This window comes from Bradyrhizobium sp. LTSPM299 (assembly GCF_000938235.1).
GTDB lineage: Bacteria > Pseudomonadota > Alphaproteobacteria > Rhizobiales > Xanthobacteraceae > Bradyrhizobium.
In genome coordinates this window covers 56,357-169,119 of record NZ_JYMU01000049.1, presented here as the reverse complement: position 1 = coordinate 169,119, position 112,763 = coordinate 56,357, and the positions used below count along the sequence as shown (strand labels likewise).

The following is a 112,763-nucleotide window of genomic DNA, read 5'->3' as shown; positions in this document are numbered from 1 at the left end:
TCATGACGACGGCTGCGATACGCAGCACGGACTGATTGATCCTCATTGTCACCCCCGCTTCAACGCTGATCCATCACGACGTCGAGCAGTGCCGGCTGGCCGCTCTTGACCATGGCGACCGCGCGCTTTAGCGCCGGCGCGAGCGCGTTCGGATCGCTGATCGGGCCTTCGCCGTAGACGCCAAAGCCCTTGGCGAGGGTCGCATAGTCGACAAAGGGATCCTTGAGCGTGGTGCCGATATCGGCCTTCGTGATGCCGCGGCCACGGCGCGCGGCCATCGCCTGCAGGTACATGTATTCCTGATGATAGGCGCGGTTGTTGTGCACGATATAGAGCATCGGAATCTGGTGATGCGCGGCGGTCCATAGCGTCGACGGCACGAACATGAAGTCGCCGTCGCCGCCGATCGCGACCGTCAGCCGGCCCTGCCCCTTGTTGGCGAGCGCGGCCCCGAGCGACGCCGGCAGGGTGTAGCCGACACCGCCGCCGCCAGCGACGCCGTTCCAGCGATGCGGTTTGTCGAAATTCCACAGACGATGCGGCCATGACAGCCCGATCGAGGTGCCGACCAGCGACCAGTCCTCGTCCTTGATCTGGTTGTAGAGCTCGGCGCACAGCCGCGCGGTGGTGATCGGGCTTGCGTCCCAGCCGATGGTCGCATCCGACTTCGCCTGCGCAATGGTGGCGAGCTTCGCTGCCGCGAGCTTCTTGCCGCGCGCATCGAAGGCGGCCTTGCGGCCCTCGTCGACCTGGCGCTTGACCTGCTCGATCAGCGTCGGCAGGCTCGCCTCGGCATCGCCCGTGATGTCGAGATCAACTTCCTGGTAGCGGCCGATATCCTGGTAGTTGGCCTTCATGTAGAGGCCGCGGGTGCCGAGCGTGACGATTTTGGCGGTCTTCTTGGTGCGCGGCTCCGAGCTGCGCACGATGCGATCGTGGAAATCAGAGAGCGTGCCCCAGATATCGTTGAGCTCCATCGCCACGATCAGGTCGGCCTGCGACAGGATGGAGCGACGGAATGACTGGTTGAGCGGATGGCGCGATGGGAAGTTCATGCGCCCGTAATTGTCGATCACGGCGCATTGCAGCGTTTCCGCCAGCTCCACCAGGCGCGGCATGCCGGCCTGTGTGCGCGCCACCCGGTCGCAGATGATCACGGGATTCTCCGCCGCGACCAGCATCTTGGCGAGTTCGGCCAGCGCCGAATCGTCGCCTTGCGGCGGCAGTGCCGGGGTGAATCTCGGGATCCGCAGGCGATCGCGGTTCGGAATCGGGTTTTCCTGCAGCTCCTGGTCGAGCGACAGCATCACCGGCGCCATCGGCGGCGTGGTTGATATCTTGTAGGCGCGCACCGCCGATTCCGCGAAATGCTGCAACGAGGCCGGCTGGTCGTCCCATTTGACGAAGTCGCGGGTCAATGCTCCCGGGTCGATCGCCGAATGCGGCCATTCGACACCCGGCCCGCGCTTGTCGGCCTCCATGATGTTGCCGCCCATCACGATGACGGGGACGCGGTCGCACCAGGCGTTGTACATCGCCATCGAGGCATGCTGCAGCCCGACCACGCCGTGGCAGATCATGGCCATCGGCTTGCCTGCCATCTTGGCGTAGCCCTGCCCCATATGCACCGCGATCTCCTCGTGCGGACAGGTGATGATCTCGGGCCTGGTGTTGCCGCCATAATTGATCACAGCCTCATGCAGGCCGCGGAAGCTCGACGCGCAATTCATCGCGAGGTAATCGATGTCGAGCGTCTTGAGCACATCGACCATGAAGTCGCCGCCGCTCGAGCTCTGATTGACCGGGTCGGCAGGCGGCGGCATCGAATCGGCCGCCGCGAGCTTCGGGCCGGGAACCGTGGCCTTGGGACGCGCCTGCGGAAATGCCTGCATCGCGGTGTTGGCCGCGGCCGGCGTGCCGAGCGCCGCGGCGCCGGCGATGGTCGCGCCCTTCAGGAAGTTCCGGCGGCTGCTGTCTTGGAGGCTGGTGTCTTTTAGGCTCGCGTCTTGCGCGCCATCGCGGCGCGAGCTGCTGCGTTTAGACATGGATTCCTCTCCGGGAACTCAACCAGATGCCTACGAGCTCGTTGCTTGTTGACGGAAGTGTCGTACCGAACCTCGGAAGCGGTCAACACACAGAAGTGTCAGCATGCAGCTTTGGCTGAGGTGCTCCGCGAAATCGGCGGGGGAATGAAATGAAAGCGGTCGTGATCACAACGACGCCGCGCTTGCACGAATTCAGTGAGGAGCGCAGCCCGGGAAAACCCGCCGAGCCGACCGCCGCGAGTCACGCGCCTCAGATCATCGCGGCGACTCTTTCAAGTCCGATCAGGCGTGCGAGCGAGCGCACTTCGCTCTTCTGATCTTCGCGGAGCTGGAACAGCAGCGGCATCGCCGCCGATTTCAGCTGCTGGACTTCGTCGGAATCGGGGTCGATCGGCATGCTGCCGGCGGCGGGATCGCCCTGCCGCTTCGCGTGGATCTTGCGCGCAACGGCACGCAGCGCGCTCTCGACCGGCGGCCAGTAGGATTCCTGATCCGACGACAGTTTGAGCCGCTCCTTGATGCCGGCGATCTGGGCGTCACTCAGCAGAGCGTAGCTCTTCTGTGGCGCCGGCTTGGCGGCAGCCTTCGGTTTGGGCAATGCCGCGAGGACCGGCGCTGTTTCGGTGATCTTCGGCAGGCCGACATCGGAGGGTTCGGCGGAGGCATAGGCCTGCCGCAGGGTGTCGGATACTCCCGGAATGTTGGCTGCAGGGATATTGGCTCCAGGAATATTCGCTTGGGCGCGCTGTTGCAGCGGCGACGGTGCAGCCGAGGGTTCGGCCGCCTGGGGCGGCTCATAGGCAGCGACCGCGAACGTGGCGACCGCGAGCCTGTCCTGCTTGCCGGCCTTGTTGGAGACCGGAGCCGCCTCGGCGGTCGCAGCGGCAAGCCGGGACGGCGCCGTCGGAACGCTGTCGCGGCCAAGGATGGCGGTCACCGCGACGCCGGCAAGGAGGAAGCAGGTCAGCGCGACGAGGGTGATGGCTCTGGTCAAAAACGTCTCCATTCCCGGCCGGTGTCATCGCAAGCTGAAGGCCAAATGAGGCTTTAGCGTGCCACCAAGGCGGCGGGAGGTCGCCAAACTGGGTGAAAATCCTGCTGAAACGGCCGAAAATCAGGCCGCGGCAGCAAGCTCATAGGCTTCCTGGATATCGGCGACGATCTCATGGGCCGGCCACAGGGCGCCGGGCTGGACCGCGCGCAGGCTGACAGTCCAGTTGGTCCGGCGGGTGCGCGGCGTGCTGACGATATCGAATTCGACCTGGCGGCACAGCGGATGACGCTGCAGGGCGTAGAAGACCCGGGTCCTGAGTTCGTCGAGCGTTGCGGGGCTCTTGGCAAACAGCGCCTCAAAATCCATGTCGCATCCCCATCATTGCCGGCCGTGGCGGCAGGCCATCCTGTGGCGCTATTGTTGGGGCGATCGTGGTTAATGCCGCGTTAAGGCCGGCAGGCAGGGCAATTGTGGACTCGCAAGCTCAGACGACGACCCCTGCGGCAAGGCCATCGGTTCGCGGCGGCCTCACCGTAGCGGTCACGATCTGCGCGGTGACGCTGCTGATCGCCACTTTCGAACTGTCGATGGCCGACTGGCCCTCGAGCCTCGTCGAAATGCTGCTGCTGCCGCTCGCCGCGTTGCTGTTCCTCGGCTGTGGCGCGTGGTCGCTGACGCAATTGCTGCGGATCAGGCAGGACGGCGCGACATTCGCCGGCCCCTTCCTGGTTTGCGCGGCGACGCTGGCGATCCTGACCTACGCTCCACTGCAGGACATCTATCTGCAATGCGACTTCCACTGGCGCCGCGCCGCCCGCGACGCGATCGTAGCCCGAGTCGCGCGCGGCGAACTGAAGCCCAACGTGGATGACAACGGCAATTTGATCGCGCTTGGCGACGACGGCCCTTCGGTGTCCCTCGGCAACGACATCGTGGTCGACGAGGCCGACAAAGGCACCTATGTGCTGTTCTTCGCCGTGCGCGGGCTGAAGCACAGTTTCAGCGGCTTCCTGCACGTGCCATCAGGCGGTGATCCGAGAAAGTTCTTCGAGTTCGACGACAAGCCGCCGACGCGGGTGGTGGCCTACGGCAACGATTGGTACTTCGTGGCGAACTAGACGAGTCTGATCCGCGCGCTCGCCGCCTCGTACTCCGCCACTGTCCGCGCCACGAGATCGTCAACCGAAAGCACTTCGGTCACCCCAGAGGTGGAATGGCCACCACTCCAAATGTCGCGCCAGCGCTTTGGCCGGCTTTCGCGGGCACCGATATCGATGTCCTTGCCGATGTCGATCGCGCCGCGCGACGGCAGATCGTCCGGATCGAGACCGGCTGCCTCGATCGAGGGCCGCAGCATGTTGGTCTGCAGGCCGGTGAATGCCGTCGTGAGCAGGATGTCGTCCGCGCTGCTGTCGACCAGCATCTGCTTGTAACTGATATCCGCCATGCTCTCGCGCGTGGCGATGAATTTCGTACCCATATAGGCAAGATCGCAGCCGAGCGCCTCTGCGGCGCGCAGCGCGTGGCCGTCGCTGATGCCGCCGGCGAGCACGATCGGGCCGTCGAAGAAGCCGCGCACGGCGCGGACGAACACGAACGGGTTGAGCCAGCCGGTCTGGCCGCCGGCGCCCGCGGTCAGCAGCACGAGCCCATCGGCACCGGCCGCGACCGCACGCTCGGCATGGCGGATCGAGGCCACGTCGGCGAACACCAGCGCGCCAGAATCATGCAATGGCCCGACCACTGGCGCGGGCGAGCCGACCGAGGTGATCACGATCTCCGGCCGGTGCCGCAGCAGCACCGCGAGATCCTGCGCCAGCCGCGCGTTGGAGCGGTGCACGATCAGATTCGGGCAGATCGGCGCGGCCCGTCGCCCGTTCGCATCCGCATGCGCTTGCAGGCGGCGCTCGATCTCGCCGAGCCAGCTATCAAATTGTTCCGTCTCGCGGCAATTCACCGTCGGGAACGAGCCGATCACGCCATTGCGGCAGGCGGCTACCATCAGTTCGACGCCGGAGACCAGAAACATCGGGGCTGCGATCAGCGGCAGCCGGAGGCGCTCACGAAAGCGGGCGAGAGGATCGGTGTCTGGCAAGCTGCTTCTTCCCCGTCACTTTGTGTTAGCGTTGCCCAACATTGGCACGACGAAAGCCAAAGACAAAGCAGTTGGGAGGACGAGACCGATGAGCAATCCGCTCTACGCATTTCCGGCGGTGTGCGAACAGGCGCGGCGGGCGCTGGCGCGCTATCCGTCGCGAACGGCCTTCGCCTGGCCGGGCGGATCGCTGAGCTATCAGGGCGCGACCGACCTGATCGGGCGGATGCAGAGCGTGTTCATGGCACTTGGTTTTGCCCCCGGCACCCGCGTCGCCCTCCTCACCGCCAACCGCGCCGACACCTGGTGTGCGGCGGTCGCCGCGCAATTGTCACGGCTTGCCATCACCTGGCTGCACCCGCTGGGCTCGCTCGACGACCAGCTGTTCCAGATCGAGGACTCCGATGCGCAGATCCTCGTCGTCGACGGCGTCACGTTTCACGATCGCGGCGGCGAGCTCGCAACGAAAGCGTCCGGACTGAAGACCGTGTTCACGCTCGGCCCAGCCGGCTACGGCGCCGACCTGTTGAAGGCGGTCGAGGCCGCCGGCAGCGCAAGTCCGAAAAGCTTCGCCCAGCACAACGACATTGCGATCTTGAACTACACCGGCGGCACGACAGGCAAATCCAAGGGCGCGCTGCGCCATCATCGCGAAAATAGCGGCTCCGCCAATGCGATCCTCGCCGACTTCGAAATTCCCGAGACCCCGCGCTACCTCACGGTCGCGCCGATCAGCCATGTCGCGGGGACCAAGGTGCTGCCGACGCTGATGCGCGGCGGTACCGTGCATATGCTGAAGGGGTTTGACCCCGAGGCCGTGTTCAAGACCATCGCGCGCGAGAAAATCAACTTCACACTGTTCGTGCCGACCATGATCTATGTGATGCTGGATCATCCTGCGCTCGACAAAACCGATCTCTCCTCGCTCGAACTTTTGCTCTACGGCGCATCCGCGATGTCGCCGAGCCGGCTGGTCGAAGGGATCGAGCGGATCGGGCCGGTGTTCTCCCAGCTCTACGGCCAGACCGAATGCTATCCGATCTCGGTGCTGCGCAAGGCCGATCACAATCCGAAGACACCGGAGCTGTTCCTGTCTTGCGGCTTCCCGATCGCCGCCTGCCGGGTGAAGATCCTCGACAATGACGACCAGGAAGTCGCGACCGGCGAGGCTGGCGATATCTGCGTGCGCGCCCCCCATGTGATGGCCGAATATTGGAAGCGGCCGGACGCAACGGCGGAGACGCTGAAGAACGGCTGGCTGCACACCGGCGACATCGCGCGCAAGGACGAGCGGGGCTACATGTTCATCCTCGACCGCAAGAAGGACATGATCGTCTCCGGCGGCTTCAACATCTTTCCGCGCGAGGTTGAGGATGTACTGTCGCAGCACGCCGATGTCGCGATGGTCGCGGTCGTCGGCGTGCCCGACGACAAATGGGGCGAGGCCGTCACCGCGGTCGTGGTGGCGCGCGAGGGCGCGACACCAGACGCCGACGAGCTGATCAACCTCGTGAAGACGAAGAAGGGCTCGGCGCATGCACCAAAGCAGATCCAGTTCGTCAAGGAGCTGCCGATGACCGGCGTCGGCAAGGTCGACAAGAAGGTGCTGAGGGCCGGCTTCTGGACCGGCCGCGACCGGTTAGTGGGATAAGCGCAGATGCGTAGGGTGGGCAGAAGGCGCAAAGCGCCGTGCCCACCATTCTCGGCGTGCTCGCGACGGTGGGCACGCTCTCGCTTTGCCCACGGGCTGTCCCGTCATCCTGAGAGGCTGCGGGCGCCGGCCGCGTCCGCGTTCTGTTCGGCAGCTCCGCCCAGCAACTGATCGAGTCGCTCGCGCAGCTGATCCTGGTGGTAGGGCTTTGCGAGCCGCGGCAGGTCGACCTGGCTGCCCTCGGGCAGTTCGGCGTAGCCGGTGGCGAGCAGGACCGGAAGCTGCGGCCGGACCCGGAGCGAGGCGGCGACGAGTTCGATGCCGGACATGCCGGGCATCATGTGATCGGTCATCATCAGGTCGATCGGCTGGTCGCTCCTGAGGATTTCGAGCGCACGCAGTCCGGAATTGGCACCGATCACGCGATGACCAAGGTCTTCCAGCATCTCCGTGGTCGACATCGCGATCAGCGGATCGTCGTCGACGAACAGGATCACCGCGGAGCGCTTCATCTTCTGCGGCGCCGGGGCGGAGCTTTCCAACTCCGGCGCTGAGGTCGCGACCGGAAGCACCAGCGTCGCCGTGGTACCCTTGCCGAGCGTGCTCGCAAGCTGCAGCGCGCCGCCGAGCTGCACGGCGAGGCCATGCGCCATCGACAGGCCGAGTCCGGTGCCCTTGCCCACCGGCTTCGACGAGAAGAACGGCTCGATCGCCCGCTTCAGGACATCGGGCGCCATGCCGGTGCCGCTGTCGACCACCGACAGCTTCAGGTAGTTGCCGGGCCGCACCGATGGATCGTTCCTTGCCTTCCAGAACGCGAGCTTGATCTCGATCACACCGCCGTCCGGCATCGCGTCCCGCGCATTGATCGCCAGATTAAGGATCGCGAGTTCGAGCTGGTTGGTATCGACACAGGCCGCCGGCAGTCCCTCGGGAATGTCCAGCCGCAGCGCGACGCGCGGCCCGAGCGAGCGCTCGAGCAGATCGCTCATGCCGCGCACCAGCGCACCGAGATCAACCGGCACCGCGCGCAGATCCTGCTGGCGTGCGAACGCGAGCAGCCGCTGCGTGAGCGACGCACCACGCTCGGCGCCCTGCAGCGCGCCCTCGACCAGGCGGTGCAGGCGCGGATCCTTGGGCATGCGCTTGCGCAACAGATCGAGATTGCCCATCACCGCCATCAAGAGATTGTTGAAGTCGTGCGCGACGCCGCCGGTGAGCTGGCCGATCGCTTCCATCTTCTGCGCCTGCCGCAACTGCTCCTGTGCTCTTTCACGCGCCGCGACTTCCAACATCAGGTCCGTGGTGCGCTGCTCGACGCGCTGTTCGAGCGTCGCGGTCAATTCCGCGAGAGCGGCGCGCTCGGCGGCGAGCTGCGCCAGCAGAGCCTCGCGCTCAATCTCCGCGGTCTTGCGCGCGGTGATGTCCGAGCAGACACCGACCAGCGACTTGGTGCCGCCATCCGGCTGGCGTACCGCGCGGGCCCGAACGTCGACCCAATGTTGCGAACCATCCGGCCAGATCACGCGGTACTCGATGCGGTAATCCCGGCCGGTTTCGATGGTATCCTGCACAATGGCCAGTCGTCGCGCCCGGTCGTTAGGGTGCACGGCCTCCAGCAGGTCCTGATAGGTGAAAGGATCGCTGCCGCGCCGCCCGAAATAGGATTTGCAGGTGTCGGAGGCCTCAAGCTCGAAATCGGGAAGATGCAATTCCAGCGCGCCGAGATGACCCGCATTCATCGCGGTCTGCAGCAGGCCCTCGCTTTCGGTGAGGTCATCCAGAATGGCGCGGGCCTGATACTGACGGCGCCGGGCCCTCACCGCGGAGCCGACGATGCTCGCAAGCGTGGTCGGATGGAACGGGCGTTCGATGAAGGTGACGTTACCGAGAATTTGCCCGAGCCGCACCGCGTCCGGGTTGCGCTCGGGGCCGCCGCCCTGGCGCGTCAACAGCACGATCGGAAAATCCGACCATGAGGGCTGATCGTTGAGCCAATTCACCAGCCTTCGCAGGTCCGCGGTCTTGATCGCCTCTTCAGCGATCACGGCAAGCCCGGCGCCGCTCTCGATCTCGTGCATCAGCCCCGCAAGATCGGCGCACGGATTGGCGTAATAGCCGGCTTCCCGGATCAGGGCGGCCGCAACGGAGGCGTCGCGTCCAGTTGGCGCGAGGACGATGGCGCGCTCCGACGAAACGCCCGGTTTCACGCACTGTCCTCCTGCAACAGGGGCTGGCCCTCTCCGACATAGACCGGAATGCCGGTCAGCACACCCTGGAAGCCCTCCAGCGGCGCGCCGATCGTCAAGCCGCGGTGATCGATGCGATATTCGCGGATCGTGGTCTCATGCGCGCCGGTGCGCTTCTTGATGACCGACATTGCCCGCCGCACTTTGCCCATTGCCTCGAAGTAGCGCAGCAGGATCACCGTATCGGCGAGGTAGGTGACATCGACCGGCGCCTTCATGTCGCCGACCAGCCCATGCTGCGCCACGGTCATGAAGGTCGCAGCACCCTGCCGGTTGAGGTATTGCAGCAGTTCGTGCACGTGAAGGATCAGCGAATTCTCCTCGGGCATCGCCGCCTGATAGCCATTGAGGCTGTCGATCACCACGGTCTTGATCGCGTCCTCGTTGACCCGCTTACGCACCCGGTGCGCAAATTCGCCGGGCGACAGTTCGGCAGCGTCGACTTGGTCGACGAAGAGATTTCCCGCCCGCTGCATCGCTTCGAGGTCGATGCCCATCTTCTTCAAGCGCGTGTAGAGCAGGCCGAGTTCTTCGTCGAACACGAACATGGCGGCCTTCTCGCCGCGCGCGACCGCGGCCACCACAAAGACGATCGCGGAAAGCGATTTGCCGGTACCGGCCGGCCCCAGCACCAGCGTGCTGGACCCCTTGTCGATGCCGCCGCCCAGAAGCTGGTCGAATTCACCGATCCCGCTCGACAATTGGCCGGGTTCAAATCCCTTGCGGTGCTCGGAGGCCACGAGCCGTGGAAACACGTTGACCCCGCCAGTCGTGAGGGTCGAGTCGTGATAGCCGCCGCGAAATTTGGTGCCGCGATATTTCGTGACGCGCACCCTTCGCCGCTCCGCGCCATAGGCCGGGGCCAATTCCTCGAGCCTGATAACGCCGTGCGCAATACTGTGCACCGTCTTGTCGGAAGCTTCGGCAGTCAGATCGTCAAGCAGTATCACCGTGGCATCGAACTTCGCGAAGTAATGCTTGACCGCGAGAATCTGCCGGCGATATCGCAGCGAGCTTTGCGCCAGCAGCCGGATCTCGGAAAGACTGTCGAGCACGACGCGGCGCGGCCGGGTACGCTCCACCACATCGAATATCTGCTTGGTCGTCTCGCCGAGTTCCAGGTCCGACGAATAAAGCAGGCTCTGCTGCTGCTCGGAATCGAGCAGGCTTTCAGGCGGCAGCAGCTCGAAAATGTCGAGGCCATCGCCGAGCGACCAGCCGTGCGAAGCGGCCCCGCCACGCAGCTCCTGCTCCGTCTCCGACAGTGTGATGTAGAGGCACTTTTCGCCAGCGCGCACGCCTTCCATCAGGAATTGCAGCGCCATCGTGGTTTTGCCGGTGCCGGGCGCGCCCTCGACCAGGAACAGGTGTCCGCGCGAAAATCCTCCCGACAGGATATCGTCCAGTCCCCCAATTCCCGTTTTTGCAATGTCGTTTGGCGCCTGAAACGAACTCATGGGACCCCCCTTACCGGTGGGTAAAGCGCCGCGGCATCAATAGGTTCCGATCAGGCCGGGGCTATTTTGAGGAACGGATTCCGACCCAGCGAACGCCGTTCGCGGCGATCGACTGCAAGGCCTAACGCTTCTCGATCACGAGACTCTGGACCGCCCGGCCGAAATAGCCGTGCTGGTCGGCAAGCCGCGACATCGCAAGCCCTGCACCGTCAGGCCCGATCCAGGACTCACCGTTGAGCAGAATCCAGTCGCCGATCGGCTGGCGTGCGAGGTTCACCGTGAGATCTGCATTGATGAAGGTCCACTTCGCGAAATCCAGCGCCGGCGAGGTACCGTTGGAGAAATCCGAGGCGACCACCGCGCGCATCGCCTGCGAGACCGCTGAGCCTGCGATCAACGGATGGTCGACGCGAAACCAGATCGCGCCGGGACCTGTCTGGCCGAAGCGGCCGCGCGCGGCACGCATCGAGATGGATCGCACGAACGGACTGTTGGCGAGATCGCCAGGCTCGACCAAGCATTGGTCGGGCCCGGGCAGCTCGACCGGCAGACCGCCGATCCCGGGCGGCAGCTCCGCCGTCTGCGCCTTGATCTTCAGCACGCTGGCGGAGACCACGACGACGCCGTCGGCCTTGAGCCTGATGCCGCAGAGCTGGATCTTGCGGCCCTCGCGCAGCACCTCGCTTTCGATCGTGAGCGGCGCGACCGGCACCGGACGCATCAGATCGATCGTCACGCGCGCGACATGCATCGGCACGGCGATCGGAATGGCTTCAGCGGCCCAAACCACGAGGGCCGCCGGCGCGGAGCCGTGCTGCATCCGCGGATCCCACGGACCCGCAGCATCGGGGCTGGTGACGACGCGGTTGCCGTCAACGCTGAAGATCGGATGCATCAGGCCAGCGGCGGGTCGATCGCCTCGTCATATTCTTTTTTGAACCGCGCGATCAGCTCGGCCGCGGGCAGCACCTTGGCGATGCTGCCGACGCCCTGACCCGAGCCCCAGATTTCCTTCCAGGCCTTCGGCTTGGCGCGCTCGCCGGAGGAATCGGTGCCGAAGCTCATCTTCGAGGGATCGGAGGTCGGCAGATTCTCCGGATCCATGCCGGCCGCGACGATCGAGGGCTTCAGGTAGTTGCCGTGCACGCCGGTGAACAGGTTGGAATAGACGATGTCCTCGGCGGACGAATTGGTGATCATGCTCTTGTAGCCTTCGACCGCGTTCGCCTCCTGCGTCGCGATGAAGGCCGAGCCGATATAGGCGAAGTCGGCACCGATGACACGTGCGGCGCGGATCGCGCGGCCGTTGGCGATGGTGCCCGACAGCGCGATCGGCCCGTCGAACCACGCCCGCGTCTCCGCCACGAACGGGAACGGCGAGATCGTGCCGGCATGACCGCCGGCGCCGGCCGCGACCAGGATCAGGCCGTCGGCACCCTTCTCGATCGCCTTGTGCGCGAACTTCTGGTTGATGACGTCGTGGAAGACGATGCCGCCCCAGCCATGGACGGCCTGGTTGAGCTCCTCGCGTGCGCCGAGCGAGGAGATGATCATCGGCACCTTGTGCTTCTCGCAAAGCGCCATGTCGTGATCGAGCCGGTTGTTGGACTTGTGCACGATCTGGTTCACCGCGAACGGCGCCGACGGCCGCTCCGGATGGGCCTTGTCGTAAGCGGCGAGCTCTTCCTTGACCCGGTGCAGCCATTCGTCGAGCAGCTCCGGCGGCCGCGCGTTCAGTGACGGAAACGAGCCGACCACGCCGGCCTTGCACTGCGCGATGACGAGGTCGGGCACGGAGATAATGAACAGCGGTGCCCCGATCACGGGAAGAGACAGACGGCCCTTGAACAGAGCAGGCATGGACATTGGCGGCGGATCCTTGCGTTGGTCAGGCGGAACGGAGTCCCCGCCCGGAGATGGCTGGCATCATACCAACAAGGCAATCTTTCCACTGTCAAGTATTGCGTTTGGGCGCTGCGGGATGAATGACAAAAGCTCACCCGGATGCTGCATTTTTCTCAGGCATTCTGGCATCCCAGAGCCGGTTCAGCCAAGCCGATGCGAAGCTTGGTGCAAGGCCTATTGGCAGATCGCGCGTGTCACGAAATTTTCGGTCTTGCAGTCGTTCGGTCCGCGCTTGTGGCCCGGCAGGTAGACCAGCGGCGAGCATTTCTCGGAGGCATCGGTATCGAGGCTCTTGCCCTCCTTGAAACCCTTGCTCTGGCAGAGCCGGTCGGCGCCGATCTTGCAGTCGGGCGCGCCGTTCGAGGCAACCACGCAGGCCGCGCGTCCCGAGACCATCGAGGAGGGCCGCGCGATGTTCGACAGGTCGTTCATGGTCTCGCTCGGGCTCTTCAGCGCAGGCAGCACCGACTTCGATTTCTCGAACAGCTTTCCGATTTCGTTGATCAGCCCGGGATTCTCGCGCTCGGCCGATGCGGGCGGCAACTCGATCTGCTGCGGCTCCGGTGGAGATGGTTGCTGCGCCGGCGACTGCACGCCGAGCACAGGCGGCTCGGCCTGGGCCCAACCGAAATCGGTCGCTGCGAGGATCATCGACAGGGCGAGGCCTGCGATCACAGCACGTGCACCATCAAGACTTCGCAGGTCATCGATTCCATCAGCCATCGTGGCCAGCGTACAGGAAGCTCGAAAGCCGGCAAAGCCGACAACCGCTAGATCAGCTTCACTGCGACAACAAAGCCCAGCACCAGCACGATCGCGAAGATCGCGACCCACAGCCCGAGCCGCTTCTCCAGCTCCTTGCGGATGAAATCGCCATAGCGGTTCAACACGACCGCGACGATGAAGAAGCGGCCGCCGCGTGCGACGATCGAGCACAGGATGAACAGCCAGATGTTGTAGCCGGCAAAGCCCGAGGTGATGGTCACGAGCTTGTAGGGGATCGGCGTCAGCCCCTTCACCAGGATGATCACCGCGCCCCACTGCGCATAGGAGGCGCGGAATGCGTCCATCTTGTCGGAGAGACCGTAGAGATGGATCAGCCACTGCCCGAGCGAGTCGTAGAGCAGCGCGCCGATTGCGTAACCGAGCACGCCGCCGGCAACGGAGGCGACGGTGCAGATCGCCGCGAACCACCACGCCCGCTTCGGCCGCGCGAGCGACATCGGCAGCAGCATGATATCGGGAGGCACCGGGAAGAAGGAGCTCTCAGCGAAGGCGACGCCCGCGAGAATCCAGAGCGCGTAGGGCTTGTCGGCGGCGCCGATGCACCAATCGTAAATCCGTTTCAGCATGGCCGCGATGAACCATCATGGAGTGGATTTGTCCATGCCGGGAATCGGCTGATTTTCGGGCGATTTACGACCGCCCTTTGCGCAGGCGGTTTTCCAGCGCGTCGATTCGACGCCGAACCACGGGAACGGGCGCGGATTTGGGCAATTTGACCGGTGATTTCGGCAGCTTCTCGGCGATTCCGAGCAGACGCTCGCGGCGCTCCATCTCGTGCCAGACATCCTCCGGCTTGATGCCGGTTGAAGCCCACAGGACGGTCAGATTGTAGAGCAGGTCGGCGCTTTCACGGACCACGGCATCGGACTTGCCGCTGACGGCGTCGATCGCGACCTCGATCGCTTCCTCGGCGAGCTTCTTGGCCATCTTGGCCGGACCGCGCTGAAACAGCCGTGCCGTGCGCGAAATTGCCGGATCAAGATCCCTGGCCGCGATCACCGCCTGATAAAGCCGCTCGATCGAATCATTCATGCGTCCAGCCTAATCGAAACTCGTCGCCAGCGTGTTAACGGCTTGCTTGACAACTAAAAAATCCACCGGCCGGGCGGCCGGTGGATTCGATCTTTGTGACAGTTGTGCGAACCGTTACGGGTCGCGTCAGTACGGCTGGTAGGACAGCCCCGACCGGTTGCCGTAATAGCCGCCGCCATAATAGGCCGGACCACCACCGTAGTAGACGGGACCACCACCGTAATAGCCCGGGCCACCGCCATAGTAGCCGTAGGCATCATAGTCAGCGCGACGGTTCTGCGACGCGATAATCGCGATGCCCGTGCCGACGATGCCGGCGAACGCGGCGGCCGCCACGGCACCACCGCCGCCGCCACGATAGTAACGGCGCCGTGCGCTGATATCGGTCGCGCCGCTCGTGCCGTTTGACATGGTTACAGTCGCGGGCTTGCCCGCTGCAGCAGAGCCGGCAGACGCCATCGTCGGCTCAACGGCCGTCAGCGCCACCGCAGCAATTGTCGCCAGCGTGGCTGCGCGGCCAATGGACGAAAAAACACCCTTTCGCGCAAACATTGCAATCATCCTTTGTGGGAGCCGGCCCCGATGGGCCTTCGACAGCTAACCACCGGCTTTAGATTAGGTTCCGCAAACCAAATGCAAGCTGAACAGACCGCGGCAACATCGTGGCAGTCATCGGTCATTCACCTTCCCTGAGGCAGAATGTCGTTAAATTGACGCTTGCCATTACGCATTCGATGTCATGAAACAGGCGCCGGCGCGGCACTTTGTCTCGCCCCCGGATGTCATGATGCAGGTAAGTCGGACCACTGCTCTCCGCTTGATGATGGCTCTCGTGATCGGGCTCGCGGGCGGCGTGTGGCCCGCAGCAGCGCCGTTGCGCGCCGCGGGCGATCCGCTACCGCCGCTCGCCATCCAGTTCACGCTCGACCGGCCGCTCGATGCCGCCGCAGCACCGTTCGTGATGGCGGCGGTGGGCGGCCTGTTCAGCGCCGAAGGCCTTTCCGTCGGCACCAACATCGCCACCGGTTCGGCTGATGCGATCGCACGCGTCACCGGCGGCGCGAGCGACTTCGCCCTCGTCGACATCAACGCGCTGATCCGATTTCGCGACACGCCGGGCGCCGCGCCCGTGAAGGCGGTGTTCGTGCTGTTCAACCAGGCGCCCTACGCGATCATCGCCCGCAAGAGCCGCGGCATCAGGGCGCTGTCGGACATCCAGGGCAAAACCCTCGGCGTCGCCGAGGGCGATTTGTCGATCCGCCTGTGGCCCGCCGTCGCCAGGCAGAACGGCATCCAGTTGGGAAGCGTCAAGCAGAACAGCATCAGCGCCGCGGTGCGTGAGCCGATGCTGTCGGCCGGCCAGGTCGAAGCCGTGACCGGCTTCTCCTATTTGTCGGCGATCAACCTGCGGGATCGCGGCGTGCCGGCCGACGATCTGGCCGTACTGCGCTTCGCCGACTATGGCTGCGAGGCCTATGGCTTTGCCGTGATCGTCAGCCCGCGGTTAGCCGCGGCGAAGCCCGACGCGGTGAGGGGTTTTGTGCGGGCGGTGATCGGCGGCACCAACCTCACGCTCAAGGACCCCGCGCGCGCGACGACCGAGGTGGTCAGCCGGATGGATGGCGGTTCGGCCGAACTGGAGCAGGAGCGGCTGCGCGCGATCATCCGCGACAACATCCTGACCGGCGAGGTCAGGCACAACGGCATCGGCGGCGTCGATCCGGCGCGCTTCGAGCGATCGGTCGACCAGCTCGCGGAGGATTTCAAATTCCAGAAGCGGCCGCACGTCACAGACATCTTCGACGAGTCATTCCTGCCGCCGCGGGATGACCGGCTGATCAACTGAGCAAAACGCGCGCTCGCCGCTGGCCCTCGGTGGCGAACCCTGATTAAATTGCATCCCGCCTGATCGGGCGGTGATCGCCTTTGAGAGTCCCGCCGGCATGTCCATGCTCCGCCTCTATACCCGCGTCCTGGAATTGCTTGGCAAGGAAGCGCGGCTCGGCTGGATCCTCGCTGCCGCCAATCTGCTGCTCGCCGGCGCGCAATTCGCCGAGCCGGTGTTGTTCGGCAAGATCGTCGACGTGCTGTCGGGCAGGCCCGCCACCGGCCTGTTCGCGACCTCCTCACCATGGCCGCTGCTGGTGGCCTGGGCAGCGTTCGGCCTGTTCACGATCGGTTGCAGCGCAGCCGTGGCGCTGCAGGCCGACCGGCTGGCGCACCGCCAGCGCCAGGCCGTGCTGACCGGCTATTTCGAGCACATCATGCAGCTGCCGCTGACCTTCCATTCCGGCACCCATTCGGGCCGGCTGATGAAGGTGATGCTGAACGGCACCGACGCGCTGTGGCGGCTGTGGCTCGGCTTCTTTCGCGAACATTTCGCCGCGATCATGTCGCTGATCGTGCTGCTGCCGCTCGCGCTCTACATCAACTGGCGGCTGGCGATCCTGTTGTTCGCGCTCTGCGTCGTCTTCACCGTGCTGACCACGCTCGTGGTGCGCAAGACCTACGGCATGCAGAGCGAGGTCGAGGCCTACTACAGCGACCTGTCGGCGCGCGCCTCCGACGCACTCGGCAATGTCGCGCTGGTGCAGAGCTTCGTGCGGATCGATTCCGAGGTACAGGGCCTGCGCTTCGTTGCCGAGAAGCTGCTCGCGGTGCAGATGCCGGTGCTGTCGTGGTGGGCATTGGTCACCGTCATCACCCGCGCCTCCACCACGATCACGGTGCTCGCGATCTTCACCGTCGGCATCGCGCTGCACGAGCAGGGCCTGACTACGGTCGGCGAGATCGTGATGTTCGTGTCGTTTGCCACCATGCTGATCCAGAAGCTCGAGCAGGTGGTGGGCTTCATCAACAGCGTGTTCATGGAGGCGCCGCGCCTGCAGGAATTCTTCGACGTGCTCGATGCGGTGCCGACAGTGCGCGACCGGCCGGGCGCGATCGACCCCGGAAGGCTCTCCGGCCTGATCGAGTTCAACGATGTCTCGTTCTCCTATGACGGCAAGCGGCCGGCGATCGAGGATCTCTCTTTCACCGCGCTGCCAGGCCAGACCATCGCGCTGGTCGGCCCGACCGGCGCCGGCAAATCCACCGCGATCGCGCTCCTGCATCGCGCCTTCGATCCGCAATCCGGCATCATCGAGATCGACGGTATGGACATACGTGCGCTGAAGCTGACGGCGCTGCGGCGGAACATTGGCGTCGTGTTCCAGGAAGCGCTGCTGTTCAACCGCTCGATCGCCGAGAATTTGCGCGTCGGCAAGCCCGATGCGACCGACGAGGAACTGCGTACCGCTGCGGCGCGTGCGCAGGCGCTGGATTTCATCGAGCGCAGCGAAAAGAAATTCGACACCCATGCGGGCGAACGCGGCCGCATGTTGTCCGGCGGCGAGCGGCAGCGACTGTCGATCGCACGCGCACTGTTGAAGGATCCGCCGATCCTGATCCTGGACGAGGCGACCAGCGCGCTCGACGCGGTCACCGAGGCCAAGGTCAACGCGGCTCTCGATGAAGTGATGAAGGGGCGCACCACATTTGTGATCGCGCACCGCCTCTCCACGATCCGCTACGCGACGCGCATCCTGATGTTCGATCAGGGACGGGTGATCGAAAGCGGAACTTTCGATGAACTGGTCGCAAAAGGTGGCCGGTTTGCCGATCTCGCACGCGCCCAGTTCATGGTACAGGAGGAGCAACGGGCCGGCATCGAAGCTCCATAATTCCGGCTTTCCAATTGAGGCGGCTGCCGAAATTCAGCCTATTTCGTCCACGATTTAATTATCCGGCCCCTGTTCTCCGCTGCCGCTCCGGTATAGGTTTGCACCGCCGCGAAGCGGCTCCCGGACAGGCTTGAAACCCGAACGTCATATCGCAAAGACCTCCTTGTTGAAGGCGGGTCTCAAAGGACCGGAACCGGACTCGTGCAATTTCTTCGCCCGCTGCGGCACAACCCGTCATTGAAATGGATTCTAGCCGCGGCGATGCTCGTCATCGCAACGCCGCGCATGGCCCAGGCCGAGGCGCTGCTGGTGGTCGAAGCCGACACCGGAAAGGTGCTGCAGGCCGACAATGCGACGATGCCGTGGTATCCGGCCTCGCTCAGCAAGATGATGACGGCCTATGTGACGCTGAAGGCAGTCAAGGACGGCCGCGTCTCGCTCGACACGCTGGTCACGGTGTCGCCGATCGCGGCCTCGCAATCGCCCTCGAAGATGGGCCTGCGGCCCGGCACCCAGGTCACCATCGACAACGCGCTGAAGATGATGCTGGTGAAGTCGGCCAACGACATGGCCGTGGTGCTGGCTGAAGGCGTCGGCGGCTCGATCGACGGCTTCGCGGCGATGATGAACGACAGCGCCCAGAAGCTCGGCATGACGCAAACGAGCTACGTCAACCCGAACGGCCTGCCCGCCGACGGCCAGATCACCTCGGCGCGCGATCTTGCGATCCTCGCCCGCGGCATCATCCGCGACCTGCCTGAATACGAGTATTTCGTCCACATCCCGTCGATCCGGTTCGGCCGCCGGATCACGCAGAACTTCAATCGCCTGATCGGGCGTTATCCGGGCGCCGATGGCTTCAAGACCGGCTTCATCTGCGCGTCCGGCTACAATCTCGTCGCGTCGGCGACGCATGACGGCAAGCGATTGATCGCCGTCGTGCTCGGCGCGTCCTCGGGAAAAATGCGTGCGGTTCGCGCCGCTCAACTACTGGATCGCGGCTTTGCCAATAACGGGCTGGCCTGGCTGCGTCCCTCGCTCGGCACCGTCGACAATCTGGTGCCGATCGATGCCTCGCCGCCGAACCTGCGCGACGAGATGTGCGGCAGCAAGCACAAGCGGCCGGCCAGCGACGAGGACGAGGACACTGTGGCCAGTAGCGCCGGCAGTTCAGCCACCAATGGCGAGGGTAGCGCCGCGACCTTCTTCGCCGCAGGCCTGCAAGCCGCGATGCCGAAGCCGTCCGAACTGCTGGCCTTGCCGCCCGCGCCGTCGGAGCCGATCGTGGTTTATACCGGTCCGACCAGGACCGGCGCCGCACTGATCGCGGCGGTCGCGGCCGACAGCGAGAAGGAACAGCCGGTCAGGCGCGGCAAGCGCGTCCGTGTCGTCGCCAGGGCCAGCAAGCCAGACGCGGCGGCCGATGCCAAGGGCGACGCAAAGCCGGTGGCAGCAAAGCCCGTGCGCCATGCCAACGCGAAGCCCGATACCGCAGCTGCGAAGCAGGCCGCGGACAAGCCTGCTGCCGCCGCGGCGGCAAAGCCCGCTGCTTCAAAGCCGAAAGCCGCGGCAAAACCGAAGACCGAGGCCAAGCCGGCAAGCTAGCGGGGCTCTGGCTCTTCACCATTCAATGCGTCGATAGCGCGCAGCGGCTTGCCATCGGCCGCGGCATCGCTTCATACTGCCGAAAACAACGCGGCCAAGTCCGAAAACCCGGAAGCAATCCGGGACATCAGGCAATATCACGAGAGGGGAATGACCATCATGGAGCGCATCTGGCTCAAGCATTATCCGGCCGGCGTGCCCGCCGATATCGACATGACGCAATATTCGTCGCTGGTCGAGTTGCTGGAAGAGAGCTTCAAGAAGTACGCCGACCGCAAGGCGTTCATCTGCATGGACAAGTCGATCACCTATCGCGAGCTCGACCAGATGTCGACGGCGCTCGGCGCCTATCTGCAGAGCAAGGGCCTGAAGAAGGGCGCGCGCGTCGCGCTGATGATGCCGAACGTGCTGCAATATCCGGTCGCGACCGCCGCCGTGCTGCGCGCCGGCTATGCCGTAGTCAACGTCAATCCGCTCTACACCCCGCGCGAGCTCGAGCATCAACTCAAGGATTCCGGTGCGGAAGCGATCGTCGTGCTGGAGAATTTCGCCACCACCGTGCAGAAGGTGCTGCCTAACACCGCCGTCAAGCACGTCATCGTCGGCAGCATGGGCGACCTGCTCGGCATCAAGGGCGTGATCGTCAACCTTGTGGTGCGTAAGGTGAAGAAGATGGTGCCGGCCTATTCGATCCCGGGCGCCGTCGGCTTCAACGAGGCACTGTCGGCCGGCCGCGGCCTGAAGTTCAACAAGCCGCAGATCGGGGCTGATGACGTCGCCTTCCTGCAATATACCGGCGGCACCACCGGCGTCTCCAAGGGCGCCACCCTGCTCCACCGCAACATCCTAGCCAACGTGCTGCAGAACGATGCCTGGCTTCAGCCGGCGTTGAAGAAGCCGCCGATCGTCGACAACATGATCATCGTTTGTGCGCTGCCGCTCTATCACGTGTTTGCACTGACCGCCTGCTACCTCTTGGGATTGCGGACCGGCAGCACAAATCTTCTGATCCCCAACCCACGTGACATGGCCGGCTTCATCAAGGAACTGCAGAAATACCAGGTCAGCTTCTTCCCGGCGGTCAACACGCTCTACAATGGCCTGTTGAACACGCCCGGATTCGACAAGCTCGACTTCTCCAAGCTGAAGATCGCCAATGGCGGCGGCATGGCAACGCAAAAGCCGGTTGCCGAGAAGTGGCTGAAAGTCACAGGCACTTCGTTGTCGGAGGGATATGGCCTGTCGGAGACCTCGCCGACGCTGACGTGCAATCCCGCCACAATCGACAAATTTTCTGGAACGATCGGTCTGCCCGTTCCTTCGACTTGGCTTTCGATCCGCGACGACGACGGCAACGAATTGCCGATCGGCGAAGCCGGCGAGATCTGCGCCAAGGGACCGCAGGTGATGGTGGGTTACTGGAACAGGCCTGAAGAGACCGCAAAGGTGATGACCGCGGACGGCTACTTCCGCACCGGTGACATCGGCATCATGGACGAGCAGGGCCAGACCAGGATCGTCGACCGCAAGAAGGACATGATCCTGGTCTCCGGCTTCAACGTCTATCCGAACGAGATCGAGGAAGTGCTCGCGAGCCATCCAGGCATCCTCGAATGCGCCGTGATCGGTGTGCCGGACGCAAGGTCCGGCGAGGCGGTCAAAGCCTTCGTGGTCAAGAAGGACCCGAACCTCACTGCCGATGATATCATCAAGTTCAGCGCCACCCAGCTCACCGGCTACAAAGTGCCGAAGCAGATCGAGTTCAGGACCGACCTGCCGAAGACCAATGTCGGCAAGATCCTGCGCCGCGAGCTGCGCGACGAGAAGAAGGCCGCGGCCTGAAACAAGCGGCGCGGGTGTCGCACTATGACCGACGCGCCCGTCGCTACGCCGGCCGAGGTCCTCGCGTTCTGGCGCGAGGCCGGCCGCGACCGCTGGTACAGGCGCGACGACGCGTTCGATGTGACGGTCCGGGACCGCTTCCTCGCCACATGGCAGAAGGCCGCTGCCGGCGAGCTGTCGTCATGGGAAGCCAGCGATGACGGCGCCGTCGCACTGACCCTCGTGCTGGACCAGTTTCCCCGCAACATGTTTCGCGACAACGCGCTGACCTTTTCCAGCGATCCACAGGCGCGCGAGGTCGCCGGTCGCGCGATCGACCGCGGCGTCGATGCACGGGTCGATCCGTTGTTGCGCGAATTCCTCTATCTGCCTTTCATGCATTCGGAGTACCTCGCCGACCAGCAGCGCTGCGTCGCGCTGTTTCGGGCATGCGGCGGTCATTCCGATAATCTCGGATTTGCCGAGGACCACGCCGATATCATCCGCCGGTTCGGCCGCTTCCCGCACCGTAACCGCGTCCTGGGCCGGGCGACGACGCCCGAAGAACAGGCATTCCTGGACAATGGCGGGTTTTCCGGCTGATGACGGAACAGTGACCATTCTCCGCCATTGCCGTTTCCGTCCCAGCCAATATTGTGCCGTCCGACCGCCGGGTTTAAGACAATTCCGCACACCGAGGGAGAATGACGATGACGATCAATGTTGGCGACAAGCTGCCGGAAGCCAAATTTCGCGTGATGACTGCCGAAGGGCCGCAGGTCAAAACCACCGACGACATTTTCAAGGGCAAGAAGGTCGCCCTGTTCGCGGTGCCCGGCGCCTACACCGGCACCTGCCACAAGATGCATCTGCCGAGCATCTTCCTCAACGCCTATGCCATCAAGAACAAGGGCGTCGACAGCATCGCGATCGTCTCGGTCAACGATGCCTTCGTGATGAACGCCTGGAAGCGCGACACCGACCAGCGCGACGAAGCCACCTTCCTCGCCGACGGCAATGCCGACTTCACCAAGGCAATCGGCATGGAGCTCGACGCCTCCGGCAACGGCCTCGGCATCCGCTCCCACCGCTACTCGATGCTGGTCGAGGACGGCGTGGTGAAGAAGCTCAATAAGGAGCCGGCTCCGGGCAAGGTCGAAGTCTCCGGCGGCGATACGCTGCTCGGGCAGCTCTGAGGCTGAGCGACGAATTCTTCCCTTCTCCCCTTGTGGGAGAAGGTGGCGCGGACGCAGTCCGCGACGGATGAGGGGTCTCTATCCGCGGAGACAAACCCCTCACCCGGCTTCGCTTCGCGAAACTACCCTCTCCCACAAGGGGAGAGGGTACGATCGCTACCCCTTCAGCTTCGCCATCGCGACGCCATCGCGGGCGAGCTGATCGGCGCGTTCGTTCTCGGCGTGGCCGGCGTGGCCCTTGATCCAGTGCCAGCGCACCTCGTGCGGCTTCAGCGCGGCGTCGAGGCGCTGCCATAGCTCGACATTCTTGACCGGCTTCTTGTCCGATGTGCGCCAGCCATTGTGCTTCCAGCCGTGGATCCATCCGGTGATGCCCTGGCGGACATACTGGCTGTCGGTGGTGAGGTCGACGCTGCAGGGCTTCTTCAATGCTTCCAGCGCCGAGATCGCCGCCATCAGCTCCATACGGTTGTTGGTGGTATGGGCCTCGCCGCCCTTCAATTCCTTTTCGGTGTCGCCGAATTTCAGGATCGCGCCCCAGCCGCCCGGCCCCGGATTTCCGGAGCAGGCACCATCGGTGAAAACGATCACATGCGGCTTGTCGCTCACGCCGCGCATCCTGCCGGCGTGATGCCGTAGTCGCGCAGGTTTGCGACATTCTGCTGGAAGCGAAGCTTGCGGACATATTCCAGCGGGTCCTTCGGCTGCACCAGCGCGCCCTCGGGCACGTTGAGGAAATCAACCAGACGCGTGAGCAGGAAACGCATCGCAGCGCCCCGCGCCAGCAGCGGCAGCGCAGCCTCTTCAGTCGCCGACAACGGCCGTTCGCGGCCGTAAGCATTGAGCAGCGCGCGCGCCTTGGTGACGTTGAAGGAATGATCCGGCTCAAAACACCAGGCATTCAGGCAGATCGCGACGTCGTAGGCCAGGATGTCATTGCAGGCGAACGGGAAGTCGATCAGCCCCGAGAGCTTGTCGCCGAGGAAGAACACGTTGTCGGGAAACAGATCGGCATGGATGACGCCGACCGGCAAATCGCTCGGCCAGCACGCTTCGAGATGATCGAGCTCGCGCGCGATGAAATCGTGCAAGCCCGCCTGCACGCCGTCGGCGCGCGCGGCGGCGAGATCGAACAGCGGCCGCCAGCCACCGACCGACAGCGGATTCTCGCGGACCATCGGGAAGTCGCGCCCGGCAAGGTGCATTTTGGCAAGCGCCTCGCCGACGCCGGCGCAATGCGCCACGTTGGGCCGCCGCGGCCAGACGCCTTCGAGGAAGTTGATGATCGCCGCCGGCCGATTGGCCAGCCGGCTCGTGACCTCGCCGCTGCGATTCCTGGCCGGCTGCGGGCAGGAGACGCCGCGCTCGGCGAGATGCGCCATCAGCGACAGGAAATACGGCAGGTCGTCCTCCGCCACGCGCTTCTCATAGAGCGTGAGGATGTAGGCGCCCTGGCTGGTGTGCAGCAGGAAGTTCGAATTCTCGACGCCTTCGGCGATGCCCTTGTAGGACAGCAGTTCGCCGATGTCGTAACGCTTGAGGAATTCCGCGAGATCTTCGGCGGCAACGTCAGTGTAGACCGCCATATGGCTTATTCCGCAGCGGCAGCGTCGGGCCGCAGCGAACGCGGCAGCGGGAAGAATTCGTTCTCCTCCGCGGCCGAGACCGTCTCCACGTGAAGCTCGTAGCGCTCGGCGAAGGCGCCCATGATCTCCTCGACGATCACCTCCGGCGCCGATGCGCCCGCGGTGATGCCGAGGCTCCTTATGCCCTCAAACCGGCTCCAGTCGATGTCGCTGGCCCGCTGGGCCAGCACTGAAACCGGACAGCCCTCGCGCTCGGCGACTTCGCGCAGACGCTGCGAGTTCGACGAGTTCGGCGCACCGACCACGATCAGGGCATCGACCACCGGAGCCACCTTCTTGACCGCGAGCTGGCGGTTGGTGGTGGCGTAGCAGATGTCTTCCTTGTGCGGCCCGTTGACGTTCGGGAAGCGCTGCTTCAGGAGCGCCACGATCTCCGCGGTGTCGTCGATCGACAGCGTGGTCTGGGTCACAAAGGCGAGGTTGTTCGGATCCTTCGGGGTGAAGGTTTTGGCATCCTCGGCGGTCTCGATCAGGGTCACGGCGCCGACCGGCAGCTGGCCCAGGGTACCGACCACCTCCGGGTGGTGCGAATGCCCGATCAGCAGGATTTCGCGGCCGCGCTTGAAGTGGATCGCCGCCTCGCGGTGGACCTTGGTCACCAGCGGGCAGGTCGCGTCCAGCGAGAAGAAATTGCGCGATTTGGCCTCGGCCGGGACCGATTTGGGAACCCCGTGGGCGGAAAACACCACCGGCGCATTGGTATCATCGGGGATTTCGGCCAGTTCCTCGACGAAAATGGCCCCCTTGGTCTTCAGGCTGTCCACCACATACTTGTTATGGACGATCTCGTGCCGGACATAGACCGGGGCGCCATAGATGGTGAGCGCCCGTTCCACCGTGTCGATGGCGCGAACCACCCCGGCGCAGAAGCCACGCGGGGAACAAAGCACGATTCTGAGGTCGGGTTTTTTCGCTGACATGGGGCTGTCTCGGGGCAATCTCTGGACCGAATCACCCCTCGCCGGCGGGCGGGGAACGGCCAATTCGCATAAGGACTTGGGACTGCTTTCGGGCGCTGTCAAGGCGATTTTACTGGCCCATTGCGCCATTCCCCCCTCAGGGCTTATATAGACGCCATAATTCCCGTCATCACCGATGACTACCAGCTTCGCCTCGCAGAGGTGGGCGAAGCGCAAAGGAGATTTGCCATGAGCAACGCACCGCTGATGCCAAAGGCAACTGCCGTGTGGCTGGTTGATAATACCGCTCTGACCTTCGATCAGGTGGCCGATTTCACCAAGATGCACCCCCTGGAAGTGCGCGCCATCGCCGACGGCGACGCCGCCCAGGGTATCAAGGGCATGGACCCGATTTCGAACGGCCAGCTGACCCGCGAGGAGATCGAAAGGGGCGAGCGCGACCCGAACTACCGCCTCAAGCTCGAGGAGAGCAAGGTGGTGCTGCCGACCGCCGCCAAGAAGAAGGGCCCGCGCTACACCCCGGTGTCGCGCCGCCATGAGCGGCCGAGCGCGATCCTCTGGCTGGTGCGCAACCATGCCGAGCTGAAGGACGCCCAGATCATGCGCCTGGTCGGCACCACCAAGACCACGATCGCCAGCGTGCGCGACCGCACCCACTGGAACGCCTCGACGCTGACGCCGATGGACCCGGTGACGCTCGGCCTGTGCTCGCAGATCGAACTCGATTTCGAGGTGCAGCGCGCCGCCAAGGAAAAGCCGACCGCCGCGGTCTATGGTGGCGCGACGCTGCTGCCGGCCTCCGAGACCACGCGCAAGGAGCCGGAATACGAGCCGACCGAGCGGCAGCAAGAGGATCTCAACGTCGACGCCGTGTTCGCCAAGCTGAAGACGATCGGCGGCAAGAAGACCGACGATGACGAGGAGTAAACGCGGTCCACGCGTTTCGCGTCACTGGATCATCAAACGCGGCGGGACAACCCGTCGCGTTTTTTCTATTGCGAGTGAAGAGGCGGCGTCTCTTTCATCACCATCCTAGTGCACGTCCGGATGGTTCATCATGTATTCGCCGAGGTCGCGCTGCTTGCGATCGGTGCGCGCTTCGGCGTTTTGCCGCTGGACGTCACGGTCCTTGCGGCAGGCGACGTATTCGGGCGTGCCGATTTTGACCGTGCCATTGGCCTGGCAGTACTGGTCGTCGTCGCCCATGCTTTCCGCGACCGGCGACCGCCCGCGCTCGAGGCAGCCGGCGAGCAGCGGCAGCGCCAGCAGCAGTGCGAGGGGCGCGCGTGCGGCAATCGATCGCATCCGGGGGTCCGTTCGTCGTGGCGACATGGTGCGGGAATGACCCGGTAATCCATCAAAATCAAGGCCGTTTTGCTTCCAAATACATCCTGCCTGCGGCCCTGCCCCTCCGAGGCGCGCGGCGCGAGTGTGATGCCTGCGCCCTGCGCGTCACGCCGCAACACATTTTCGGCAACCCGCGCATGTGTGAACCACTTCTCAATCAAGACTAATGATTCCATATATATTGCATTCCTAAGTTGTAGTCGGCGGCGCAACGAATTCCACGTTTCCGTCTCACCGTTTCAACGATGGAGTTTTCACTATGGACGTCCTTGCAGATTTCCAACTCACTTCCGTATCCGGGCGCATTCCGTCGATCGCGCCGGTCACACAGGCCGGCTTGCCCGTGAGCCCGTTTGGGTCGCTGGTCCATCTTCCCGGCATCTGGAAGGGCCGCGGCTTCAACCAGATCTGGCGGCCGTTTCACGGCTCGCAGGACCGCTTCCTTGAATTGAACGAAACCATCGAGACGCTGGAGTTCGAAGCGATCCCCGGAGACATCCCCAACCGCGGCCTGCTGCAGGCCGATATCAACCTGCACGGCGTACGTTATCTGCAGCAGATCCAGGACGCCCATGTGCTCGGGCCGAACGGCAAGCTCGCCGGCCTCCATATCGAACCGGGCATCTGGCTCTCCACGCCGCCGACCAGCAATCCGCTCGATCCGGCCACCGTCGCGCGGATGGCCAGCATCCCGCACGGCACGACGCTGGTCGCGCAAGGCGGCACGCTGCCGGTGATCAATCACGCGCCGCCGATCGCACCGGTCAGCATCACGCCTTTCACCATCGCGCCGCCGCACTCGCCGATCCAGTTTCCCGAGACCAATCTCGGCGTGCCCAGTCAATTCCGCACCCCGCACGCCGATATCCCCAATGTGACGCAGGCGATGGTGAACAATCCGAACATCGTGCTGAGCCACGCGATCGCCGGACAGAACATCACCTCGACCACGACGCTGAGGGTCTCGACGACGCCGCTCAATCCGCCCGCGACCGGCGGCGGCACCTCCAACATCGCGTTCCTGCAGGGCGCGGCCGGCGGCCCGAACGCGCAATCGGTCACCGTCGAGGCCACCTTCTGGATCGAGACCGTCAAGGAGCCGAACGGCACGACCAAGCTGCAGCTGCAATACACCCAGACGGTGCTGCTGAATTTCAACGGGCTGAGCTGGCCGCACGTCACGGTGGCGACGCTGGTGAAGGTGTAGGCTCTCTCCTCCCGTGCGAGCGAAAGCGAAGCAATCCATTGTCACCGTGCTCGCGGATGCATGGATTGCTTCGCTTCTCTCGCAATATCTGCTCTGACCTACACCCTGCCCTTCAGCGCATCGCCGATTTCGTCGAGCACCTTGGGATCCTCGATCGTCGCCGGCATGGTCCAGGACTCGCCATCGGCAATCTTCTTGATGGTGCCGCGCAGGATCTTGCCGGAGCGGGTCTTTGGCAGCCGCGCCACGGTGATCGCGAGCTTGAATGCCGCCACCGGCCCGAGCTTGTCGCGCACCAGCGCCACCACCTCCTTCTCGACCTCGGCAGGCGTCGTCGTCACGCCGGCCTTCAGCACCAGGAAGCCGCAGGGCACCTCGCCCTTGATCGCATCCTTGATGCCAAGCACGGCGCATTCGGCGACATCGGAATGCGAGGCAAGGATCTCCTCCATGCCGCCGGTGGAGAGGCGGTGACCGGCGACATTGATGATGTCGTCGGTGCGGCCCATCACCCAGACATAACCGTCCTCGTCCTTGTAGCCGGCGTCGGACGTCTTGTAGTAGCCGGGGAATTCAGAGAGGTAGGCTTCCTTGAAGCGATCGTCCTGCTGCCACAACGTCGGCAGGCAGGCCGGCGGCATCGGCAGCTTGATCACGATCGAACCCATGGTGCCCGCGGGCAACGGCCTTGCCGCTTCATCCACCACGTCGACCTGATAGCCCGGCATCGGCACTGTCGGCGAACCGTGCTTGACCGGCAGCATGCCCAAGCCCACCGGATTGCCGGCGATACACCAGCCGGTCTCGGTCTGCCACCAGTGATCGATCACGGGCACCTTCAGCTGCGATTCCGCCCACGCCACCGTCGGCGGATCGGCGCGTTCGCCGGCAAGGAAGAGGGTGCGGAAGCTCGAGAGATCGTACTGCCGGATGAACTTGCCTTCCGGGTCCTCCTTGCGGATGGCGCGGAACGCGGTCGGCGCGGTGAAGAAGGCGACCGCCTTGTGCGCGCTGATGACGCGCCAGAACGCGCCCGCGTCGGGCGTCCCGACCGGCTTGCCCTCATACATGATCGAGGTCGCGCCATGGAGCAGCGGGCCATAGACGATGTAGCTATGGCCGACCACCCAGCCGATATCGGAGCCGCACCACCAGACCTCGCCGGGCTTGACGCCGTAGAGATTGTACATCGACCATTTCAGCGCGACGAGATGTCCGCCATTGTCGCGCACCACGCCCTTCGGGATTCCTGTCGTGCCCGAGGTGTAGAGGATGTAGAGCGGATCGGTCGCGAGCACCGGAACGCATGGCGCCGACTTGCCGGCCTCGAGCGCAGCGCGGCACAAGGTTGCCCAATCGTGATCGCGGCCCGCGGTCAGCTCGCAACCGTGCTGCGGCCGCTGCAGGATGATGCAGGCATCGGGCTTGACGCTGGCGAGCCGGATCGCCTCGTCGAGCAGCGGCTTGTATTGCACGATGCGCCCAGGCTCGAGCCCGCAGCTCGCAGAGAAGATCAGCTTCGGCTTGGCGTCATCGATGCGGCTCGCCAGCTCCTTTGCCGCGAAGCCGCCGAACACCACGCTGTGCACGGCGCCGATCCGCGTGCAGGCGAGCATTGCAACCACCGCCTCCGACACCATCGGCATATAGAGGATGACGCGATCGCCCTTGGCCACGCCAAAATCCTGCATGACCGCGGCAAGCGTTTGCACCTCCTTCAACAACTCGGCATAGGTGAATGTCGTGATCGCGCCGGTGAACGCGGAATCGTGGATCAGCGCGACCTGGTCGCTACGGCCGCCCGCGACGTGGCGATCCAGCGCGTTGTAGCAGGTGTTGACGACCGCACCAGTGAACCAGCGTCCATAAGGACCCATGGCGGGATCGAAGACCTTCTTCGCCGGCTCGATCCAGTCGATCTCGCGCGCCGCTTCCGCCCAAAACCCTTCCGGGTCTCGAAGCGAGCGGGCATGCACCTCATGATACCGGCTGTTTTGCTGGGCGATCATGGCATTTCTCCCTGCGCGAACGCGCGTCTTTTGCCGACCATTGTCACGGGAAGCGCTGGCGTTTCAAGCCGAAATCCTTCCGACTAATATCCGTCGGCTCCATTGATCTGCCGCAACCGCTCCCGCATCGCCTTTTGCAGGTCATAGCCGGGCTTGCCGAATTCGACATTGCGGCGGGCGATGAACTGGTCCTGATCGCGCTGCAGCTCGCGCGCCTGATGCGGGCTTGGCGCTTCGCGGATCGCCCGAACGATCGATGCGTTGACCTCGCGGTCGAGGTCGGCGAGCTCAGGACTGGCGCAGATCGCCTTCTCCACCGCGCGGCGCGCCTTGCGGCAATCAAAGCTCGGCTTGCCGGCGACCGCCATCATGGCGCCCATCCGCTCCAGCTCCAGCGACAGCGATTTGTAGTTGACCTTGGCAGCCGCATGATCGGGATTGAGCTTGAGCGCGGCGCCGAAATCCACGATCGCCTTGGGCCGGTCGCCCTTCCGGCGCCAGAGCTCGCCGCGTGCATTGTGCGCGTCGGCGAGCGACGGATCGAGCCGCAGCACGGTGTCGTAATCCGTAATCGCGCGATCGATCATCTGCTTGCGGTCATAGGCGGCGGCGCGCGCCATCAGCGCCTTGACGCGATCCGGCTTCGCCGCCTTCTCGTTGTCGATCAACGCACCGCAAACGTCGATGGTCTTGTCGCCGTCCGCGGCACCAGCCGCGGCAACGCAAGGCCCTGGATCAGCCTGGACATCCTTGCCCGGCTCGCTGCTCGTCGCGCGCGCGCCGCCAGCCAGCAGCACCCATGACAGGCAAATGCCGATCAGCACCAGAGCCAGACTTGCCAGAGCCGGACTTGCCGAGTCTCGTCGTATCAAAATCGCCGCCAATACGTCCGTCTCCTGCGCCTGAACCAACACACGCAATTGCCGCAAAACCACATGCTGGATTATACGTCAATTGCGACGATCGGTTGCATAGGGGTTTGCCTTGCTCACATTCGAATGGATCATCGGCCTGTTGCTCGCGTCAGTTGCGCTGTCCGCGCTAGCACGGCGGGTCAAGGTGCCCTACCCGGCATTCCTTGCGATCGGCGGCATGCTGCTGGCCTTCCTGCCGTCAGGCCCATCCTGGGCGCTGGAGCCGAAACTGGCACTGGCGCTGTTCGTCGCACCGGTCCTGCTCGACGCCGCCTTCGACACCTCGCTGCGCGATCTACGCAACAACTGGCTGCCGGTTTCGACGCTTGTGCTCGTTGCGGTGGGCGTAACGACGGTGGCCGTCGCGGTGGTCGCGCGCTGGCTTCGCCCGGACATGCCCTGGGCGGTTGCGATCGCGCTCGGCGCCATCGTGGCGCCGCCCGACGCAGCCGCGGCCACCGCGATCCTGCGCCAGGTCAAACTGCCCTATCAAATCCAGAAGATCCTCGAGGGCGAAAGCCTGCTCAACGATGCCAGCTCGCTGCTGATCTATCGCGTCGCCGTTGGTCTGGTTGCCGCCGAGCACATGAAGGTGCGCGAATTCGTGCCTTCGCTTGCGGTGGCGCTTATGGGAAGCCTCGTCGCCGGCTTTCTGTTCGCAAGGGTCTGGATGATGATCACGCGCCGTATCACGGAGGCGCCGAGCGCGATCATCACGCAGTTTGGCGGCACCTTCATGGTGTGGATCGTCGCCGAACATATCGGCCTGTCCGGCATCCTCACCATCGTCGCCTATGCGATCACCCTTGCCCGCACCGCGCCGGCCCGTACCTCGGCACGGCTGCGCGTGTCGTCCTATACGGTGTGGGAAACCGTCATCTTCGTGCTCAACGTGCTCGCCTTCATGCTGATCGGCATGCAGTTGCGTCCGATCTGGTCCGGGCTCGACGACGATGTGCGGTTCAAATATTGCACTTTTGCCGCCGCAGTCCTTGCCGTCGTGATCCTCGCCCGCATCCTCTGGGTGATCCCATATGGCGCCTTCCTGCGTGCTTTGAAGGCGCAAGGCCTGCTTCCCGCACATGTGATCCCGGCTGTGCCGTCGTTGCGACGCGGCATCGTCGTGTCCTGGTGCGGGATGCGCGGAATTGTTACGCTGGCAGCCGCTTTCGCACTGCCGGAGGCCTTTCCCTATCGCGATCTGATCCTGCTGACGGCCTTTGCCGTGGTGTTCGGCACGCTTGTGATCCAGGGACTGACGCTGCGGCCGTTGATCCTTGCGCTGAACTTCGACGACGACAACCCGATCGCGCGCGAAGCCGCCCACGCCCGCACGTCGGCCTTTCGCGCCGCGCTCGATGAAATCGACGGCGATCCATCCGAGGAAGCCGAGATCCTCCGGCTCGAATACCGCGCCGTGCTGCTGCGCGCCGAGACCGAGCCCGACGGCGGCGTGGCGACGAGCGAATTGCCGGCCGATCCGATTCGCCGCCGCGCCATCGCCGCGGCCCGCCAGGCCCTGCTTAGTCTGCGCCGCACCGAGGCGATCGGCGACGATGCGTTCCATCAGGTCGAGGAAGAGCTCGATCGCGCCGAGCTCAGCGCCGAGGCTTGATCGGCGCGGCTTTTGTTTGACGCGTTTTCCCAGCGCGAACCGGCATCCACTTCGCTCGAAAACGCGATGTGCGCCTCAAGCACCGGACTTGCAGGTGATCCCGCCGTCGACGACGAGCTCGATACCCGTGACATATTTCGATTCATCGGAGGCGAGAAACAGCGCCGCATTGGCGACGTCCCAGCCATCGCCCATGTGCCCCATCGGCACCTGCGCGTCGCGGGCGCGCCACATCGCCTCGACGTCGCCCTTGGCGTAGCTCTGTGCCAGGCCGGCCGAATGCTCGACCATCGGCGTCTTCATCAGCCCGGGCAGGATCGCGTTGACCCGCACATGGTTCGCGGCGAATTCGACCGCGGAGGTGCGCGTCATCTGGTTCATCGCGGCCTTGCTCGCATTATAGCTGACATAGGAAATGCCGACATGGCGGATCGAGGCGATCGAGGAGATGTTGATGATCGAGCCGCCGCCCTGCTTGATCATCACGGGAATGACGTGTTTCATCGACAGGAACGCGCTCTTGAGGTTGACCGCGAAGACGCGGTCCCATTCAGCTTCCGTCACCTCGACCACGCTGCCGACCTCAGCGATACCGACATTGTTGTCGAGCACGTCGATGCGGCCGTAGGATTTCAAGCAGGCCGCGACCATCGCCTCGACTTCGGCGGCGCGCGACACGTCGGCGGTGAATGCGGTCGCCTTGCCACCCTCGCCCGTGATGATCTTCACGGTCTCTTCCGCCGCAGCGCCGTTGCGATCGACGCAAAACACGCTGGCGCCCTCACGCGCAAAGGTGACGGCGGTCGCCTTGCCGTTGCCCCAGCCGGGCCCGATCGAGCCCGCGCCGACCACCATCGCAACCTTGCCCTTGAGCCGATCCATCGGTTGTTCTCCCTTTTTTGTTGTCATTGTAGCCCGGATGAGCGCAGCGATATCCGGGTCGGTGTTCCCGGCTGTCGCTCCGCTCATCCGGGCTACGGATTTTTACATACGCTCATGATGGTGACATTAGCACCGATCGGATGCCCGAAAATCTCCGATAGCGTCTGGCAGTGCCCCCCGTGGCACAGCTGCCATTCGCCGGCGGCGCCGGAATTGCCGAGCACCACCTCCGGCCGTGGCGCTGATGGCGGTGACCAATGAAACCAGCCTCCGACAAGACGCGCCTCCGGCGGCGGCTCCATGCCGGCGCCAAAGCCCATGATGCGGGCCTGCGTCAATTCGAGCCCGGCCAGCGTGACCAGCCAGTCTTCCTGCCAGGCGGTCTTCTCGATCGAATGCGTCCAAGCGAGCGTAAAGGCCGCGATCGACAGCGTCTTCACGGCACCCGCCGAGGCGAGACACAGGCTCACGCCGCCGCAACCGCGTCGCGCGACCGCTGCCGCCACTGCCAGAGCACGAGCAGCGCGGCGAGCATGAAGCCGGCGGTGTCGGAGAACTGGAAATCACCGAGCAGGCAGAGCGCGCCGGCAAAGGCGACGATGATCTCGACCAAGCTCAGCCGCGTGAACAGGAAGCCGATCGCGACGACGCCGAATAGCCCGATCGCGACCAGCGCCTTGAAGGTCGCGAGCGCCACCGCACCGTAGAAGCCGAGCTGGACAGCCATCGGATCGTTGGCCTGCAGCATCAGCGCAGGCGAATAGACGAAGATGAAGGGAATGACGTAGCCCGCGAGCGCGATCCGCATCGCCTCCCAGCCGATCTTGTCCGGGTTTTCCCTGGCGATTGGCGCCGCCGCAAGGGCCGCGAGCGCCACCGGCGGCGAGAGGTCGGCCATGATGCCGTAGTAGAACGCGAACATGTGGCTCGCGATCAAGGGCACGCCGAGCTTGGCCAGCGCGGGCGCGGCGAGCGCCGCCGTGATGATGTAGGTCGGAATCGTCGGGATGCCGGTGCCGAGCAGGATCGACAGCAGCATGGTCATGATCAGCGCCAGGAACAGGCTCTTGGCGCCGAGCCCGATGATCCAGCTGCCGAAGATGGTGCCGACGCCGGTCTGCGTCATCATGCCGATGATGGTTCCGACGATCGCGCAGGCCATGCCGACGGTCAGTGCCGACTTGGCGCTGTCGGCGAGCGAGTCCCGGCAGGCGGCGAGCGTGGCACGGCCGCCGCTTGTGATCGCGGCGATCACGATCAGGCCGCCGACGATGCTGGCGATCGGGATGATCTCAAGCCCGTGGCGCGAGACTGCGGCCACGACCAGCGCCAGCCCGATCCAGAAAATGTACCGGATGATTGTGTTGGAGAAGCCGAGCGTGATGCTGGCGCCGAGGATCAGCGCCACCGTCAGCGCGAGACCCATGCTGCCGGCGTAGAGCGGCGTAAAACCCTCGAACAGCATATCGACCAGCGCCGCGAGCGGCAGCACGAGGTACCAGCGCACCACGAGCGCCTTCCAGGCGCTCGGGATTTCCGATCGCTTCATGCCGACCAGGCCATGCTTGCCGGCCTCCAGATGCACCATCCAGAACGCCGAGGCGAAATACAGGATCGCCGGGATTACCGCAGCCTTGACGATCTCCGAATAGGGAACGCCGAGCGTCTCCGCCATGATGAAGGCGACTGCGCCCATCACCGGCGGCATGATCTGTCCGCCCATCGATGCCGTCGCCTCGACGCCTGCTGCAAAGGCGCGGCGATAGCCGAACCTGATCATCAGGGGAATCGTGAACTGGCCGACGGTGACGACGTTGGCGACGCCCGAGCCCGAGATCGTGCCCATCATGCCCGAGGCGAACACCGCGACCTTGGCAGGGCCACCGCGGGAGCGGCCGAACAGGCCGAGCGAGACGTCGGTGAAGAGTTGGATCATGCCGGCGCGTTCGAGGAACGAGCCGAACAGGATGAACAGGAAGATGTAGGTTGCCGACACATAGATCGGCACGCCGTAGAAACCTTCGGTGCCGAACGAGAGATGCGTGACGATCTGGTCGAAATCATAGCCGCGATGGTTGAACGGCGACGGCAGATACTGCCCGAAAAACCAATACAGCAGACACGCACCGCCCATCAGCGGCAGCGCCGCGCCCATCAGCCGCCGCGTGCCCTCGAAGATCAGCACCGCAAGCAGCGTGCCGACTGCGAGGTCCGTGGTGGTCGGATCGCCGTCGCGGGCGATCAGGTCGGCGTAGAAGATCCACTGGTAGAGCCCGCAGAGGAAGCCGGCGCCGCCGACCATCCAGCTCAACGCCCGGCCGAAATCGGTCTTGGCGGTGAAGTTGCCGATCAGGCCGAAGGTCAGCAGGATCAGGAAGCCGACATGGACGCCGCGCACCACCTGGCTCGGCAAATAGCTGGAGGCCGCGACATAGAGCTGGAACGCCGCGAAGGCGAGGCCGATGGCGTATGCCAGATGCCCCCAGCCGCCCGGCCCGAACCCTTCCGGAAAGCCGTGCTCGAAATTGTCGAACTCGACCTTGACGGGCCCCTCGATGCCCTCGGCCTTCTGCTGCATGCAATGAGTCCCCCGCCGTATCAGCGACGCTTATAGCAATTGGATGGTGCCTGGGCCGCGCCCGCCGCACGTCAAACGCGGGCGCCTGTCCGCGACGTGATCGGGGATGACCCGCGCATCCACCTTAAAAATCAAAGTCTCTAGAAAGATCGATGGCCGGGTCAAGCCCGGCCACGACACCTAACCGGGGTTGCCCCTACTTAATCAGGCCCTTTTCCTTGTAATAGCGGATCGCACCCGGATGCAGCGGCACCGGGCTGCCGTTCGCAGCGGCCCCAAGCTTGATCTCCTTGCCGGCCGCATGGGAGTTGGCGAGTTCCGGCAGCGATTCGTAGACCAGCATGGTCATCTGGTAGGCGAGATCGTCTGATACGGCGCTAGAGGTGACGAGATAGTTCACGACCGCCGCGGTCGGCACGTCCTTGTCCTGGCCGGCATAGGTGTTGGCGGGAATGATCACCGAGACGAAGGGCGGGCCGATCTTGTCGACGATCTCCTTCGGCACCGCAACCACGTTGATGTCGGACGAGGTCGAGAGGTCCTTCAGCGAGGCGACACCGAGGCCGGCGGACTGCAGCGTGGCGTTGAGCTGGCGGTTCTTCATCAGGTCGACGGATTCGGCGAACGGCAGATACTCGACCTTGCCCAAATCCTTGTAGCTTATGCCGGCGGCCGCGAGGATCGCGCGGGAATTGAGCTCGGTTCCGGACTTCGGCGCGCCCACCGACAGGCTCTTGCCCTTGAGGTCGGCGAGCGTCTTGATCCCGCTCTCGGCGGTGGCGACGATCTGGATGTAGTTCGGATAGATCGCGCCGATGGTGCGCAGTCTGTCGAGCTTGGTCTTGAAACCGGCTTCCGCATCGCCTTCCCAGGCGGCCTTCAGCGAATCGCCGAGCGCGAATGCGATCTCGCCGCGGCCCTGTTGCAGCAGCACCAGGTTCTCGACCGAGGCCTTGGTGGCCTGCACCTGGGTCTTCACACCGGGAATCTTGTCGCCGTAGATCTTTCCGATCGCGACGCCGAGCGGATAATAGACGCCGGAAGTCCCGCCAGTGAGCACGTTAATGAATTGCTCGGCCTGCGCAGCAGGCGCCGAAAAAATGCTGGCTACCACGATCGCGGCCGCCATCAACTTCGAACTCATAAGTATTATTCTCCCCAACAGCCGGGCGCAAAATTGCGCTGGACGCCTCCGCCGGGTCAAGCCATCCAAACGACGAAGGCGCCGGGAAATCCAGTATGCCAGCACCGTAGCACGACGGATGCGGGACCTATCCACTGTCCGACAATCCATCCTCGCTGGTCTCAATGCAATTGCTCGACGGTATCGGTGCCGGGATTTTTGGCACGCTGTTTCGCTTGTGGTCGCGGACCTCACGCACGGTGCCGTCGCGCGTCACGCGCAACCGCATGGGTCACGCGACGCGATTCGATGTCCGACAATGGTGCAGAACGACGCCGGCATCGACGCATCAACACAGATATTAACGCCGTCTCTCGATGAAACACGATGCGAGCAATGCAGCGACAACCGCAAATCGGCCAATCGCGCTCGTGAACGCCGGATGACGCATTTGTTGCAGCCGCCACGGGCACGGTCGCGCGCCATTTCCGTCGCAATTTGATTCGAATTGGCTGCCTTAAGGTTAGCGACGCAACGCGTGTATGATCCCGAAATTTCCATGATTGCCGCCGCCGCTCCGATGTACGAATTCGTCGGGGCTATTCCGAATAGGGCGGGCATGAATCACATCAGTCACATCGAACAAGCACGAGCCGGCTGGTTCGGGCAGCGCAAGCTGACGCCGCGGGCCTGCATCGCTGACAGCAAGAAGCACCTTCGCACCTTCCTTGCCGACGCGCTCGACGAACTCGGTTTCATCACCAGTGAATGCGGTCAAGCCGACGGCCTGGACGCCGTATTGGACGCGGAGCGGCCCGATCTTTTGGTGCTCGGCGTGTCCGTCGACGGCATCGAAATCAGTAAAATTCTCGAGACTTTGGTGAGAAAGGACTATGGCGGCAAGGTACTCGTCATCGGCCTGCCGGACTCGATCATCGTAAAGGCGGTCAGGCAGATTGGCGACGAATACGGAATTGCGATGCTGCCAGCATTGCCGACGCCGTTCAGCACCGGGACCCTTCGTGACAGTCTTGCCTCACTGCTGCCGGTCGAACCTGCGCCGAGCCCTGCAGTGGATGTCCCTGAAGCCTTGAAGGCCGGCTGGCTCGAACTCTGGTATCAGCAGAAGATCCATCTCCGAACGCTGGCCCCACACGGTGCAGAGGCGCTGATCCGGATGCGTCATCCCGCATGGGGCGTGGTTCCGCCGGCCTACTTCATTCCCGGTGACGACGACCCGCATTTTCAGGCCCTGTCCGCGTTCGTCATCGAGCGGGCGATCGAGGACTGGCGGTATCTCGTCGAGCAGAAAGGGCCGGTTGATCTCTCGATCAACCTGCCGATCTCCTTTCTCGCCGACGCCGATGCCGTACGCGATCTCTGTCGGCGGATACCGGACCATCCCGCCTTCGCCGGCCTGCTGATCGAGATCGACAGCGGCGAAGTCGTCGACAATCTGGACCTCGCGATCGACGTCGCCAGACGGGTGCGCCTCTACAACATCGCCGTCTCGATCGACAATGTCGGCGCGAACTGGCCATCCTTGATGGGACTGCAGAACTTTCCCTTTGTCGAGCTGAAGGTCGACCATCAATACGTCACCGGCTCCGCGGATCATCGCCTGAAGCAGACGGTGTGCCGCCGGATCGTCGAACTGGCTCACGACAACGGCGCGCGCGTGGTGGCGCAGGGAGTCGAGACGCGCGCGGATTTTCTCGCCGCGTACGAGATGGATTTCGATCTGGTGCAGGGTTACCTGTTCGGCAAGCCGATGGGCGTCAAGAAGTTTGCGAGATCGCGGGTGTCGTTGCCACCCGACACCCAGCCGGACCCGTGAAGACCGCCGAGCTCAAGACTCACTGAAACGTCATGTCGAGGCATTTGGAAATGTCGGAGCCGAGCCCGGACGAGATGGTGAGGCAGCCGCGGATCTTCTGGCTGTTGTTGTCGCTCGCCCAGATCGCGTAGCCGCCGGGGCCGAAGAACGAATTGGTATTGGGCGGCTCGGTCTCGGTGGCGTCGAACGAATAGTTGCCGTCGGTGTCGAAAATGCGCGGCTTCTTGGTGCAGCCGCCGTCGGCCTGCACGTTGATGACCTCCTTATTGTCCCGCGTCAGCGCCAGCGAAACCTGGCAGCGGAAGTATTCCGAGGTCTTGGCGTTGAACAGATAGGCGTACGACTTGCAGGTCGCGGTGTTGAGCTTGCCGGCCGACAGGCCGCGGCTGCAGGAGATGCGCTGGTTTTGCGACAGCTTGAACTCATCCGCCTGCGCGACCGAAGCCAGCGTCATGAACGACAGCGCGGCACCCAAACCGATTTTCATGACGTGGTACATCCGAATCGTCCCCAGGAGTTTCTTGGCAATGAGTTGTTGTAGACGGAAACACGAGGATAGTCGCGAAGTGTCGTCCGGAAAATCACAAAGTCGCGGAAAAGCTTGAGCGATGGCATCCGTTGTCGTATTGACGGCGCGGCTGCGTTCGTGATTTGTTCAAGTCGCATGGGACGATGCTAATTTTTTCGGCCGGGAGGATGAATCATGACGAATTTATTGACCAGGACGTTATTGGCGGCGGCCTTTGCCGCACTGACCACATCTGCATTCGCGCAGGAAGCCACCCCATGGGAACTGAAGACCGACATGGGCTACGCCTATGACAAGGACGGCAAGACTTCGTCCTACAAGATGGGCACCAACAATGCCGGCAAGCTGCTGAAGGGCGCCAAGAAGGTGCCGCCGGGCACGCTGTTCTTCATCGGCCATAACGGCCAGCTCTACATGCGCTCCGGCCCCTATCTCGAAGGCGACAAGTTCATGTTCGGATCGAATTGATCAGAACGCCGCCGCGAGCTCCTTCGCACCGGGCTTGTTGCCGTTGGTGTCCATCCGCTCGTTGGTGACCGCGAGCAGCTTCGCCACGGTGTGGTGGCGGATCGCCACCGGGTTGCGCTCGTAGCCGGAGCGCTGGAAGAAATTCGAGGTCGGCACCTGCTCGCGCATCGCCTGCGGCATGGTCACCATGTCGAGCCCGGTGCCGTCGCCGGTCAGGTTCATCATCTCGAGTTCGGCGGCGGTGAGCGGCCGATTGTAGCCCTTGGCGCGGGCGAAGATCACCGACGTCAACAGCTTGTGGGTCTGCAGCATCGGGCCAATGTCGATGTCGAGCACCATGGCATGCACCGCCCAGCCCTGCGGCGTGTCGGCGAGCCGCTCATGCGCCGACCAGTCGTCCGGCACGGTACGCGTGAACGCGACCATCCTCTTCAGCACCGCGAGCTTGTGCTCCATCACCCTGCGCGCCGGCCCGGTCGTGGCCGCGACCCGCTCCGCCAGATCGCGCACGAATTCGTGGCCCTGCTCGGCCATCAGCTCGACGCTATTGGTGGTGAGCAACTGGTTGTAGCCGATCGCGGTGGAAATGGCGCGCTTGCCACCATGCTCGATGCCCGACTGCACGTCGTAATTGCCGGTGCCGCCGGTCTCGAACGAATAGACCCGTACGGCCTGCTCCGGCGTCAGGCCCGCCGCGCGCGCATATCGGGCATAAGCGCGCTTGAACTCGATCTCGGTGGTGGGACGCTGCGGCGAGAACTGGAACTGGTCGGTCGCGGCCTGGACGAGATCCGCGACCACCGGAATCGACTTGCGCGGACGTGGCGTGCCGCCCTCCTCCTCGTCCGGTGCAGGATTCACCGGCCGCTTCGGGCCTTGATAGAGCGGCGGCTGCTCCAGCACGTAATCGTCCAGCGTGATCTGCACACGATCGCGCCGCTTGGCGTTGCGGCCGCGTCGCTTCTCGGAGATCCCGCTCCAATAGGCGCTGGCATCCTGGTCGTAGGCGGCACGCGCGTCCTGATATTCCTGCAGCTTGCGGCGATAGTCCGCGATCGCCTGGGGCGATGCCGCCTGCGCCATCGCGTTCGCGGTGCCCGGTGGCAGACTGACGGCCTCATTGGCCAAGACTGACGGCGTCCCCGCGATCAGCGCGAGCGCGACTATTCCAGAACACAGGCGAATCAATTGCGGGCGCATGTTTCCGTTGTAGCAAGCGCGGGCGCGAAGTCAGCCCGGAATCGAATCGCCCGAGGGCAACGGGATGCCGCGACACGGCCGAGAATATCACTCCTCCCTACTTCCAGGCGAACACCGGCTGTTCCAGATCGGCGACGCGGGTGGTGCGCCCGGCCAGCAATTCGCGGAATTGATAGATCAGCGCCGCCGTCGGTGCATGGATCTGCTGGCCGCCGAGACGGAAGCGGATCACCCGCCGCGTGCTCTCGGGGATCGAGACGAAGCTGAACGCGCCCTCGGCCTCGATCGCATCGAGCCCGATGCGGTGGACGGAAGCGACTTCGTCCGGGTTCGGCGTGATCGCGGCCCGCTTGCCCGCCCAGACCACGACCGGCGTGATCAGATAGCCGGAGCGCGTCGGATAGTCGTCGAGCATGGCGAGCACGTCGGTTTCATCCAGCGCGAGCCCAAGCTCCTCGTGCAATTCGCGCAGCGCCGCTTCGACCTGCGTCTCGCCGGCATCGCAGCGCCCGCCCGGCAACGCCCATTGCGCGCTGTGAGACCGCAGGCTGGCGCTGCGGCGGGTCAAGAGAAACGCGGTGCCGTTGCCGTCATCGGCTTCGGTCAGCGCAATCGCGACCGCTGCGTGCTTCAGTGGCGTGGCCGGCGCCGGCGGCGCCAGGCGCGTGAATGCGGCGCAGAGCTCTGCGATATTCCGCCGGGTGGCATCGTCAAATGTGCGGGCCATTGAGCTTGACTACAACACTCCTGCGATTGATGAAATGACCGGAACGACATGCCTCCTGCGATCAATCATCGGCAACCAACGGACCCCACGACATGACGGTCAAGGCCGCGGACAAACTCAAATCCGACGGCTGGAAGGTCGCGGAGACCACCGGCTTCCTGACACTGATCGGCCCGTTGTGGGAGCGGTTGAACGACGGCTCCCTTGAGCTCGCGCTGATCACCGAGGACAAGCACCACAACCGCCGCGGTCTCGTGCAGGGTGGCGTGATCATGACCTTTGCCGACCGCGCCTGCGGCATGGCCGCGCGTTTCGTCTCGGGCAAGCCGACGCTCGCGACCGTGCAGCTCGACACCCATTTCGTCGACGCCGGCAAGATCGGCGATATCCTGACGACCCGCCCGCGTGTGGTGCGTTCGACCCGCAGCCTGATCTTCATCACGGCCGAAGTAACGGTCGACAAGCGCTGCATCGCGATGGCCAATGGCGTGTTCAAGATTCTGAAGAACGAGAGCTGACCAACGTCGTTCCGGAGCGATGCGCAGCATCGAATCCGGAACCTCGAGATTCCGGGTCTGGTCCTTCGGACCATCCCGGAATGACCCCGGGAGGAGTGCACGATGCAATACCGTCAACTCGGCAGCAGCGGCCTGAAGATTTCGCCGATCTGCCTCGGCACCATGATGTTCGGTGGGCCGACCGATGAAGCGACCTCGTCGCGGATCGTCGCGAGGGCGCGCGAGGCCGGGATCAACTTCATCGACAGCGCCGACGCCTATAATGGCGGCAGGTCCGAGGAGGTCGTGGGCCGCGCGATCTCGAGCCAGCGGTCGAACTGGATCCTCGCCACCAAACTCGCCAACCCGATCGGCGACGATCCCAATCATGGCGGATTGTCGCGGCGCTGGGTGCTGCAGGCCGCCGACGAGAGCCTGAAGCGGCTGGCGACCGACTACATCGACATCTACTACCTGCACAAGGAGGACCATGCGACGCCGCTCGATGAGACCGTGCGCGCGATCGGCGACCTGATCCGCGCCGGCAAGGTGCGCTATTTCGGTGTCTCGAATTACCGCGCCTGGCGCGTCGCCGAGATCTGCAACATCTGCGACCGGCTCGGCATCGACCGCCCGATCGCAAGCCAACCCTATTACAATGCGATGAACCGGATGCCCGAGGTCGAGCACTTTCCGGCCTGCGGCTTCTACGGCCTCGGCATCGTGCCCTACAGCCCGTTGGCGCGCGGCGTGCTGACCGGCAAATATGCTCCCGATGCCGCGCCAGCGGCGGACAGCCGTGCCGGCCGCAACGACAAGCGCATGATGCAGACCGAGTGGCGGCCGGAATCGCTCAAGCTCGCGCAGGAGATCAAGCATCACGCTGAAGCGCGCGGCATCACCGCCGGGCAATTCGCGGTGTCCTGGGTGCTAAACTCGTCGTTCGTGAGCGCGGTCATCGCCGGCCCGCGCACCGAGGCGCAGTGGGACGATTACATCCGCGCGCTCGACTACACATTCACCGCAGAGGACGAAGCCCTGATCGACCGCCTCGTTGTCAGCGGCCATCCGTCGACGCCGGGGTTCAACGATCCCGCCTATCCGATCGAAGGGCGACGGGCGCGAACCGAATAGCCCTGACGGTATTGCAACGCGACCGTTCGCCTCGGCAGCGCCGAAGCTACGTTTCGTAGCTTCCGAATTGCGCAAGCCCTGAGCAGGCTGCAACATCAGCACATGACTATGCTGGTGCTGCAATGGCCGTACCCAATATGCTCGACTGGATCGTGGCGCTCCTGGTTTGCTGGGCGAGCCTGACCGCGATCGTCCAAACTCCGCACGAGGCCGCACAGTGCGATGTTCCATACGTAACCAACAGTGCGCCGCCAATCCCGACTCCAACTCAGGCGGAGATCGAAGAGATGATCCGGGACATGAAGCTTCACGATTGAGCGGAACGGACAAAACTCGGGGAGCCTTCGCGATACCCCTGAAATGAAACAGGGCGGCGCCGAAGCGCCGCCCTGGTCTGGTGACCGTTGACGGCCGGTTACTTGACCAGCTCGAAGCGGTCGAGGTTCGCCACCTTGGTCCACGCGGCGACGAAGTCCTTGACGAACTTCTCCTTGGCATCGGCGGAGGCATAGACCTCGGCGAACGCGCGCAGCTGCGAGTGCGAGCCGAAGATCAGGTCGGCACGGGTGCCGGTCCACTTGACCTGCTTGGTCTTGCGATCGCGCGCCTCGTACACCTCATGGGAGTCAGGATGGGAGCCGGCGACCGGATCCCACACGGTGTTCATGTTGAGCAGGTTGACGAAGAAATCGTTGGTCAACGTGCCCGGCTTGTCGGTGAGGACGCCGTGCTTGGACTTGCCCGTGTTGGCGCCGAGCACCCGCAGGCCGCCAACCAGCACCGTCATCTCAGGCGCGGTCAGCGTCAGCAGTTGCGCCCGGTCGACCAGCAGCGCCTCGACCGACACCGGATGCTTGCCGCGGATATAGTTGCGGAAGCCGTCGGCGGTCGGTTCCAGCGCGGCAAAGGAGTGAGCGTCCGTCTGCTCCTGCGAGGCGTCGGTGCGGCCCGGCGTGAAGGGCACTTTCACGTCATGGCCACCGTCCTTGGCGGCCTTCTCGACCGCGGCGGCGCCGCCAAGCACGACCAGGTCGGCGAGCGAGACTTTCTTGTCGCCGGTCTGCGCTGCGTTGAACTCCTTCTGAATGCCTTCGAGCTTGGACAGCACCTTGGCGAGTTCGGCCGGCTGGTTGACGTCCCAGTCCTTCTGCGGCGCGAGACGGATGCGGCCGCCATTGGCGCCACCGCGCTTGTCCGAGCCGCGGAACGTCGAGGCCGACGCCCAGGCGGTCGAGACCAGCTCGGAGACGGAGATGCCTGCACTGAGGATCTTCGCCTTCAGGCTGGCGATGTCCTGCTCGCTGACCAGCTCATGATTGATCGCCGGGATCGGATCCTGCCATAGCAGTTCCTCCTTCGGCACCAGCGGGCCGAGATAGCGCACGATCGGCCCCATGTCGCGGTGGGTCAGCTTGAACCAGGCGCGGGCGAACGCGTCGGCGAACTGATCCGGGTTCTCGTAGAAACGACGCGAGATCTTTTCGTAGGCCGGGTCGGCCTTTAGCGCGAGGTCGGTTGTCAGCATCGCCGGCGCGTGACGCTTCGCGGAGTCGTGCGCGTCAGGCACCGAATTGGCGCCCGCGTCGTGCTTCGGTTTCCATTGATGGGCACCCGCCGGGCTCTTGGTCAGCTCCCACTCGTAACCGAACAGGTTCCAGAAGAAGTTGTTGCTCCACTTGGTCGGCGTCGAGGTCCAGGTGACTTCGAGGCCCGAGGTGATCGCGTCACCCGCGATACCCGTAGCGTGGCTGCTCGACCAGCCGAGACCCTGCTGCTCGATCTGGCCGCCTTCCGGCTCCGGACCGACCAGCGAGGCATCACCGGCGCCGTGGGTCTTGCCGAAAGTGTGACCGCCGGCGATCAGCGCGACCGTCTCTTCGTCGTTCATCGCCATGCGCGCGAACGTCTCGCGGATATCGCGCGCCGAGGCGAGCGGATCCGGCTTGCCGTTCGGGCCTTCCGGGTTGACGTAGATCAGGCCCATCTGCACGGCGCCGAGGTGACCGTGAAGCTCGCGGTCACCGGTGTAGCGCTTGTCGTCGAGCCACTTGGCTTCCGGACCCCAATTGACGTCCTGCTCGGGCTCCCAGACGTCGGCGCGGCCACCCGCAAAGCCAAACGTCTTGAAGCCCATCGATTCCAGCGCAACGTTGCCGGCGAGGATCATCAGGTCGGCCCAGGACAGCTTCTTGCCGTACTTCTGCTTGACCGGCCACAACAGCCGGCGCGCCTTGTCGAGGTTGGCGTTGTCAGGCCAGCTGTTGAGCGGCGCAAAGCGCTGCTGACCGGCCCCGGCGCCGCCGCGGCCATCGCCGATGCGATAGGTGCCGGCGCTGTGCCAGGCCATGCGGATGAACAGCGGCCCGTAATGGCCGAAATCGGCCGGCCACCAGTCCTGCGAATCCGTCATCACATGGTGCAGGTCCTTGATCACGGCATTGAGATCGAGGCTCTTGAATTCCTTGGTGTAGTCGAAGCTCTCGCCCATCGGGTCCGAGAGGTTCGACTGCTGATGGAGAATGCCGAGGTCGAGCTGGTTCGGCCACCAATCACGGTTCGATGGTGCGGATTTCCCGCCTGAAAACGGGCATTTTGCTTCTTCTGACATTACCGGCTCCTTTGGTGGTTGGGGGTTCCAACCGTTCCGCGTGGAATCATTCTACGAAACCCATCCCATCAGGGGAAATTGACTTTAATGATCGCATCGATAAGATAATCTGATGATAAACGTCACACTGCGGCAACTTCGCTACTTCGATGCGCTGGCCCGCCACAGCCATTTCGGACGCGCGGCGGATGCCTGCGCGATCTCGCAGCCTGCGCTGTCGATGCAGATCCGTGAAATGGAGCAGGCGGTCGGCGGCGTGCTGATCGAGCGCGGCGCGCGTCAGGTCAGCCTGACGAAATTCGGCGAGGAGCTGCTGCATCGGGTCCGCGACATCCTGCGCTCGGTCGATGAGCTCGGCGACTTCGCGCGCGCCTCGCGCGACCGGCTCGCGGGGCGCTTGCGCGTCGGCATGATCCCGACGATCGCGCCCTATCTGTTGCCGAGAGTGATCGAGAATCTGGCCCGCGCGCATCCGGAGCTCGACATTCATGTCCGCGAGACGCTGACGCCGAAACTGATCAAGGAGGTCGCGGAGGGCCGGCTCGATACCGCGATCGTGGCGCTGCCGGTGTCGGAACCGTCGCTGACCGAGGTCGCGCTGTTCACGGAAAACTTTCTCCTGGTGCGGCCGGCCGAAGCCGCGGGAACGCCGGTGCCGTCGAGCGAGATGCTGCGCGAGATGCGGCTGTTGCTGCTCGAGGAGGGTCATTGCTTCCGCGACCAGGCGCTGTCGTTCTGCAATATGCAGTCCTCGCCGCCGCGCGAGGTGCTGGACGCGAGCTCGCTGTCGACGCTGGTCCAGATGGTCGGCGCCGGCATCGGCGTCACCTTGATTCCGGAAATGGCGGTCGCGGTGGAAACCCGCTCGGCGCCGGTTTCGGTCTCGCGCTTCAAGAACCCGCAGCCCTCGCGCACCATCGGCATGGTCTGGCGCAAATCCAGCCCGCTCGCCGGACAGCTCCAGCAGATCTCCGAAGTCGTCCGCCTCGCCGCCGCCGCACTGCGCGCGCCGAAGGGGGATGGTGGGGCAAAGGAGGCGCCGAAGCGCGTGGCGGGATCCAGTCGGAGGTAAGGGTGCGCTGGCGGCCCTCCATCCCAACCCTCGGTGTCGTCGCCCGGCTTGTCCGGGCGATCCAGTATTCCAGAGACAGTTGTGCTTGAGCCGATGGGCCGCGGCGTACTGGGTCGCCCGGTCCCTGTGCGGAATTGCGCACAGGCCGGGCGATGACAATTGTGGATGGGGACGCAGCTTCGCATTCTCGCGACATGCCCTCATCAATCAGTTCGCCCGGGCCCCCCTCTCCCCAAGCCTCTCTCGCAAGGGGAGAGGGAGCCTGATGAGCGTGCTCACCTCACTTGGATGCGAGCGACAGATCAGCCGCGATGCTTCTTCTTCGGCTTCTTTCCGAATGCGCCCTTCGCGGGGGGCGTGCCGGCCGAGTGTCGGCGTCCGGTGTGGCCGGACTCGTCCTGATGTTTCTTTTTCTTGTCGAAACCAGGCTTCTTCGTGAAGCCCGGCTCTCCACCGAATTTCGCGCCCTTCTTACCGTGCGGCTTGCCGCGGTGTTCGGTTGGCGCTTCGTCGCGTCGAGGCGCGCGGTGACCGGCGTCGCCGGCATCGCGCCAAGGTGCGTGCGACGGCTTTTCCGAAGACGCCTGACCTGCGGATGCCTCACTTGGGGACCCGTCTGCCAGCGGCTCAATGCGGATGGTGTCTTCCTTGTCCGGACGCCGGATCTTGACCGCGAAGGAGTCTGCGACCCGCGCCGCAATTTCGAACTCGGTGGTGGTGTCCATCACCTTGATGGAGCCGATGTCATTCTTGTCGATGCCGCCGCGACGGCAGATCATCGGCAGCAGCCAGCGGGCTTCGGCATTCTTTTTTCGTCCGATGGACGCGCGGAACCAGACGGTGGCCTCGCCCATGCCGTGACGCGCAGATGATTTTCCGCCCTTCGCGCGGGGCGCGGCGGGACGATCGTCGCCGCGCGACGGTCGGATGTTGTCCCGGCCGCGATCGTCACGATCCTTGTCACGATCTCTGCCTCTGTTTTGGCCCGGATCGAGAATGTCTTCGGGTGAAGGAAGCCGCGCGCGATAGAGGCGCGCGAGCGCCGCAGCGATGGTCTCGGGCGACCGCTCGGCCAGCAATGCCTGCGCCAGCATCAGATCGTCTGATGTCGACTCTTCGGTGAGCACCGGATCATGCAACATGCGCTCGTGATCGAGCTTGCGGATTTCGTCCGGCTGAGGCGCGGTGCCCCAGACCGCGTCGATGCCGGCCGTCCTCAGCAGCAGTTCCGCACGCCTCAATCTTGCCGGCGGTACCAGGAGAATACTGACACCCTTTCGGCCGGCGCGGCCGGTGCGGCCGGAGCGATGCTGCATGACCTCGGCGTCATTGGGCAGATCGGCATGGATGACGAGATCGAGATTCGACAGGTCGATGCCGCGCGCCGCCACGTCGGTCGCCACGCAGACACGGGACCGTCCATCGCGCAACGACTGCAGCGCCTGGGTTCGCTCGTTCTGGGTCAATTCGCCTGACAGAGCGACCACGGAAAAGCCGCGCTCCAGCAGCGCCGCCTGCAAATGCCTGACGGCATCCCGCGTATTGCAGAACACCAGCGCGCTCGGCGATTCGAAAAAGCGCAGCACGTTGACGACCGCGTGCTCGACATCGCTCGGGGCGACCCGGATGGCGCGGTACTCGATATCGGCATGACCGCCTTCGTCGCCGGCGACCTCGATCCGAAAGGCGTGCTTCTGATACTGCTTTGCCAGCGCGACGATGCCGCGCGGAAACGTCGCCGAGAACAGCAACGTGCGGCGCGTGTCCGGCGTGGTCTTGAGGATGAATTCCATATCCTCGCGAAAGCCGAGATTGAGCATTTCATCGGCCTCGTCGAGAACGACGACCTTCAGGCCGGAGATGTCGAGATGGCCGCGCCGCAGATGATCGCACAACCGGCCGGGCGTCCCGACGACGATGTGAGCGCCGGCGGCCAACTCGCGTTGTTCGCGACGCGGGTCCATACCGCCGACGCAGGCGATGACGCGCCCATCCGCATATTGATAAAGCCATGCGAGCTCGCGCTGGACTTGCAGCGCAAGTTCGCGCGTCGGGGCGACGATCAAGGCCAGTGGCGCGGCGGCCCGTTCGAACCGCTCGGCGCTATCAAGCAGATCGGTAGCAATCGCCAGCCCGTAGGCGACGGTCTTGCCGGAGCCGGTCTGGGCCGAAACCAGCAGGTCGCGGCTGGCGGCTTCGGTCGCGAGCACGGCGAGCTGAACGGGGGTCGGCTGGTCATAGTTGCGCTCGGCCAAAGCTCGGGCGAGCGGCGCAGTTGTCGTCGGAAAGGACACGAGATGGAACCTTGGTTGGGTCAGGCGCAGACCATCGGGCCTGATGACTCGATGCTGCGAGCCCGGCAGGCGGCACGGCCGCGCGCGTGGCGATCTGATTTGAGGGTGCTTTACGCCAAACGAGGCCAAATCACCATGCCCGACGCATGATTGCGTCGCGTCTCTTTGAATCTTGGCTTCCAGCAGGGGTTGGTGAACGGTTGATGCGCGAACAGCCCGCCCCGGCTAACTTTATTTCGCCTTGAGCGCCTTTTCGTGGGCTTCCAGCGCTGAGGTCGTCAGCTTCGGCAGGTTCCTGGCGTAGGTCTCGATGAAGGTCGCGTCGCCGCAGGCCTTGGGATCGTGCGTCGCCTGCTCGGCGAGACGCGCGGCCTTGGCCTCGCACTTCGCGAACATGTGCCAGAACCAGTCCGCGTTCTGGTCGAGCGCAGCCTTGTTCTGCTTGATCACGGCGGCCCCGACCGCGCTCATGGCGCTCACGGCGCCTGCGCTCAGCGTGCTGATGGCGTGCGGGTTCAGGATATCCTCGCGCTTATGCGCGTCGGCATTGGTCGCGGTCGCTCGTCCCTTGGTCGGCATGTTCGGCTCCTGACATGTCCAGCTCGGTGCGAGCATCCGCCTCGGCGGTTGACGAACACTCAAGGGAGATGGGGTGAAAAGCGTATTGGATTTCGCTCCGGTTTTATGCGTTTCAGAGGCATCGGGGCCGATGGCTCCCCTTGTTCATCCTCGCCGACATCACACGCGCTTTTGTTGCGCCACGCACGTCACCGCCATCATTCCGGGGCGTGCGGAACACGAGCTGTGATGCGCAATTGCGCATCTGAGAATCCATCGAGCCGCAAACTTCGTGGATAAATCGATTCCGGGCTCTCGCGAAGCCTTGTCATCGGGCCGCGCTTTGCGCGGACCCGTTGGCGTGCCCCGAAACAGCGGAGAGCTAATTCGCCTTCTGCATCGCGGCGGTCTGCTTGGCGAGCTGCTTGTCGAAATCCTGCTCGAGCCCGGCCACGTAGGTCGCATTCTCGCCGGACTTGACGAACGGGTTCTGCGTGCCGTCCTTCATCAGCGCGCGCTTGGCCTGCATGTCGTAGACCTCCGGATGCGGCCCGAGCAGCACGTCGACCTTCATGCCCTTCACCTTGGCGAAGGTCGCGCGATAGTCATCGACGATGCCGGCATGCGTGGGGGTTCCGACCAGCCGGTTCAGGGCGACGGTTCCGCTGCAGAAGAACAGCACGGTGCGGTCCTGATCGCTATCGTGGACGGTCATCTCCCAGCTGGTGCAGCCGGGCGAGTGGCCGGGCGTTTCGTGCGCGATCAGTGTGGTGTCGCCAAGCGTCACCTTGTCGCCCTCACCGACGGCGCGATCGACCTTCACCGCCGGAAAGGCCAGATCGGCATTCTTCTCGTCGCCCGGATAATAGCCGCCTTCGAGCAGGGGCACGTCGCGCTTGCCGGCGATCATTTGCGCGCCGCTCTCCTGCTTGATCTCGGCAAAGCCGCCGGTGTGATCGAAATGGGCATGGGTGTTGAGGATATATTTGATATCGCCGACCTTGAAGCCAAGCTTGGCGATGTTGTCCTTGATCATGCCGGTCGACTGCGGAAGCGCGGTGTCCATCAGGATCAGGCCCTGCGAGGTCTTGATGATGTAGACCGCAATCCCGTCGGTGCCGACATAATAGATGTTGCCGATCAGCTGGAACGGCTCGAACGGCGTGGTCCACTTCTTGGTGACGGCCGCCAGAAAATCCTTCAGCGTCTGCGCCTGCGCGCCTGATACCATCAGCGCCAGTGCGCACAGCGCGGCTGCGAGTGTTTTCATCGTTGTCTCCCCTGCATATTCTTCTTGCTTATGACGATGCGGCAGTTTGCGTGGTTTTGCCTGTCGTCGCAAGGCACCTCGGCGCGGCAGGCAACGGGGTCGCGCCGGAATTTTTTCGTCGCGCCGGCGGAATAATCGCCTGTCGGCGGGCCGTCAGCCGCCCGCTTTGTAACGGTGGATCAGCTGGTCGGCGACATCATCGAGGTTGTCGCCGACCACCTGCGGCTGCGGGCCGACGCCAAGCAGATCGTTGCCGGGACGCTTGATCAGCGCGGCCTCCCAGCCGGCCGCGACAGCGCCGAGCGTATCCCAGGTGTGGCAGGCGATCAGGCAGAACTGCGAGGCGGGGACGCCGAGCTCCTTCTCGACATAGCCGTAGGCCTGGCGCGACGGCTTGTGGTGTTTGACGCCGTCGGCGGAAAAGCGCCGCTCGAACAGGTCGACGATGCCGCCGTTCGTCAGCTGGCGGGTCTGCACCTCGAGCAGATTGTCGGTCAGCGTGAACAGCCGGAAGCCGGCCGCGCGCAGCTTGCGTAGCGCCGCCGGCACCTCCTTGTGCGGCGGCATGGTCGAGAATTTCTCGGTCAGCTCCTTCTTGTCTGACTCGTCGATCCTGATGCTGCGCGTATCGGCCAGCATCTTCATCACGGCGGCGCCGATATCGGTGAACGGCACGTAGCAGCCGGCTACCGTGAGCGAGGCGGAGTACATGATGAGGTTCGCGAACCACAGCCGCATCGCGCTGTCGTCTTTGAATATCCGTGCGAACACCGGCTCCATGGTGTCGAGATCGAGCAGGGTTTCGTTGACGTCGAATACGATCAAGGGAAGCGTCGCCATTTTGTTTTTCTCCTGTTGGTGGTCTTTGCTGGTTTCAGCCCCTGTCTTTGATCCGGTTGCGATGCGCGGCCTGCTTGGCGCGATTGCCGCAAATCGCCATGCTGCACCATCGCCGCGCGCGCGCTCGCGTGTGATCGGCGAACATCAGCGTGCAGGCCGGTCCCTCGCACGCCTTGATGTCGGTAAAACTCTCCTCGCAGACGACCTTGGCCATCGCCTCGCCGACCGGCAGCAGCAATGACTCGGCCGAACGCCAGCGCCGCGTCCGCTCCAGCGTGAAACCATCGCCACCACCGTCTCGATCCTCATGACGATGCGGCACGATCCGGCTGAAGGCCTCGTCACGCTCGAGCAGACGGTTGAGCGGCTCCAGCTCCCGCAGCGCCTTCGGCGTCAGCGGCCGGCCCATATGCTTGCGGACGAAACCGCGGAACCATTCGCGCAAATCGCGCGCCAGGTCGGCAACTTTGTCGAGCTCGCCAGCAACAGCGCCGACCTTCAGTTCGTCAATCACATCTGAGGGAACGAGGTCCGCCTGCCTGAGCCAGCGTAGCAGGCCTTCACCATCGGCGATCCAGTCGACCGGCGTATCGACGGGGGTCGCAATCGAATTGATGAAATCGAGGCCCAGCGTGTCAGCGATGAAGATGGCTGGCGGATGCGATTGCAAAATGAGGCCCTCCTGGCGGCGTCTTTCGGCGCACCGCAAATAACCGGTTTGGAGCCTGTTGACAAGTTACGCATAGCAAGCCATAAGTGACGTAACCTGTCAAATGACATTTAAACGGTTACTAACAAAACACAGGAGCGGCAGATGGCGAACAAGGATGTCAGCGTGGTGCTTGCCCATGGCGCGTGGGCTGACGGTTCGAGCTGGGCGCGGGTGATCACGGCGCTCGATGCTGATGGCATCAAGGCGGTGGCAGCGCCGCTGCCGCTGACCTCGCTGGCCGACGACGTCGCAGTGTTGACCCGCACGCTGGAGCGCGTCGAAGGCGACATCGTGCTGGCCGGGCACGCCTATGCCGGCGCCGTCATCGCCGAAACGCGATCGCCGCGCGTCAAGGCACTCGTCTACGTCGCGGCGCTGGCGCCCGATGAGGGCGAGACGGTCGCCGATGTGTTCTACCGCCTGCCGCCGCATCCGTTCGCGCCGAAGCTCGCGCCGGACGCCAATGGGCTGATCTGGCTTCCCGAGCCGGCTTTCGCATCGGCCTTCGCGCAATGCGCCAGGTCTGAAGATCTCGCCGTGCTCGCAGCGGTGCAGCGGCCGATCTCACCGGCCTGCATCACCGTGCCGGTCGGCCGTCCGCTCTGGAAGGACGTGCCGTCCTGGTTCCTGGTCGCCGAGGACGACCGGATGATCGCGCCCGAGACCCAGCGCTTCATGGCCGCGCGGATGAAGGCCGTGATCCGCGCGCATGCCGTCGATCACAGCCCGATCGTCACGGCACCAACGCAAGTCGCCGACATTATCAAGGACGCGGTCCACAGTATTTCACAGCGCTGAGAACCCCCGCTTACAGGCAAGTCATCATCACAAGGAGCGACAGATGTCCCAGATCAAATTCCGCACCGCCGATGTCGACGGTTTCAAGGTGTTCTATCGCGAGGCCGGTTTATCAGGCGCGCCAAAGCTGCTGCTGCTCCACGGCTTCCCGAGCGCCGGGCACATGTTCCGCGATCTGATCCCCCTGCTCGCTGACAAATTCCACATCGTGGCGCCGGACCTTCCCGGCTTCGGCCAATCGGACATGCCGGCGCGCGACAAGTTCAGCTACACGTTCGACAATATTGCCGGTGTGATCGACCGCTTCACCGAGGTGATCGGCTTCGATCGCTTCGCGGTCTACGTGTTCGACTATGGCGCGCCGACCGGCTTCCGCATCGCCGCCAAGCATCCGGAACGGATCACCGCCATCATCTCGCAGAACGGCAATGCCTATGAAGAAGGCCTGAGCGAGGGCGGCTGGGCCCCGATCCGCGCCTATTGGCAAGACCCGTCGCCGGCGAACCGCGACGCCTTGCGTGCCTTCCTGACGCCGGAGACGACGCGCTGGCAATACACCCATGGCGTCCCCGATCCGGAAGCCGTGTCGCCGGATGGACAAAACCTCGACAATTTCTACATGGGGCGTCCCGGCGCCCACGACGTGCAGCTCGACTTGTTCGGCGACTACAAGAGCAACGTCGCGCTCTATCCGACTTTTCAAAACTATTTCCGCACCCATCAGCCGCCGTTCCTCGCGGTGTGGGGCAAGAACGATCCGTTCTTCCTGCCGCCGGGTGCGGAAGCGTTCAAGCGCGACAACCCGAACGCGGTGGTCCGCTTCCTCGACACCGGGCACTTCGCGCTGGAGACGCACGCCGCCGAGATCGCGGACAGCATCCGCGAACTCCCGAGTCGCTGACACCACGTGCGGCGCGATCGGGCGCGGTGCTCGGGCCCGATTTGCCCGTTTCACTCACCCCGTCGCCCGCACCGTGCCATAGCCCAGTTGACGCGAGATATCGCCGGCGCAGCTGTGCAGCGCGGTCGCGATCGCACTGTCCCAACCGGCATCGAAGGTCCCCTCGGGCCCCATCGCGGTGATGACGAGCGTGACACGGCCGGTATGGTCGAACACGGGTGCGGCAAAGGCATTGACGCCCGGCAATGGATCACCAAGCGCGCGCGCCAGCCCGCGGCTACGCACCTCGGCGAGTATTTCGGCGACCTTCGGGCTCTTCGGCGCGCGCTTCGGGTTGTAGCCGACGCCGAGGCGATCGAGGCCGCTCTCGAGCGCCGCCTTCACGGTGTTTTGCGGCATGAATGCAGCGAATGCCCGGCCAGTCGCGGTTTCGAGCAGCGCTACCACCGAACCGACGCGCATCGCGATATGCACGGGATGGCTCGGCTCCTCGAGGCGCACCACGGTCGGCCCGTGGGTGCCCCACACCGACAGCGACACCGCATGGTCGATGGTGCCGGCGAGTGCCGCGATCCGCGGCGTCGCGATCCGCACCGCTGACAGGCGGCGCAGGCTGATCAGGCCGAGCTCGAGCGCCAGCGCGCCGATCTCGTAGCGTCCGGTGGCCTCGTCCTGCTCGATCAGGCCGATGCGAGAAAAGCTCACCAGATAGGGGTGCGCCTTGGCCGGCGGCATGCCGGCCTCGCGCGCGAGATCGCGCAGCATCATCGGCTCGCCACTGCGGGCGAGCGCGCGCAGTAATTCCCCGCCGACCTCGATCGATTGGATGCCGCGGCTTTCTCTGGTCATGTGCCCCCGTTTACAGCGCCGGCAAGATGACGTCCGGCGATATAGCCGAAGGTCAGCGCGGGACCGAGCGTGATGCCGGCGCCCGGATAGTTGCCGCCCATGATGCTCGCCATATCGTTGCCCGCGGCATAGAGCCCGGGAATGACCCGCCCCTCGGCGTCCAGCGCTCGCGCATGCGCGTCGGTGACGATGCCGGCATAGGTGCCGAGATCGCCGATCACCATCTTGATCGCGTAGAACGGCCCCTGCGCGATCGGCGCGACGCAGGGATTGGGCCCGTGCAGCGCGTCGCCCTGGTAGCGGTTATAGGCGCGCGAGCCCTTGCCGAACGAAGGATCGCGGCCCTCCGCGGCGGCGATGTTGAATTCGGCGACCGTGGCCTCCAGTCCTCCGGCATCGATCCCGGTCTGCGCAGCGAGTTCGGCAAGGGTGTTGCCGCGTTTCAGATAGCCGGTCTTGAGATGATGGCCTGTTGGCATCGGGCGCGGCGGCACGCAACCGAGGCCATATTTGCGCAGCGTCTGGTGATCGCAGAGCAGGAAGGCTGCGATCTCCTCGCCGGGTTTTGCCGCCTTCATCATCTCCTGCACGAAGTCGTGGTAGGAATTGCCTTCGTTGGCGAAGCGCTTGCCGTCGCGCATCACCGCGATCACGCCGGGCTTGGCGCGGTCGATGAAGTGCGGCATCACGCCCTTCGAACCGTCCTTGCGCGTGGTGACGGAGACCGGCACCCAGGCTGCCGCGTTCGGCAGCGAATCCTCGACGCGGCCACCGGCGGATTCGGCGAGCCGCAATCCGTCGCCGGTGTTGCCGACAGGGCCAGGCGAGTAGTGCTCTTTGCCGGTTGGGGCATGCGGGAACATCTTCTGCCGCCGCGCGACATCATGCGGAAAGCCACCGCAGGCGAGCACCACGCCACGCCTGGCGTTGATGCGGACCGTGCGCCCGTCGCGCATGACGATCGCGCCGCGCACCACGCCATTCTCGACGATCAGCTCGCGCACCGGCGACGACAGCCAGAGCGGGACGTTCAGGTCGAAGGCGGATTTCGCCAACCTCCCGGCAAGCGCATTGCCGTTGGTCAGCGTCATGCCGCGGCCGTGGCGGATCACGTCGCCGGCGTGCTTCGACAGGCGTTTGGCGACGTAGAACGCCGAGGTGAACGACCGCGTCGCGCGCATGAAATGGACGATCTCCTTGCCGGAGCCGAGCATCATGCCGAACACGGTGAGCTCGGGCAGCGGGCTGCCGAGATTAGCGATGGCCGGCCCAAGCTCTCGGCCGTCGAACGGGCGGGCGACCATGGAGCGGCCGCCCTGCGCGCCGCCGGGCGCCTCGGCGTGATAATCCGGGAAGGTCAGCGGCATGTCGAAGCGCACCGCCGTCTTCGTGGTGAAGAAGTCGATCGCCTTCGGCCCTTCGGTCAGGAAGGCATCGACGCGGGCGGCGTCAAAACTGTTGCCGGCCTCGTGCCGCAGATACGCCCTCGCCTGATCCGGGCTCTCCGCGATGCCCCAGGCTTTCGCCAGCGACGTGCCGGGGATCCAGAGCCAACCGCCGGAGCGCGCGGTGGTGCCGCCGAACCGCGGCTCCTTCTCGACCACGAGGACCTTGAGCCCGTGATACGCCGCGGTAACGGCGGCCGACAGGCCGCTGCAGCCGGAGCCGACCACCAGCGCGTCGCATTCATACGTCTCATGTGCGTCGTTTGCCACGCGACCGATCCTACTTCTTCAACAGCGGGCACTTGGATTCCGACACCGGACGGAACGCATCCTCGCCCTTCACCGTCTTGACGATCTCGAGATAGTCCCAGGGCTCCTTGGACTGTTCCGGCGACTTCACCTTGGCGAGATACATGTCGCGGATCACGCGACCGTCCTCGCGCAGCCGGCCGCCATGGACGAAAACATCCTCGATCGGCAATTCGCGCATCTTCGCCATGACCTTCTGCGGATCGTCGGTGCCGGCAGCCTTGATCGCCTTGAGATAATGCAACACCGAGCCGTAGACGCCGGTGTGGATCATGGTCGGCATGACGTTGGCGCGGGCGAAGAATTTCTTCGACCAGGCGCGGGTCGCTTCATCCATGTTCCAATACGACGCCGTCGTCATATAGGTGCCTTGCGCCGACTTCAGCCCGACGGCATGGACGTCGGTGTCGAACATCAGGAGGCCGACCAGCTTCTGGCCGCCTTGCACCAGGCCGAATTCGCTGGACTGCTTGATCGCATTGTCGGTGTCCTGGCCGGCATTGGCGAATGCCACCACATCGGCCTTCGAGCTCTGTGCCTGCAGGGCGAAGGAGGAGAAGTCTGCGGTGTTGGTCGGGTGGCGCACGCCGCCGAGCACCTTGCCGCCCATCTCGTTGACGAAGCGGGTGGCATCCTTCTCGAGCTGCTGGCCGAAGGCATAGTCCGCGGTGATGAAGAACCAGGATTTGCCGCCCTCCTTGATGACGGCCGAGGCCGTGACCTTCGACAGCGCGTAGGTGTCGTAGGTGAAGTGCACGGTGTTGGGGCTGCACAGCTCGTCGGTCAGCGAGCTTGCGCCCGGGCCGGAGAGCAGCGCGATCTTGTTGCGCTCGCGGACCATATTGTGAACCGCGATCGCGATGCCGGAATTCGGGATGTCGACGACGGCGTCGACCTTGCTGTTGTCGAACCAGCCGCGCACGATCTGGACACCAACATCGGTCTTCATCTGGTGGTCGGCGCTGATGATCTCGATCGGCTTGCCGAGCACGGTCGGCCCGAATTCCTCGACCGCCATTTTGGCCGCTTCGACCGAGCCTGGCCCGCTATTGTCCCGCCCCCAGCTCGATAGATCGGTGAGCACGCCGATCCGCACGAAGTCGTCGGAGACCTGCGCATGGGCAGCCGATGTCATCGCCGCAACGACGGCGAGCGCAAGAACGTGTCGCACAAGGACGTGTCTCATGGGTTCCTCTCCCTTTGTCCGCTCTGCGGCGGGTTTTTTGATCTCCTAGGAATTAGTAATTATCTAATCTATTTGTCAACAGCGAATTGATGCGCAACCGCGCCCGAAGGTTTGGCACTTCCGGGCGACCTCATCAGGCCAGCGACTGGTTCCGGCACAACGCGCCGCGACCCCACGAGATCAACCGGATCGATGCCGAGGCGGCGGACGCGCCGCGCTTCGCCGCGCCGATGGTTTTCATGGAGCTGGGGCCACGCGACTTGGTCGTAGACCCGAACCTGCTGTCGGCTCAGCTTTATGAGCTAATGTTTCAGCTGGTTGATGGGGCGTTGATCGCAAATTGCGCGGCGAAAGCCCGGATATAAGCGGGCCGAGCTTCCCCGCGAGCGACATAGGCAGCCAGGTTTTGATATTCGTCCAAAATGCCCGACATTCTTAGTCGCAGCAGCACTGATACCATCAATAAATCGCCCGCGCTGAACGCATCATCGAGCCAGTCGGCGACGCCTAAGCGAGCCGAGAGTTGATCCAGCCGGGCGCGAACACGGTCCTTTACCAACGGCAAGCGCGCCTCGCTCCAGGACTTGCCAGCTTCGAGTATCTTTGCCGTCGCTAATTCAAGGACCGGCGGCTCGACGGTGTTAAGTGCGACAAACATCCACGTGATCGCGCGCGCGCGGGCATCGCGATCCTTCGGCAGCAGGCCCGCATGCTGCTCAGCAAGATGAAGGACGATCGAGCCGGTCTCGAACAGCGAGAGAGAACCTTCCTGATAGGTGGGGATCTGGCCGAAGGGATGGATGGCCAGATGGTCAGGCGCTTTCATCGCTGCGAAGGAAACCAGACGAACCTCATAAGGCTGTCCGACTTCTTCGAGCGCCCAGCGAACGCGCGTATCGCGCGCCAGTCCCTTGCCGCCATCGGGCGATCGTTCAAATGCTGTGATCGTGATCGTCATCGCATCCGTTTCCAGGCTCGGGCGAATTTCTTCGGCTTCCCATTGTGACGACGGATGAGCCTCCCGGAAAGCGACATCGGCCTTGAACTATTTTCATTGCTGGGCGCAGATCGCGAATGCCCGCTTCTGCGCGCGCCCGCCTAACCATTCTTGACAGTGTAAAGATTTCCCTTGACAGCGTCACGGCTCGGCCTCTATGGTATCTTTACAGTGTAAAGATACCATACGCCGTCTGGGTTCGAGCCAACCAGCGCGCCTTCTGCTGCGCCCTCCGCTCCGGCAGCTCATGTTGCAAGCATTCTTTCTCAGGGGGTGGATTTGCTCCAGGTCACTGCTGCCATCGACAATTCCGCGAAGCTCAGCCGATCGACCAAAATCCTCTATGGGCTTGGCACGATCGCATTCGGCGTCAAGGATCAGGGATTCAATTTCCTGCTCCTGATCTTCTACAATCAGGTGATCGGCTTGCCGGCACAAGCCGTCGGCAGCGCGATCCTGGTCGCGTTGCTGATCGATGCGTTTCTCGACCCTGTCGTCGGCCAGATCTCGGACAACTGGCGATCACGCTGGGGACGCCGGCATCCATTCATGTATGCCGCCGCGATTCCGGCTGCACTGTCCTATGCCTTGCTGTGGACGCCTCCCAAATGGTCAACAGAGGGCGTGCTGGCCTATCTGATCGTGACGACGATCGTCATTCGCAGTTTCATCACCCTGTACGAGATACCAAGCTCCGCGCTGGGTGCGGAACTCACCCGCGACTATGATGAGCGAACCAGCCTAATGAGCATTCGATACTTCTTCGGCTGGCTTGGCGGTCTTGGCATGGCGCTGGCCGCCCTGCAGATATTTCTAAGGCCGGATGCGACCCATCCCGTCGGACAGCTCAATCCGACCGGGTATCTGCACTACGGCATGGCCGCCAGCCTGGTCATCCTGGTGGCAATCCTCGTGTCGACATCAGGCACCCACAGGTTCATCGCCAGGCTCTCCGTTCCCGCCCCGCACAACCACACCATCGGCGGACTTGCGCGGGAGATGATCAGCACCCTATCCCATCGTCCGTTCCTGGTGCTGCTGCTGACGGCGTTCTGCAACGCCGCGGGCCAGGGCCTGGTTCAGTCGTTGAGCCTGTACGTCAGCACCTACTTCTGGGGTCTTGGCGCGGCGCAGATCTCGCTGTTCGTCTTTGCCGGCTTCGTTGCAACGATCCTGGCGTCCGTACTCGCGACGCCATTGTCCAGGCGCATCGGCAAGAAGACGGCCGCGATCTGCTGCCAGCTGTTGGCGCTTACGTTTGCCGCCTCACCAATCGCGCTGCGGCTCCTGAACCTGTTCCCCGGCAATGAGGAACGGGCGCTGTTGCCCATTCTGATGGTCTTCACCGTCCTGTCGACGACGTTTTCGATCATGACGGTGATTCTCATTGCGTCCATGATGGCCGACGTCGTGGAGGACTCCGAGAAGCGAACCGGACGGCGTTCGGAAGGGTTGTTCATGGCCGCCAACGCCTTCGTCAACAAGGCGGTCTCGGGCCTTGGCATCTTCACGGCGAGCATGATGCTCGCGTTTGTGGGTTTTCCCGAAGGCGCGTCACCCGGTCAGGTGCCGGCCGACGTGATTCGAAATCTCGGTATCACCTATGTTCCGTTCCTCGCGGTCCTCTACGGCGCGGCGGCCCTCGTGATGTCGCGGTACTCCATCTCCCGCAGCAGCCATGAACAGACGCTGCGGGAGCTGGCCGCGACCAAGCCCTGAGCAGAGCCCGGCATCACCGGGACCCGCGCCGAGACGTGCGGTGGTGCGACTAGAGCTATTTCCGTTCCGATAGAATCGGAACGGAGCTCCAGACTTTTGTTTTGACGCGTTTTCTTCACACGAACCGGTATCCACTTCGCTCGAAAACGCTCTAGGCCCCCGTCACGCGCCAGATCACGTTGCCGACGTCGTCGGCCATCAGCAGCGAGCGGTCGGGGCCGAGCGCGACGCCGACCGGGCGGCCGTAGGAGACCTTCTCGTCGGGCGCGAGGAAGCCCGACAGGATGTCGCGCGCAGGACCGGAGGGACGGCCGTTCTCGAACGGCACGAACACCAGTTTGTAGCCCGACAGCGTCGAGCGATTCCACGAGCCGTGCTGGCCGATCACCATGCCGTCCGGAAAGCCCGGCAGCGTGCCTGACGGCATCCAGCACAGGCCGAGCGAGGCAGTGTGGCCGCCAAGCGCGTAGTCCGGTTGGATCGCCTTGGCGACCATCGTCGGATCCTGCGGCACGCGGTCGTCGACCGTCTGCCCCCAATAGCAATAGGGCCAGCCATAGAAACCGCCGTCGCGCACCGAGGTCAGGTAGTCCGGCGGCGTCTCGTCGCCGATCCCGTCGCGCTCGTTGACGACGGTCCAGAGCACGTTGGTCTTTGGCTCCCATGCCAGCCCCACAGCGTTGCGCAGGCCGCTGGCGAAAATGCGGCTGTTGCCGCTGGCGAGATCGAGCTCGTAGATCGCGGCGCGGCCTTCCTCGACCTCCATCCCCATCTCGGCGATGTTGCTGAGCGAGCCGACGCCGGCATAGAGCTTGGTGCCATCGGCGCTCGGCAGCAGGCTGCGGGTCCAGTGGCCGGCGGGCTTGAAGGTCACGAGCTTGCGTCCCTGCGCGGTGATGCGGTCCGCACCCGCGACATAGGGAAAGGCCACCACGCCGTCGGTGTTGCCGACATAGAAGGTGTCGCCGACCAGCGCCATGCCGAACGGCTGGCTCAGGCCCTCCATGAAGGCGCCGCGGGTCTCGGCGACGCCGTCGCCGTCGCGATCGCGCAGCAGCGTGATGCGGTTGGCGCTGACGCCGAGCGCGGCGGCGCGGCGCATCGTTGCCTGCATCGCATAATGAAACACGGTCCGCGGCGTGCCTGCGATCTGGGTCGCTTCCGCGATCAGCACGTCGCCATTCGGCAGCACGTTGATCCAGCGCGGATGGTCGAGCCCGGTCGCGAAGGCATTGACCTTGAGCCCGGGTGCGGCGGTCGGCTTTTGGCCCGGGTCCCAGCCCCTCGCCGTCGGCATCTTGAGCGTCGGAAGCGCGCCTTGCGACTTCGCCTCTGGAATCTCCGGCGTCAGGCCCCAGGCCGGCTTGGGCTCTGCGCCTTGCCGTCGCCGCCACGCCACAGCGCCGGCGCCGATTCCCGCCACGACGCGCGCAAAAATACCGGACATGCTCATGAAGTTCCCCTTTTTGATGGCGCACGATCCGGCGCGGGTTGGGTGGGTTTCGTCGGCAGCCGCCGCCCCTCCGGGGCCGGAGGGCATTCGCATTGGCGCTGACGCAGATGACAGTAGTTATACTATCTTAGCATTGGCCTCCGAATCGAGGAGATTAGGTGGGCGTTCTCTGTCAGAGCGCTTCCTCCCTTAACTTTTGCCCGCCGCAGTGGCGGGCCTTTTTTCCGGAACGCTGCCAACAAGCGGGCGGCCTCCCTCGGATATGGGCGGCAGATGGGCGCTCACCGGAAAATGATGACGCGCCGGCCGCGTGTCACGTTCAAGAGTTGATCAGGGAATCGGGAACGCTGCTCCATCAGGGTCGTTGGTCGCAACACCAGCAAGGAGCATGTGAATGCAGCACAAGATCAAAATACTGTCACTGGTTGCAGCGTCGCTGCTTGCAACGACCGCAGGCGCGTTCGCGCAAGGTTACGATCAATATGGTCGCATTGTGGGGTGGCAGCGACCCGCGCCGCGCACTGAAACAGTGCAGCCGCGGGTGAACTATAATCCAGCTCAGCCAAGCTGGTATGATTCATACGGATCGTACAATGGCACCAACCATCCGACACCGAGTTCGACGCAGGGTGACGTCGGGCCAGAGGGCAACAACAATGGCACGCTGACCGGCGTCTACCGGCAGTGGTAGCAGACGCAGAATTGAGGCCTATCGCTCGACGAGCGGTGGGCCTTTTTTTGTTGTCCCGCCGTGAAGAGGACGTCAGAGCCTGATCACACGATGCGATGACATCGCTCACTTCACCATCGCGCCGTAGACGATGTCCTGGACATTCTCACGATAATATTTGCGGAGTTCGCCGGGCGCGGCCGTTCCGACCACCACGACGAGGCGCTCCTTCGGATCGCAGAAGAACTGCGTGCCGTAGGCGCCGTTCCAGGTGAACTCGCCTGGATTGCCCGGCACCGACGACAGGCCTTCGCTGGTGCGCACCGCGACCGCAAGCCCAAAACCGAAGCCGCCGCGATGCGGCTCGACATTGGCGACGTTGTTCTTGATCTCGGGCCCGAGATGGTTCGACGTCATGAGATGCACCGTCTTCGGGCTCAGAATCCGCTTGCCGTCGAGCTCGCCACCGTTGAGCAGCATCTGCCCGAAGCGGAGATAGTCGCCGACTGACGCGAACGAGCAGGCGCCGCCGCAATCGAACTTGGTCGGCGTGTCGAGCAGCGAGATCGCCTGCGGCTTGCCGGTGAGCGGATCGTCGGCGAACGGACGGGCAAGACGCGCGCGCTGCGCATCCGAGGGATGGAACGTCGCATCCTTCATGCCGAGCGGACCCCATACATTGGCCGAGAGATAGTCGCCGAGCCGTTGGCCGGAGACTTTCTCGACGACGGCGCCGAGCACGTCGATCGAGAAGCCGTATTCGAATTCCGTCGACGGCTGATGCACCAGCGGCAGCTTTGTAATGCGGTCGATGAAGGCCTGGGTGTCGCCTTCACGCGCCGGTGCCGTACCTTCGGGGTAGAGACGCATCAGTGCGCTCGTACTGTCGGGGCGCCCGCCATACATCAGGCCGGAGGTGTGGCGATAAAGGTCGTGGATGAAGATCGGTGACGCCTGCGGGTCCATCTTCAAGGAGCCGTCCGGCTGCGGCACGCCGACTTTCATGTCGGCGAAACCAGGATAGTAGTCGGCGGCCTTGGCCTGCAGCGGCAGCCGGCCCTGCTCCATCAGCGTGAGGCCGGCGACCGCCGCCATCGGCTTGGTCATCGACGCCAGCGCGAACACCGCATCGAGCGGCATCGGCGTGCCCTTGGCCGCATCGAGCTGGCCGTAGGCCTTGTAATAGACGAGCTTGCCGTCGCGCGCGATCGCCACGACCGCACCGGGCACGCGCTTGGCCGCGATCTCGCGAGCGAAGAAGTCATCGAGCCGCGCCAGCCCCTTCTGCGAGAAGCCGGCCTGGTCGGGCTTCGTCTCGGGCAGCGGCGCGGCGTGGGCGATGTCGAAAGCGATGCCGGCGGCAAATGCCGCGGCGACGATGAGTTTTTTCATTATTTCCTCCCAAAGGGAGGAGCAATGTCGGACGATTGTCGCGCGGTTACAATGTCCGCCGCGTGCATGCGCCCATGTTGTCTGCGCCGATCCATCGCACCCTGCAGACTCGCCCCAATCAGTGGGTGACGCAAATCTAGGCCGGCTGGAGCGACAGGTTCGCGTCGCGCACCTCGCGAAGCTCGGCCGGCTGGCCGCCGAGGATCGGCTCGACCTCTTGCTCGAAGGTCTTGAGCGCGGCCCCGATCGCCTGGTGCATGTCGAGATATTTGTAGGAGCCGAGCCGGCCGCCGAAGATGACGTTCGGATGCGAGGACGTCATCGCGTGATAGGACGCCAGCATTGCCCGGTCGGCGGCAGTGTTGATCGGATAATACGGCTCGTCTTCGCGGCGGGCAAAGCGGGAATATTCGCGGTAGATCGTCGTCCTAGCTTGCGTATGCGCGCGCTCCGGATGCAAATGCCTGAATTCGTGGATGCGGGTGAAGGGCACGTCTTCATCCGCGTAGTTGATGACGGAGGCGCCCTGGAAGTCGGCGACGTCATGCACCTCGCGTTCGAAGTCGACGGTGCGCCAGCCGAGATGGCCGCAAGCGTAGCCGAAGAAACGATCGATCGGCCCCGTGTAGATGACGAGCTGCCGCGGCGTGATCTGATCGGCGACGTCGAAATAGTCGACGCCGAGCTGAACCGAGATCTTCGGATGATCGAGCATCCGGCGGAAGATCGCGGTGTAGCCATCGACCGGCATGCCTTCATGGCGATCGGCGAAATAGCGGTCGTCGAAGGAGAACCGGACCGGCAGGCGGCCGATGATGTCGGCCGACAGCTCGCGCGGATCGGTCTGCCATTGCTTCTGCGTATAGCCGCGGATCAGGAGATCGTAGAGCGTGCGGCCGACCGAGGCGATCGCCTTGTCCTCGAGGTTTTGGACGCCGGCCGCGTCATGGGCCTCCGCCTCGGCTGCGATCGCCGCGCGGGCCTGTTGCGGCGTCATGATCCGGCCGAACGCCGCGCACACCGTCGACAGGTTGATCGGCATCGAATAGACGCGGCCCTTCGCCACCGTGAAGACGCGGTGGCGATAGTCGGTGAACTCGGTGAAGCGGTGCAGATAGCGCCACACCGCCTCTGAATTGGTGTGGAAGATGTGGGTGCCGTAGCGATGCACCTCGACGCCGCTGTCGGAATCAGCTTCCGAATAGGCGTTGCCGCCGATATGGGGCCTGCGGTCGAGCACGCAGACCGAACGGCCGAGTTGGCTCGCCACCTGCTCCGCGATCACAGCGCCGAAAAAGCCCGCGCCCACCACGACGACGTCGAAGCTATCAAGCTGCATCTGGCCCCCGCCCCCCGCATGTCGGCCCCGGGCGATGACCCGCCACGAATCCCGATGGACCTTCAACGCGGCGGCACGGCAGTTCGGGCGAAATAAATGCAGGTGCGCCTGATAATTCCGAGCCCGGAACGGCCGTCTCGACCGTTCAACGGAGAGCACGCAAGACGACGTCGCGCGAGCGGCAACACGCGGGGAGACCCATCGACCATGTCCGTCATCGCGATCCTGACAACGAACAAGACGACCTATGATTCATTGCACGGCATCCTCGCGATGGTGGGCGCCGAGTTCGACCGCCTCGGGCACGAGGTGCAGATGCTCAATCTGCTGGCCCCCGAGACGCCCGCCCGGCTCACCGCTTTGTTGCCGCGGCGCGCCGAGACGATGGCGGTCGGCTTTTCCGGGATCGGGCTCGAACTCTACACCAACGACAAGAAGCTGTTCTGGGACGAGGCCCAAATCCCCTGCTTCACCTGGTTTTGCGACCACCCGTCCTATTACGCGCGGCGCCACGGGCTCGAGAGCCGCTATCTCGCGCATGGCTACGTGTTTCCGGACCACGCTGCATTCAACCGCGATCATCTGCAGGCCAATGGCGCCGTCTTCGCGACCCATATGGGCATTCCCGATCCGGGTTTCTTCGGCAGCCTGCCGCCCGAGAAACGCAACGGCCGGCTGGTCTTTGCCAAATCCGGCTGGAATCCGGCAGAGCTGGAACGCACCTACCGCACGACGATGCCACCAAAGCTGTTCGCCATCCTGTTCGATGCGATCGCCGAAGCGCGCGGCAAGTTCTGCAGCACATTTCCCGAGATCATCGTCCGGGTTGCCGCCGAGCATATGGTCTACCTGACGCCCGGCCGCGACGTGTTCAATGCGATCCTCACCCGGCTCGATAATTACACGCGGGCGGTGCGCAGCCGCGAGGTCGGCGCAGTGCTGCTCGACTATCCGGTCGATTTCATCGGCGGCGGCTGGGACGATCTCGCAGGCAAGGGACGGCACGCCCGTATCCTCGGCGCGATGCCGTTCGACGCGATGCGCGAGGGCCTCGGCAGCTATCTCGCGGCCGTCTCGCTCAATCCCAATGTCGACCTGTCGATGCATGACCGGGTGTTCTTCGCGCTCGGCGCCGGCACCGTGCCGGTGTTCGACACCAATAGCTTCTCGGCCGCCCATATGCCGCACCTCGCCCGCTACAGCTTCGGCCAGGACAGGGACGCCGCGAGCGTCGCCGCCGCCGTCGAGGCCGTGCTGGCCGATCCTGCCACAGCCCAAGCGGCGACCGCTGCAACGTTTGACGAGCTCTATCCACGCTTCTCGATGAGCCGGTCGGTGCAGGATATCCACGAGATCACGATGTCCATGACGGGCACCGCCGGCGCAAGGCTGTTGCCCGCGGAGCCGGCGCCCCCCAACGTCTGGGCGCCGACGGCGAAGGTGGCCTGACACGCGCCTCGCCGTTTCCTTGGCTGCGTCGCAGCCTTGCCATTTCCGTGGCTGCGTCGCAGCCCTGCCATTTCCATGGCTGGCTCGCGCCGGCTGAGCTAGCATGAGGCCCGTCACGTCTGATCAGGGCCGGCATGAATCGACGCGGGTTTATTTTCGGATTGGCCGTTGCCACGGCGCTTGCGGGTTTCGCCTCGGCGTCCGCCGCGGCCGATGGCCGACGCGTTGCGCTGGTGATCGGCAACGGCGCCTACCGAAGCGTGCCGGCGCTGCCCAATCCACCCAATGACGCCGGCGATGTCGCCGCAGCGCTGAGACGGCTCGGCTTCACGGTCACCCTGATCGCTAACGGCACTTTCGACGAGATGCGGCGCGGCCTGATCGTGTTCGGGCGCGATGCCACCGGCGCCGAGATGGCGGCGGTGTATTTCGCCGGCCATGGCATGGAGATCAACGGCGAGAACTGGCTGATCCCGGTCGATGCCGAGCTGAAGCGCGATACCGACGCAGCGAACGAAGCCATCAGCCTGCAGAGCGTGATGCTGCAGGTCACCAGCACCACGAGCCTCGGCCTCGTCATGCTCGATGCCTGCCGCAACAATCCGCTCGCCGCCAAGATGAACCGGGCGCTGGCGACGCGGGCGGCGGTGAGCGGCGGCCTCGGCCGCATCGAGCCGGTCGGCAACGTGCTGGTCGCCTATGCCGCCCGCGACGGCACCACCGCGCTCGACGGCGACGGACACAACAGCCCGTTCACCGCGGCCCTGCTGCGCAATATCGAGACCCCCGGCGTCGAGGTCACCTTCATGTTCCGCAACGTCCGCGACGACGTGATGGAGGCGACGCGCAACGAGCAGCAGCCCTTCGTCTACGGCTCGTTGTCGCGCAAGGGGATCTACCTGGCGGGCCTGCCCTCGCCGGGTTCGGCCGGCACTACGCAGGCGAATGCGATGCCTGCGGTTGCGGCTCCAGCGCTGCCCGCGTCGCCATCCGCAATCGATCCCGCGCTGGTCGGCACCTGGGAGATCATGGTGCCTGATGGCCGCGGCCAGTCACGCTGGATCTGGCGGATCATGGGCGACGGCAGCTACAAATTCCACGCCGAAGGCGGCCGCGCCGTGCAACCTCATGAAGGCACGGTCACCGCTGCCAACGGCCGCTGGACGCTCCACCCGCTCAAGGGACTGCCGAAGGACTACAGCGACGGCGGCTCGTACGAGATCCGCGACACCATCGCCGTGATCACGGGGAAGCTGGGGACGGGATATTGGAAGCGGAGTGTGGAGTGAGGCAGTAGTGCAGCTTGCGATGTAAGCGAGATCAAACGAGCGAATAGCATGCATACCGCATATTTTGTGATCGGCGCCTCCGGCTCCGGAAAGACGTCGGCAGTGCACGAGCTGGAAAAATCCGGCCGGCCTGGCTTGAAGACGTTTTTCTTCAATCGCATCGGCGTTCCCTCCGAGCAGGAGAGAATCGAACGGTGGGGCAGCGGCGGCGGGTGGCAGCGCGCCATGACGATCGAGTGGGCGAGACGGATGAGCGGCGAGATTGCAAGCTCCGACATTCTGCTGGACGGTCAAACCCGTCCGTCCTTCATTGCCGAGGCGTGCGAACTGAATGCGATCAAGCGTTACCGGATCATTCTGATCGACTGCTCGGAGGACGTGCGACGCGAGAGGCTGGTGCGGCGCGGTCAGCCCGAACTTGCCAACGAGCAAATGATGGAGTGGGGACGATGGCTGCTCAGGGAAACGACGAAGGTTGGCTGGGACATCATCCACAATGACGATCTGTCGATCGCGGAAACGACAGGCACCTTGGAAGCTATTGTCAAAGGATCCACGCCGAAGGATCGTTGAGGCGCCACGACCCGATACCTGCACGCTGGGCGACCGCTACCGGCAATGGCGGCGCCACCGGGTTGACCAGGCCCGGGCAATTTCGCAAAGTTTGGCAAGATACAAGAGCCAAGCTGGAGTCCGCTTCTCGTGACACGCGACGTCGACTTTTCATTCAGGCTCGCGCGTCGTGAAGATGCGGAGACGGCCTTCAGCATTACGAAGGCCTCGATCGGCGGCCTTGGCGCGGCCGGTTACTCTCGGGATCAAATCGAGAATTGGATGGGCGCGCGTACGCCGGCATTCTACGAAGAGCTCATCGCGAGAGGACGGATGACCGTGTCCGTGCGCGACGGCGCCGTCGTTGGATTTGTCGACGCCGAGCCGGGTGAAGTCACCCGGCTGTTCATATTGCCGGAAGCGGCCGGCGCCGGACTCGGTCGGCGGCTGCTCGAGATCGGAATCACCCAGGCGAGGCGGGGCCATCACGGGTCAATCAAGCTCGAGGCGACGATCAATGCCGAAGGTTTCTACCAAAAACATGGTTTTCGAAGCGTCGGCCGGGGTCATTTTTCTCACGGCCTCGGCGGCGAGCCGATCGAGATCGTGCATATGGAGTTGTAGATTATGGATTCCAACACGGCATCGCAGCCTGCATCATCGCTCAAGCCTATAGACCGAAAAGTTCACTCGTCTGCTGGCTGAGCGACAGGGCGCAAGCACCGAATCATCAAGTCCCCCACGATCGCGAAAATCGAGATATCCTGATCCACGACAGCGTCGAATGAGCCCCACCGTGCCCGTCAGCTTTAAAGAACTGCTCGATACATTTGAGCTTGTGAGTATGGCAAACCCTCTCGGGGAATATCAGGCGTTTATCTGCCGGCAAACCGGCAAGATCTATTGCCATTCCGACTCTGAAGATTTCGCTGAGATCACCGATGAACTACCTCACGACGTCGAGGACGACGAGAAATACATCGCTGTTCCCGACAAGCGGGAGCTCGATCTAGGCAAGCCGATGGTGTTGGACTTCGCGCGGGAATTCCTTCCCGGTGCCTTCGACGAGGTTCGATACATCTTCAGCAAGCGAGGCGCCTATCAGAAATTCAAAGCCCTGCTCGTTCGCAAGCATGCCCTCGAGCAATGGTACGATTTCGAGAACAAGGCGACCGAACAGGCGTTGCGCCGCTGGTGCGAATTCAATTCGATCGCGGTCACGGATTGACGGAACGCCTTGGCGGCGCGCCATTGAGGATACGCCCACTGGCCCGGCCTCGACTTGCCTTCTTGCTCTCCGACCGGGCCGGCTCTGCAAGGGGTCGGCCGTTCTTCGTTTTGGGCCCAGCCTTTGCTTTGGGCGCAGTCTTTTTCACGACTGTCGCCTTGCTTCCTCCCGGCATGCCCGAGCGCGATTGCCGTTTGGGCGCGGTGGGAACGGCGGCCTCTGGAACAACGGCCTCGGCCATGTCCAATCCGAATAGCGCCGCGACGTCGCTGTTATCGAGGATGTTCGCCGCACCTGATGGCACTTTCGTCAGCGCAAGATCCTCCCCGGCATTGGCAAGCAATTCGCTTTCATCGACGCCGCGCAGTTCGAAGAGAAGCTGCGGCCGTTCGTCGAGCCTCGCACCAACGCCATAGAGCGCCGCCGCGACGTGCTTGCACATGTCGGCTCCGTCCGGACAGCTGCAGGACAGCTTGATTTCCTTGGGCGATGGGAAAAGGCCGTCGCCCTGCCGACAGACCCGGTCCATGACGCCCTTGGCCAGACGCCCCTGAAGAAGTTCAACCACGGAGTTGATCTCGCCTGCGCAATCCCGGCAGATCGCCTTCCAGCGCGCGGCCACGACGGGCGCAACGGTGACCTTGATCTTGTAGAGCGAAGACCCGGCGACCATCGCTGTGACTTCGCCCTGGGCGATTTGCAGGTCGACAACGGAGCCGTTGCGGACGTAGGTTCGGCCGCGCGGCATCCGGCTCTCAAAGTCGCTATAGTGCTCGAGGTTGGTGCACCACGACTTGCCCCAGAAACTGTTCGCGATCGTGCGGCCCTCGATCGTCACGGGAGCGACGGATTGGCCTCGCTTCTTGAGCTTTGCCACTTCGCGTTCGGCATGCCGCCGTTTCTCGGCCACCGATACATAGGGCTGCCATTCAAAATAGCTCATCCCTCAACCTTCTTTGGTCGCGGCGCTCAAATCGAGAGCCACGAGCTTTAGCAGGTCCTCATCCTTCATCTCGGTCAACACCATTTCAGACCCGCCGCCAAGCAAATCCCCAGCAAGTTGCTGCTTCGACTCGATCAGCTGGTCGATCTTGTCCTCCACGGTGCCGCGGCAAACGAACTTGTGCACGAGTACATTCTTATTTTGCCCGATTCGGAAAGCTCTGTCGGTAGCCTGATTTTCCACTGCCGGGTTCCACCATCGATCGAAATGGACGACATGCGAGGCCGCGGTCAGATTGAGTCCCGCGCCACCTGCCTTGAGAGAGAGCACGAAGAACGGAACGCTCTCGTCCTCCTGGAACTGGCGCACCAGGTCCTTGCGCTTCTTGATCTCGGTCTCGCCGTGCAGAACAAGGCCGGCCCGCCCGAACAGAGAGCCTGCGAACGCGGCGATCGGTGCCGTCGTCTCCCTGAACTGGGTGAAGATCAAAGCCTTCTCCTGCCGGGCCGCGACCACCTCCAGGATGTCGCGCAGACGCGCGAACTTGCCGCTGTCTTCCTCCGCCCATGCGCCGTCGCCGAGCCACTGCGAGGGATGGTTGCATATCTGCTTCAGCCGCATGAGATAGGCGAGAACCAGGCCTTTTCGCTGCATTCCATCGGCGTTTTCGAGCTGGCGCGCCAGTTCCTGGACGGTTTGTTGGTAGAGCGCGGCTTGCTTGCGGCTGAGGGAACAGAAGGCCTTCATTTCCGTCTTGTCGGGCAAGTCGGCAATGATGCTTCGGTCTGTTTTCAGGCGCCGCAGGATGTAGGGGCGCACCAGGTCGCGCAACGGTTCATAGGGGCTGTGCGGTCGATCGGCGAGACCTTTGACAAAGGACGAGAACTGCTTCGGCGATCCCAGCAGCCCGGGATTGATGAAGTCGAAGATCGACCACAGATCGTTGAGCCGGTTCTCGATCGGCGTTCCGGTCAGCGCGATACGGGTATCGGCGCGAAGTCGCTTGACCGTCTTGGTCTGTTTGGCGGCCGGGTTCTTGATGGCTTGCGCTTCGTCAAGCACCACCAATCGCCACGACGCGGTGTCCAGCCAGGGCGAGCGCGCCAGAAAGCCATAGCTCGTGATGATCAAATCCAGATCGGCCGGATTGCCCTCTTCGTTGAATTTCTCCGCCGGCGCCGCCGATGGATGGGCCACGGCCGCTTTGAGGCTCGGCGCAAATCGAGCGATCTCGGACACCCAGTTGGCGAGCAGCGAGGCCGGGGCCACCAGCAGGCACGGCTTCCGCTCGCGGGCCGCCTCGTTCTTCAAAACCAACAGCAGCGACAAGACCTGGATGGTCTTGCCGAGCCCCATGTCGTCGGCAAGACAGGCGCCGAGCTTGAGCTGGGTGAGCAAGTAAAGCCATTGCACACCCGCCAACTGATAAGGCCGCAACTTGGCCTGAAGCAATCGGCCGGGATCGATCCGTGCGAGCCCATCGGGGCGACGCAGGGCAGCCAATGTTTCCGACAGCCAGGGACCGGCTACGGTCTGGCTCCAGCCGATATCCGCCTGGTCTCCAGAGCCGCCGTCGGCGATGCCTGCCCCGGCCAGCATGCGCATCGCCTCGGCGAACGACAAACCGTCGGCGGCGGCACGATGTTCGATCGCTTCAAATTTATCGAGTGTACGGCGCAGACGTTCATGATCGACCTCGACCCACTTGCCGCGGATCAGGGCCAACCCGTCCGAATGGGCCAGAAGCCGCTTGATGTCAGCTGCCGAAAGTTTCTCTCCGTCGAGCGTCACATCCATCTGGAAGTCGAGCAGCGCATCCATTCCCAACTGCGATGGTGCATTTTTCCCGATCGTCGCCTGCACCTTCGCACGCGCGGGGCGGTTCATCGGCCAGTTTGCCGGCATGCGCACGGCGATGCCGGAGCCCTCGAGCGCGGGCACGTCGTTCAGGAATTGCAGCGCTTGCTGCGGGCTCCAGCGCAGCGGATGAAAGATCTCGCCCGCGTCCACCATCGCCTTCAACCAGACGCAATGCTCGGCGGCGCGCTGGACCGGCAGCAACAGCGACAGCAGTCGCTCACGATTCTTCGCGCCGGCATATTCCTGCAAGGCTCTGCCGAGCGGCACATGCAGGGCTTTGGCCTGAGCCGAAAGCCGCGTGGTATAGGTCGCCATGAACGCGAACGGCGCAACCTCATCCTTCCTGTTCTCGGCAAGGTTGAAGTACACGCGGCCAACGAGATTCCAGGCCGGATTCCGTTCCTTGAGGAACGCCTGCGCCGAGAGCCCTGCTGCCGCCAGCTCGGCATCGAAGGCTGCGTCCATCCCCCGCCAAAGCTCGGCCAGCACAACCGCCGTCAGGTATTCCGCGCCCGTCATAGGCGGAACGGCCGCAGCTATCTTGTCCAGCTCGCCGTCTGTTGGAACCGGTACGGGCGGCTTGGTGCCGCCCTCCGCGATATCAGGAAGTGCGCACAGCGCGGTCACGTAGCGAACCGCAAACTCACGCCAGTACGACAGCACCGGAGGTAGAGCCGTCCCGACTTCATCGGCGCCCAGGTACAACAATCCATGCCCGGGCCCGCGCGCGAACGCCTGCTCCAGCCGAGCATCGGGCTGGGCCTCAAGCGCTTCCTCCGCCTGCCTCAGGATCAGCGACCCGTGTGGCGTGAGAACCGGCGCAAGCATCATGATCGACGCGCTCTTACGATCGCATTGGATGGAGATGGAGACGTTGCCAGTTGGACCGAGCCCCACAGTATGGGTTGCACCAGCAAGGATGCACTGTCCGCAACTCTATCCGAAGTGGTGGGAAATGGTGCCCAGGGGCGGGATCGAACCACCGACACTGCGATTTTCAGTCGCATGCTCTACCAACTGAGCTACCTGGGCGTGCTGGCCGAGCCTGAAAGGCCGGAGCGAGCGGGCGGTTTATAGAGAGGTCGGAGGGCGCTGTCCACCCGGCTTCGCCAAAGGCTTCGCCGGGCGCGGCCCGCCTTCCGTGGTTTCTCCAACTTGTTGGGAAATCACGCTAATCCGGGTCCTCGACGTCGTCATCGCGGCCGGGGACGACGTAGGAGCCCTTGAGCCAGCGATTCAGGTCGACGTCGCGGCAGCGCGGGGAACAGAACGGCAGAAAGGCCTGCTCGGCCGGCTTGCGGCAGATCGGGCAGGCCTTCACGGGGGCTGCGGGTTTTCGAGCTTGGTCGGTCATGTCGGAAACAGCTTACATCAACTGGACATGAAGAAAGCGATTGCCTCAAACCGCGACTGCGTTGAGCCAGCCGTAGCGGATTGGGAATCCTTCGCCGCCGAGCAAGGTCACGGTCTCATAGAGCGGCAGGCCGACCACGTTGCTGTAGGAGCCGACCATCTTGACCACGAAGGATCCGGCGATGCCCTGCACGGCATAGCCGCCGGCCTTGCCGCGCCATTCGCCGGAGCCGATATAGGCTTGGATGTCTTCCTCGCTGAGCCGCTTGAAGCGCACGCGGGTTTCGACCAGGCGCTGGCGGAATGCCTCCTTCGGCGTCACGATGCAGATCGCGGTGTAGACGCGATGGTTGCGGCCGGACAACAGCCGCAGGCACTGCGCCGCCTCGTCGACCAGATTGGCCTTGGGCAGGATGCGGCGGCCGACCGCGACCACGGTGTCGGCGGCAATGACGAACGCGCCGCGCAGGTCGTCGTCGAGCTGCACCGATTTCAGCGCCGCGTCCGCCTTGGCGCGCGCCAAACGGTTGGCGCAGGCACGCGGCAGCTCGCCCCGACGAGGGGTCTCGTCGACATCGGCCGGGCGCAGCGCATCGGGCTCGATGCCAGCCTGGTTGAGCAGCGACAGCCGCCGCGGCGAACCGGAAGCAAGAACGAATTTGGGACGACCAAGCATGCAGGTTTTTGGGCTGGGACTTAGGGGGACGGACGCGCGCGGAACCTATCGGATGCGACATGGATGCACAACCACGGAACCGGCCGCGAATCGTGCCGCCGACCGGGGCAAACCCCGATAAGCACAGCTGTTTGTCAGTCTGGCGACAAGCCGATCCGGCTATCCGCTCGCGGCGCCGACTCTCGCAAAACGGCGGCGGATGCGCAGCAGCAGGCCGTCGCAGACCTCGCGATAGGCAGCGAGCTTCTGCTCGCGGGTGCCTTCGGTGCCGGTCGGATCATGCGTCGGCCAGTATTCGACGTCGGCGGCGAGCGTGCGGGTGAGGTCGAGCGCCTTGTGATGCGCTTCCGGCGAGAGCGTGATGATGAGGTCGAAGTTCAGCCCTTCCCAGTCCTCCAGCTCCTCGAAGGTGGTCGGCTTGTGATGGGAGATGTCCTGGCCGAGTTCGGCCATCACGGCCACCGCGAACGGATCCAGTTCGCCCTTCTTCGCGCCCGCGGAACGCACATAGAGGCCCTGCGGAAACATCTGCTGCAGCAGGCTTTCGGCCATCGGCGAGCGCACGGCGTTGTAACCGCATGCGAACAGCACGGCCTGCGGAATGCGCGCGCGCGGCGCTTCCATGCGATCAGGCTTTTTTCGACCGGGGCACGCCCCCGTCAAGCTTCATACTGATCATTGTCCGCCCTCACCCTTCCAGTGGAGGACGGTGATCAGCGTGAACAGCCGCCGGGCGGTCTCGAAGTCGACGCGGACCTTGCCTTTCAGCCGCTCCTGCAGCGTGCGCGAGCCCTCGTCATGGATGCCGCGGCGGCCCATGTCGATCGCCTCGATCTTGTCAGGCGTCGCAGTCCGGATCGCCTGGTAGTAGCTGTCGCAGATCATGAAGTAGTCCTTCACGACGCGGCGGAACGGCGTCAGCGACAACAGATGCGCGACCACCGGCGAGCTATCCTCCTTGCGGATATCGAACATCAGGCGGTTACCGGTGATGGCGATATGCAGCGTATAGGGCCCGGCGTCGACGCCTTCGGGCGCAAACAGATTCTGCTCGACCAGATCGTAGATCGCGATCGCGCGCTCGTGCTCGATGTCGGGCCCGGAACGGCCGATCGATTCCTCGTCGAGCGTCACCGCGACGATGCGATTGTTGGAATCCGCGTCGGCAGGTGACTTGGTCATGAGAGGTTGAGGCGCAATCCGACGGAACGTGAATGGGCATCGAGACCCTCGGCTTGGCCGAGCGTCATCGCGGCGGGCCCGAGCGCACGAAGCTGCTCCGGCCCGCACTTCAGGATCGAGGTTCGCTTCATGAAGTCAAGCACCCCGAGGCCCGAGGAGAACCGCGCCGAGCGCGCGGTCGGCAGCACATGGTTGGAGCCGCCGACATAGTCGCCGATCGCCTCCGGCGTATGGGCCCCCAAAAAGATCGCGCCGGCATTGCGGACCTTTTTCGACAGGCCCTCGGGATCGACGGTCATGATCTCAAGATGCTCGGCGGCGATCGCATTCGCAAGCTCGACCGCGTCGTCGAGCTTTGCTACCTGGATGACGGCACCAAAATCGTTCCATGAGGTCCGCGCGATGTTTTCGCGCGGCAGGGTCGTGAGTTGTGCCTCGACCGCGCGCTCGACATCAGCGGCGAGCCGCGCAGAGTCTGTGATCAGGATCGACTGCGCGCTGACGTCATGCTCGGCCTGCGCCAGCAGATCGGCGGCGATCCAGTCGGCATTGCCGGTGTCATCGGCGATCACAAGTACCTCGGAGGGGCCGGCGATCATGTCGATGCCGACCTTGCCGAACACCTGCCGTTTCGCCGCAGCGACATAGGCATTGCCGGGGCCGACGATCTTGGCCACCGGCGCGATCGTGGCGGTGCCATAGGCCAGCGCGGCCACCGCCTGCGCGCCGCCGACGCGGTAGATCTCGGAGACGCCGCCGAGTTGGGCGGCCGCCAGCACCAACGGGTTGAGCTTGCCGTCCGGCGCCGGCACCACCATCACCACCCGCGGCACGCCGGCGACTTTCGCGGGCACGGCGTTCATCAGCACCGAGGACGGATAGGCCGCGGTGCCGCCGGGCACGTAAAGGCCAACCGCGTCGACCGCGCTCCAGCGCCAGCCGAGTTCGACGCCTTCGGCATCGGTGAAGCGCTCATCCTTCGGCAGTTGGCGGCGGTGGAAGGTCTCGATCCGGTCGCGGGCGAATTTCAGGGCGTCGATGGTTTTTCCGTCGCAGGCTTTCACGGCGGCATCGATCTCGGCCGCGGTGATGCGCAGGCCGCTCGCCTCGATCGTCAGCCGATCAAACTTTGTCGTCGCCTCGAGCAGCGCCGCATCGCCGCGGGCCGCCACATCGTCGACGATGGCGCGGGTGGCGCGCTCGACGTCGGCGGACACCTCGCGCTTGGCGGCCAGGAAATCGCGAAATCGCTGGTCGAAATCGGCGCTCTGTCGGTCCAGGCGAACGGGCATGGCGGCTTTCTTTGCGGACAGGGTCAGGTCCCTGCTCAATGGCGCGGCAGCCAATGGCCGTCAACCCTTCGCTGTCGTCCCGGCGAAGGCCGGGACCCAACCACCAAAGCTGGTTGTTTGGGCAAGATGCGGCCCCAGCGTCCCACAACAATTGGCATTTGGGGTAATGGGTCCCGGCCTCCGCCGGGACGACGGGAATTACCCGGCCGTGCCCAAATCGTCCGTCCCGAGGTCGGTCAGCTCGCATTCCAGGCACTCGACATCCAGCCGCAGCGCTCCGCCATGGCCGAACATCAGGAGCGCGCTGCCACCGGGGGGATCGGAGACGTGGAATTCGATCCCGAGCAGTTCCAGGGCGGCGTTAGGGGCTTCCAGGTCGATATTGCGCGACTTGCAGGCCAGCACCCGGTCGAAGCGCAGCGCGGCAATCAGGCGGCGCGAGCAGGTGCCGCCGGCCAGGGTCGGCTCCCAGTCCAGCCGGTTGATGCCGACCACGAGCCGCTTCTCGTTCTGGCGCCAGACGATGTCGGAGGGCTGGACGCGGGCGTCCTGGACATGGGCAGAGATGACCGCGAGGTCATCGGCATCGAGCGCAATCAGTTTCAGGGGAGCAGGCGACGACATGGCGACCTTTATAGCGCGTCGCCGCGCGGGAGATACCGCTCCGCCGAAGAAAACCTTCCGGAACAATCCCTCCCGGCCCGGAACCAGACCCGGACGTGCCGTCAGAGCCGGTTGATGTCCTCGCTCTCGAGCACCGGCTTTGGATAGCCGTCGCGCACCACCTTGAGCATGGCGCGGCCGAGCTGTTCCGAGGTCGTCATGTATTTCGGTGCGGCGCGGACCAGATAGGACAGCAGCGGCGAGGCCACGACATAGATCGCCTGCACCCAGGCCGTTTTGGAGCGCACGCCGTGCAGCGGCTGGATGCCGGCGGGACGGAACATGTAGGCAGCCTTGAACGGCAGCTTGAGCAGATCGTTCTCGGTCTTGCCCTTGACCCGCGCCCACATCAGCGAGCCGCGCTCGGTGGAATCGGTGCCGCGTCCGGTGACATAGGTGAAGTCCATGCCGGGATTGAGCCGGGCCAGCGTCGTCGCCGCCGCAAGCGTGATGTCGTAGGTGAGATGACGGTAGCGCGCCTCGTCCATGCCGATGGAGGAGACGCCGAGGCAGAAGAAACAGGCGTCGTAGCCGGTGAACTCGGACTCGATGCCGGAGAAATCCGTGAAATCGCCGTGCACCAGTTCGCGCAACTTGGCGTGCACCTGTCCGGTCGGGCTGCGCCCGACCGCGAGCACGCTGGTGACGCCGGGATCAATCAGACATTCGCGCAGCACGCCCTGCCCGACCATGCCGGTGGCGCCGAACAGGATGACTTTCATTTGATCTTCTTTCTGTCGCGCGACGTCACGGCTTCAGGCGGCGGCCGCGGCCTGATAAAATGATAGACCGGTCAGCACGGCCGAAACATCCCACAACCGCTCCGCGGCTGCAGCATCCTTCGCCCGCGGCATGATCTTGGCCGGCGACGGTGGTCCCTTCATCTCGTAGAATCCGCTCGGACCGTAATAGCCAGCCGCCTTCGCCGCCGGCGACGTCGCAGCAAACAGGGTCGGGAGCGCGCCAGCTGCAGCGGAATGACTTGCAAAAGGCTGAAGTAAAATGCCGAGGTACCCCAACAGGCCGCTCGTGCCCGGACCGTTGGCGATCAGTTCGGTTCGCGCAAAACCGGGGTGCGCGGCGTTGCTCATCAATCCCCAACCGGCAGCGTCGCTGCGCCGCTGGAGTTCGAGAGCGAACACCAGCATTGCCAGCTTCGACTGACAGTAGGCCTTGAAGGAATTATAGGATTTTGCACCTTGCAGATCTTCAAAATCGATCGTGCCTGACCGATGCGCAAGGCTGGACAGGTTGACCACGCGAGGCTGATGGCCGCGGCGAAGCAGCGGCAGCAGACGTGCGGTGAGCGCGTAATGGCCGAGGTAATTGATGCCGAACTGCATCTCGAAGCCGTCAGCGGTGGTCTGCCGCTTCGGCAGCGCCATCACGCCGGCATTGTTGATCAACAGATCGAGTGCGCCATGGCTGGCGGCGAAGCGTGTCGCGAAATCGGAGACGGAGGACAGATCAGCGAGATCGAGCGTCTCGTAGCTGACTTTGGCGTTGGTAAATTGACCGCGGATTCGCTCGATCGCGTGGCGGCCCTTGGCGTCATTGCGGCCGGTCAACACCACCGTTGCCCCGGCGCCGGCCAGCGCCAGCGCGGTCTCGAAGCCGAGGCCGCCGGTGGCGCCGGTAATGACGGCGGTCTTGCTGTCCTGGGATGGAATGTCTGCGATGGTCCAATCGGTCATGGTTATATCTCCGGGCTCGATTCGTTGCGGATACGACCGCGCCGCTCTAAATGTGCACTTAGTGCAAATTTGCAATAGGTGAAGATTGAGGATTGATCGGTGAACCCGCGTAAACCAGCTAAACCACGGCTATCAAAGGCAAAATCCAGCGCGGCCGCAGCCCCGCCTGGTCTGCGGGAACGCAAGCGGCAACAAACCCGCGAGCGGCTGACCCGGGCGGCGATGGTGCTGTTTCTGGAGCGCGGCTTCGAGGCCACCACGCTCGACGATATCGCCGCCGCCGCGGACATTTCACGCCGCAGCTTCTTCCATTACTTCGCGTCAAAGGAGGACGTGGTTTTTGCGTTGCACGAGGAGATTACGGCGGCCCTGATCGCCGCGGTCGCCGCGCGACCGCGCGATGAATCCATGCTCGCAGCCGCGGAGAACGCGATCTCCGCGATGGCTCGCCAGCTCGAACCCGGCGAAGCGATCGCGATGGCGCGTTTGAAGCGCGACAATCCGGCGCTGCAGGCCCGCGATCAGGCAAAATACGAGAGGCTTGAGCGCGCGCTGGCGGATGCGCTTGCCAAACGCGCCGGCCATAAAGCGGAAAAGCAGCAGGCCCGGCTGGTGGCGATGATCGCGACGGGTGCGATGCGCGTCGGCGCCGACCTCTGGACCGCCGACGGCGCGCGCGAAAAGCCGGAAGCTCTGGTCAAGCGAATATTCGCCGCGATACGGGCGATCTTCGATTGACCGCCGGTATCGGGAGTCTGTTGCGTTCTCACTGAAATCAGAACGGGGCCGACGCTCAACCCTTGATGAACGCCAGCAAGTCCGCGTTGACGGTCTCCGCCTCCGTGGTCGGCATGCCGTGCGGAAAACCCTTGTAGGTTTTCAACGTGCCGTTCTTCAGGAGTTTGGCCGACAGCGGACCGGAATCGGCATAGGGCACGATCTGGTCGTCGTCGCCATGCATCACCAGCACGGGGACGTTGATCTTCTTGAGGTCCTCGGTGAAGTCGGTCTGCGAGAAGGCGACGATGCCGTCGTAATGCGCTTTCGCGCCACCCATCATGCCCTGCCGCCACCAGTTCTGGATCACGGCTTCGGAAGGCTTGGCGCCCGGCCGGTTGTAGCCGTAAAACGGCCCCGTCGGCAGGTCGCGGTAGAATTGCGAGCGATTGGCCGCGAGCTGCGCCTGCAATCCGTCGAACACCTCTTTCGGCAGGCCGCCGGGATTGGCCGGCGTCTTCACCATCAAGGGCGGCACCGCGCTCAGGATCGCAGCCTTCGCCACCCGGCTTTCGCCGTGCCGCGCGAGATAGTGCACGACCTCACCGCCGCCGGTGGAATGGCCGACATGGACGGCATTCTTCAGGTCGAGATGCGCGGTCACCGCCGCGAGATCGTCGGCATAGTGATCCATGTCATGGCCGTCGCCGACCTGACTGGAGCGGCCGTGGCCGCGGCGGTCATGGGCGACGACGCGAAACCCGTGATTGAGGAAGAAAAGCATCTGGCAGTCCCAGTCATCGGACGACAGCGGCCAGCCATGGCTGAACACGATCGGCTGACCTTTTCCCCAATCCTTGTAGAAGATCTCGACGCCGTCTTTGGTGGTGATGGTGGGCATTTGATGGCTCCTCGATTAGTCGTCATTCCGGGGCACGCGAAGCGTGAACCTCAGATGCGCAATTGCGCATCGGGGAATCTGGAGATACCGAGATTCCGGGTTCGACGCTACGCGTCGCCCCGGAATGACGAGGATCAATCAGGCTGACGTCATCGGCCTGAACCGGCGCCAGGCGCCGATGATCACCAGCACGAAAAACAACAGCACGACGCCCTGCACGACGGCAAACACCGGCCCGGACGGCGGGTTCGGCGGCACGGCCGGCGCCAATGCCTGTAAGGCCGGCACCTTGAGGAAACTCTGGATGACAAGCACGAAGACATTGAAGTAGAGCGAGAGCAGCGCCGTCACCACATAGACCGGGCGCCACACGCCGGCGAGCCGCATCGCATAGAGCGCGATGCAGGCGATCGCGAGCAGCACCAGCGACAGGATCGCGATCATGTGCGACGGCAGCAGTTGCGTGAACGGAAACAGGAATCCGGTCGCGTTGGTCAGGATCGTGAACAGCAGAAAGATCGCCGTGATCCCGGGCATCGGCTTCGAACCGAGCAGGCCGAACATTGCGACCAGGCCGGTGACGATTGCAATCAGGCTGATGATCACGTGCACAAGCGTGAACGTCGCCAAGCTCATTCCCAGAACCATGTGATGCACTCCCCGTTGAGATCACCACCAGAGGTTACGATGCGATTCCGGAAATTGCCACATGGATCGGTGGCAGGACGGTCAACATTTCATGACAGCCCACAATAGCGGAGGCATTCGCGCGCGCCTCATAGACCCGCGGGCCACGTGCGCTTCGTGAGAACTTGAATCAATAATAGCGCGGGATCGGCCCGTTATGCGGCGTCTTGCGCTTCGACAGGTCGAACATCACCTCGTCAACGTAGCACCAGCCCCAGCCTTCCGGCGGATCGTAACCCTCGACGATCGGATGGCTGGTCGCGTGGAAATGCGCCGTTGCGTGCTTGTTGGGGGAGTCGTCGCAGCAACCGACATGGCCGCAGGTCCGGCAAATCCGCAAGTGCAGCCAGGGGCTGCCGCTCTTCAGGCATTCCTCGCAGCCGAGCGCGCTCGGCGTGACGTCGGCAATGCCGGCGATATGTGTGCAGCTCTTTGACATGCGAACTCCTAAAGCGAGGGACTGCCCTCGTCCGCGAGGAAGCCATGCAAGGCGGCGACCACCTGGGCGCCCTCGCCGATTGCCCCGCCGACGCGCTTGACCGATCCGGAGCGGACGTCGCCGACCGCGAACACGCCGGGCACCGTGGTCTCGAGCTGCGGCACCGCGCGCGCGTTGCCGCAGCTTTGCACGCCGGTCAGCACGAAGCCGCCGCGGTCGACCTGCACGCCGCAGCCCTCAAGCCAATTGGTCGCCGGATCGGCGCCGACGAACAAAAACAGATTGCGGATGTCGAGCGTGAACTCGTCGGGCGCGAGCCGGCTGCGCCAGCGCACCCGCTCCAGCGTCTCCGCACCCTCGAGTCCGATCACCTCGGTGTTGAACATCAGTTCGATGTTCGGCGTCGCCTCGATGCGCTCGATCAGATAGCGCGACATGCTGGCGCCCAGCCCACCACCGCGGATCATCATGTGGACCTTGCGGGCATGCGTCGAGAGAAACACCGCCGCTTGCCCTGCGGAATTGCCGCCGCCGACCAGCACGACATCCTGGTTGGCGCAGAGCCGCGCTTCGATCGGCGAGGCCCAGTACCAGACGCCACGCCCCTCATAGGCTTCGAGATTATCCATCGCAGGTCGGCGATAACGTGCGCCGCTGGCGACCACGATCGATTTGGCGCGCAGCGAGTGCCCGCATTCGGTGGCGAGCGTAAAGGCGCCTGTTGCCTTCGAGCAGTCGAGCGATTTCACCGAGACCGGGATCAGCATCTCCGCGCCGAATTTCTGCGCCTGGTTGAAGGCGCGCCCGGCAAGCGCCTGGCCGGAGATGCCGGTCGGGAATCCCAGATAGTTTTCGATGCGCGCGCTGGCGCCAGCCTGGCCGCCATAGGCGCGTGAATCGAACACCGCGACCGACAGCCCTTCGGACGCCGCATAGACCGCGGTGGCAAGCCCTGCCGGACCGCTGCCGACCACGGCAACGTCGTAGAGCTTGTCATGGGCACGGCCGCCGATCATGCCGAGCGCCATCGCAAGCGCGGTCTCGGATGGATTGCGGAGCACGGTGCCGTTGGGGCAGACCACCAGCGGCAGCTCGGCGCGCGACGCCGAGTAACGCGCGACGAGGTCGGCGGCATCCGTGTCGGTATCAGGGTCGAGGAAATGATTCGGCTGGCCGTTACGCGACAGGAAACTCTGCAGCCGCGCCATGTCGCCGAGCGACGGCGAGCCGATCAGCACCGCGCCGCCGGCCCCGCCCTGGATCAGGCTGACCCGGCGCAGGATCAGCGCGCGCATGATACGCTCGCCGAGATCGGCCTCGGCAACCAGCAGCGCACGCAATCTCTCCGGCGGGATCAACAGCGTTTCGACGTCGCCATCGGCATGGCCGTCGACCAGCGCGGGGCGGCCGGAGAGCTGGCCGCTTTCAGCGAGGAATTGGCCTGCGCCCTGGTCGATCACAGGCGTGATAATGCCGAGACCGTCGCGCAGGGTGAGCGCGACCGAGCCCGACAGCACCACGAACATGCCGGGGCCAGGCTTGCCGGTCTCGAACAGTGCGTCACCGTCCCGGAACGAGCGCGGTTCGCCGAAGCGGCGCATCCGCTCGATCTCGTGCGGGGTCAGCGTCGGGAAGGTCTGCTCGAGACGCGGGAAGGCGTAGGCGGTTGCGTTCAGTCGATTGATCTTGGTTGCGTCTGCAGCCATCTTTGGCGACCTGCTTCCCTGTACCGCAATAGGAGCCTAACGCTCCGGCCCGTTTCCGCCCGCGTCATCTAGGGCGTCATCGGCCGCTTCGGAAGACGCGGCGTCATCCCGACCGCGCGCCTGCGATTTCCGCCGCTTCAGATTTTCGCGCAGCGCAAGTTTCAACCGATCCTGTCGTGAATCCTTCACGCGGGATCCGGCCTGGCCGTCGTCCTTGCCCTGATCGCCTGTCATTTTCGAATTCTCGACCGCCGACATCTTGCGCGGGGGACAATAGACAATGGCGGACGCCCGCGCACCCTGGTCGGGCGGCTAGTTGAACACCCCACCACTCGACGATTCGGTGGCAACAAGGCGGAACAGGACCATCCCAGCGAGATCGGGAACCAAATCAGGCCGAAATCGTCTGAAATGGCCGGGATCGCGGGGGCAGAACGTGAATTTCCGCCGATTTCACCACCACACCGGGTGCCCTTGTGCTTGCGCCGGAGGGGTCCTTGTGGCAAGAACCGCCCGCTTGGACGGGCCCCTTGAGGGCCGAATCTATTTTCCCGGGCATGCTGCCGTAGCTCAGTGGTAGAGCACTCCATTGGTAATGGAGAGGTCGACAGTTCAATCCTGTCTGGCAGCACCATTTTCTTCCGAGAGTTCAGCACATTGAGCGGCCGGCCATTTGCAGCTGAAGCCTTGTATTCGACCCGTTGGTAGCCATTTCGAATAGACCCCAGCCGGAAAGGCATTTCGAATGAAGATTCGCGTCGGATTCGAGATGCTTTATGACTTTCCGCAACCGACGCCGATCATCATGGTGCTGGGCACGCACTTTTCGCGCGCATCCGACATCATCGTGCCTGATCTCCTCACCACCAGCCCGGCCGTCGAGATCTCGCCCTATCGCGACATGTTCGGCAATTGGTGCAGCCGCATGGTTGCCCCCGCCGGCCGTACGCGTCTTGCCGCCGATGGTGTCGTTCGCGATAAAGGTCTGCCCGATCCGGTGGTTGCCTCAGCGTCTCAGCATGCGGTCGAAGATTTGCCCGCGGACACTTTGGTTTACCTGCTCGGCAGCCGCTATTGCGAGACCGACCGGCTTTCGGAAGTCGCTTGGCAGTTGTTCGAGAGGACGCCTCCGGGCTGGGCGCGAGTCCAGGCGATCTGCGATTTCGTCCACCGCCACATCGCGTTCGGATATGAGCACGCGCGTGCCACCAAGACGGCATGGGAAGCCTATAACGAAGGCAAGGGCGTCTGCCGCGACTATGCCCATCTGGCCATCGCATTCTGCCGCTGCATGAACATTCCGGCGCGCTACTGCACCGGATATCTCAGCGACATCGGTACGCCGCTGCCATGGGCGGTGGGGGATTTCGCCGGCTGGTTCGAGGCTTATCTCGGCGGGCGCTGGCACATGTTCGATCCGCGCAACAACGTGCCGCGGATCGGCCGTATCCTGATCGCGCAGGGACGCGATGCGTCCGATGTCCCGATCACACAAACGTTCGGGCCGAACACGCTGGTCAGCTTCAAGGTCTGGACCGACGAGATCGCGTGACGGGGGATTATCTCACGTCACCCTGTGAAATTCCGGTGGCAACTGCTCGCGCACGAGCTCAGTGAGATTGAGCGCCTCGCCGCTCTCCGTGACGTCCGAGAACAGGATCTCGACGAAGGGATGCTGCCGGTTGAACGCGATGCCCCGCTGATATTTCGCGTCCACCATCCGCTCAAGCGCGGCAATGTTAAGTTTGCCAAGCGCATTGTACTGATCGCGGAACAGGCTCTGCCGTCCTCCGCTGTGCTCGATCGAATCGACCCAGACGTCCATCACCTTGCGGCTGATGAATGCTTCGACCGGTTCAGCTCCATCGCGGGCAGAAAACCGCAGCCCGTCCATGCTGTGCGGTCCATCATCGACGCTGAATTGTGTAAGTGACATCGGGAGTCCTCCTGTTGCCGGCTTTGTTCACGTCGACTGTCCCGTCGGGGACTGCGCCGCCCTCGTTGTCCCAGCGGGACAAGGCGGCGGCGAATCTCGCATCTTCCGTCAGAGGCCGTTTGCCGCGGCCGGCATCGTTCTTGTGCTTGTGAAGGAACCGGGCGATCTGCCCTCGGAGCGCCGCCGTGTCCAGCAACTTGCCGACCGATCCGGCGGTGTCGAAGATCTCCCGCTGCAGCAAATTCGGCAAGGTGTTCCATTGCAGGATGACCGCCGCCCCAAGACAGCGCAAAACGTGCTCTTCTTCGGCAGCAAGGGCCGCACCACGGGGCCCGTCGTGCGCGTCACCGTGCACGGCATCGCGATAGGCATCCGCGAGGCCTTGCTCGTTATCCGCCAACGAGACGAAGCGATCTTCCAAAGCTTGGAATTTGCGGCTTTCCTCAGCGCCGGCCGAACCCTTGACGAGTTCGCCGTACTCGGTGGCTTTCGCGCGATACTGCCTGGATTTGAACATGCAGAGTCCTTTCGTTTGGAAGTCTCTGCCATTCCGACCAACTTCGATGGTTGACCGGTATTACATGCAGGTGGGGATCAGCGGTTCGAATAGCGAGCCCCGGTCGCAAATAAGACGACACAACGGACCGAGCGAAGCGGCATGGTGCACGACAGGGGCGACGGAGGCATCAACGCTGCCATCGGGGACGCCGGCAGAGGAAGCCACAACGCCGGACGACGGACTTCCGGTCGCTGCGGCAGCGGCAACTCCTGCATTTTCAGTGGATCAATGGGCGATCACCACGCCCACGGCACCAATCATCAGCACGACGTAAAACACGAACACACTGCCGACCCATTTCCAGTCGATCTGTCCATTCTCGGGACTCAGGCTTTCAATGATGCCGTGCATGGTGGTCTCCTACGGAGATCGCATGCGCGCCGTAGCCTTGGCCCGGAGCCCTTGATGTGACTCACTTCACACTTCCTGTCCCGGAGCGGAACCAGAGTGACCGGCCCAGAACTGAAGAAACTGCGCGAAAATCTCGGCGAGGCGATCGGCCGGAAGCTCACGGCAGCTGATATGGCGAGGCTGTGCGGACTGCCGGCCGCCGGCGGCGCCGAGAAGATCCGGAAATGGGAGGTCACCGGCCCGAGCGCAAAGGTCGCCGAGGTGCTGCGCGTGCTGGCGATGGCAAGCGAGCGCTATCCGATCCTGGAGAAGTTCGACATCTTCGACCGCCACGACGTCCCGGTGAAGGATCGGCCCGCGCGTCGGCAGGCGTTCCGCGAGCAGATGCGCGACGATGTGCGCCGGCGGCTTGGTTAAGAGGCGGTTCTCGCGCGCGCCGCGTTAAGCCTTCCTTCACCTCTGGTTAAGCGTCCGTTAGGCACAAGAAAACGTTTCACCGCCAAACGGCAGGGTTAACCGCCGCTGTCGTCTCCGAGTGACAGCATTTTATTCAAATGCCGTCTAACTCCGCGCCATGGACGGCGCCATCGCACGGCGTCTCCACGATTTGTCCGGAGAGTGACCCCATGAAGAAGTTCCTGCTCGCAACCACAGCCGTCGCAGCCGCAGTCGCCGCCTTGAGCGTGACCGCCCAGGCCGCCGATCTCGGCGCCCGCCCCTATTACCCGAAGGCGCCAGCGTACGCCGCACCGCTCTACAACTGGACCGGCTTCTATATCGGCGGTCATCTCGGCGGCGTGTTCTCGGGCAACAACACCTTCGGCGGCCTCGCGCTCGCCGATTCCAGCGCCCGCTTCATGGGCGGCGTGCAGGCCGGCTACGACTATCAGTTGTCGCCGAACTGGGTGGTCGGCGTCGAGGGACAGTATTCCTGGGTCGGCAATCACCAGCTCAACGCGATCTTCCCCGGCGGCCTCGTCTACAACAACAACCAGCGCGGCATCGCATCGGTCACCGGCCGGCTCGGCTACACCTGGGGTCCGGGCCTGATCTATGTGAAGGGCGGTTACGCCTATTCCGACAACAACGAGAACGTGACGTTCGGCGGCCTGCCGGTCGCCTTCGCGCTCAGCGACAATCACCAGAACGGCTGGACCATCGGCGGCGGCGCCGAATACATGTTCGCGCCCAACTGGTCGGCGAAGGTAGAGTACCAGTACTACGACTTCGGCGACAGCCGCTTCGTGGGCCCAGGCGCGCTGGTCCCGTTCGGTACCTTCCACAATGACGAACACACGGTGAAGGCGGGCATCAACTACCGCTTCAACCTCGGCAATTTCGGCGGCCCGGTCGCCGCGCGCTACTGAGACCAGGCACCACAACCAAGCGTGGAAAAGGCCGGCTCACGCCGGCCTTTTTGCGTGCATCGATGGCCGCGCGCGCAAGAACGCGAATGAAAGCGTCAGCGCCCGGCGGCGCCCAAAAATCACGCAAGCCGCCGCAATTTTCCCAATTTTATTAACCCGCCGCACCGATACTGCCGCGCGGGAAACATCTAAGGGTCGTACGGGGGCACGGGGTAATGGCGTTTCGGTTCAAGCTCGGCAAACTCAGTCTGACACGTATCCGCCTGCCGCAGATGGGCATCAGGGGCAGCCTGTTCGCGGCGTTCGCGGTGATCGCAGGCATGGCGCTCGTGATCAGCGCCGGCGCCGGCATGGTGCTGCACCAGCTTGGCAGCACGATGACTGACCTCAGCGGCCGCGACATTCCGCGCCTTGGCGCGAGCCTGCAACTGTCCGCCCTGAGCGCCTCGCTGGCCTCGCAGGGACCCGGCCTGCTGGCTGTCCAGAGCGACGATGCCTTGAGCGAACGCACCAAGAGGGTGAAGGAAGTCGGGCAACTGACCGCGGCCAAGCTTGGCGAGATCATCGAGCTCGGCGCCGACAAATCCGTCGTCAGCGCGCTCCAGGAGAACGTCAAGAACACCGACGAAGCCACCAAGAGCCTGATCGCGGCGGCACACGAGCGGCTGGAGATCGCAGCAGCCCGCGACAAGCAATACAACGCGCTGCGCAAGGCGCAAGCGGCGTTCGTGTCAGCGGCAAACCCTGCGATGCGCGACGCGCAGACGCGGCTCAGCGCCATCCTGGCATCAGCCGAGGTATCTGCGGATGACGCCACCGAGGCCGCCCGCACCGTCGGCCAGATCGGCAACGTGCTCGCGGTCGGCAATCTGATGGCCGCCGACATGACCGCGGCGCTGTCGGCCAATTCCAGCGAGACGCTGGATGCGATCGAAAAGGAGGTCAAGGCCGGGCGCGAGCGCATCGAGTCCAATCTAGAAGACCTGCCCAACAATCCGGCGCTCGTCGCCTTGCGGGACAATGCGCAGAAGCTGCTGGTGCTCGGCGAAGGCAAGACCGGCGTGTTCAAGCTCCGCGAGAAGGAGCTCGATTCGATCGACTACGGCCAGACCATCCTGGACGAGACGCGCAAGCTCAATATCGGGCTCGGCATCAGCGTGCAGCAGTTGGTCGACGCCGTCCAGAAGGACACCGACTCATCGACCTTCCAGGCGCGGCAGCAGATTTCGTTCGCGACCATGGTCATGATCGCCCTCGGCGCGCTGACGCTGGTCGGCTCGTTCCTGTTCGTGTGGCTCTATGTCGGGCGCAACATCCTGCGCCGCATCCGCGGCCTGCAGCGCTCGATGCAGCTGTTGTCGGACGGCGACCTCGACACCGAGATCCCGCAGAGCCGCCAGCGCGACGAGATCGCCACGATGGCCGACTCGCTGCAGATCTTCCGCGAGAGCATGATCGAGGGCCGCGAGCTCTCGGCGAGCCAGGACAAGGACCGCGTCGCCAAGACCGAACGCGCCTCGCGCATGGAGACGCAGATCGCAGCGTTCGAATCCACCGTCCGCAACGCGCTTGGCAGCCTGCAGTCCTCGGCGAGCTCGATGCAGACCACGGCACAGAGCATGTCGGCCACCGCAGACCAGTCCAGCGCGCTGGTCAGCGCCGTCGCCTCGGCCGCCGAGGAGACCTCGGTCAACGTGCAGACGGTGTCGGCGGGCACCGAGGAACTATCGTCGTCGATCTCGGAGATCGGCCGCCAAGTCGTCACCTCGGCGGAGATCGCCCGCAAGGCGGTCGAGGAAGCCAGCGCCACCGACACCACCATGCAAGGGCTCGCCGACAACGCTGCCCGCATCTCAGTCGTGGTCGACCTGATCCAGACCATCGCCTCGCAGACCAATTTGCTCGCGCTCAACGCTACCATCGAGGCGGCGCGTGCCGGCGAAGCCGGCCGCGGCTTTGCCGTGGTCGCCTCCGAGGTGAAGAATTTGGCGAGCCAGACCGCGAAGGCGACCGAAGAGATCCGCCAGCAGATCGTCAGCATGCAGGAGGTGACGACGACTGCGGTCTCCGCCATCCGCAACATCTCGAGCACGATCGGCGAGATCAACGACGTCACCACCGCGATCGCAGCCGCGGTCGAGGAGCAGGGCGCGGCGACCCGCGAGATCGCCCGCAACATCCAGCACGCCGCCGGCGGCACCAGCGAGGTGTCGAGCAATATCGTCGGCGTCAGCAACGCCTCGTCGGAAGCCGGCGCCGCCGCAGGCGAGGTGCTGAACGCCTCCGACGCCCTGCGCCGCGAGGCCGACGTGCTGCGCGAGGAGATCGACGGCTTCCTGTCGAACATCAGGGCGGCGTAGCCAAAAGGAACTGTCATTCCGGGGCGGTCTGTAGGACCGAACCCGGAATCTCGAGATTCCGGGTTCGATGCTGGCGCATCGCCCCGGAATGACCGTGAGAGCCAACCCGATTTTTCGGCTAGCGCGTCGGCCCGTGTGCCGCTAAGTCCGTAGCATGGACACGAAGACCGACAGCGTCGCCTCCTCGGCGGAGGCACTTCGATACCCCTGGGAGAACCACCCCGGCCACGACCAAGTCGTGGAGGTCACTCCGGGCGTGCTGTGGGCGCGGCTGAAGCTGCCGTTCCGCCTCAACCATGTGAACATCTATCTGCTCGCCGACGGTGACGGCTGGGCCATGGTCGATGCCGGCTTCGGCAACGAGGAATCGATCGCGGCCTGGACCACGCTGTTCGAGGGGCCGCTGAAGCACGTCAAGGTCACCCGCCTGATCGTGACCCATTCGCACCCCGACCATGTCGGGCTCGCCGGCTGGATCACCGAGCGCTTCGACTGCCCGCTGTTGATGTCGCAGGTGGAATATCTGCAGTCGGTCTATCACCAGAACCGCGGCACCGAGGAACGCCGCAACGCGCAGCGGCTGTTCTTCCGCCGTCACGGCATGGACGAGGACCTGACCGAGAAGCTGCTCGGCCGCGGCCAGGATTATCTGAAGCGGGTCTCGGTGCTGCCGCCGTCGTATCACCGCCTCACCCATGGCGACGAGGTCGTGATCGGCACACGGCGCTTCAAGGTGATCACCGGCGGCGGACACGCGCTCGACCAGGTGATGCTGTATTGCGCGGCCGACAAGCTCTTTCTTTCGGCCGACCAGGTGCTGAGCAAGATCTCGCCGAATGTCAGCGTCTGGGCGGTCGAGCCCGAGCAGAACTCGCTCGGCGAATATCTGGCCTCGCTGGCCAGCCTCACCACCAGCCTGCCCTATGATCTGATGGTGCTGCCGGGCCATGGCGTGCCGTTCTACGGGCTCAAGACCCGGATCAAGCAGCTCGCCGATCACCATGAGGAGCGCTGCCGGCTGATCGCCGAGGCCTGCCGCGAGGTGCCGCAGACCTCCAAGGAGCTGGTGCCTGTCGTGTTCCACAAGCACGTGCTGGACGAGCACCAGATGGGTTTTGCCGCCGGCGAACTGGTCGCCCACGTCAATTACATGCTGGTCGAGGGCCGGCTGAAGGCCGAGATGGCCAACGACGGCATGCTGCGCTTCACGACGACCTGAGGCTCGGGCAGGCGACCGATGACCCACGAGGCTATTCGCAGCCTGGTCTCGCGCAATGATCCCGAAGCACTGGGCGAACTTGGCACATTGTCGGTCGCTGGTGACGAATTCGTGCGTCGGACAGCCGTCGAGGTCATTGGAAAACATCCTCGCGGTCGCGAGCTCCATAAAGCCATCCTGGCCGCGCTTGGCGACCGCTCTGCCTATGTCCGGCGCACGGCTTTAGATGTGGTCGCGCAATGGAAGTGGGTTGAAGCGCACACGTTCGTGTCGCCATTGCTGAAGGAGCCGGCGGCGTCCACCCGGGAATGCGCGCTTCGCGCTCTCGCCGCGATCTGGACGGAGGCGGACTTTGCGCCCGTCTTCGACATCTACCAGCAAGAGGAGCCACGCTCCGGGCAAAATTCCGTGAATCGACCGGGATCAAGCCCGTTTCGGCCCGCGTAGGGCAATCTGCCCACCTGAGCCACATGCCCAAATGTGAGCCAGTGCATAGACATTAGAGCTGGAAAAGCTCTAATTTGGGCTCTCTATACCGGTCAGGTTCCGTTTTCTGGGTTCGCCGATGGATTACAGCCAGTTCTTCAATTCCGCCCTTGCCCATCTTCATGACGAACGGCGCTACCGCGTGTTCGCCGATCTCGAGCGGATCGCGGGCCGCTTTCCGCACGCGACCTGGCACTCGCCGAAAGGGCAGCGGAATGTCGTGATCTGGTGTTCCAACGACTATCTCGGCATGGGCCAGCACCCGAAAGTGGTCGGCGCCATGGTCGAGACCGCGACCCGGGTCGGCACCGGCGCCGGCGGCACCCGCAATATCGCCGGCACGCATCATCCGCTGGTCCAGCTCGAGGCTGAACTGGCCGATCTGCACGGCAAGCAAGCCTCGCTGCTGTTCACCTCGGGCTATGTCTCGAACCAGACCGGCATCTCGACCATCGCCAAGCTGATCCCGAACTGCCTGATCCTGTCGGATGCGCTGAACCACAATTCGATGATCGAGGGCGTTCGCCAGGCCGGCTGCGAGCGCCAGATCTTCCGTCACAACGACGTCGCGCATCTCGAAGAGCTGCTGATTGCCGCGGGCCCCGACCGGCCCAAGCTGATCGCCTGCGAGAGCCTCTATTCGATGGACGGCGACGTCGCGCCACTGGCTGAGATCTGCGACCTCGCCGAGAAATACGGCGCCATGACCTATGTCGACGAGGTCCATGCGGTCGGCATGTACGGTCCGCGCGGCGGCGGCATTGCCGAGCGCGACGGCGTGATGCATCGCATCGACGTCCTCGAAGGCACGCTGGCCAAGGCGTTCGGCTGCCTCGGCGGCTATATCGCCGGCAATGCCGAGATCATCGATGCCGTGCGGTCATATGCGCCGGGCTTCATCTTCACGACCGCGCTGCCGCCGGCGATCTGCTCGGCCGCGACCGCTGCGATCCGCCATCTCAAGACCTCGAGCTGGGAGCGTGAGCGCCACCAGGACCGCGCCGCCCGCACCAAGGCGATCCTGACCGCCGCCGGCCTGCCTGTGATGTCGAGCGAGACCCATATCGTGCCGCTGTTCGTCGGCGACCCCGAGAGGTGCAAGCGCGCCTCCGACATGCTGCTGGAAGAGCACGGCATCTATATCCAGCCGATCAACTATCCGACCGTCGCCAAGGGCAGCGAGCGGCTGCGCATCACGCCCTCGCCCTATCACGAGGACGGCCTGATCGACGCGCTGGCGGACGCCCTGCTCCAGGTCTGGGAGCGGCTCGGCCTGCCCCTGCAGAAGAAGCAGCAGGCCGCCGAGTAACCCTACTCCTCCCTCGTCTCGAAATTGGGCCGGTCGCGCGATGCGCGGCCGGCCCAATGCGTTTATAGTCCCGCACCCGGCCCTTTCCCGGGCCGGGACCGGAGACAGGCAGCAATGCTGCACGACTGGGGCGTAATCGCCACGGCGTTCGCCTACATCGGATTGTTGTTCTACGTGGCTAGCCGTGGCGACCGGATGCCGGCGGGTGAGCGCGGCCGTGCCAGCCAGTGGATCTACCCGCTGTCGCTCGCGATCTACTGCACCTCCTGGACCTTCTTCGGCTCGGTCGGCTTTGCGACCCGCACCAACGTCGACTTCCTCGCGATCTATCTCGGCCCGATCCTGATGATCGGGCTATGCACGCCGCTGCTGCGCCGGGTGATCGTGCTGGCCAAGTCGCAGAACATCACCTCGATCGCCGATTTCATCGCCGCGCGCTATGGCAAGAGCCAGGCGGTGGCCGCGACGGTGGCAGGCATCGCGATCATCGGCTCGGTGCCCTACATCGCGCTGCAGCTCAAGGCGATGGCCTCGTCGCTGGAGACGATCCTGAGCGAGGACCAGGCCTTCTCCAAGATTCCGATCATCGGCGACATCGCGTTGATGGTGACGCTGGCGATGGCTGTTTTCGCGGTGCTGTTCGGCACCCGCCACAGTGACGCGACCGAGCACCAGCATGGCCTGATCCTCGCGATCGCGACCGAATCCATCGTCAAGCTGGTCGCCTTCATCGCCGCCGGCGCTTTCGTCACCTTCTGGATGTTCTCTCCGGAGGAGCTCTACGAGCGCGCCCTGAAGACGCCGGAGGCGGTGCGCGCGATCGAATATGTGCCGTCGATCGGCAACTTCCTGATCATGACGCTGCTGTCGTTCTGCGCGATCATGCTGCTGCCGCGCCAGTTCCACGTCAGCGTCGTCGAGAACTCGAACAGCGCAGAGGTCAGCCGGGCACGCTGGCTGTTCCCGCTCTACCTCGTCGCGATCAACCTGTTCGTGATTCCGATCGCGATCGCCGGCCTGGTCATCTTCCCGTTCGGCGCGGTCGACGCCGACATGTTCGTGCTGGCGCTGCCGATCGAAGGCGGTTCGCAGTTGCTCAGCCTCGCCGTCTTCGTCGGCGGCCTGTCGGCGGGAACCGCGATGGTGATCGTCGAATGCGTCGCGCTGTCGATCATGGTCTCCAACGACATCGTGCTGCCGCTGGTGCTGCCGCGCAGCGATGACGTCCGCGTCGGCCAGAAGGATTTCGGCGATTTCCTGCTGAAGGCGCGCCGCTTCTCGATCTTCGCCATCATGGTGATGTCGTATTTCTACTACCGCGCGCTGGGCAATACCCAGCTCGTCGCGATCGGCCTGTTGTCGTTTGCCGCGATCGCGCAGCTCGCGCCGGCCTTCTTTGGCGGCCTGTTCTGGCGCCGCGCGACGGCGCGCGGTGCCATGGCGGGCATGCTGGTCGGCTTTGCGACGTGGCTCTACACGCTGTTCGTGCCGAGCTTTCTGGAGACCTCGACCGCCGGCCTGATGCTGCTGCAGCACGGCCCGTTCGGGATCGAGGCGCTGCGGCCGCAGGCGCTGTTCGGTGCCGATTTGCCGCCGCTGTTGCACGGCACACTGTGGAGCCTCGCGCTCAATATATCAGCCTATGTCGTGTTTTCGCTGGCGCGTGCGCCGTCCTCGATCGAACTGCTGCAGGCCAATGTGTTCGTGCCCAACACGATGGTTCCGATCGCACCGAGCTTGCGGCGCTGGCGGACCACGGTGACGGTGCAGGATATCCAGAGCACGGTGGCGCAATATCTCGGTCCCGACCGCACCCGCGAGGCCTTCGCGGCCTTCACCGCTAACCACAATGGCGCGCTCGACCCGGCCGCGCCTGCGGCTTTCGAGCTGCTGCAGCATGCCGAGCGGCTGATCGCCTCATCGATCGGGGCGGCGTCGTCACGCCTCGTGATGTCGCTGCTGCTGCGCCGACGCACCGTGTCGGCCAAGGCCGCGCTGAAGCTGCTCGACGACTCCCACGCCGCACTGCATTTCAACCGCGAGATCCTGCAGACCGCACTCAACCACGTGCGCCAGGGCATCGCCGTGTTCGACGCCGACCTGCAGCTGATCTGCTCGAACCGCCAGTTCAGCGAATTGCTGGCCTTGCCGCCGCATCTGGTGCAGCTCGGCATCCCGCTGCCCGAAATCCTCGAATTCATGGGCGCGGTGGGCCCGCCCCCCGCCGGCAACAGCGACAGCCTGCTGGAGCAACGCCTGCGCGCCTACACCACCGAGGGCGAACCCTATCTGGAACGCTTCACCGATCGCCATCTGGTGATCGAGGTGCGCGCCAACCGCATGCCGGGCGGCGGGCTCGTCATCACCTTCTCCGACGTCACGCCGAGTTTCGAAGCGGCCGAAGCGCTGGAGCGCGCCAACGCGACGCTGGAAAAGCGCGTGCGCGACCGCACCGGGGAGCTGACGCGGCTGAACTCGGAACTCGCGCTCGCCAAGAGCACCGCGGAGGACGCCAATGCCTCCAAGACCCGGTTCCTTGCCGCCGCGAGCCACGACATCCTGCAGCCGCTCAACGCCGCGCGCCTCTATGTGACGAGCCTGGTCGAGCGCCAGAATGGCGGCGAGGATTCGCGACTGGTCGAGAACATCGATGACTCGCTCGAGGCGATCGAGGACATCCTGGGCGCGCTGCTCGACATCTCACGCCTCGACGCCGGCGCCATGACGCCGTCGATCTCGAGCTTCAGGATGGCCGATTTGACGCGCTCGCTGGAGATCGAATTCGCGCCGATCGCCCGCGACAAGGGCCTCGATCTGCACTTCGTGCCCTGCTCGCTGCCGGTCGAATCCGACCGCTCGCTGCTGCGCCGGCTGTTGCAGAACTTCATCTCCAACGCGATCAAATACACCCCGCGCGGCCGCGTGCTAGTCGGCTGCCGCCGCCGCGGCCAACAGCTGCAGATCAGCATCTACGATACCGGCGTCGGAATCCCCGTGCAGAAGCGCGGCGAGATCTTCAAGGAATTCCACCGCCTCGAACAAGGCGCCCGGATCGCACGCGGCCTGGGTCTCGGATTGTCGATCGTCGAGCGGTTGGCGCGGGTGCTCGACCATCGCATTGCGATCGACTCCAATACCGGTGGCGGCTCGGTGTTCTCGGTCACGGTGCCGATTGGCACCACCGTCAACCATACCGCCGCCGTCACCAGCGCGACGCCACTGTCGAAGACGCCGATGAGCGGCGCGCTGATCGTGTGCATCGAGAACGATCTCGCCATCCTCGACGGCATGAAGACGCTGCTGACCGCATGGGACGCCGAGGTGATCGCGGTGACCGATCCGGACGCCGCGATAGCCGCGATCGAGGCCGCCGACGGCCGCGTCACCGGCGTGCTGGTCGACTACCATCTCGACCGCGGTAACGGCATCGCCGCGATCCGCGAGATCCGCCGCCGCTTCGGCGACAATATCCCGGCGATCCTGATCACCGCCGACCGCAGCCCGCCGGTCCGCGCCGCCGCGCGCGAGGAGAACATCGCGGTGCTGAACAAGCCAGTCAAACCGGCCTCGCTCCGCGCGCTGCTCGGGCAGTGGCGAACGCAACAGATGGTGGCGGCGGAGTAGGAGAACATATCCACCGTCATTCCGGGGCACGCCGCTTGGCGTGAGCCCGGAATCCATTTCACGACAAATACCGCGGCCTGATGGATTCCGGGCTCGACGCTTAGCCTGTCATCGGGCCGCGCGTTCGCGCGGACCCGGTGGCGTCGCCCCCGGAATGACGAATGGTGAGATGCCCTCTGGCCCTACCCCGTCGGCGTGCCCTGGCGCCACTGGCCGCCCGCAATCCTGGCGGCGGCGATCACGGCCTGGGTGCGGCTTTCGACGCCGAGTTTCTGCAGGATCGCCGAGACATGCGCCTTGATGGTCGCCTCGGAGACCCCGAGCTCATAGGCGATCTGCTTGTTGAGCAGCCCCTCCGACAGCATCATCAGCACTCGGACCTGCTGCGGGGTCAGCGTGACCAGGCGGTCGCGCAGCCGCGTCATGTCGGGATCGGCGGCGGCCGAAAGGTCGGTGTCCGGCGGAACCCAGACGTCGCCTTCCATCACCTTCATAATGGCATCGCGCAGCGTCTCGACCCCGAAGCGCTTGGGAATGAAGCCGGAGGCGCCGAAATCGAGCGAGCAGCGGATGGTTCCGACATCGTCGCTGGCGGAGACGATGACCACCGGGATCGCCGGATATTGTGCCCGCAGATAGATCAGGCCGGAGAAACCGCTGATTCCCGGCATCGTCAGGTCAAGCAGGATCAGGTCGACGTCGGAATCCCGCTCCAGCAGCGCGGTCAGATCCTCGAACGATCCGGCCTCGCTGATCGTGGCCGAACTCACGACACTCGACACCGCCTGACGCAACGCATCGCGGAACAGCGGATGGTCATCGGCGATGACAAGATGAGTATTGGCAACAGCAGTCATCTCAGTCCCACAAGCGGGATTTGGCAATCCCGCGAAATCAGGTTGTCTCCCGGGCGGCAGTACCACGCAAGCACTCGATAATACCACATGCCAATGCAGTTAATCCCACCCGTCTTGTGCGCCGCAATAAGCACACGCGGGAGTCGCATCCCATTCATGTTCCTGACGATAAGCTGAAGCCGTGAAAAAGCCAAAAGTCTTATTGGGACGGCTTTCACCGCGATGTTACCTTCGGTGGCAAGACCTAAGTCGATCCGGCAGATTCGGACGTTTGGGGCGCGAGGAAACGAGTTCGGGGAGCGAAACACAATGGCAATGGCGACAGCCGCCGGCGGCGACGTCCGTCAGCGAGGAATGACCGGCGAGGAGAAGAAGGTTATCTTCGCCTCTTCACTCGGCACCGTGTTCGAGTGGTATGACTTCTATCTCTACGGTTGGACCGCGGCCCAGATCGGCAAGGCCTTCTATTCGGCGTTCGACGCCAACACGCAGTTCATCTTCGCTCTGCTGACCTTCTCGGCCGGCTTCCTCGTCCGTCCGCTCGGAGCACTGGTGTTCGGTCGCGTCGGCGATCTGGTCGGGCGCAAATACACGTTCCTGGTCACCATCACGATCATGGGCATGTCGACCTTCCTGGTCGGCCTGACGCCGGACTACCAGCAGATCGGCTGGCTGGCTCCCACCATCCTGATCTTCCTGCGCCTCCTGCAGGGCCTCGCGCTCGGCGGCGAGTATGGCGGAGCCGCGACCTATGTCGCCGAGCACGCACCGCAGGGACGTCGCGGATTCTATACGGCGTGGATTCAAACGACCGCCACGATCGGCTTGTTCATGTCGCTGCTGATCGTCTACGTCGTCCGCAACAGCATGAGCCCCGAAGCCTTCAGCGATCCGGGTCTTGGGGGCGGCTGGCGTTATCCCTATCTGATTTCGATCCTGCTGCTGGGTATCTCGATCTGGATCCGCATGCAGCTTTCGGAATCGCCGATGTTCCAGAAGATGAAGGATGAGGGCAAGATTTCCAAAGCCCCCTTGTCGGAAGCCTTCGGCAACTGGCAGAACGGCAAATACGCACTGATCGCGCTGTTCGGCCTCACGGCCGGGCAGGCCGTGATCTGGTACGGTGGCCAGTTCTACGCCCGCGTCTTCCTCGTCAATACGCTCAAGGTGCCGGCGAACTCCGCCGACATCGCGCTCATCATCGCGTTGGCGATCGCGACCGTGGGCTTCCTGTTCTTCGGCTGGCTGTCAGACAAGATCGGCCGCAAGCCGATCATCCTGGCGGGCTGCCTGCTCGGTGCGTTGACGTATCATTTCGCTTTCACGCTGCTCACGTCGGCCGCCAATCCTGCGCTCGAAAAGGCCTTGGCCAACGCGCCAGTCACCGTGGTCGCAGACCCGGCGGACTGCAATGTCCTGTTTGACCCCGTCGGCGGCCGGGTCTTCACCAGTTCCTGCGACGTGGCCCGTAACGCACTGATTGCCTCGTCCGTGAACTTCAAATTGGAGGCCGGTACCGCTGGCAGCCTCGCCAAGGTCATGGTTGGCAGCAAGTCATTCGACTCGGTGAAGGGTACCGGTGTCGATCCGAAGACCTTTGCAACCCAGCGTACCGCATTCAACAGCGCAGTCACGGCTGCGGTGGGTGAGGCGGGCTACCCGGTCAAGGGAGCCGATCCGGCGGCCATCAACATGCCGATGCTGATCGCGGTCCTGACCTATCTCGCGATCCTGGTGACGATGGTTTACGGGCCGATCGCAGCCGCTCTCGTCGAGCTGTTCCCGACCCGGATCCGCTACACATCGATGTCGCTTCCGTATCACATCGGCAATGGCTGGTTCGGCGGCTTGCTGCCGCCGATCGCGGTCGCGCTGGTGGCCGCGACCGGCAATATCTACGCCGGGCTCTGGTACCCGATCGCGATCGCGTCAATGACCTTCATTGTCGGTCTGATCTTCGTGCCCGAGACCAAGGACGTCGACATCACTAAGACCTGACCGGCAGATATCACGATCCAAACGCATCGGCCGCGGAGCAATCCGCGGCCGATGTCTTTTTGCGGCCGACCTCACGGCATTACGCGCGCGTGGCGCCGATGAACTGCAGCACGATTTCGCGCCGGTGCGGACGGGCACGATGCTCGATCAGATAGATGCCCTGCCAGGTGCCGAGCGCCATCTCTCCGTCGAGGACGGGGATCTGCAGCGAGGTTGCCGTCAGCATGGTCTTAATATGCGCCGGCATATCGTCGGGGCCCTCTGCATCGTGACGCCAGCCGCCATCCTCCGGCGCAGCCCGATCGAGTGCCGTCATCAGGTCGATCAGCACGGTCGGATCGGCGTTTTCCTGGATCGTCAACGACGCCGACGTGTGTCGGATGAACAAGCTGACTGCGCCCTCGCCGGCATACGCCTCGCGCAGGAATTTTGTGATCTCGCTGGTGATGTCGGCGAAGCCTGCGCCAGACGTCTGCACGGTCAGCCGCGACGAGACGATATTGGTCGCGGCGACGGCGGATGGCGCCGAGCGTGCAATCGTTCTCGATGACATCTGTCGCATCAAATCTTACCGCCGTTGACGTCGCGCTGCACGCGATTGGCCATCTCGATCAGCCGCCGCCAGGCGCGCTCCACAAAGGACATCACGCGGTCCATGTCGCGGCCGCTCGGCAGCGGAATCTCGATCTTGCGCTCAGCCTCGGCGGCCTTCGGCTCGGGCTTCTTCAGCGAATCCCCCTTCAGAGAATCGCCCTTCGGCAGCGCCTCGACGGTCTTGTCTGACGCCACGGGTTCGCGCGCCGCGAGCGCGGCCTTCAGCCTGTCGTTGTCGGCCTGCAAGCGGCCGATCTCCGCATCCATCGCCGCGCGTTCGTCAGGCACCGCATAGCAGGCCCAGCCGGCGCTGGAATTGGTGCAGGTCGTGATCGCGCCGGTGCGCGTGTCGAGCCGCATGAAGCCGTCGCCCGCTGGCGACAGCGTAAAGCGGCCGTTCTCGATGTCAGGCGCCGATTGCGCCATCGCAGCGTTGCTGACGAGCAGAACGCCTGCAGCAACCGCCATGGTAAATTTCGAGATGGAAAATTTCGAGAGCGATGTCGCTATGGGCATGAGCTTGCTCCGCCTCAACCAGATGCTGCCCCTAAGCCTGAGAGCTATAGGGCTTACGGCCCGACTTCAACGCATCGTCCAGCAATTCGATCCGGTCCTGGCCCCAGAACGCTTCGCCGTCGAGCACGTAGCCCGGCGAGCCGAATACGTCCGAGCCCAGCGCATCCTGCCGGTTCTGCTCATAGGCTGCGCCGACCGCATCCGTGGCGGAGCGCGCGACGAGCTGATCACCGGGAAGGCTGGCATCATTGGCGAGCTTCACCAGGGTCGCAGGATCGGCGAGATTGAGCTGGTGCTCCCAGACCGCGGGATAGGCCCGCTGCAGATAGGGCTCGGGATCGAGGCCCGCCTCGAGCGCGGCAATCACGACCCCGTCGACCAGCCGCGCATTGAACGGCCAGTTCGCCGGCTGCAGGTGGAAATTCAGCCCGCGCTTGTCGCGCCAGCGCTGTAATTCGATCATCCGGTAGCGCTGCCGCACCGGATGGCGCTTGGCGAGCGGCAGCCCGCCGGTTTCCGAGAGCAGGTCGACCAGCAATACTGGCCTGTAATTTACCTTGAGATTATAATCGCTTACGAGCTGGACGAATACCTTGTGGCCGATATAGGCCCATGGCGATTGCAGCGAGAAATAGTAGTCGATCTGACGCGGCATGCGGATGTCCGGCTGTAAAGCTTCGGTCATCCCAACAGAGCAGCAAAAGCCGCGCAAGGTCGCTTGATTGCATGCAAGCTGCTGCACTGCGAATGCTGCGTCACTCTGCCCTTGAATATCTTCTAATAAATCCAACGAAATCAAAGCAATAACTGGTGAAGACGCAATCTTGACTTGATTAGACGCGGTCAGTATGGTCCGCGCGGCTTTTGACGGGGACGGGCGCAATTTCCATCATCCGCGGCATCGGTTAGTGTTTGCAGCATGGCTGAAAACACCAACCACGACGCAAATGGAAGTCGCGATCAATCGCCTCCCGACGAAGCTGCGCTTTCCGCAAGGCTCGGAAGTCTCGATCATCGGTTGTCAGAAATTCGCGACAGCCGGAGGAGCAAGACTGATCAACCCGGTACTGAAGGCGGGGACAGTGCGGCCAGAGCTTCGGCGATGGCGCTCGGTTTTCGTCTCTCTTCGGAGCTGGTCGCGGGCGTTGTCGTCGGGGCGGCGATTGGCTGGGGGTTCGACCGTTTATTGTCGACGTCGCCATTCGGCTTCATCGTGTTCACGCTGCTCGGCTTCGTCGCCGGCGTGGTCAACGTGGTGAGGTCTGCGGGCGTGGCCTCGGGCAAGCGCTAAGCGCTGGCGGGAAGTCATGACATTTGAAATTCGATTACCGGCACGATGGCCGGTGGACCAAGAGCCGCGCGGATGAAAATCGACCCGATCCATCAGTTCAATATCGAGCCCCTCTTTACGCTCGGCCATATCGGCAATTACACGATCGCCTTCACCAATTCGTCGCTCTACATGTTCATCGCAGTGCTGCTGATCGCGCTGCTGATGCTGGCGAGCGGCCGGGAACTGATTCCGGGACGGCTGCAGTCGGTCGCCGAGATCTCCTACGAGTTCGTCGCGTCGACGATTCGCAGCACGGCCGGCTCGGAAGGCATGAAGTTCTTCCCGCTGATCTTCTCGCTGTTCATGTTCCTCTGCGTCTCGAATCTAGTGGGCGTCGTTCCCTACACCTTCACCATCTCGAGCCATCTGATCGTGACCGCAGCCTTGGCGCTGCTGGTGTTCTTCACGGTCCTGATCTACGGCCTCTACAAGAACGGCCTGAAATTCTTCAAGATCTTCGTTCCCTCCGGCGTTCCGATCTACATCCTGCCGCTGGTGATGTTCATCGAGGTCTTGTCGTTCTTCCTGCGCCCGGTCTCGCACAGCGTTCGTCTGTTCGCCAACATGCTGGCCGGCCATATCGCGCTGAAGGTGTTTGCGGGTTTCGTCGCGATGCTCGGCTTCTCGCTCGGCGCGCTTGGTTGGGCGGGCGGCGTGCTGCCGCTGGCGCTCACGGTCGCGCTCTACGCTCTCGAACTGCTGGTCGCGTTTCTGCAGGCCTATGTGTTCGCGATCCTGACCTGCATCTACCTCAACGACGCCATTCATCCGGGACACTAAGCGGTCCGGAGAATCTCTCCACCCACAATCTGTCTATCTTTCCTCAAGGAGCTAAAAATGGAACCGGCAGCAGCTAAACTTATCGGCGCGGGCATCGCATGCATCGGCATGGGCGGTGCGGGCGTTGGCGTGGGCATCATCTTCGGCAACTACCTTGCCGCAGCGGTGCGCAATCCGTCAGCCGCGCAGGGTCAGTTCGGCAACCTGATTTTCGGCTTCGCCGTGACCGAAGCGCTGGGCATCTTCTCGCTGCTGATCGCGCTGCTCCTGCTGTTCGTTCCGCTCTGAGCGGCAACCTGGTTCCGCTCTCGCGGTAACCCGTCGCGCCGCCCAAAGGTTGTCCCGAGGGCGGCGCGCATGACAGCAACAGGAGAACACCATGGCTGAGAGTCATGGCGAGGCAAAAGGCCAGAAAGCCGACGCCCATACCGAGGCCGAAGGCGGACATCACGGCGGAGCGTTTCCGCCGTTCGATTCCTCCAATTACGCCTCGCAGCTGGTGTCACTGGCGATTGCATTCGTCGCCCTCTATCTGATCGTGTCACGGATCGCACTGCCGCGCGTCGGCGGTACGATCGATGCACGCCAGAACAAGATCGAAGGCGATCTGGCCGAGGCGCAGAAGCTGAAGGACGAGTCCGACGCTGCGCTGAAGGCCTATGAAACCGATCTGGCGAACGCACGCTCCCGCGCGCAGGCGATCGGCAACGAGACCCGCGAGAAGCTGAACGCGGCCTCCGACGTCGAACGCAAGACGCTGGAACAGAAGCTGGCGGCCAAGCTCGCCGACGCCGAGAAGCAGATCGCAACGACCCGGACCAATGCCATGAGCAACGTCCGTGGCATCGCGGCGGATGCGGCCGGCGCCATCGTCCAGCAGCTGTCCGGCCTGACGCCGGATGCGAATGCGGTCAACAGCGCCGTCGACGCTTCGCTGAAGGGATAGACCGATGCTTTACGAACCGGAAACCTGGGTCGCCGTCGCGTTCGTCATTCTGATGATCGTGTTCGGCTATCTCGGCGTCCATCGCACGCTGTTCACGGCACTCGATCACCGCGCCGCCCGCATCAAGGCCGAACTCGACGACGCCCGCCGTCTCAAGGACGAGGCCACCAAGCTGCTCGGCGAGTACAAGGCCCGCCGTGCCAGCGCGGAGCGCGAGGCCGAGGACATCATCTCGAGCGCCAGAGCCGAGGCCGAACGGATCGCGGCCGAGGCCAAGACCAAGATGGAAGATTTTGTCGCGCGGCGGACCAAGACCGCCGAGAGCAAGATCGCGCTGGCCGAAGCCCAGGCCGTGGCCGACGTCCGCGCCGCCGCAGCCAATGCCGCAGTCACCGCCGCCTCGACCATCCTGTCGCAGTCGGTCAAGGGCTCGGTCGCCGACGACCTCGTCAACAAGGGCATCGCCGAAGTTCGCGCCAAGCTGAACTGAGGCGCTTCCTCCCTAAACACAAAGCCGGCGCGAGATGATCGCGCCGGCTTTTTGTTTGCCTACTTCTTCTTGGGCGCGCGCGGCTTGGGCTCGGGCTTGATAGCCTGCGGGTCGAAGCCGATATAGAAGACATAATTGTCGTTTTCCGCGGCCGACGGTGCCGGATAGACGATATCCTCGGCGACCAGGCTGAACGGCACGCTGCCGCTCTCGTCGATCTGAACCGTGGTCTGATAGGCCTTGGTCATGATCGTCTTCTCCCCCACGCCGCCGCGCACCACGGCGACGCGAAGCGGCACCTGGATGGTCGGTGGCGCGCCCGCGGGTCCGACGATCACCCGCCCCTGGATCCCGATCTTGGCTGTGATCTCGCCGCCGTTCAGGGTGCACTGGCGCGCCATCTTGGTGATCGACGCCAAGAACTTGATGTCGTTACCGACCGCCTCCTTGCCGGGCGTCCCCACCGAATAGGTCGAGGCGCCGGCGCGGATCTGCACCGACGGACAGGTCAGTTCGGCGTCAGCGTCGTCGAGCTGCTTCGGCCCGGCGGATGTCGCCGGCTTGTCGGAGTCGGACGACCCGCCACCAAACAGGCTCTTGAAGCGGTCGCTGAGGGACTGCGCCGAGACGGCCGAGGGCATCAGGGCAGCGCCGAGGCTGATCGATGCCGCCACCATGATCGCGATCCTGATCACCCTGTCACCCATGCGATACCCTCTTATCCCCCAGCGAGGTTCCCTGTTCCGCGGGCCTTATAGCAGGGCAATGGCGGCGAACCCAAGGCGGGAACAGAGGCGGGAACAAAGCCGGCGAATCAGGCGCAACAGCAGCGATCAACCGCGGAAATCCTCGTGTAGCAGCCCGAACAGCAAATGGTCCTGCCAGATGCCGTTGATGCAGAGATAGCGCCGCGCCAGGCCCTCGCGACCGAAGCCGCATTTCTCCAGCACCCGGATCGACGGCGCGTTCGAGGGGATGCAGGCCGCCTCGATGCGGTGCAAATTGAGCTCCCCGAACAGCGACGGCAGCAGCACCCGCAGCGCCGTCGTCATGTAGCCGCGAGCGGCGTGGGGCTGACCGACCCAATAGCCGATGGTGCCGGCCTGCACGATGCCGCGGCGGACGTTGGCAAGCGTGATGCCGCCGATCATCACGCCATCAGATTCGCGGAAGATGATGAACGGATAGGAGCGGTCGGCCGAAATGTCTTCGGAATAGCGGCGCAGACGGCGGCGGAAACCGGCCCGGGTCAGGTCGTCGGACGGCCAGATCGGCTCCCACGGCGTCAGATAGCCGCGGCTGAATTCCCGCAACTGCGCCCATTGCGGGAAATCCGACATCTGCGGCGCGCGCAGCAGCAGCCCATGGCCGCGTGGCATCAGTGCGGCCGGTCCGCTGGATGGCAAACGAAACAGGGCCATGGCCCGACACTCCCCCGTCGGTCTCCTTCTCCCTCTCCCCGCAAGAGCGGGGCGAGGTGAACCTCATTCTAGTGCAGCAACGTCTTTGCCTTCGACTTCGTCAATCCTTCCGCAAAAGACACCGCCGTGTCCAGACCCCTGCCGCTGCCAAGCGCGACGACGGCCGGGCGGCTGCGCGACAGCAGCGCGCGGGCGGCATTGCGGCTCGATTCGACGCTCACCGCCTCGATCCGCGCCACCAGCTCCTCCACCGTCTGCGGCCGTCCATAGGCCAGCACATGGCGGGCCAATTGCTCGGCCCGTGATGAACAGCTTTCCAGCGCCATGAGGAGGCCGGCCTTCATCTGCGCCTTGGCCCGCGCCACCTCGGCTTCGGTCAGGGTCTCCACGGCATCGGTGATGACGTCGACGATGACCTCCATCATTTCAGGTGCGTCGGCGGGATCGGTCCCGGTGTAGAGGCCGAAGAAACCGGTGTCGCTATAGGGCGCGTGGAAGGTGTAGATCGAGTAGCACAGGCCGCGCTTCTCGCGCACTTCCTGGAACAGCCGCGACGACATTCCGCCGCCGAGCGTGTTGGTAAAGACCTGCAGCGAGAACAGCGACAGATCGCCCTGCGGCACGCCTTCGAGCGCGAGCGTCAGATGCGCCTGCTCGAGATCGCGATGCACCACACGGGACCCGCCCTTGCCGAACATCGCCGGCTGCGGCTTCGGCGCCGGCGTGGGCTGAAAGCTCGCAAATCGCACCGTAACGTCTTCGACGATACGCTTGTGATCGACCGCACCGGCGGCCGCGACCACCATGTCCGGCGCGCGGTAATGCGTCGACAGATAGTCGCCCAGCATGTCGCGGTTGAAGGCCTTCAGCGTCTTGGCCGTCCCAAGCAGCGAGCGGCCCATCGGCTGGTCCGGATAGCAGAGCTCGTTGAGATGCTCGAACACGACGTCATCAGGCGTATCCTGCGCCGCGCCGATCTCCTGCACGATCACGCCCTTCTCGCGCTCCAGTTCGTCCGGCACGAACGACGGGTTGGCGAGAATGTCGGACAGCACGTCGAGCGCCAGCGGCACGTCCGCCTTCAACACCCGCGCATAATAGGCGGTGGTCTCGGTCGAGGTTCCGGCATTGAGATCGCCGCCGACCGCCTCGATCTCTTCGACGATCTCGCGCGAGGAGCGCCGCGTGGTGCCCTTGAACGCCATGTGTTCCAGCAGATGCGAGATGCCATGCTCGTTCGGCTTCTCGTCGCGGCCGCCGACGCCGGCCCAGACGCCGAGCGCCGCGGTTTCCAGATGCGGCATGGTGTCGGTGACGACGGTGAGGCCGCTCGCGAGCTTGGTGACTTCGACGCTCATCCGGCAACTCCCTGCTTGGCGGCACGGCTGACCGACAGCACGAAGCGCTCGATATCAGCGGGATCATTCTTCATGACGGTCATGTGTTCGGATTTGGTCATCAGGCCGTCGAGCCAGGCCGGCAGATGCGGCCGCACGCCGCAGGCGGCCTCGACCGCGTCGGGGAATTTGGCCGCATGCGCGGTCGACAGCACGATGTTCGGGATCGTCGAGTCCGAGGTGTCGCGGTCGGCGACCGCAAGCGCCACCGCGGTATGGGGATCGACGAGGTCGCCGGCCTCGCGCCAGGCGGCGCGGATCGCGGCAGACGTCTCGGTCTCATCGGCGCGGCCGGCGTCGAAATCACGGCGCACCGCGGCCAGCGTCGCATCCGGCAGCACGAAGCGGCCGGACTGCTTCAACGAATCCATCAGGCGGCGGACACTGCCGGCATCGCGGCCGCTTGCCTCGAACAGCAGCCGCTCGAAATTCGAGGATATCTGGATGTCCATCGACGGCGAGGCTGTGGCGTGAACCTCGCGCACCTCGTAGATGCCGGTCTTCAGCGTGCGCGGCAGGATGTCGTTGACGTTGGCGGCGATCCGCAGCCAGCGGATCGGCAGGCCCATGCGCTTTGCGACATAGCCCGCGAAAATATCGCCGAAATTGCCGGTCGGCACCGTGAAGTCGACCATCCGCTGCGGCGCGCCGAGCGCGACCGCCGAGGTGAAGTAGTAGACCACCTGCGCGACGATGCGCGCCCAGTTGATCGAGTTGACGCCGGACAGCGCGACCGCGTCGCGGAAACGATGGTTGTTGAACATCGCCTTCACGATCGCCTGGCAATCGTCGAACGTGCCCTCGATCGCCAGCGCGTGCACATTGGCGGCGCCCGTCGTCGTCATCATGCGCCGCTGCACGTCGGAGATGCGCCCGTTCGGGAACAGCACGACGAGATCGACATTGTCGAGGCCCGCGAACGCATCGACCGCAGCGCCACCGGTGTCGCCCGAGGTCGCGACCACGATCGTGGTGCGCTGTGCGCGCTTCGCCAGCACGTGATCCATCAGCCGCGAGATCAGCTGCATCGCGACGTCCTTGAACGCCAGCGTCGGCCCGTGGAACAGTTCGAGCAAGAATTGATTCGGCCCGATCTGGTCGAGCGGCACCACCGCAGGATGGCGGAAGGTGGCATAGGCCTCGTTCGCCATGCGCCCGAGATCGGCGTCGGAAATCTCACCGGCGACGAACGGGCGGATGATCTCGACCGCGACCTCCCAATAGGGCCGGCCGAAAAACGAGGCGATGGTCTCGTGCGAAAGCTGCGGCCAGGTCTCGGGCACGTACAGCCCGCCGTCACGGGCAAGCCCGGTCAGCATCACATCGCAGAAGCCCAGTGCAGGGGCTTCGCCCCGGGTCGAAATATAGCGCGTCAAACGGCCCTCCAAAGGCTTCGATCCTAGCCTTAAGCCTTTGATATATTGGAATTATCATGTTCGCCATTTGCGAACCGAGCGGGCACCATAGAAGATCAGGCCGGCAAAGTGTAGCCCGAAGGATGCGTTCCGGCGTCGCGCGGTTGACGCGCTGCTCTCTCCGATTGTCGTCCTGGCGAAAGCCAGGATCCATAACCACCGCAGTTTGTCGGGAGAGGGATCGTAGCCCCAGCGTCGCGCAACGATTGACACTTGGGGTAATGGATCCTGGCTTTCGCCAGGACGACATCGAGTTTGTTGAACGGCTGATGCCATGCACCCGCCTTCTCGCGACATGATTTGTCCGAGCTTTGCATTTCGTTTGCCCTCGTCTTGAGCAGAAGGCGCAGGGAAAGCCGGGTGCCGATCGCACCCATGGGCCCGGTGCAACAGAAAGCACCGGGGTAGGACCACAGGTGTAACCGGGAACTCTGGCTTTCCCTGCGCGATGGGTTACGGCTTATACGTGCTCTCCCCGGCGAGACTTGGCTTCCTTGTCACCGCCATCAGCACGGGGCGTAGCCTCTTGCTGATAGGACACCTACCACTAGGGCGTCAGGCCTGCACGACCTCGCCGTCCGCTTCACGCGCTCTCGTCAATTGCGCAATCAGCGTCCACCGCATCCCACCGCGCGTTCGTGACGTCGAGAGATGGAACAGCTTTCCAAGCCTCGCTATTGTCGTCGGCCACAATATAAGATGCATGGAGTTTGACGCGTGCTGAATTTGTACAGGTGGGCGACCAATGATTGGCAGAGTATCGGCGCGGAATTGCCGCCCGAGATTATCTGGATAGACCTGCTCGATCCTTCCGCGGACGAAAAGCAGTTCGTCGAGAGCCGGCTCAATATACGTGTGCCGACGGAAGATGCCTTGAGCGAGATCGAGGCATCCAGCCGCCTGATCGCCGATCACGATCGGCTCTATCTGAGTTCGCCGGCGGTGCGGCTCGATGCGAACAACGAAGCCGAGATCACCAATGTCGGCTTTATCATCGGCCCGCGCGTGCTGGTGACGGTAAGGTTTGCGTCCATGCCGGCCTTCGACAGCGTCATGAAGCGAATCGATTCGGACAACGGCCTGCAGAACGGCATGTGCGTGTTCACCGCATTGCTCGAGGCCATGGTCGATCGTGGCGCCGACGTGCTGGAACATCTGGGCGCCAAGGCCGATCAGCTGTCGAGGGCCGTCTTCAAGGGCGGCCTGGTGCGAACCCGGCGCCCGGTCCGCTCCAGCCGCCGCTTGCGCGAGGCGCTGGAGAGCGTCGGCGAATTGGCCGATCGCTTGGCGAAGGCGCGCGACGTCCTGCTTGGCGTCGGCCGAATAGCAGGATTCGCCGACGACGTCGGCAATGAATGGATCACGGCCGCGTCGAAGAAGCGGCTGGAAGCCGTATCCAGGGATGTCGCCTCGCTGAGCGATTATGAGTCGCGCCTGTCGGACAAGATCCAGTTGCTGCTGGACGCCATTCTCGGATTCATCAACATCCAGCAGAACGACCTCTTCAAGATCCTGACCATCGTCTCCGTCGTCGGCGTTCCCCCAACCATTTTGGCCGGCGTCTGGGGCATGAATTTCAAGACCATGCCGGAACTGAACTGGACGTTCGGCTATCCGCTGGCCTGCGCGGCCATCATCGCCAGCGGGATATTGCCGTTACTGTGGTTCAAGCGGCGCGGTTGGTTCGATTAGGGCTGGCTCTCGTTCGATCTGGGTTTATCTGACCATCCCGATCAACTGGCCGGCGACCCGCTGATGGCCGGCGGCGGTCAGGTGAATATGGTCGGGCTGGACCATGCCCGCGGCTCGCGCCGAGTTGATGATCCCGTCGGCGACGACCGTGCGGATGTGACGCCGGTGAAGCTCTGCGAGAATCCTCGTGATATTGGCTTGTCTGTCCTCGGGGGTGACGATCGGCCCGTTGCCGTGCCGGCCGCGCTTGAAATCATTGCCGCCGAAATTCAGCACCACGAGAGTGGTACCTTCCGGCACCGAACTGTCGAGGCGCGCCAGCATTCCGCCGGTCGTGTCTCCACTGATTCCCGCATTCGTGACGTGAACACTCCTGCCCTTGGCCTGCAGCATGCTCTCCAACAGAGCCGGCCATGCCTCCGATGAGGAGACGCCTTTCCCCTGGGTGTTGCTGGCGCCAAGCGCAACGATTTGCGCCGAAGCCGGGTTTGACAGGACAAGGCCTGATACGATGAGCATCAAGGCCAAAAGACTTCTTGTGCCTGCGTGCATGGCCGCCCCTTCCGCGCTGTTCGAATTCAGGCCGAAAATGTAGCCAGACCTGACTCGGTGCACAATCGGCGATGATCTCCCGCGCCGGCGTTACTTATTGTTCGTGCCCCTCAACGCCGCCGTTCCTGCAGGCCGCAAGAAAGAACGCAACCGCGCGCGCCACATGCGCGTCGATCTCCGGGTCGAGCGTCTTGAGGTTAATCACGAACAGCGCCCTGAACAGCATGGGCACGGCGACGAGATCGAGGAAGAATCGCGCTGTCGTCGCGAGGTGTTCGGGTGCGAAGGCCGGCAGCGATCCAAGTTGGTCGGACCGTGTCAGTTCGCGCAGCAGGTCAGCCCCGAGTTCGGTACTGAGCTCGCGCGCCCTCTGGTTGACGCCGGCGGCCAGATCGGGGAAGCGGTTCGCTTCCGCGATCGCCAGCCGCATCAGTCCGATCCTGTCGGGGTCGAAACCCCAATGCAGCAGTGTGGCCGCCGCATTCGTGAGGCGCTCCTCGATTGTCACGCCGGTCGGCGGCTTGGTCTTGAATTCGGCGATGCGCAGAATGTCCCGCGTCACCACCTCGGTGAACAGCGCCCGCTTGTCCTCGAAGCGCGCATAGATCGTGCGCTTTCCGGAGCGCGCGACCTCGGCGATCTCGTCGATGCTGGCGCCTTCGAAGCCGCGCTGCAGGAAGACCCGTCGCGCCGCATCGAGGATGCGCGCATCCACCTCTCCGGCAAGCTCCTTCGGCGGTCGGCCAAAGCGCACCGCGGCGCGCTTGGCCCGCGGCGCTGGTATCGCCTTCACGTCGCTGGTGTTCATCACGATTGCACCGGGTTTCGTCCTGCCGGCGGGCCGGCTGCGCATCCCAACCTAGCGTAATCACATCTTCTTGTAAATAGAACGGAACGGTTCCGTTCCTATTGACGCACATCCGCGACGGGACTACTTGTCGCATAGAACGGAACAGTTCCGTTCCTTTATGCGAGGCCCTCGCTGACCTCGCCCGGTAGCAGGAGCAGCGATCATGTTCGAGGACAGTGTTTTGGAACGGGGCGAACTGCGGCTTGAGAGCGTTGAAAGCCCGCCGCCTATTGCGGCCTTGGATGCGCCCAGCGTCAGGTCCGACAAGCAGGAGCCCGCCGCGCGGGCGCCGTCCCCGCAGGAAAGCCCGGTTGGCAAGCAGCCTGCCTCTCCCGTTCGGCCGGAAGCCGCTGAACAGCAGGCCGACAGCAAAGTGCGCCCGGGCAGCTTCGTGCGCCGGCGTCCCGTGGTCTCCGCGATCGGCGCCGTGCTGCTCGCCGCCACGATCGGCGGCGGCTATCTCTACATGGACTACAC

Annotated in this window: 110 protein-coding genes and 2 tRNA genes (2 of these 112 running past the window's edge); 44 read left to right on the top strand and 68 right to left on the bottom strand. The window is 64.1% G+C overall.

The window, feature by feature from the left end:
- From UP10_RS23960 to UP10_RS23945, 4 genes are all read right to left on the bottom strand, one after another.
- A protein-coding gene (locus UP10_RS23960) for a c-type cytochrome (RefSeq protein WP_050043790.1) crosses the window boundary here: on the bottom strand, positions 1–46 show its 5' portion. 347 nt of this gene lie to the left of the window's left edge; the window shows 46 of its 393 coding nt (coding positions 1–46); the start codon lies at positions 44–46; its stop codon lies off the left edge, out of view.
- Positions 47–59: 13 nt separating this feature from the next.
- A complete protein-coding gene (locus tag UP10_RS23955) occupies positions 60–2,045 on the bottom strand; it encodes a thiamine pyrophosphate-binding protein (protein WP_050043789.1) in 1,986 nt (661 codons plus the stop codon).
- A gap of 250 nt (positions 2,046–2,295) precedes the next feature.
- Positions 2,296–3,039: a hypothetical protein gene (locus tag UP10_RS23950; RefSeq protein WP_044590085.1), complete on the bottom strand. Its 744-nt coding sequence runs from the start codon at positions 3,037–3,039 to the stop codon at positions 2,296–2,298.
- A 120-nt stretch (positions 3,040–3,159) separates the two neighbouring features.
- A complete protein-coding gene (locus UP10_RS23945; protein ID WP_044543035.1) occupies positions 3,160–3,405 on the bottom strand; it encodes a hypothetical protein in 246 nt (81 codons plus the stop codon).
- A gap of 104 nt (positions 3,406–3,509) precedes the next feature.
- On the opposite strand from UP10_RS23945, the gene UP10_RS42175 reads away from it, so the two are divergent.
- A complete protein-coding gene (locus UP10_RS42175; RefSeq protein WP_156180223.1) occupies positions 3,510–4,157 on the top strand; it encodes a hypothetical protein in 648 nt (215 codons plus the stop codon).
- Here UP10_RS42175 and UP10_RS23935 read toward each other — a convergent pair.
- Positions 4,154–5,134: an NAD(P)H-dependent flavin oxidoreductase gene (locus tag UP10_RS23935; protein WP_044589691.1), complete on the bottom strand. Its 981-nt coding sequence runs from the start codon at positions 5,132–5,134 to the stop codon at positions 4,154–4,156. The genes UP10_RS42175 and UP10_RS23935 overlap by 4 nt on opposite strands.
- Positions 5,135–5,222: 88 nt before the next feature.
- On the opposite strand from UP10_RS23935, the gene UP10_RS23930 reads away from it, so the two are divergent.
- Positions 5,223–6,785 carry an AMP-binding protein gene (locus UP10_RS23930; protein ID WP_044589690.1) on the top strand — a complete coding sequence of 521 codons (1,563 nt, stop codon included), beginning with the start codon at positions 5,223–5,225 and terminating at the stop codon, positions 6,783–6,785.
- A gap of 104 nt (positions 6,786–6,889) precedes the next feature.
- Here the strand turns inward: UP10_RS23930 and UP10_RS23925 are convergent, their stop codons facing one another.
- The 8 genes from UP10_RS23925 to UP10_RS23890 all read right to left on the bottom strand — a co-directional run bounded on the left by UP10_RS23925 (position 6,890) and on the right by UP10_RS23890 (position 14,766).
- A complete protein-coding gene (locus UP10_RS23925) occupies positions 6,890–8,995 on the bottom strand; it encodes a hybrid sensor histidine kinase/response regulator (protein WP_044589689.1) in 2,106 nt (701 codons plus the stop codon).
- Entirely contained in the window at positions 8,992–10,491 is a 1,500-nt protein-coding gene (locus UP10_RS23920) for an ATPase domain-containing protein (protein ID WP_044589688.1), read from the bottom strand. Before UP10_RS23920 ends, UP10_RS23925 begins: the two co-directional genes overlap by 4 nt.
- A 121-nt stretch (positions 10,492–10,612) precedes the next feature.
- Positions 10,613–11,386 carry a thioesterase family protein gene (locus UP10_RS23915; protein WP_044589687.1) on the bottom strand — a complete coding sequence of 258 codons (774 nt, stop codon included), beginning with the start codon at positions 11,384–11,386 and terminating at the stop codon, positions 10,613–10,615.
- Positions 11,386–12,357 (bottom strand): NAD(P)H-dependent flavin oxidoreductase, encoded by a 972-nt coding sequence (locus UP10_RS23910; RefSeq protein ID WP_044589686.1) that lies wholly within the window; start codon positions 12,355–12,357, stop codon positions 11,386–11,388. Before UP10_RS23910 ends, UP10_RS23915 begins: the two co-directional genes overlap by 1 nt.
- A 213-nt stretch (positions 12,358–12,570) precedes the next feature.
- Positions 12,571–13,119, bottom strand: coding sequence for a hypothetical protein (locus tag UP10_RS23905; protein ID WP_082077234.1), 549 nt, complete (start codon positions 13,117–13,119; stop codon positions 12,571–12,573).
- Between the two features lie 47 nt (positions 13,120–13,166).
- Entirely contained in the window at positions 13,167–13,748 is a 582-nt protein-coding gene (locus UP10_RS23900) for a YqaA family protein (RefSeq protein ID WP_044589685.1), read from the bottom strand.
- 64 nt (positions 13,749–13,812) lie between these two features.
- A complete protein-coding gene (gene hisE, locus UP10_RS23895; RefSeq protein WP_044543027.1) occupies positions 13,813–14,214 on the bottom strand; it encodes a phosphoribosyl-ATP diphosphatase in 402 nt (133 codons plus the stop codon).
- Positions 14,215–14,340: 126 nt separating this feature from the next.
- On the bottom strand, positions 14,341–14,766 hold the full coding sequence (locus tag UP10_RS23890; protein WP_044589684.1) for a hypothetical protein: 426 nt from the start codon (positions 14,764–14,766) through the stop codon (positions 14,341–14,343).
- 235 nt (positions 14,767–15,001) lie between these two features.
- Between UP10_RS23890 and UP10_RS23885 the strand changes: the two genes are divergently transcribed.
- The 6 genes from UP10_RS23885 to UP10_RS23860 all read left to right on the top strand — a co-directional run bounded on the left by UP10_RS23885 (position 15,002) and on the right by UP10_RS23860 (position 22,558).
- On the top strand, positions 15,002–16,060 hold the full coding sequence (locus UP10_RS23885; protein ID WP_044590082.1) for an ABC transporter substrate-binding protein: 1,059 nt from the start codon (positions 15,002–15,004) through the stop codon (positions 16,058–16,060).
- A 97-nt stretch (positions 16,061–16,157) separates the two neighbouring features.
- Positions 16,158–17,936, top strand: coding sequence for a glucan ABC transporter ATP-binding protein/ permease (locus UP10_RS23880; protein WP_044590081.1), 1,779 nt, complete (start codon positions 16,158–16,160; stop codon positions 17,934–17,936).
- Positions 17,937–18,137: 201 nt separating this feature from the next.
- Positions 18,138–19,541 (top strand): D-alanyl-D-alanine carboxypeptidase family protein, encoded by a 1,404-nt coding sequence (locus UP10_RS23875; protein ID WP_502692248.1) that lies wholly within the window; start codon positions 18,138–18,140, stop codon positions 19,539–19,541.
- Positions 19,542–19,700: 159 nt separating this feature from the next.
- A complete protein-coding gene (locus tag UP10_RS23870; protein ID WP_044590080.1) occupies positions 19,701–21,383 on the top strand; it encodes a long-chain fatty acid--CoA ligase in 1,683 nt (560 codons plus the stop codon).
- 24 nt (positions 21,384–21,407) lie between these two features.
- Positions 21,408–21,965, top strand: coding sequence for a DUF924 family protein (locus UP10_RS23865; protein ID WP_044589682.1), 558 nt, complete (start codon positions 21,408–21,410; stop codon positions 21,963–21,965).
- Positions 21,966–22,072: 107 nt separating this feature from the next.
- Positions 22,073–22,558, top strand: coding sequence for a peroxiredoxin (locus UP10_RS23860; protein WP_044590079.1), 486 nt, complete (start codon positions 22,073–22,075; stop codon positions 22,556–22,558).
- A gap of 156 nt (positions 22,559–22,714) precedes the next feature.
- Here the strand turns inward: UP10_RS23860 and rnhA are convergent, their stop codons facing one another.
- From rnhA to ispH, 3 genes are read right to left on the bottom strand one after another with little or no spacing between them, the layout of a single operon-like run.
- On the bottom strand, positions 22,715–23,176 hold the full coding sequence (gene rnhA, locus UP10_RS23855; protein WP_502692247.1) for a ribonuclease HI: 462 nt from the start codon (positions 23,174–23,176) through the stop codon (positions 22,715–22,717).
- Positions 23,164–24,144 (bottom strand): homoserine kinase, encoded by a 981-nt coding sequence (locus UP10_RS23850; protein ID WP_044589681.1) that lies wholly within the window; start codon positions 24,142–24,144, stop codon positions 23,164–23,166. Before UP10_RS23850 ends, rnhA begins: the two co-directional genes overlap by 13 nt.
- A 5-nt stretch (positions 24,145–24,149) precedes the next feature.
- Positions 24,150–25,124, bottom strand: coding sequence for a 4-hydroxy-3-methylbut-2-enyl diphosphate reductase (gene ispH / locus UP10_RS23845; RefSeq protein ID WP_044589680.1), 975 nt, complete (start codon positions 25,122–25,124; stop codon positions 24,150–24,152).
- A 228-nt stretch (positions 25,125–25,352) separates the two neighbouring features.
- On the opposite strand from ispH, the gene UP10_RS23840 reads away from it, so the two are divergent.
- Positions 25,353–26,051 (top strand): DUF1013 domain-containing protein, encoded by a 699-nt coding sequence (locus tag UP10_RS23840; RefSeq protein WP_044589679.1) that lies wholly within the window; start codon positions 25,353–25,355, stop codon positions 26,049–26,051.
- A gap of 105 nt (positions 26,052–26,156) precedes the next feature.
- Here the strand turns inward: UP10_RS23840 and UP10_RS23835 are convergent, their stop codons facing one another.
- Positions 26,157–26,429 carry a hypothetical protein gene (locus UP10_RS23835; protein ID WP_044589678.1) on the bottom strand — a complete coding sequence of 91 codons (273 nt, stop codon included), beginning with the start codon at positions 26,427–26,429 and terminating at the stop codon, positions 26,157–26,159.
- Positions 26,430–26,730: 301 nt separating this feature from the next.
- On the opposite strand from UP10_RS23835, the gene UP10_RS23830 reads away from it, so the two are divergent.
- Positions 26,731–27,678 carry a heme-binding protein gene (locus tag UP10_RS23830; RefSeq protein WP_044589677.1) on the top strand — a complete coding sequence of 316 codons (948 nt, stop codon included), beginning with the start codon at positions 26,731–26,733 and terminating at the stop codon, positions 27,676–27,678.
- A 98-nt stretch (positions 27,679–27,776) separates the two neighbouring features.
- Here the strand turns inward: UP10_RS23830 and UP10_RS23825 are convergent, their stop codons facing one another.
- Together UP10_RS23825 and UP10_RS23820 are read right to left on the bottom strand one after the other, a co-directional pair.
- Complete coding sequence (locus UP10_RS23825) at positions 27,777–29,687, bottom strand: propionyl-CoA synthetase (RefSeq protein WP_044589676.1); 1,911 nt, start codon at positions 29,685–29,687, stop codon at positions 27,777–27,779.
- 83 nt (positions 29,688–29,770) lie between these two features.
- Positions 29,771–30,571 carry a tetratricopeptide repeat protein gene (locus UP10_RS23820; protein ID WP_245321834.1) on the bottom strand — a complete coding sequence of 267 codons (801 nt, stop codon included), beginning with the start codon at positions 30,569–30,571 and terminating at the stop codon, positions 29,771–29,773.
- Positions 30,572–30,671: 100 nt separating this feature from the next.
- On the opposite strand from UP10_RS23820, the gene UP10_RS23815 reads away from it, so the two are divergent.
- Entirely contained in the window at positions 30,672–32,216 is a 1,545-nt protein-coding gene (locus UP10_RS23815) for a cation:proton antiporter (protein ID WP_044589675.1), read from the top strand.
- A gap of 75 nt (positions 32,217–32,291) precedes the next feature.
- On the opposite strand, the gene UP10_RS23810 is transcribed toward UP10_RS23815, so the two are convergent.
- From UP10_RS23810 to UP10_RS23795, 4 genes are all read right to left on the bottom strand, one after another.
- Complete coding sequence (locus UP10_RS23810; RefSeq protein WP_044589674.1) at positions 32,292–33,098, bottom strand: SDR family NAD(P)-dependent oxidoreductase; 807 nt, start codon at positions 33,096–33,098, stop codon at positions 32,292–32,294.
- A gap of 92 nt (positions 33,099–33,190) precedes the next feature.
- The gene (locus UP10_RS23805; protein ID WP_245321832.1) at positions 33,191–33,568 is read right to left on the bottom strand and encodes a DUF1850 domain-containing protein; all 378 of its coding nucleotides are present in this window, start codon (positions 33,566–33,568) and stop codon (positions 33,191–33,193) included.
- A complete protein-coding gene (locus tag UP10_RS23800; protein WP_044589672.1) occupies positions 33,565–35,676 on the bottom strand; it encodes a TRAP transporter permease in 2,112 nt (703 codons plus the stop codon). Before UP10_RS23800 ends, UP10_RS23805 begins: the two co-directional genes overlap by 4 nt.
- A 196-nt stretch (positions 35,677–35,872) precedes the next feature.
- On the bottom strand, positions 35,873–36,820 hold the full coding sequence (locus UP10_RS23795) for a TAXI family TRAP transporter solute-binding subunit (protein WP_044589671.1): 948 nt from the start codon (positions 36,818–36,820) through the stop codon (positions 35,873–35,875).
- 598 nt (positions 36,821–37,418) lie between these two features.
- Here UP10_RS23795 and UP10_RS23790 point away from each other — a divergent pair.
- Positions 37,419–38,636: an EAL domain-containing response regulator gene (locus UP10_RS23790; protein ID WP_044590076.1), complete on the top strand. Its 1,218-nt coding sequence runs from the start codon at positions 37,419–37,421 to the stop codon at positions 38,634–38,636.
- 19 nt (positions 38,637–38,655) lie between these two features.
- Here the strand turns inward: UP10_RS23790 and UP10_RS23785 are convergent, their stop codons facing one another.
- Positions 38,656–39,135, bottom strand: a complete 480-nt coding sequence (locus UP10_RS23785) for a hypothetical protein (protein WP_044589670.1) — start codon at positions 39,133–39,135, stop codon at positions 38,656–38,658.
- A 204-nt stretch (positions 39,136–39,339) separates the two neighbouring features.
- On the opposite strand from UP10_RS23785, the gene UP10_RS23780 reads away from it, so the two are divergent.
- A complete protein-coding gene (locus UP10_RS23780; RefSeq protein WP_044589669.1) occupies positions 39,340–39,633 on the top strand; it encodes a hypothetical protein in 294 nt (97 codons plus the stop codon).
- On the opposite strand, the gene UP10_RS23775 is transcribed toward UP10_RS23780, so the two are convergent.
- Both UP10_RS23775 and UP10_RS23770 read right to left on the bottom strand, forming a co-directional pair.
- Positions 39,634–40,833, bottom strand: a complete 1,200-nt coding sequence (locus tag UP10_RS23775) for a hypothetical protein (protein ID WP_044589668.1) — start codon at positions 40,831–40,833, stop codon at positions 39,634–39,636.
- A gap of 97 nt (positions 40,834–40,930) precedes the next feature.
- On the bottom strand, positions 40,931–41,560 hold the full coding sequence (locus UP10_RS23770) for an NUDIX hydrolase (protein ID WP_044589667.1): 630 nt from the start codon (positions 41,558–41,560) through the stop codon (positions 40,931–40,933).
- A gap of 92 nt (positions 41,561–41,652) precedes the next feature.
- Between UP10_RS23770 and UP10_RS23765 the strand changes: the two genes are divergently transcribed.
- The 3 genes from UP10_RS23765 to UP10_RS23755 all read left to right on the top strand — a co-directional run bounded on the left by UP10_RS23765 (position 41,653) and on the right by UP10_RS23755 (position 43,508).
- Positions 41,653–42,078, top strand: a complete 426-nt coding sequence (locus UP10_RS23765; protein ID WP_044589666.1) for a PaaI family thioesterase — start codon at positions 41,653–41,655, stop codon at positions 42,076–42,078.
- Positions 42,079–42,180: 102 nt separating this feature from the next.
- Positions 42,181–43,191 carry an aldo/keto reductase gene (locus tag UP10_RS23760; RefSeq protein ID WP_044589665.1) on the top strand — a complete coding sequence of 337 codons (1,011 nt, stop codon included), beginning with the start codon at positions 42,181–42,183 and terminating at the stop codon, positions 43,189–43,191.
- 122 nt (positions 43,192–43,313) lie between these two features.
- Positions 43,314–43,508: a hypothetical protein gene (locus UP10_RS23755; protein ID WP_044589664.1), complete on the top strand. Its 195-nt coding sequence runs from the start codon at positions 43,314–43,316 to the stop codon at positions 43,506–43,508.
- Between the two features lie 98 nt (positions 43,509–43,606).
- On the opposite strand, the gene katG is transcribed toward UP10_RS23755, so the two are convergent.
- Positions 43,607–45,799 carry a catalase/peroxidase HPI gene (gene katG, locus UP10_RS23750; RefSeq protein ID WP_044589663.1) on the bottom strand — a complete coding sequence of 731 codons (2,193 nt, stop codon included), beginning with the start codon at positions 45,797–45,799 and terminating at the stop codon, positions 43,607–43,609.
- 112 nt (positions 45,800–45,911) lie between these two features.
- Between katG and UP10_RS23745 the strand changes: the two genes are divergently transcribed.
- Positions 45,912–46,871, top strand: a complete 960-nt coding sequence (locus tag UP10_RS23745) for a hydrogen peroxide-inducible genes activator (protein ID WP_044589662.1) — start codon at positions 45,912–45,914, stop codon at positions 46,869–46,871.
- Positions 46,872–47,173: 302 nt separating this feature from the next.
- On the opposite strand, the gene UP10_RS23740 is transcribed toward UP10_RS23745, so the two are convergent.
- The 5 genes from UP10_RS23740 to UP10_RS23720 all read right to left on the bottom strand — a co-directional run bounded on the left by UP10_RS23740 (position 47,174) and on the right by UP10_RS23720 (position 52,506).
- The gene (locus tag UP10_RS23740; RefSeq protein WP_044589661.1) at positions 47,174–49,165 is read right to left on the bottom strand and encodes a DEAD/DEAH box helicase; all 1,992 of its coding nucleotides are present in this window, start codon (positions 49,163–49,165) and stop codon (positions 47,174–47,176) included.
- Positions 49,166–49,396: 231 nt separating this feature from the next.
- Complete coding sequence (locus tag UP10_RS23735) at positions 49,397–49,744, bottom strand: hypothetical protein (protein WP_044590075.1); 348 nt, start codon at positions 49,742–49,744, stop codon at positions 49,397–49,399.
- A gap of 361 nt (positions 49,745–50,105) precedes the next feature.
- Positions 50,106–50,993, bottom strand: coding sequence for a BJP family subclass B3 metallo-beta-lactamase (gene blaBJP / locus UP10_RS23730; protein WP_044589660.1), 888 nt, complete (start codon positions 50,991–50,993; stop codon positions 50,106–50,108).
- 153 nt (positions 50,994–51,146) lie between these two features.
- A complete protein-coding gene (locus UP10_RS23725; RefSeq protein WP_044589659.1) occupies positions 51,147–51,833 on the bottom strand; it encodes a haloacid dehalogenase type II in 687 nt (228 codons plus the stop codon).
- Between the two features lie 34 nt (positions 51,834–51,867).
- Positions 51,868–52,506, bottom strand: coding sequence for a CGNR zinc finger domain-containing protein (locus UP10_RS23720; protein ID WP_044590074.1), 639 nt, complete (start codon positions 52,504–52,506; stop codon positions 51,868–51,870).
- A gap of 141 nt (positions 52,507–52,647) precedes the next feature.
- Between UP10_RS23720 and UP10_RS23715 the strand changes: the two genes are divergently transcribed.
- Positions 52,648–53,343, top strand: coding sequence for an alpha/beta fold hydrolase (locus UP10_RS23715; protein ID WP_044589658.1), 696 nt, complete (start codon positions 52,648–52,650; stop codon positions 53,341–53,343).
- A gap of 43 nt (positions 53,344–53,386) precedes the next feature.
- Entirely contained in the window at positions 53,387–54,244 is an 858-nt protein-coding gene (locus tag UP10_RS23710; RefSeq protein ID WP_044589657.1) for an alpha/beta fold hydrolase, read from the top strand.
- Between the two features lie 54 nt (positions 54,245–54,298).
- On the opposite strand, the gene UP10_RS23705 is transcribed toward UP10_RS23710, so the two are convergent.
- From UP10_RS23705 to UP10_RS23690, 4 genes are all read right to left on the bottom strand, one after another.
- The gene (locus UP10_RS23705; RefSeq protein WP_044589656.1) at positions 54,299–55,093 is read right to left on the bottom strand and encodes an IclR family transcriptional regulator; all 795 of its coding nucleotides are present in this window, start codon (positions 55,091–55,093) and stop codon (positions 54,299–54,301) included.
- Positions 55,090–56,808, bottom strand: a complete 1,719-nt coding sequence (locus UP10_RS23700) for an FAD-dependent oxidoreductase (RefSeq protein WP_082077232.1) — start codon at positions 56,806–56,808, stop codon at positions 55,090–55,092. The genes UP10_RS23705 and UP10_RS23700 overlap by 4 nt, the downstream gene beginning before the upstream one ends.
- A 10-nt stretch (positions 56,809–56,818) precedes the next feature.
- Entirely contained in the window at positions 56,819–58,033 is a 1,215-nt protein-coding gene (locus UP10_RS23695) for an ABC transporter substrate-binding protein (RefSeq protein WP_044589654.1), read from the bottom strand.
- 310 nt (positions 58,034–58,343) lie between these two features.
- Complete coding sequence (locus UP10_RS23690) at positions 58,344–58,991, bottom strand: glutathione S-transferase family protein (RefSeq protein WP_044589653.1); 648 nt, start codon at positions 58,989–58,991, stop codon at positions 58,344–58,346.
- Positions 58,992–59,309: 318 nt separating this feature from the next.
- On the opposite strand from UP10_RS23690, the gene UP10_RS23685 reads away from it, so the two are divergent.
- Positions 59,310–60,749, top strand: a complete 1,440-nt coding sequence (locus tag UP10_RS23685) for an MFS transporter (protein ID WP_197086887.1) — start codon at positions 59,310–59,312, stop codon at positions 60,747–60,749.
- A 151-nt stretch (positions 60,750–60,900) separates the two neighbouring features.
- Here UP10_RS23685 and UP10_RS23680 read toward each other — a convergent pair whose 3' ends face one another.
- On the bottom strand, positions 60,901–62,202 hold the full coding sequence (locus UP10_RS23680; protein WP_044589652.1) for a PQQ-dependent sugar dehydrogenase: 1,302 nt from the start codon (positions 62,200–62,202) through the stop codon (positions 60,901–60,903).
- Between the two features lie 394 nt (positions 62,203–62,596).
- Between UP10_RS23680 and UP10_RS23675 the strand changes: the two genes are divergently transcribed.
- Positions 62,597–62,893 (top strand): hypothetical protein, encoded by a 297-nt coding sequence (locus UP10_RS23675; protein ID WP_044589651.1) that lies wholly within the window; start codon positions 62,597–62,599, stop codon positions 62,891–62,893.
- 105 nt (positions 62,894–62,998) lie between these two features.
- Here UP10_RS23675 and UP10_RS23670 read toward each other — a convergent pair whose 3' ends face one another.
- Both UP10_RS23670 and glf read right to left on the bottom strand, forming a co-directional pair.
- A complete protein-coding gene (locus tag UP10_RS23670) occupies positions 62,999–64,264 on the bottom strand; it encodes a serine hydrolase domain-containing protein (protein ID WP_156180222.1) in 1,266 nt (421 codons plus the stop codon).
- A 136-nt stretch (positions 64,265–64,400) separates the two neighbouring features.
- The gene (gene glf, locus UP10_RS23665; RefSeq protein WP_044589649.1) at positions 64,401–65,603 is read right to left on the bottom strand and encodes a UDP-galactopyranose mutase; all 1,203 of its coding nucleotides are present in this window, start codon (positions 65,601–65,603) and stop codon (positions 64,401–64,403) included.
- 207 nt (positions 65,604–65,810) lie between these two features.
- Here glf and UP10_RS23660 point away from each other — a divergent pair, with 207 nt between their 5' ends.
- The 5 genes from UP10_RS23660 (at position 65,811) to UP10_RS23640 (ending at position 70,121) form a co-directional block, all read left to right on the top strand.
- Complete coding sequence (locus tag UP10_RS23660) at positions 65,811–67,052, top strand: hypothetical protein (RefSeq protein WP_044589648.1); 1,242 nt, start codon at positions 65,811–65,813, stop codon at positions 67,050–67,052.
- A gap of 134 nt (positions 67,053–67,186) precedes the next feature.
- Entirely contained in the window at positions 67,187–68,341 is a 1,155-nt protein-coding gene (locus UP10_RS42170) for a caspase family protein (protein ID WP_082077230.1), read from the top strand.
- A 102-nt stretch (positions 68,342–68,443) separates the two neighbouring features.
- The gene (locus UP10_RS23650; protein WP_197086886.1) at positions 68,444–68,914 is read left to right on the top strand and encodes a hypothetical protein; all 471 of its coding nucleotides are present in this window, start codon (positions 68,444–68,446) and stop codon (positions 68,912–68,914) included.
- A gap of 129 nt (positions 68,915–69,043) precedes the next feature.
- Entirely contained in the window at positions 69,044–69,517 is a 474-nt protein-coding gene (locus UP10_RS23645) for a GNAT family N-acetyltransferase (RefSeq protein WP_044589647.1), read from the top strand.
- 160 nt (positions 69,518–69,677) lie between these two features.
- Positions 69,678–70,121: a hypothetical protein gene (locus UP10_RS23640; protein WP_245321831.1), complete on the top strand. Its 444-nt coding sequence runs from the start codon at positions 69,678–69,680 to the stop codon at positions 70,119–70,121.
- On the opposite strand, the gene UP10_RS23635 is transcribed toward UP10_RS23640, so the two are convergent.
- The 11 genes from UP10_RS23635 to UP10_RS23585 form a co-directional block, all read right to left on the bottom strand.
- A complete protein-coding gene (locus tag UP10_RS23635; RefSeq protein WP_245321829.1) occupies positions 70,111–70,959 on the bottom strand; it encodes an SWIM zinc finger family protein in 849 nt (282 codons plus the stop codon). The genes UP10_RS23640 and UP10_RS23635 overlap by 11 nt on opposite strands.
- A gap of 108 nt (positions 70,960–71,067) precedes the next feature.
- Positions 71,068–73,755 carry a DEAD/DEAH box helicase gene (locus UP10_RS23630; RefSeq protein WP_044589645.1) on the bottom strand — a complete coding sequence of 896 codons (2,688 nt, stop codon included), beginning with the start codon at positions 73,753–73,755 and terminating at the stop codon, positions 71,068–71,070.
- A 125-nt stretch (positions 73,756–73,880) separates the two neighbouring features.
- Positions 73,881–73,956: transfer RNA gene (locus UP10_RS23625), tRNA-Phe, on the bottom strand.
- Positions 73,957–74,095: 139 nt separating this feature from the next.
- Positions 74,096–74,278 (bottom strand): DNA gyrase inhibitor YacG, encoded by a 183-nt coding sequence (yacG, locus tag UP10_RS23620; RefSeq protein ID WP_044589644.1) that lies wholly within the window; start codon positions 74,276–74,278, stop codon positions 74,096–74,098.
- Positions 74,279–74,323: 45 nt separating this feature from the next.
- On the bottom strand, positions 74,324–74,953 hold the full coding sequence (locus UP10_RS23615; RefSeq protein ID WP_044589643.1) for a Maf-like protein: 630 nt from the start codon (positions 74,951–74,953) through the stop codon (positions 74,324–74,326).
- A 159-nt stretch (positions 74,954–75,112) separates the two neighbouring features.
- Positions 75,113–75,577, bottom strand: a complete 465-nt coding sequence (locus tag UP10_RS23610) for an arsenate reductase/protein-tyrosine-phosphatase family protein (RefSeq protein ID WP_044589642.1) — start codon at positions 75,575–75,577, stop codon at positions 75,113–75,115.
- A 51-nt stretch (positions 75,578–75,628) separates the two neighbouring features.
- Positions 75,629–76,135 (bottom strand): UPF0262 family protein, encoded by a 507-nt coding sequence (locus UP10_RS23605; RefSeq protein ID WP_044589641.1) that lies wholly within the window; start codon positions 76,133–76,135, stop codon positions 75,629–75,631.
- Entirely contained in the window at positions 76,132–77,427 is a 1,296-nt protein-coding gene (gene hisD, locus UP10_RS23600) for a histidinol dehydrogenase (RefSeq protein ID WP_044590069.1), read from the bottom strand. The genes UP10_RS23605 and hisD overlap by 4 nt, the downstream gene beginning before the upstream one ends.
- Before the next feature lie 198 nt (positions 77,428–77,625).
- Positions 77,626–78,051 carry a DUF2948 family protein gene (locus tag UP10_RS23595; RefSeq protein ID WP_044589640.1) on the bottom strand — a complete coding sequence of 142 codons (426 nt, stop codon included), beginning with the start codon at positions 78,049–78,051 and terminating at the stop codon, positions 77,626–77,628.
- Between the two features lie 101 nt (positions 78,052–78,152).
- The gene (locus tag UP10_RS23590) at positions 78,153–78,812 is read right to left on the bottom strand and encodes an NAD-dependent epimerase/dehydratase family protein (protein ID WP_044589639.1); all 660 of its coding nucleotides are present in this window, start codon (positions 78,810–78,812) and stop codon (positions 78,153–78,155) included.
- A gap of 33 nt (positions 78,813–78,845) precedes the next feature.
- Entirely contained in the window at positions 78,846–79,784 is a 939-nt protein-coding gene (locus UP10_RS23585) for an SDR family oxidoreductase (protein WP_044589638.1), read from the bottom strand.
- A 99-nt stretch (positions 79,785–79,883) separates the two neighbouring features.
- Here UP10_RS23585 and UP10_RS23580 point away from each other — a divergent pair, with 99 nt between their 5' ends.
- Entirely contained in the window at positions 79,884–80,522 is a 639-nt protein-coding gene (locus UP10_RS23580) for a TetR/AcrR family transcriptional regulator (RefSeq protein WP_044589637.1), read from the top strand.
- Between the two features lie 55 nt (positions 80,523–80,577).
- Here UP10_RS23580 and UP10_RS23575 read toward each other — a convergent pair whose 3' ends face one another.
- From UP10_RS23575 to UP10_RS44505, 5 genes are all read right to left on the bottom strand, one after another.
- Positions 80,578–81,402 (bottom strand): alpha/beta fold hydrolase, encoded by an 825-nt coding sequence (locus UP10_RS23575; protein ID WP_044589636.1) that lies wholly within the window; start codon positions 81,400–81,402, stop codon positions 80,578–80,580.
- 138 nt (positions 81,403–81,540) lie between these two features.
- The gene (locus tag UP10_RS23570) at positions 81,541–82,050 is read right to left on the bottom strand and encodes a hypothetical protein (RefSeq protein WP_044589635.1); all 510 of its coding nucleotides are present in this window, start codon (positions 82,048–82,050) and stop codon (positions 81,541–81,543) included.
- Positions 82,051–82,219: 169 nt separating this feature from the next.
- A complete protein-coding gene (locus UP10_RS23565) occupies positions 82,220–82,528 on the bottom strand; it encodes a UBP-type zinc finger domain-containing protein (RefSeq protein ID WP_044589634.1) in 309 nt (102 codons plus the stop codon).
- A gap of 8 nt (positions 82,529–82,536) precedes the next feature.
- Positions 82,537–84,234: an FAD-dependent oxidoreductase gene (locus UP10_RS23560; RefSeq protein WP_044589633.1), complete on the bottom strand. Its 1,698-nt coding sequence runs from the start codon at positions 84,232–84,234 to the stop codon at positions 82,537–82,539.
- Between the two features lie 36 nt (positions 84,235–84,270).
- Positions 84,271–84,468: a hypothetical protein gene (locus UP10_RS44505; protein WP_156180221.1), complete on the bottom strand. Its 198-nt coding sequence runs from the start codon at positions 84,466–84,468 to the stop codon at positions 84,271–84,273.
- A 325-nt stretch (positions 84,469–84,793) separates the two neighbouring features.
- Between UP10_RS44505 and UP10_RS23550 the strand changes: the two genes are divergently transcribed.
- Positions 84,794–84,868: transfer RNA gene (locus UP10_RS23550), tRNA-Thr, on the top strand.
- Between the two features lie 111 nt (positions 84,869–84,979).
- Positions 84,980–85,786, top strand: a complete 807-nt coding sequence (locus UP10_RS23545; protein WP_044589632.1) for a transglutaminase-like domain-containing protein — start codon at positions 84,980–84,982, stop codon at positions 85,784–85,786.
- A 12-nt stretch (positions 85,787–85,798) separates the two neighbouring features.
- Here UP10_RS23545 and UP10_RS23540 read toward each other — a convergent pair whose 3' ends face one another.
- The 3 genes from UP10_RS23540 to UP10_RS46380 all read right to left on the bottom strand — a co-directional run bounded on the left by UP10_RS23540 (position 85,799) and on the right by UP10_RS46380 (position 87,080).
- Entirely contained in the window at positions 85,799–86,170 is a 372-nt protein-coding gene (locus UP10_RS23540; RefSeq protein WP_044589631.1) for a hypothetical protein, read from the bottom strand.
- Positions 86,142–86,687 carry a hypothetical protein gene (locus UP10_RS23535; protein WP_044589630.1) on the bottom strand — a complete coding sequence of 182 codons (546 nt, stop codon included), beginning with the start codon at positions 86,685–86,687 and terminating at the stop codon, positions 86,142–86,144. Before UP10_RS23535 ends, UP10_RS23540 begins: the two co-directional genes overlap by 29 nt.
- Before the next feature lie 267 nt (positions 86,688–86,954).
- On the bottom strand, positions 86,955–87,080 hold the full coding sequence (locus UP10_RS46380; RefSeq protein ID WP_283807674.1) for a hypothetical protein: 126 nt from the start codon (positions 87,078–87,080) through the stop codon (positions 86,955–86,957).
- Between the two features lie 96 nt (positions 87,081–87,176).
- Between UP10_RS46380 and UP10_RS23530 the strand changes: the two genes are divergently transcribed.
- The 7 genes from UP10_RS23530 to UP10_RS23500 all read left to right on the top strand — a co-directional run bounded on the left by UP10_RS23530 (position 87,177) and on the right by UP10_RS23500 (position 97,445).
- Positions 87,177–87,497, top strand: a complete 321-nt coding sequence (locus tag UP10_RS23530; protein ID WP_044589629.1) for a hypothetical protein — start codon at positions 87,177–87,179, stop codon at positions 87,495–87,497.
- A gap of 209 nt (positions 87,498–87,706) precedes the next feature.
- Positions 87,707–88,447, top strand: a complete 741-nt coding sequence (locus tag UP10_RS23525) for an outer membrane protein (protein WP_044589628.1) — start codon at positions 87,707–87,709, stop codon at positions 88,445–88,447.
- Positions 88,448–88,662: 215 nt separating this feature from the next.
- Positions 88,663–90,807 (top strand): methyl-accepting chemotaxis protein, encoded by a 2,145-nt coding sequence (locus tag UP10_RS23520; RefSeq protein ID WP_044589627.1) that lies wholly within the window; start codon positions 88,663–88,665, stop codon positions 90,805–90,807.
- A gap of 154 nt (positions 90,808–90,961) precedes the next feature.
- Entirely contained in the window at positions 90,962–92,026 is a 1,065-nt protein-coding gene (locus UP10_RS23515) for an MBL fold metallo-hydrolase (RefSeq protein WP_044589626.1), read from the top strand.
- Positions 92,027–92,044: 18 nt separating this feature from the next.
- Positions 92,045–92,473, top strand: coding sequence for a HEAT repeat domain-containing protein (locus UP10_RS23510; RefSeq protein ID WP_044589625.1), 429 nt, complete (start codon positions 92,045–92,047; stop codon positions 92,471–92,473).
- Positions 92,474–92,591: 118 nt separating this feature from the next.
- Positions 92,592–93,821: a 5-aminolevulinate synthase gene (gene hemA / locus UP10_RS23505; protein ID WP_044589624.1), complete on the top strand. Its 1,230-nt coding sequence runs from the start codon at positions 92,592–92,594 to the stop codon at positions 93,819–93,821.
- A 114-nt stretch (positions 93,822–93,935) separates the two neighbouring features.
- The gene (locus UP10_RS23500) at positions 93,936–97,445 is read left to right on the top strand and encodes a PAS domain-containing hybrid sensor histidine kinase/response regulator (protein WP_044589623.1); all 3,510 of its coding nucleotides are present in this window, start codon (positions 93,936–93,938) and stop codon (positions 97,443–97,445) included.
- Positions 97,446–97,627: 182 nt separating this feature from the next.
- Here the strand turns inward: UP10_RS23500 and UP10_RS23495 are convergent, their stop codons facing one another.
- On the bottom strand, positions 97,628–98,302 hold the full coding sequence (locus UP10_RS23495; RefSeq protein WP_044589622.1) for a response regulator: 675 nt from the start codon (positions 98,300–98,302) through the stop codon (positions 97,628–97,630).
- Between the two features lie 309 nt (positions 98,303–98,611).
- Here UP10_RS23495 and UP10_RS23490 point away from each other — a divergent pair, with 309 nt between their 5' ends.
- The gene (locus UP10_RS23490; RefSeq protein ID WP_156180220.1) at positions 98,612–100,300 is read left to right on the top strand and encodes an MFS transporter; all 1,689 of its coding nucleotides are present in this window, start codon (positions 98,612–98,614) and stop codon (positions 100,298–100,300) included.
- Between the two features lie 79 nt (positions 100,301–100,379).
- Here the strand turns inward: UP10_RS23490 and UP10_RS23485 are convergent, their stop codons facing one another.
- From UP10_RS23485 to UP10_RS23475, 3 genes are all read right to left on the bottom strand, one after another.
- Positions 100,380–100,853 (bottom strand): secondary thiamine-phosphate synthase enzyme YjbQ, encoded by a 474-nt coding sequence (locus UP10_RS23485; RefSeq protein WP_044590067.1) that lies wholly within the window; start codon positions 100,851–100,853, stop codon positions 100,380–100,382.
- Positions 100,854–100,861: 8 nt separating this feature from the next.
- On the bottom strand, positions 100,862–101,362 hold the full coding sequence (locus UP10_RS23480; RefSeq protein WP_044589621.1) for a hypothetical protein: 501 nt from the start codon (positions 101,360–101,362) through the stop codon (positions 100,862–100,864).
- Positions 101,363–101,441: 79 nt separating this feature from the next.
- Entirely contained in the window at positions 101,442–102,065 is a 624-nt protein-coding gene (locus tag UP10_RS23475) for a 2-hydroxychromene-2-carboxylate isomerase (RefSeq protein ID WP_044590066.1), read from the bottom strand.
- Between the two features lie 264 nt (positions 102,066–102,329).
- Between UP10_RS23475 and UP10_RS23470 the strand changes: the two genes are divergently transcribed.
- From UP10_RS23470 to UP10_RS23450, 5 genes are all read left to right on the top strand, one after another.
- The gene (locus UP10_RS23470) at positions 102,330–102,701 is read left to right on the top strand and encodes an AtpZ/AtpI family protein (RefSeq protein WP_044589620.1); all 372 of its coding nucleotides are present in this window, start codon (positions 102,330–102,332) and stop codon (positions 102,699–102,701) included.
- Positions 102,702–102,773: 72 nt separating this feature from the next.
- A complete protein-coding gene (locus tag UP10_RS23465; RefSeq protein WP_044589619.1) occupies positions 102,774–103,523 on the top strand; it encodes a F0F1 ATP synthase subunit A in 750 nt (249 codons plus the stop codon).
- Between the two features lie 57 nt (positions 103,524–103,580).
- Positions 103,581–103,811, top strand: coding sequence for a F0F1 ATP synthase subunit C (locus UP10_RS23460; protein ID WP_016847054.1), 231 nt, complete (start codon positions 103,581–103,583; stop codon positions 103,809–103,811).
- Between the two features lie 91 nt (positions 103,812–103,902).
- The gene (locus UP10_RS23455; protein ID WP_044589618.1) at positions 103,903–104,469 is read left to right on the top strand and encodes a F0F1 ATP synthase subunit B; all 567 of its coding nucleotides are present in this window, start codon (positions 103,903–103,905) and stop codon (positions 104,467–104,469) included.
- A gap of 4 nt (positions 104,470–104,473) precedes the next feature.
- Positions 104,474–104,959, top strand: a complete 486-nt coding sequence (locus UP10_RS23450; protein ID WP_044589617.1) for a F0F1 ATP synthase subunit B family protein — start codon at positions 104,474–104,476, stop codon at positions 104,957–104,959.
- Positions 104,960–105,018: 59 nt separating this feature from the next.
- Here UP10_RS23450 and UP10_RS23445 read toward each other — a convergent pair whose 3' ends face one another.
- The 4 genes from UP10_RS23445 to thrC all read right to left on the bottom strand — a co-directional run bounded on the left by UP10_RS23445 (position 105,019) and on the right by thrC (position 109,153).
- A complete protein-coding gene (locus tag UP10_RS23445; RefSeq protein ID WP_082077229.1) occupies positions 105,019–105,666 on the bottom strand; it encodes a hypothetical protein in 648 nt (215 codons plus the stop codon).
- 126 nt (positions 105,667–105,792) lie between these two features.
- Positions 105,793–106,380 (bottom strand): GNAT family N-acetyltransferase, encoded by a 588-nt coding sequence (locus tag UP10_RS23440; RefSeq protein ID WP_044542955.1) that lies wholly within the window; start codon positions 106,378–106,380, stop codon positions 105,793–105,795.
- A gap of 68 nt (positions 106,381–106,448) precedes the next feature.
- Positions 106,449–107,738: a M16 family metallopeptidase gene (locus UP10_RS23435; protein ID WP_044589616.1), complete on the bottom strand. Its 1,290-nt coding sequence runs from the start codon at positions 107,736–107,738 to the stop codon at positions 106,449–106,451.
- Positions 107,735–109,153 carry a threonine synthase gene (thrC, locus tag UP10_RS23430; RefSeq protein ID WP_044589615.1) on the bottom strand — a complete coding sequence of 473 codons (1,419 nt, stop codon included), beginning with the start codon at positions 109,151–109,153 and terminating at the stop codon, positions 107,735–107,737. The genes UP10_RS23435 and thrC overlap by 4 nt, the downstream gene beginning before the upstream one ends.
- A 756-nt stretch (positions 109,154–109,909) precedes the next feature.
- Here thrC and UP10_RS23425 point away from each other — a divergent pair.
- Complete coding sequence (locus UP10_RS23425; RefSeq protein WP_044589614.1) at positions 109,910–110,884, top strand: magnesium transporter CorA family protein; 975 nt, start codon at positions 109,910–109,912, stop codon at positions 110,882–110,884.
- Between the two features lie 24 nt (positions 110,885–110,908).
- On the opposite strand, the gene UP10_RS23420 is transcribed toward UP10_RS23425, so the two are convergent.
- Both UP10_RS23420 and UP10_RS23415 read right to left on the bottom strand, forming a co-directional pair.
- Positions 110,909–111,403: an SGNH/GDSL hydrolase family protein gene (locus tag UP10_RS23420; protein ID WP_063775396.1), complete on the bottom strand. Its 495-nt coding sequence runs from the start codon at positions 111,401–111,403 to the stop codon at positions 110,909–110,911.
- A 127-nt stretch (positions 111,404–111,530) separates the two neighbouring features.
- Complete coding sequence (locus tag UP10_RS23415; protein WP_197086885.1) at positions 111,531–112,244, bottom strand: TetR/AcrR family transcriptional regulator; 714 nt, start codon at positions 112,242–112,244, stop codon at positions 111,531–111,533.
- Positions 112,245–112,449: 205 nt separating this feature from the next.
- Between UP10_RS23415 and UP10_RS23410 the strand changes: the two genes are divergently transcribed.
- On the top strand, positions 112,450–112,763 hold the start of the coding sequence (locus UP10_RS23410) for an HlyD family secretion protein (protein ID WP_082077228.1). It continues 985 nt past the right edge of the window; 314 of the gene's 1,299 nt are visible here — the first part of the coding sequence; it begins with the start codon at positions 112,450–112,452; its stop codon lies off the right edge, out of view.

What these genes read in the sequence shown, in the direction of transcription:
- UP10_RS23955 (WP_050043789.1), bottom strand. Translation starts at nt 2,045, where the DNA reads ATGTCTAAACGCAGCAGCTCGCGCCGCGATGGCGCGCAAGACGCGAGC.
- UP10_RS23945 (WP_044543035.1), bottom strand. Translation starts at nt 3,405, where the DNA reads ATGGATTTTGAGGCGCTGTTTGCCAAGAGCCCCGCAACGCTCGACGAA.
- UP10_RS23930 (WP_044589690.1), top strand. Translation starts at nt 5,223, where the DNA reads ATGAGCAATCCGCTCTACGCATTTCCGGCGGTGTGCGAACAGGCGCGG.
- UP10_RS23920 (WP_044589688.1), bottom strand. Translation starts at nt 10,491, where the DNA reads ATGAGTTCGTTTCAGGCGCCAAACGACATTGCAAAAACGGGAATTGGG.
- UP10_RS23915 (WP_044589687.1), bottom strand. Translation starts at nt 11,386, where the DNA reads ATGCATCCGATCTTCAGCGTTGACGGCAACCGCGTCGTCACCAGCCCC.
- UP10_RS23910 (WP_044589686.1), bottom strand. Translation starts at nt 12,357, where the DNA reads ATGTCCATGCCTGCTCTGTTCAAGGGCCGTCTGTCTCTTCCCGTGATC.
- UP10_RS23905 (WP_082077234.1), bottom strand. Translation starts at nt 13,119, where the DNA reads ATGGCTGATGGAATCGATGACCTGCGAAGTCTTGATGGTGCACGTGCT.
- UP10_RS23900 (WP_044589685.1), bottom strand. Translation starts at nt 13,748, where the DNA reads ATGCTGAAACGGATTTACGATTGGTGCATCGGCGCCGCCGACAAGCCC.
- hisE (WP_044543027.1), bottom strand. Translation starts at nt 14,214, where the DNA reads ATGAATGATTCGATCGAGCGGCTTTATCAGGCGGTGATCGCGGCCAGG.
- UP10_RS23890 (WP_044589684.1), bottom strand. Translation starts at nt 14,766, where the DNA reads ATGTTTGCGCGAAAGGGTGTTTTTTCGTCCATTGGCCGCGCAGCCACG.
- UP10_RS23885 (WP_044590082.1), top strand. Translation starts at nt 15,002, where the DNA reads ATGCAGGTAAGTCGGACCACTGCTCTCCGCTTGATGATGGCTCTCGTG.
- UP10_RS23880 (WP_044590081.1), top strand. Translation starts at nt 16,158, where the DNA reads ATGTCCATGCTCCGCCTCTATACCCGCGTCCTGGAATTGCTTGGCAAG.
- UP10_RS23870 (WP_044590080.1), top strand. Translation starts at nt 19,701, where the DNA reads ATGGAGCGCATCTGGCTCAAGCATTATCCGGCCGGCGTGCCCGCCGAT.
- UP10_RS23865 (WP_044589682.1), top strand. Translation starts at nt 21,408, where the DNA reads ATGACCGACGCGCCCGTCGCTACGCCGGCCGAGGTCCTCGCGTTCTGG.
- UP10_RS23860 (WP_044590079.1), top strand. Translation starts at nt 22,073, where the DNA reads ATGACGATCAATGTTGGCGACAAGCTGCCGGAAGCCAAATTTCGCGTG.
- rnhA (WP_502692247.1), bottom strand. Translation starts at nt 23,176, where the DNA reads ATGCGCGGCGTGAGCGACAAGCCGCATGTGATCGTTTTCACCGATGGT.
- UP10_RS23850 (WP_044589681.1), bottom strand. Translation starts at nt 24,144, where the DNA reads ATGGCGGTCTACACTGACGTTGCCGCCGAAGATCTCGCGGAATTCCTC.
- ispH (WP_044589680.1), bottom strand. Translation starts at nt 25,124, where the DNA reads ATGTCAGCGAAAAAACCCGACCTCAGAATCGTGCTTTGTTCCCCGCGT.
- UP10_RS23840 (WP_044589679.1), top strand. Translation starts at nt 25,353, where the DNA reads ATGAGCAACGCACCGCTGATGCCAAAGGCAACTGCCGTGTGGCTGGTT.
- UP10_RS23835 (WP_044589678.1), bottom strand. Translation starts at nt 26,429, where the DNA reads ATGCGATCGATTGCCGCACGCGCGCCCCTCGCACTGCTGCTGGCGCTG.
- UP10_RS23830 (WP_044589677.1), top strand. Translation starts at nt 26,731, where the DNA reads ATGGACGTCCTTGCAGATTTCCAACTCACTTCCGTATCCGGGCGCATT.
- UP10_RS23825 (WP_044589676.1), bottom strand. Translation starts at nt 29,687, where the DNA reads ATGATCGCCCAGCAAAACAGCCGGTATCATGAGGTGCATGCCCGCTCG.
- UP10_RS23810 (WP_044589674.1), bottom strand. Translation starts at nt 33,098, where the DNA reads ATGGATCGGCTCAAGGGCAAGGTTGCGATGGTGGTCGGCGCGGGCTCG.
- UP10_RS23800 (WP_044589672.1), bottom strand. Translation starts at nt 35,676, where the DNA reads ATGCAGCAGAAGGCCGAGGGCATCGAGGGGCCCGTCAAGGTCGAGTTC.
- UP10_RS23795 (WP_044589671.1), bottom strand. Translation starts at nt 36,820, where the DNA reads ATGAGTTCGAAGTTGATGGCGGCCGCGATCGTGGTAGCCAGCATTTTT.
- UP10_RS23790 (WP_044590076.1), top strand. Translation starts at nt 37,419, where the DNA reads ATGAATCACATCAGTCACATCGAACAAGCACGAGCCGGCTGGTTCGGG.
- UP10_RS23785 (WP_044589670.1), bottom strand. Translation starts at nt 39,135, where the DNA reads ATGTACCACGTCATGAAAATCGGTTTGGGTGCCGCGCTGTCGTTCATG.
- UP10_RS23780 (WP_044589669.1), top strand. Translation starts at nt 39,340, where the DNA reads ATGACGAATTTATTGACCAGGACGTTATTGGCGGCGGCCTTTGCCGCA.
- UP10_RS23775 (WP_044589668.1), bottom strand. Translation starts at nt 40,833, where the DNA reads ATGCGCCCGCAATTGATTCGCCTGTGTTCTGGAATAGTCGCGCTCGCG.
- UP10_RS23770 (WP_044589667.1), bottom strand. Translation starts at nt 41,560, where the DNA reads ATGGCCCGCACATTTGACGATGCCACCCGGCGGAATATCGCAGAGCTC.
- UP10_RS23765 (WP_044589666.1), top strand. Translation starts at nt 41,653, where the DNA reads ATGACGGTCAAGGCCGCGGACAAACTCAAATCCGACGGCTGGAAGGTC.
- UP10_RS23760 (WP_044589665.1), top strand. Translation starts at nt 42,181, where the DNA reads ATGCAATACCGTCAACTCGGCAGCAGCGGCCTGAAGATTTCGCCGATC.
- UP10_RS23755 (WP_044589664.1), top strand. Translation starts at nt 43,314, where the DNA reads ATGGCCGTACCCAATATGCTCGACTGGATCGTGGCGCTCCTGGTTTGC.
- katG (WP_044589663.1), bottom strand. Translation starts at nt 45,799, where the DNA reads ATGTCAGAAGAAGCAAAATGCCCGTTTTCAGGCGGGAAATCCGCACCA.
- UP10_RS23745 (WP_044589662.1), top strand. Translation starts at nt 45,912, where the DNA reads ATGATAAACGTCACACTGCGGCAACTTCGCTACTTCGATGCGCTGGCC.
- UP10_RS23735 (WP_044590075.1), bottom strand. Translation starts at nt 49,744, where the DNA reads ATGCCGACCAAGGGACGAGCGACCGCGACCAATGCCGACGCGCATAAG.
- blaBJP (WP_044589660.1), bottom strand. Translation starts at nt 50,993, where the DNA reads ATGAAAACACTCGCAGCCGCGCTGTGCGCACTGGCGCTGATGGTATCA.
- UP10_RS23725 (WP_044589659.1), bottom strand. Translation starts at nt 51,833, where the DNA reads ATGGCGACGCTTCCCTTGATCGTATTCGACGTCAACGAAACCCTGCTC.
- UP10_RS23715 (WP_044589658.1), top strand. Translation starts at nt 52,648, where the DNA reads ATGGCGAACAAGGATGTCAGCGTGGTGCTTGCCCATGGCGCGTGGGCT.
- UP10_RS23710 (WP_044589657.1), top strand. Translation starts at nt 53,387, where the DNA reads ATGTCCCAGATCAAATTCCGCACCGCCGATGTCGACGGTTTCAAGGTG.
- UP10_RS23705 (WP_044589656.1), bottom strand. Translation starts at nt 55,093, where the DNA reads ATGACCAGAGAAAGCCGCGGCATCCAATCGATCGAGGTCGGCGGGGAA.
- UP10_RS23695 (WP_044589654.1), bottom strand. Translation starts at nt 58,033, where the DNA reads ATGAGACACGTCCTTGTGCGACACGTTCTTGCGCTCGCCGTCGTTGCG.
- UP10_RS23690 (WP_044589653.1), bottom strand. Translation starts at nt 58,991, where the DNA reads ATGACGATCACGATCACAGCATTTGAACGATCGCCCGATGGCGGCAAG.
- UP10_RS23680 (WP_044589652.1), bottom strand. Translation starts at nt 62,202, where the DNA reads ATGAGCATGTCCGGTATTTTTGCGCGCGTCGTGGCGGGAATCGGCGCC.
- UP10_RS23675 (WP_044589651.1), top strand. Translation starts at nt 62,597, where the DNA reads ATGCAGCACAAGATCAAAATACTGTCACTGGTTGCAGCGTCGCTGCTT.
- UP10_RS23670 (WP_156180222.1), bottom strand. Translation starts at nt 64,264, where the DNA reads ATGAAAAAACTCATCGTCGCCGCGGCATTTGCCGCCGGCATCGCTTTC.
- glf (WP_044589649.1), bottom strand. Translation starts at nt 65,603, where the DNA reads ATGCAGCTTGATAGCTTCGACGTCGTCGTGGTGGGCGCGGGCTTTTTC.
- UP10_RS23660 (WP_044589648.1), top strand. Translation starts at nt 65,811, where the DNA reads ATGTCCGTCATCGCGATCCTGACAACGAACAAGACGACCTATGATTCA.
- UP10_RS42170 (WP_082077230.1), top strand. Translation starts at nt 67,187, where the DNA reads ATGAATCGACGCGGGTTTATTTTCGGATTGGCCGTTGCCACGGCGCTT.
- UP10_RS23640 (WP_245321831.1), top strand. Translation starts at nt 69,678, where the DNA reads ATGAGCCCCACCGTGCCCGTCAGCTTTAAAGAACTGCTCGATACATTT.
- UP10_RS23630 (WP_044589645.1), bottom strand. Translation starts at nt 73,755, where the DNA reads ATGATGCTTGCGCCGGTTCTCACGCCACACGGGTCGCTGATCCTGAGG.
- yacG (WP_044589644.1), bottom strand. Translation starts at nt 74,278, where the DNA reads ATGACCGACCAAGCTCGAAAACCCGCAGCCCCCGTGAAGGCCTGCCCG.
- UP10_RS23615 (WP_044589643.1), bottom strand. Translation starts at nt 74,953, where the DNA reads ATGCTTGGTCGTCCCAAATTCGTTCTTGCTTCCGGTTCGCCGCGGCGG.
- UP10_RS23610 (WP_044589642.1), bottom strand. Translation starts at nt 75,577, where the DNA reads ATGGAAGCGCCGCGCGCGCGCATTCCGCAGGCCGTGCTGTTCGCATGC.
- UP10_RS23605 (WP_044589641.1), bottom strand. Translation starts at nt 76,135, where the DNA reads ATGACCAAGTCACCTGCCGACGCGGATTCCAACAATCGCATCGTCGCG.
- hisD (WP_044590069.1), bottom strand. Translation starts at nt 77,427, where the DNA reads ATGCCCGTTCGCCTGGACCGACAGAGCGCCGATTTCGACCAGCGATTT.
- UP10_RS23595 (WP_044589640.1), bottom strand. Translation starts at nt 78,051, where the DNA reads ATGTCGTCGCCTGCTCCCCTGAAACTGATTGCGCTCGATGCCGATGAC.
- UP10_RS23590 (WP_044589639.1), bottom strand. Translation starts at nt 78,812, where the DNA reads ATGAAAGTCATCCTGTTCGGCGCCACCGGCATGGTCGGGCAGGGCGTG.
- UP10_RS23585 (WP_044589638.1), bottom strand. Translation starts at nt 79,784, where the DNA reads ATGACCGATTGGACCATCGCAGACATTCCATCCCAGGACAGCAAGACC.
- UP10_RS23575 (WP_044589636.1), bottom strand. Translation starts at nt 81,402, where the DNA reads ATGCCCACCATCACCACCAAAGACGGCGTCGAGATCTTCTACAAGGAT.
- UP10_RS23570 (WP_044589635.1), bottom strand. Translation starts at nt 82,050, where the DNA reads ATGGTTCTGGGAATGAGCTTGGCGACGTTCACGCTTGTGCACGTGATC.
- UP10_RS23565 (WP_044589634.1), bottom strand. Translation starts at nt 82,528, where the DNA reads ATGTCAAAGAGCTGCACACATATCGCCGGCATTGCCGACGTCACGCCG.
- UP10_RS23560 (WP_044589633.1), bottom strand. Translation starts at nt 84,234, where the DNA reads ATGGCTGCAGACGCAACCAAGATCAATCGACTGAACGCAACCGCCTAC.
- UP10_RS44505 (WP_156180221.1), bottom strand. Translation starts at nt 84,468, where the DNA reads ATGACAGGCGATCAGGGCAAGGACGACGGCCAGGCCGGATCCCGCGTG.
- UP10_RS23545 (WP_044589632.1), top strand. Translation starts at nt 84,980, where the DNA reads ATGAAGATTCGCGTCGGATTCGAGATGCTTTATGACTTTCCGCAACCG.
- UP10_RS23540 (WP_044589631.1), bottom strand. Translation starts at nt 86,170, where the DNA reads ATGTCACTTACACAATTCAGCGTCGATGATGGACCGCACAGCATGGAC.
- UP10_RS23535 (WP_044589630.1), bottom strand. Translation starts at nt 86,687, where the DNA reads ATGTTCAAATCCAGGCAGTATCGCGCGAAAGCCACCGAGTACGGCGAA.
- UP10_RS46380 (WP_283807674.1), bottom strand. Translation starts at nt 87,080, where the DNA reads ATGCACGGCATCATTGAAAGCCTGAGTCCCGAGAATGGACAGATCGAC.
- UP10_RS23525 (WP_044589628.1), top strand. Translation starts at nt 87,707, where the DNA reads ATGAAGAAGTTCCTGCTCGCAACCACAGCCGTCGCAGCCGCAGTCGCC.
- UP10_RS23520 (WP_044589627.1), top strand. Translation starts at nt 88,663, where the DNA reads ATGGCGTTTCGGTTCAAGCTCGGCAAACTCAGTCTGACACGTATCCGC.
- UP10_RS23515 (WP_044589626.1), top strand. Translation starts at nt 90,962, where the DNA reads ATGGACACGAAGACCGACAGCGTCGCCTCCTCGGCGGAGGCACTTCGA.
- UP10_RS23510 (WP_044589625.1), top strand. Translation starts at nt 92,045, where the DNA reads ATGACCCACGAGGCTATTCGCAGCCTGGTCTCGCGCAATGATCCCGAA.
- hemA (WP_044589624.1), top strand. Translation starts at nt 92,592, where the DNA reads ATGGATTACAGCCAGTTCTTCAATTCCGCCCTTGCCCATCTTCATGAC.
- UP10_RS23500 (WP_044589623.1), top strand. Translation starts at nt 93,936, where the DNA reads ATGCTGCACGACTGGGGCGTAATCGCCACGGCGTTCGCCTACATCGGA.
- UP10_RS23495 (WP_044589622.1), bottom strand. Translation starts at nt 98,302, where the DNA reads ATGACTGCTGTTGCCAATACTCATCTTGTCATCGCCGATGACCATCCG.
- UP10_RS23490 (WP_156180220.1), top strand. Translation starts at nt 98,612, where the DNA reads ATGGCAATGGCGACAGCCGCCGGCGGCGACGTCCGTCAGCGAGGAATG.
- UP10_RS23485 (WP_044590067.1), bottom strand. Translation starts at nt 100,853, where the DNA reads ATGTCATCGAGAACGATTGCACGCTCGGCGCCATCCGCCGTCGCCGCG.
- UP10_RS23480 (WP_044589621.1), bottom strand. Translation starts at nt 101,362, where the DNA reads ATGGCGGTTGCTGCAGGCGTTCTGCTCGTCAGCAACGCTGCGATGGCG.
- UP10_RS23475 (WP_044590066.1), bottom strand. Translation starts at nt 102,065, where the DNA reads ATGCCGCGTCAGATCGACTACTATTTCTCGCTGCAATCGCCATGGGCC.
- UP10_RS23470 (WP_044589620.1), top strand. Translation starts at nt 102,330, where the DNA reads ATGGCTGAAAACACCAACCACGACGCAAATGGAAGTCGCGATCAATCG.
- UP10_RS23465 (WP_044589619.1), top strand. Translation starts at nt 102,774, where the DNA reads ATGAAAATCGACCCGATCCATCAGTTCAATATCGAGCCCCTCTTTACG.
- UP10_RS23460 (WP_016847054.1), top strand. Translation starts at nt 103,581, where the DNA reads ATGGAACCGGCAGCAGCTAAACTTATCGGCGCGGGCATCGCATGCATC.
- UP10_RS23455 (WP_044589618.1), top strand. Translation starts at nt 103,903, where the DNA reads ATGGCTGAGAGTCATGGCGAGGCAAAAGGCCAGAAAGCCGACGCCCAT.
- UP10_RS23450 (WP_044589617.1), top strand. Translation starts at nt 104,474, where the DNA reads ATGCTTTACGAACCGGAAACCTGGGTCGCCGTCGCGTTCGTCATTCTG.
- UP10_RS23445 (WP_082077229.1), bottom strand. Translation starts at nt 105,666, where the DNA reads ATGGGTGACAGGGTGATCAGGATCGCGATCATGGTGGCGGCATCGATC.
- UP10_RS23440 (WP_044542955.1), bottom strand. Translation starts at nt 106,380, where the DNA reads ATGGCCCTGTTTCGTTTGCCATCCAGCGGACCGGCCGCACTGATGCCA.
- UP10_RS23435 (WP_044589616.1), bottom strand. Translation starts at nt 107,738, where the DNA reads ATGAGCGTCGAAGTCACCAAGCTCGCGAGCGGCCTCACCGTCGTCACC.
- UP10_RS23420 (WP_063775396.1), bottom strand. Translation starts at nt 111,403, where the DNA reads ATGCTCATCGTATCAGGCCTTGTCCTGTCAAACCCGGCTTCGGCGCAA.
- UP10_RS23415 (WP_197086885.1), bottom strand. Translation starts at nt 112,244, where the DNA reads ATGAACACCAGCGACGTGAAGGCGATACCAGCGCCGCGGGCCAAGCGC.